The 112110-nt window shown below is 71.1% G+C and carries 105 protein-coding genes and 2 pseudogenes (1 of these 107 only partly in view); 59 read left to right on the forward strand and 48 right to left on the reverse strand.

All coding sequences use genetic code 11. From position 1 onward, the window contains the following. From sucB to IE212_RS26580, 5 genes are all read left to right on the forward strand, one after another. Positions 1–1060, forward strand: a 1060-nt coding sequence (sucB, locus tag IE212_RS26560) for a 2-oxoglutarate dehydrogenase, E2 component, dihydrolipoamide succinyltransferase (protein WP_190200489.1), incomplete at its 5' end; no start/stop codon positions are given. Positions 1061–1319: 259 nt separating this feature from the next. Beyond that, a complete protein-coding gene (locus IE212_RS26565; RefSeq protein WP_190200490.1) occupies positions 1320–1943 on the forward strand; it encodes a GntR family transcriptional regulator in 624 nt (207 codons plus the stop codon). A gap of 270 nt (positions 1944–2213) precedes the next feature. Beyond that, positions 2214–4916 (forward strand): pyruvate dehydrogenase (acetyl-transferring), homodimeric type, encoded by a 2703-nt coding sequence (aceE, locus tag IE212_RS26570; protein WP_190200491.1) that lies wholly within the window; start codon positions 2214–2216, stop codon positions 4914–4916. Between the two features lie 203 nt (positions 4917–5119). Next, a complete protein-coding gene (locus tag IE212_RS26575; RefSeq protein WP_190200492.1) occupies positions 5120–6106 on the forward strand; it encodes a helix-turn-helix transcriptional regulator in 987 nt (328 codons plus the stop codon). 56 nt (positions 6107–6162) lie between these two features. Beyond that, on the forward strand, positions 6163–6681 hold the full coding sequence (locus IE212_RS26580; RefSeq protein ID WP_190200595.1) for a DUF4240 domain-containing protein: 519 nt from the start codon (positions 6163–6165) through the stop codon (positions 6679–6681). Here IE212_RS26580 and IE212_RS26585 read toward each other — a convergent pair. After that, positions 6648–6845 carry a hypothetical protein gene (locus tag IE212_RS26585; protein WP_190200493.1) on the reverse strand — a complete coding sequence of 66 codons (198 nt, stop codon included), beginning with the start codon at positions 6843–6845 and terminating at the stop codon, positions 6648–6650. The two genes, IE212_RS26580 and IE212_RS26585, sit on opposite strands and share 34 nt — an antisense overlap. After that, the gene (locus IE212_RS26590) at positions 6842–7762 is read right to left on the reverse strand and encodes a peptidoglycan recognition protein family protein (protein ID WP_229864591.1); all 921 of its coding nucleotides are present in this window, start codon (positions 7760–7762) and stop codon (positions 6842–6844) included. Before IE212_RS26590 ends, IE212_RS26585 begins: the two co-directional genes overlap by 4 nt. A 251-nt stretch (positions 7763–8013) precedes the next feature. Here IE212_RS26590 and IE212_RS26595 point away from each other — a divergent pair, with 251 nt between their 5' ends. Continuing rightward, positions 8014–9198 carry a MarP family serine protease gene (locus IE212_RS26595; protein ID WP_190200494.1) on the forward strand — a complete coding sequence of 395 codons (1185 nt, stop codon included), beginning with the start codon at positions 8014–8016 and terminating at the stop codon, positions 9196–9198. 7 nt (positions 9199–9205) lie between these two features. Here IE212_RS26595 and IE212_RS26600 read toward each other — a convergent pair whose 3' ends face one another. Beyond that, positions 9206–9703, reverse strand: coding sequence for a GNAT family N-acetyltransferase (locus tag IE212_RS26600; RefSeq protein ID WP_190200495.1), 498 nt, complete (start codon positions 9701–9703; stop codon positions 9206–9208). 70 nt (positions 9704–9773) lie between these two features. On the opposite strand from IE212_RS26600, the gene IE212_RS26605 reads away from it, so the two are divergent. Together IE212_RS26605 and IE212_RS26610 are read left to right on the forward strand one after the other, a co-directional pair. Further along, positions 9774–10670: a TIGR01777 family oxidoreductase gene (locus IE212_RS26605; RefSeq protein ID WP_190200496.1), complete on the forward strand. Its 897-nt coding sequence runs from the start codon at positions 9774–9776 to the stop codon at positions 10668–10670. A gap of 258 nt (positions 10671–10928) precedes the next feature. Further along, positions 10929–12335, forward strand: a complete 1407-nt coding sequence (locus IE212_RS26610; RefSeq protein WP_190200497.1) for an NAD(P)/FAD-dependent oxidoreductase — start codon at positions 10929–10931, stop codon at positions 12333–12335. A gap of 93 nt (positions 12336–12428) precedes the next feature. On the opposite strand, the gene IE212_RS26615 is transcribed toward IE212_RS26610, so the two are convergent. After that, entirely contained in the window at positions 12429–13901 is a 1473-nt protein-coding gene (locus tag IE212_RS26615; RefSeq protein ID WP_190200498.1) for an NsdA family TPR-like regulatory protein, read from the reverse strand. A gap of 237 nt (positions 13902–14138) precedes the next feature. On the opposite strand from IE212_RS26615, the gene lipB reads away from it, so the two are divergent. The 4 genes from lipB (at position 14139) to IE212_RS26635 (ending at position 17238) form a co-directional block, all read left to right on the forward strand. Beyond that, positions 14139–14939, forward strand: coding sequence for a lipoyl(octanoyl) transferase LipB (gene lipB, locus IE212_RS26620; protein WP_190200499.1), 801 nt, complete (start codon positions 14139–14141; stop codon positions 14937–14939). A gap of 94 nt (positions 14940–15033) precedes the next feature. Further along, positions 15034–15999 (forward strand): lipoyl synthase, encoded by a 966-nt coding sequence (gene lipA, locus IE212_RS26625; RefSeq protein ID WP_190200500.1) that lies wholly within the window; start codon positions 15034–15036, stop codon positions 15997–15999. A gap of 260 nt (positions 16000–16259) precedes the next feature. Then, positions 16260–16466, forward strand: a complete 207-nt coding sequence (locus tag IE212_RS26630) for an SCO2195 family GlnR-regulated protein (RefSeq protein WP_190200501.1) — start codon at positions 16260–16262, stop codon at positions 16464–16466. 70 nt (positions 16467–16536) lie between these two features. Further along, on the forward strand, positions 16537–17238 hold the full coding sequence (locus tag IE212_RS26635) for a DUF4191 domain-containing protein (RefSeq protein WP_190200502.1): 702 nt from the start codon (positions 16537–16539) through the stop codon (positions 17236–17238). Positions 17239–17318: 80 nt separating this feature from the next. Here the strand turns inward: IE212_RS26635 and IE212_RS26640 are convergent, their stop codons facing one another. Then, positions 17319–17786, reverse strand: coding sequence for an RDD family protein (locus IE212_RS26640; protein WP_190200503.1), 468 nt, complete (start codon positions 17784–17786; stop codon positions 17319–17321). Positions 17787–17996: 210 nt separating this feature from the next. On the opposite strand from IE212_RS26640, the gene glnA reads away from it, so the two are divergent. The 7 genes from glnA to IE212_RS26675 all read left to right on the forward strand — a co-directional run bounded on the left by glnA (position 17997) and on the right by IE212_RS26675 (position 24766). After that, positions 17997–19406 carry a type I glutamate--ammonia ligase gene (gene glnA, locus IE212_RS26645; protein WP_190200504.1) on the forward strand — a complete coding sequence of 470 codons (1410 nt, stop codon included), beginning with the start codon at positions 17997–17999 and terminating at the stop codon, positions 19404–19406. A 109-nt stretch (positions 19407–19515) separates the two neighbouring features. Next, positions 19516–19788, forward strand: a complete 273-nt coding sequence (locus tag IE212_RS26650) for an SCO2583/SCO2584 N-terminal domain-containing protein (protein WP_190200505.1) — start codon at positions 19516–19518, stop codon at positions 19786–19788. Between the two features lie 14 nt (positions 19789–19802). After that, a complete protein-coding gene (locus IE212_RS26655) occupies positions 19803–20195 on the forward strand; it encodes a cupin domain-containing protein (RefSeq protein ID WP_190200597.1) in 393 nt (130 codons plus the stop codon). A gap of 97 nt (positions 20196–20292) precedes the next feature. After that, on the forward strand, positions 20293–21210 hold the full coding sequence (gene htpX / locus IE212_RS26660) for a zinc metalloprotease HtpX (RefSeq protein ID WP_190200506.1): 918 nt from the start codon (positions 20293–20295) through the stop codon (positions 21208–21210). 7 nt (positions 21211–21217) lie between these two features. Next, positions 21218–21802, forward strand: coding sequence for a PspA-associated protein PspAB (pspAB, locus tag IE212_RS26665; protein ID WP_190200507.1), 585 nt, complete (start codon positions 21218–21220; stop codon positions 21800–21802). A gap of 40 nt (positions 21803–21842) precedes the next feature. Beyond that, positions 21843–23495, forward strand: coding sequence for an alpha/beta fold hydrolase (locus IE212_RS26670; RefSeq protein WP_229864593.1), 1653 nt, complete (start codon positions 21843–21845; stop codon positions 23493–23495). Between the two features lie 68 nt (positions 23496–23563). Next, positions 23564–24766: a winged helix DNA-binding domain-containing protein gene (locus tag IE212_RS26675; protein WP_190200509.1), complete on the forward strand. Its 1203-nt coding sequence runs from the start codon at positions 23564–23566 to the stop codon at positions 24764–24766. A 57-nt stretch (positions 24767–24823) separates the two neighbouring features. Here IE212_RS26675 and IE212_RS26680 read toward each other — a convergent pair whose 3' ends face one another. Next, the gene (locus IE212_RS26680; RefSeq protein ID WP_190200510.1) at positions 24824–25138 is read right to left on the reverse strand and encodes a hypothetical protein; all 315 of its coding nucleotides are present in this window, start codon (positions 25136–25138) and stop codon (positions 24824–24826) included. A 229-nt stretch (positions 25139–25367) separates the two neighbouring features. Between IE212_RS26680 and IE212_RS26685 the strand changes: the two genes are divergently transcribed. The 7 genes from IE212_RS26685 to IE212_RS26710 all read left to right on the forward strand — a co-directional run bounded on the left by IE212_RS26685 (position 25368) and on the right by IE212_RS26710 (position 31782). Then, entirely contained in the window at positions 25368–25730 is a 363-nt protein-coding gene (locus IE212_RS26685) for an arsenate reductase family protein (protein WP_190200511.1), read from the forward strand. A 110-nt stretch (positions 25731–25840) separates the two neighbouring features. Continuing rightward, positions 25841–26551 carry an SCO2207 family protein gene (locus IE212_RS26690; RefSeq protein ID WP_190200512.1) on the forward strand — a complete coding sequence of 237 codons (711 nt, stop codon included), beginning with the start codon at positions 25841–25843 and terminating at the stop codon, positions 26549–26551. A 355-nt stretch (positions 26552–26906) separates the two neighbouring features. After that, a complete protein-coding gene (gene glnII, locus IE212_RS26695; protein ID WP_190200513.1) occupies positions 26907–27938 on the forward strand; it encodes a glutamine synthetase in 1032 nt (343 codons plus the stop codon). 126 nt (positions 27939–28064) lie between these two features. Next, complete coding sequence (locus tag IE212_RS35110; RefSeq protein WP_308430247.1) at positions 28065–28187, forward strand: hypothetical protein; 123 nt, start codon at positions 28065–28067, stop codon at positions 28185–28187. Between the two features lie 118 nt (positions 28188–28305). After that, positions 28306–28881 carry a winged helix-turn-helix domain-containing protein gene (locus IE212_RS26700; RefSeq protein WP_190200514.1) on the forward strand — a complete coding sequence of 192 codons (576 nt, stop codon included), beginning with the start codon at positions 28306–28308 and terminating at the stop codon, positions 28879–28881. An 81-nt stretch (positions 28882–28962) separates the two neighbouring features. Next, positions 28963–29967 carry an SDR family oxidoreductase gene (locus tag IE212_RS26705; RefSeq protein ID WP_190200515.1) on the forward strand — a complete coding sequence of 335 codons (1005 nt, stop codon included), beginning with the start codon at positions 28963–28965 and terminating at the stop codon, positions 29965–29967. A gap of 261 nt (positions 29968–30228) precedes the next feature. After that, positions 30229–31782 (forward strand): DUF1996 domain-containing protein, encoded by a 1554-nt coding sequence (locus IE212_RS26710; RefSeq protein WP_190200516.1) that lies wholly within the window; start codon positions 30229–30231, stop codon positions 31780–31782. Positions 31783–31852: 70 nt separating this feature from the next. Here IE212_RS26710 and IE212_RS26715 read toward each other — a convergent pair whose 3' ends face one another. Then, positions 31853–32287, reverse strand: a complete 435-nt coding sequence (locus IE212_RS26715; protein WP_190200517.1) for a hypothetical protein — start codon at positions 32285–32287, stop codon at positions 31853–31855. A 147-nt stretch (positions 32288–32434) separates the two neighbouring features. Here IE212_RS26715 and IE212_RS26720 point away from each other — a divergent pair, with 147 nt between their 5' ends. From IE212_RS26720 to IE212_RS26730, 3 genes are all read left to right on the forward strand, one after another. Further along, complete coding sequence (locus tag IE212_RS26720; RefSeq protein ID WP_190200518.1) at positions 32435–32962, forward strand: tetratricopeptide repeat protein; 528 nt, start codon at positions 32435–32437, stop codon at positions 32960–32962. Positions 32963–33008: 46 nt separating this feature from the next. Continuing rightward, the gene (locus tag IE212_RS26725; protein ID WP_190200519.1) at positions 33009–34973 is read left to right on the forward strand and encodes a hypothetical protein; all 1965 of its coding nucleotides are present in this window, start codon (positions 33009–33011) and stop codon (positions 34971–34973) included. A 94-nt stretch (positions 34974–35067) separates the two neighbouring features. Further along, on the forward strand, positions 35068–35757 hold the full coding sequence (locus tag IE212_RS26730) for a TetR/AcrR family transcriptional regulator (RefSeq protein ID WP_190200520.1): 690 nt from the start codon (positions 35068–35070) through the stop codon (positions 35755–35757). A 35-nt stretch (positions 35758–35792) separates the two neighbouring features. On the opposite strand, the gene IE212_RS26735 is transcribed toward IE212_RS26730, so the two are convergent. The 7 genes from IE212_RS26735 to IE212_RS26765 form a co-directional block, all read right to left on the reverse strand. Further along, positions 35793–36152 (reverse strand): 5-carboxymethyl-2-hydroxymuconate Delta-isomerase, encoded by a 360-nt coding sequence (locus IE212_RS26735; protein WP_190200521.1) that lies wholly within the window; start codon positions 36150–36152, stop codon positions 35793–35795. Positions 36153–36263: 111 nt separating this feature from the next. Then, positions 36264–41663: a pullulanase-type alpha-1,6-glucosidase gene (pulA, locus tag IE212_RS26740; protein ID WP_190200522.1), complete on the reverse strand. Its 5400-nt coding sequence runs from the start codon at positions 41661–41663 to the stop codon at positions 36264–36266. A 135-nt stretch (positions 41664–41798) separates the two neighbouring features. Then, positions 41799–43172 carry an alpha-amylase gene (locus tag IE212_RS26745; RefSeq protein ID WP_190200523.1) on the reverse strand — a complete coding sequence of 458 codons (1374 nt, stop codon included), beginning with the start codon at positions 43170–43172 and terminating at the stop codon, positions 41799–41801. Positions 43173–43290: 118 nt separating this feature from the next. After that, positions 43291–45066 carry a glycoside hydrolase family 13 protein gene (locus tag IE212_RS26750; RefSeq protein WP_373301432.1) on the reverse strand — a complete coding sequence of 592 codons (1776 nt, stop codon included), beginning with the start codon at positions 45064–45066 and terminating at the stop codon, positions 43291–43293. Positions 45067–45205: 139 nt separating this feature from the next. After that, complete coding sequence (locus IE212_RS26755; RefSeq protein ID WP_190200524.1) at positions 45206–46123, reverse strand: sugar ABC transporter permease; 918 nt, start codon at positions 46121–46123, stop codon at positions 45206–45208. Positions 46124–46139: 16 nt separating this feature from the next. Further along, the gene (locus IE212_RS26760; protein ID WP_190200525.1) at positions 46140–47144 is read right to left on the reverse strand and encodes a carbohydrate ABC transporter permease; all 1005 of its coding nucleotides are present in this window, start codon (positions 47142–47144) and stop codon (positions 46140–46142) included. Between the two features lie 116 nt (positions 47145–47260). Beyond that, complete coding sequence (locus IE212_RS26765; protein ID WP_190200526.1) at positions 47261–48529, reverse strand: extracellular solute-binding protein; 1269 nt, start codon at positions 48527–48529, stop codon at positions 47261–47263. A gap of 390 nt (positions 48530–48919) precedes the next feature. On the opposite strand from IE212_RS26765, the gene IE212_RS26770 reads away from it, so the two are divergent. Together IE212_RS26770 and IE212_RS26775 are read left to right on the forward strand one after the other, a co-directional pair. Beyond that, positions 48920–49954: a LacI family DNA-binding transcriptional regulator gene (locus IE212_RS26770; RefSeq protein ID WP_268250800.1), complete on the forward strand. Its 1035-nt coding sequence runs from the start codon at positions 48920–48922 to the stop codon at positions 49952–49954. A gap of 115 nt (positions 49955–50069) precedes the next feature. After that, on the forward strand, positions 50070–50975 hold the full coding sequence (locus IE212_RS26775; protein ID WP_190200528.1) for a phosphatase PAP2 family protein: 906 nt from the start codon (positions 50070–50072) through the stop codon (positions 50973–50975). An 11-nt stretch (positions 50976–50986) separates the two neighbouring features. Here the strand turns inward: IE212_RS26775 and IE212_RS26780 are convergent, their stop codons facing one another. Then, positions 50987–53995: a bifunctional [glutamine synthetase] adenylyltransferase/[glutamine synthetase]-adenylyl-L-tyrosine phosphorylase gene (locus tag IE212_RS26780; RefSeq protein WP_190200529.1), complete on the reverse strand. Its 3009-nt coding sequence runs from the start codon at positions 53993–53995 to the stop codon at positions 50987–50989. A gap of 148 nt (positions 53996–54143) precedes the next feature. Between IE212_RS26780 and IE212_RS26785 the strand changes: the two genes are divergently transcribed. The 3 genes from IE212_RS26785 to IE212_RS26795 all read left to right on the forward strand — a co-directional run bounded on the left by IE212_RS26785 (position 54144) and on the right by IE212_RS26795 (position 55835). Then, the gene (locus tag IE212_RS26785; RefSeq protein WP_190200530.1) at positions 54144–54656 is read left to right on the forward strand and encodes a pyridoxamine 5'-phosphate oxidase family protein; all 513 of its coding nucleotides are present in this window, start codon (positions 54144–54146) and stop codon (positions 54654–54656) included. Between the two features lie 22 nt (positions 54657–54678). Next, entirely contained in the window at positions 54679–55128 is a 450-nt protein-coding gene (locus IE212_RS26790) for a VOC family protein (protein ID WP_190200531.1), read from the forward strand. A gap of 80 nt (positions 55129–55208) precedes the next feature. Beyond that, positions 55209–55835, forward strand: a complete 627-nt coding sequence (locus tag IE212_RS26795) for a VOC family protein (RefSeq protein WP_190200532.1) — start codon at positions 55209–55211, stop codon at positions 55833–55835. A gap of 18 nt (positions 55836–55853) precedes the next feature. On the opposite strand, the gene IE212_RS26800 is transcribed toward IE212_RS26795, so the two are convergent. From IE212_RS26800 to IE212_RS26810, 3 genes are read right to left on the reverse strand one after another with little or no spacing between them, the layout of a single operon-like run. After that, complete coding sequence (locus tag IE212_RS26800) at positions 55854–57608, reverse strand: NAD+ synthase (RefSeq protein WP_190200533.1); 1755 nt, start codon at positions 57606–57608, stop codon at positions 55854–55856. 45 nt (positions 57609–57653) lie between these two features. Next, positions 57654–58289 carry a DUF305 domain-containing protein gene (locus IE212_RS26805; protein WP_190200534.1) on the reverse strand — a complete coding sequence of 212 codons (636 nt, stop codon included), beginning with the start codon at positions 58287–58289 and terminating at the stop codon, positions 57654–57656. Beyond that, positions 58286–58954, reverse strand: coding sequence for a thioredoxin-like domain-containing protein (locus tag IE212_RS26810; RefSeq protein ID WP_190200535.1), 669 nt, complete (start codon positions 58952–58954; stop codon positions 58286–58288). Before IE212_RS26810 ends, IE212_RS26805 begins: the two co-directional genes overlap by 4 nt. Before the next feature lie 216 nt (positions 58955–59170). Here IE212_RS26810 and IE212_RS26815 point away from each other — a divergent pair, with 216 nt between their 5' ends. Further along, entirely contained in the window at positions 59171–59614 is a 444-nt protein-coding gene (locus tag IE212_RS26815) for an RrF2 family transcriptional regulator (protein ID WP_190200536.1), read from the forward strand. Positions 59615–59645: 31 nt separating this feature from the next. Here IE212_RS26815 and IE212_RS26820 read toward each other — a convergent pair whose 3' ends face one another. Further along, positions 59646–60833, reverse strand: a complete 1188-nt coding sequence (locus tag IE212_RS26820) for a globin domain-containing protein (RefSeq protein ID WP_190200537.1) — start codon at positions 60831–60833, stop codon at positions 59646–59648. Between the two features lie 293 nt (positions 60834–61126). Between IE212_RS26820 and glnA2 the strand changes: the two genes are divergently transcribed. Next, a complete protein-coding gene (gene glnA2 / locus IE212_RS26825; RefSeq protein ID WP_190200538.1) occupies positions 61127–62488 on the forward strand; it encodes a gamma-glutamylpolyamine synthetase GlnA2 in 1362 nt (453 codons plus the stop codon). A 119-nt stretch (positions 62489–62607) separates the two neighbouring features. On the opposite strand, the pseudogene IE212_RS35115 reads toward glnA2, so the two are convergent. The 14 genes and pseudogenes from IE212_RS35115 to IE212_RS26890 form a co-directional block, all read right to left on the reverse strand. Continuing rightward, positions 62608–62805 (reverse strand): annotated as a pseudogene (locus IE212_RS35115) (hypothetical protein); the annotation flags it as partial. A gap of 708 nt (positions 62806–63513) precedes the next feature. Further along, a complete protein-coding gene (locus IE212_RS26830) occupies positions 63514–64737 on the reverse strand; it encodes a tyrosine-type recombinase/integrase (RefSeq protein ID WP_190200539.1) in 1224 nt (407 codons plus the stop codon). A 75-nt stretch (positions 64738–64812) separates the two neighbouring features. Next, positions 64813–65052, reverse strand: a complete 240-nt coding sequence (locus IE212_RS26835; RefSeq protein WP_161362637.1) for a helix-turn-helix transcriptional regulator — start codon at positions 65050–65052, stop codon at positions 64813–64815. A gap of 448 nt (positions 65053–65500) precedes the next feature. After that, a complete protein-coding gene (locus IE212_RS26840) occupies positions 65501–66976 on the reverse strand; it encodes an AICE element replication initiation protein (RefSeq protein WP_190200599.1) in 1476 nt (491 codons plus the stop codon). Positions 66977–66978: 2 nt separating this feature from the next. Further along, complete coding sequence (locus IE212_RS26845; RefSeq protein ID WP_229864595.1) at positions 66979–67860, reverse strand: bifunctional DNA primase/polymerase; 882 nt, start codon at positions 67858–67860, stop codon at positions 66979–66981. Positions 67861–67945: 85 nt separating this feature from the next. Continuing rightward, the gene (locus tag IE212_RS26850) at positions 67946–68203 is read right to left on the reverse strand and encodes a hypothetical protein (protein WP_190200540.1); all 258 of its coding nucleotides are present in this window, start codon (positions 68201–68203) and stop codon (positions 67946–67948) included. A gap of 11 nt (positions 68204–68214) precedes the next feature. After that, positions 68215–68664 (reverse strand): hypothetical protein, encoded by a 450-nt coding sequence (locus tag IE212_RS26855; protein WP_190200541.1) that lies wholly within the window; start codon positions 68662–68664, stop codon positions 68215–68217. A gap of 158 nt (positions 68665–68822) precedes the next feature. Beyond that, a complete protein-coding gene (gene traB, locus IE212_RS26860; protein ID WP_190200542.1) occupies positions 68823–70898 on the reverse strand; it encodes a plasmid transfer protein TraB in 2076 nt (691 codons plus the stop codon). Positions 70899–70910: 12 nt separating this feature from the next. Continuing rightward, positions 70911–71459 carry a plasmid transfer protein TraA gene (traA, locus tag IE212_RS26865; protein ID WP_190200543.1) on the reverse strand — a complete coding sequence of 183 codons (549 nt, stop codon included), beginning with the start codon at positions 71457–71459 and terminating at the stop codon, positions 70911–70913. 20 nt (positions 71460–71479) lie between these two features. After that, positions 71480–71977, reverse strand: coding sequence for a hypothetical protein (locus IE212_RS26870; RefSeq protein ID WP_190200544.1), 498 nt, complete (start codon positions 71975–71977; stop codon positions 71480–71482). Positions 71978–72006: 29 nt separating this feature from the next. Further along, the gene (locus IE212_RS26875) at positions 72007–72348 is read right to left on the reverse strand and encodes an RRQRL motif-containing zinc-binding protein (protein ID WP_190200545.1); all 342 of its coding nucleotides are present in this window, start codon (positions 72346–72348) and stop codon (positions 72007–72009) included. Beyond that, positions 72348–73355, reverse strand: coding sequence for a DUF2637 domain-containing protein (locus IE212_RS26880; RefSeq protein WP_190200546.1), 1008 nt, complete (start codon positions 73353–73355; stop codon positions 72348–72350). Before IE212_RS26880 ends, IE212_RS26875 begins: the two co-directional genes overlap by 1 nt. Continuing rightward, positions 73352–73639, reverse strand: a complete 288-nt coding sequence (locus tag IE212_RS26885) for a DUF6303 family protein (protein WP_190200547.1) — start codon at positions 73637–73639, stop codon at positions 73352–73354. Before IE212_RS26885 ends, IE212_RS26880 begins: the two co-directional genes overlap by 4 nt. Continuing rightward, positions 73639–73902: a DUF6284 family protein gene (locus tag IE212_RS26890; protein ID WP_190200548.1), complete on the reverse strand. Its 264-nt coding sequence runs from the start codon at positions 73900–73902 to the stop codon at positions 73639–73641. Before IE212_RS26890 ends, IE212_RS26885 begins: the two co-directional genes overlap by 1 nt. 571 nt (positions 73903–74473) lie before the next feature. On the opposite strand from IE212_RS26890, the gene IE212_RS26895 reads away from it, so the two are divergent. Both IE212_RS26895 and IE212_RS26900 read left to right on the forward strand, forming a co-directional pair. Beyond that, complete coding sequence (locus IE212_RS26895) at positions 74474–75268, forward strand: GntR family transcriptional regulator (RefSeq protein ID WP_190200549.1); 795 nt, start codon at positions 74474–74476, stop codon at positions 75266–75268. Beyond that, on the forward strand, positions 75265–75954 hold the full coding sequence (locus IE212_RS26900; RefSeq protein ID WP_190200550.1) for a YdcF family protein: 690 nt from the start codon (positions 75265–75267) through the stop codon (positions 75952–75954). The genes IE212_RS26895 and IE212_RS26900 overlap by 4 nt, the downstream gene beginning before the upstream one ends. 128 nt (positions 75955–76082) lie before the next feature. On the opposite strand, the gene IE212_RS26905 is transcribed toward IE212_RS26900, so the two are convergent. Then, the gene (locus tag IE212_RS26905) at positions 76083–77453 is read right to left on the reverse strand and encodes a Shedu anti-phage system protein SduA domain-containing protein (protein ID WP_190200551.1); all 1371 of its coding nucleotides are present in this window, start codon (positions 77451–77453) and stop codon (positions 76083–76085) included. A gap of 378 nt (positions 77454–77831) precedes the next feature. Here IE212_RS26905 and IE212_RS35675 point away from each other — a divergent pair. Then, positions 77832–77918, forward strand: a pseudogene (locus tag IE212_RS35675) (glutamine synthetase); the annotation flags it as partial. A 335-nt stretch (positions 77919–78253) separates the two neighbouring features. After that, positions 78254–79069 carry a hypothetical protein gene (locus IE212_RS26915; RefSeq protein ID WP_190200552.1) on the forward strand — a complete coding sequence of 272 codons (816 nt, stop codon included), beginning with the start codon at positions 78254–78256 and terminating at the stop codon, positions 79067–79069. 98 nt (positions 79070–79167) lie between these two features. Here IE212_RS26915 and IE212_RS26920 read toward each other — a convergent pair whose 3' ends face one another. Next, positions 79168–80385: an MFS transporter gene (locus tag IE212_RS26920; protein WP_190200553.1), complete on the reverse strand. Its 1218-nt coding sequence runs from the start codon at positions 80383–80385 to the stop codon at positions 79168–79170. 85 nt (positions 80386–80470) lie between these two features. Further along, positions 80471–81385: an endonuclease/exonuclease/phosphatase family protein gene (locus IE212_RS26925; RefSeq protein WP_373301433.1), complete on the reverse strand. Its 915-nt coding sequence runs from the start codon at positions 81383–81385 to the stop codon at positions 80471–80473. A gap of 513 nt (positions 81386–81898) precedes the next feature. Between IE212_RS26925 and panB the strand changes: the two genes are divergently transcribed. The 3 genes from panB (at position 81899) to IE212_RS26940 (ending at position 84864) form a co-directional block, all read left to right on the forward strand. Next, positions 81899–82774: a 3-methyl-2-oxobutanoate hydroxymethyltransferase gene (panB, locus tag IE212_RS26930; RefSeq protein WP_190200555.1), complete on the forward strand. Its 876-nt coding sequence runs from the start codon at positions 81899–81901 to the stop codon at positions 82772–82774. 201 nt (positions 82775–82975) lie between these two features. Further along, entirely contained in the window at positions 82976–83995 is a 1020-nt protein-coding gene (locus IE212_RS26935) for an ATP-binding cassette domain-containing protein (RefSeq protein ID WP_190200556.1), read from the forward strand. Next, positions 83992–84864: an ABC transporter permease gene (locus IE212_RS26940; RefSeq protein ID WP_229864598.1), complete on the forward strand. Its 873-nt coding sequence runs from the start codon at positions 83992–83994 to the stop codon at positions 84862–84864. The genes IE212_RS26935 and IE212_RS26940 overlap by 4 nt, the downstream gene beginning before the upstream one ends. 20 nt (positions 84865–84884) lie before the next feature. On the opposite strand, the gene IE212_RS26945 is transcribed toward IE212_RS26940, so the two are convergent. Beyond that, the gene (locus tag IE212_RS26945; protein ID WP_190200557.1) at positions 84885–88169 is read right to left on the reverse strand and encodes an AfsR/SARP family transcriptional regulator; all 3285 of its coding nucleotides are present in this window, start codon (positions 88167–88169) and stop codon (positions 84885–84887) included. A 205-nt stretch (positions 88170–88374) separates the two neighbouring features. Further along, positions 88375–88524: a DUF6578 domain-containing protein gene (locus tag IE212_RS26950; protein ID WP_190200608.1), complete on the reverse strand. Its 150-nt coding sequence runs from the start codon at positions 88522–88524 to the stop codon at positions 88375–88377. A gap of 114 nt (positions 88525–88638) precedes the next feature. On the opposite strand from IE212_RS26950, the gene IE212_RS26955 reads away from it, so the two are divergent. Then, positions 88639–89439, forward strand: coding sequence for a site-2 protease family protein (locus IE212_RS26955; protein ID WP_190200558.1), 801 nt, complete (start codon positions 88639–88641; stop codon positions 89437–89439). A gap of 4 nt (positions 89440–89443) precedes the next feature. Here IE212_RS26955 and IE212_RS26960 read toward each other — a convergent pair whose 3' ends face one another. After that, the gene (locus IE212_RS26960; protein WP_190200559.1) at positions 89444–89623 is read right to left on the reverse strand and encodes a hypothetical protein; all 180 of its coding nucleotides are present in this window, start codon (positions 89621–89623) and stop codon (positions 89444–89446) included. Positions 89624–89697: 74 nt separating this feature from the next. Then, the gene (gene npdG, locus IE212_RS26965; protein WP_190200560.1) at positions 89698–90417 is read right to left on the reverse strand and encodes an NADPH-dependent F420 reductase; all 720 of its coding nucleotides are present in this window, start codon (positions 90415–90417) and stop codon (positions 89698–89700) included. Between the two features lie 146 nt (positions 90418–90563). Between npdG and IE212_RS26970 the strand changes: the two genes are divergently transcribed. Beyond that, complete coding sequence (locus IE212_RS26970) at positions 90564–91166, forward strand: hypothetical protein (RefSeq protein ID WP_190200561.1); 603 nt, start codon at positions 90564–90566, stop codon at positions 91164–91166. A 61-nt stretch (positions 91167–91227) separates the two neighbouring features. Here the strand turns inward: IE212_RS26970 and IE212_RS26975 are convergent, their stop codons facing one another. Further along, positions 91228–91458 (reverse strand): hypothetical protein, encoded by a 231-nt coding sequence (locus IE212_RS26975; protein ID WP_190200562.1) that lies wholly within the window; start codon positions 91456–91458, stop codon positions 91228–91230. 58 nt (positions 91459–91516) lie between these two features. Between IE212_RS26975 and map the strand changes: the two genes are divergently transcribed. Beyond that, positions 91517–92374: a type I methionyl aminopeptidase gene (gene map, locus IE212_RS26980; RefSeq protein ID WP_190200563.1), complete on the forward strand. Its 858-nt coding sequence runs from the start codon at positions 91517–91519 to the stop codon at positions 92372–92374. A gap of 125 nt (positions 92375–92499) precedes the next feature. Continuing rightward, positions 92500–93147 (forward strand): biliverdin-producing heme oxygenase, encoded by a 648-nt coding sequence (locus tag IE212_RS26985; protein WP_190200564.1) that lies wholly within the window; start codon positions 92500–92502, stop codon positions 93145–93147. Between the two features lie 22 nt (positions 93148–93169). Here IE212_RS26985 and IE212_RS26990 read toward each other — a convergent pair whose 3' ends face one another. Beyond that, positions 93170–93814 (reverse strand): PhzF family phenazine biosynthesis protein, encoded by a 645-nt coding sequence (locus IE212_RS26990; protein WP_190200565.1) that lies wholly within the window; start codon positions 93812–93814, stop codon positions 93170–93172. A gap of 170 nt (positions 93815–93984) precedes the next feature. On the opposite strand from IE212_RS26990, the gene efeO reads away from it, so the two are divergent. From efeO to IE212_RS27010, 4 genes are all read left to right on the forward strand, one after another. After that, positions 93985–95136: an iron uptake system protein EfeO gene (gene efeO / locus IE212_RS26995; protein WP_190200566.1), complete on the forward strand. Its 1152-nt coding sequence runs from the start codon at positions 93985–93987 to the stop codon at positions 95134–95136. 12 nt (positions 95137–95148) lie between these two features. Beyond that, positions 95149–96390 (forward strand): iron uptake transporter deferrochelatase/peroxidase subunit, encoded by a 1242-nt coding sequence (gene efeB, locus IE212_RS27000; RefSeq protein WP_190200567.1) that lies wholly within the window; start codon positions 95149–95151, stop codon positions 96388–96390. Between the two features lie 4 nt (positions 96391–96394). Next, positions 96395–97237, forward strand: coding sequence for an iron uptake transporter permease EfeU (gene efeU, locus IE212_RS27005; RefSeq protein WP_190200568.1), 843 nt, complete (start codon positions 96395–96397; stop codon positions 97235–97237). A gap of 520 nt (positions 97238–97757) precedes the next feature. After that, a complete protein-coding gene (locus IE212_RS27010) occupies positions 97758–98750 on the forward strand; it encodes an SCO2278 family lipoprotein (protein ID WP_190200569.1) in 993 nt (330 codons plus the stop codon). Positions 98751–98783: 33 nt separating this feature from the next. Here the strand turns inward: IE212_RS27010 and IE212_RS27015 are convergent, their stop codons facing one another. Next, on the reverse strand, positions 98784–99518 hold the full coding sequence (locus IE212_RS27015) for a bifunctional DNA primase/polymerase (protein ID WP_190200570.1): 735 nt from the start codon (positions 99516–99518) through the stop codon (positions 98784–98786). Between the two features lie 191 nt (positions 99519–99709). On the opposite strand from IE212_RS27015, the gene IE212_RS27020 reads away from it, so the two are divergent. Beyond that, the gene (locus IE212_RS27020; RefSeq protein ID WP_229864599.1) at positions 99710–100627 is read left to right on the forward strand and encodes a glycerophosphodiester phosphodiesterase; all 918 of its coding nucleotides are present in this window, start codon (positions 99710–99712) and stop codon (positions 100625–100627) included. On the opposite strand, the gene IE212_RS27025 is transcribed toward IE212_RS27020, so the two are convergent. After that, entirely contained in the window at positions 100606–101241 is a 636-nt protein-coding gene (locus IE212_RS27025) for a TetR/AcrR family transcriptional regulator (protein WP_190200571.1), read from the reverse strand. The two genes, IE212_RS27020 and IE212_RS27025, sit on opposite strands and share 22 nt — an antisense overlap. Positions 101242–101347: 106 nt before the next feature. Here IE212_RS27025 and IE212_RS27030 point away from each other — a divergent pair, with 106 nt between their 5' ends. Together IE212_RS27030 and IE212_RS27035 are read left to right on the forward strand one after the other, a co-directional pair. Beyond that, a complete protein-coding gene (locus IE212_RS27030; RefSeq protein WP_229864600.1) occupies positions 101348–101548 on the forward strand; it encodes a DUF6243 family protein in 201 nt (66 codons plus the stop codon). A 129-nt stretch (positions 101549–101677) separates the two neighbouring features. Beyond that, positions 101678–103027, forward strand: coding sequence for a S28 family serine protease (locus IE212_RS27035; protein WP_190200572.1), 1350 nt, complete (start codon positions 101678–101680; stop codon positions 103025–103027). On the opposite strand, the gene IE212_RS27040 is transcribed toward IE212_RS27035, so the two are convergent. The 3 genes from IE212_RS27040 to IE212_RS27050 are packed head-to-tail and all read right to left on the reverse strand — an operon-like array spanning position 103005 to position 106494. After that, positions 103005–104018: a small ribosomal subunit Rsm22 family protein gene (locus IE212_RS27040; protein ID WP_190200573.1), complete on the reverse strand. Its 1014-nt coding sequence runs from the start codon at positions 104016–104018 to the stop codon at positions 103005–103007. The two genes, IE212_RS27035 and IE212_RS27040, sit on opposite strands and share 23 nt — an antisense overlap. A 41-nt stretch (positions 104019–104059) precedes the next feature. Then, positions 104060–105244: a serine hydrolase domain-containing protein gene (locus IE212_RS27045; RefSeq protein ID WP_190200574.1), complete on the reverse strand. Its 1185-nt coding sequence runs from the start codon at positions 105242–105244 to the stop codon at positions 104060–104062. Then, entirely contained in the window at positions 105187–106494 is a 1308-nt protein-coding gene (locus IE212_RS27050) for a multidrug effflux MFS transporter (protein WP_190200575.1), read from the reverse strand. The genes IE212_RS27045 and IE212_RS27050 overlap by 58 nt, the downstream gene beginning before the upstream one ends. 86 nt (positions 106495–106580) lie before the next feature. On the opposite strand from IE212_RS27050, the gene IE212_RS27055 reads away from it, so the two are divergent. After that, positions 106581–107633: a Gfo/Idh/MocA family protein gene (locus IE212_RS27055; RefSeq protein ID WP_190200576.1), complete on the forward strand. Its 1053-nt coding sequence runs from the start codon at positions 106581–106583 to the stop codon at positions 107631–107633. Positions 107634–107926: 293 nt separating this feature from the next. On the opposite strand, the gene IE212_RS27060 is transcribed toward IE212_RS27055, so the two are convergent. After that, the gene (locus IE212_RS27060) at positions 107927–108253 is read right to left on the reverse strand and encodes a nuclear transport factor 2 family protein (protein WP_190200577.1); all 327 of its coding nucleotides are present in this window, start codon (positions 108251–108253) and stop codon (positions 107927–107929) included. Positions 108254–108467: 214 nt separating this feature from the next. On the opposite strand from IE212_RS27060, the gene IE212_RS27065 reads away from it, so the two are divergent. The 4 genes from IE212_RS27065 to IE212_RS27080 form a co-directional block, all read left to right on the forward strand. Next, positions 108468–109025, forward strand: coding sequence for a DoxX family protein (locus IE212_RS27065; protein ID WP_190200578.1), 558 nt, complete (start codon positions 108468–108470; stop codon positions 109023–109025). A 442-nt stretch (positions 109026–109467) separates the two neighbouring features. Beyond that, positions 109468–110640: a nucleotide disphospho-sugar-binding domain-containing protein gene (locus tag IE212_RS27070; RefSeq protein WP_190200579.1), complete on the forward strand. Its 1173-nt coding sequence runs from the start codon at positions 109468–109470 to the stop codon at positions 110638–110640. Further along, the gene (locus IE212_RS27075; protein WP_190200580.1) at positions 110637–111674 is read left to right on the forward strand and encodes an NAD-dependent epimerase/dehydratase family protein; all 1038 of its coding nucleotides are present in this window, start codon (positions 110637–110639) and stop codon (positions 111672–111674) included. Before IE212_RS27070 ends, IE212_RS27075 begins: the two co-directional genes overlap by 4 nt. Further along, positions 111671–112110 carry the beginning of an aldo/keto reductase gene (locus tag IE212_RS27080; protein WP_229864601.1) on the forward strand. Its footprint extends 568 nt past the window's final position, so the window shows 440 of its 1008 coding nt (coding positions 1–440); it begins with the start codon at positions 111671–111673; the stop codon falls past the right edge of the window. The genes IE212_RS27075 and IE212_RS27080 overlap by 4 nt, the downstream gene beginning before the upstream one ends.

The following is a 112110-nucleotide window of genomic DNA, read 5'->3' on the forward strand; positions in this document are numbered from 1 at the left end:
GGCGCCGCAGGCTCCGTCGGCCCCGGCCCCGCAGCAGCAGGTCACCCCCGCTCCCGAGCCGGCCCCGGCCGCTCCGGTGCCCGCCCCGGCCCCTGCTCCGGCTCCGGCCGCCGCCCAGCCGGCCGACGACGGCGCCTACGTCACCCCGCTGGTGCGCAAGCTCGCCGCCGAGAACGGCGTCGACCTGTCCACCGTCAAGGGCACCGGCGTCGGCGGCCGGATCCGCAAGCAGGACGTCGTCGCCGCCGCCGAGGCCGCGAAGGCCGCCGCCGCTGCCCCGGCTCCGGCCGCCGCCGCTCCGGCTGCCGCCAAGAAGGCCCCGGCGCTGGAGGTCTCCCCGCTGCGCGGCCAGACCATCAAGATGCCGCGGATCCGCAAGGTCATCGGCGACAACATGGTCAAGGCCCTGCACGAGCAGGCCCAGCTGTCCTCGGTCGTCGAGGTCGACGTCACCCGCCTGATGAAGCTGCGCGGCCGGGCCAAGGACGCGTTCGCGGCCCGTGAGGGCGTCAAGCTCTCGCCGATGCCGTTCTTCGTCAAGGCCGCGGCCCAGGCGCTGAAGGCCCACCCGGCCATCAACGCCAAGATCAACGAGGCCGAGGGGACCATCACCTACTTCGACACCGAGAACGTCGGTATCGCGGTGGACTCCGAGAAGGGCCTGATGACCCCGGTCATCAAGAACGCCGGTGACCTCAACCTGGCTGGCATCGCCAAGGCCACGGCGGAGCTCGCGGGCAAGGTCCGCGCCAACAAGATCACCCCGGACGAGCTGTCCGGCGCGACCTTCACCATCTCCAACACCGGTTCGCGTGGCGCGCTCTTCGACACGATCATCGTGCCGCCGGGCCAGGTCGCGATCCTCGGCATCGGTGCCACGGTCAAGCGCCCCGCCGTCATCGAGACGGAGGAGGGCACGGTCATCGGCGTCCGCGACATGACGTACCTGACCCTGTCCTACGACCACCGCCTGGTGGACGGCGCCGACGCCGCCCGCTACCTGACGGCGGTCAAGGCCATCCTGGAGGCCGGTGAGTTCGAGGTCGAGCTCGGCCTCTGACCTCCATCGCCGGTACGGCTTCACGGTGCCCCCGCTCGGATCATCTCCGAGCGGGGGCACTGTGCTTGGGGCGCGGGGCTGTATCGATGTGCGGCTCCGCCGCGTGAGCGCGAACAACCACAGACGACCGTCGGTCGAACGACCGGCCCACGTCCCCGTGTAAGCCTCGTCTCACCTGCGCCAAAGCGCCCCCAGCCGCCCCACCCGCGGAGCGAACCGGCCTTATTGTCTAAACGTCGAACCCCTGTAAGGAGCTCACATGACCGCGCCCGTCATCCACTCGCTCCGCGAGCAGATCCGCGAGCACATCCTGGAGGGGATCATCAGCGGACGCTGGCAGCCGGGCGAGCGGATCGTCGAGCGCCGGATCGCCACCGAGCTGGAGGTCAGCCAGACCCCGGTCCGCGAGGCCCTGCGCGAGCTGGAGTCCCTGCGCCTGATCGAGTCCGCTCCGAACAAGGGCGTCCGGGTACGCAACCTCACCGCCGCCGACCTGGAGGAGAGCTACCCGGTCCGGGCCGGTCTGGAGGCCATCGCGGCGGAGCTGGCCGCGCAGAGCCTGGCCGCGGACTGCTCCGCCCTGGAGCCCCACGTCACCGCCCTGTACGAGGCCGACCGGGTGAGCGACGGCACCGGCCAGGTCCGCCACACCGTCGCCTTCCACCGGGAACTGGTCCGCGCCGCCGGCAACTCCGTACTGCTGCACACCTGGGAGGGCCTCGGCATCGAGGTGTTCACGGCCCTGTCGATCCGCTGGCTGGGCACCCGGCAGCAGTCGTACGCGGAGGAGCACGAGGAGCTCGTCGCCGCCTTCAAGCGTCAGGACCCGAGGATCGCCGAGCTGGTGAAGGCCCATGTGCTGGGCTGCGCACCCCGGGCGTGACACCCGAGCGCGCCCTCGCTCAAAAGCCTCCGACCTGCGAAAACCGTACGGAAACGCGTCACCGCGTGCCACCGCCGAAGGCACCCCGTGCCTACTTTCTCGTGATCAAGAGGTTTTGCCCCTCAACCCTTTGATCGATCATCGATCAGGGAGTTACAGTCGCCGACGGGCTTGCCACCCAAGCTCTCCGCCCTGTCCTGCCAAAGACCAAGGGCACCCCCGATCCCCCCTTACGTGAGGGAACCCCCTTCGACTGAGGAAGGCGGCGACATGACCGACCCCAACGCCATCCAGCCGAGCGAGCTCGACCAGCTCCCCGACCGGGACCCGGAGGAGACCGCCGAATGGCAGGCCTCCCTGGACGCGGTCACCAAGGCTGCCGGGCCGCACCGTGCCGCGTACCTGATGCGCCGCACGCTGGAGCGCGCCGAGGGCGCCGGCATCGCGCTGCCGAAGCTCCTCGAGACCGACTACGTCAACTCCATCCCCACCGCCGCCGAGCCGGACGTCCCCGGTGACGCGGCGCTGGAGCAGCGGATCACCGCGTGGAACCGCTGGAACGCGGCCGCGATGGTGACCCGGGGCAGCAAGTACGGCGTCGGCGGCCACATCGCCACCTTCGCCTCCGCCGCCTGGCTCTACGAGACCGGCTTCAACCACTTCTTCAGGGGCAAAGAGGCCGACGGTTCCGGCGACCAGCTCTACATCCAGGGCCACGCCTCCCCCGGCATCTACGCCCGCGCGTTCCTCGACGGCCGGCTGAACGAGGAGCAGCTCGACAACTTCCGCCGCGAGGCGGGCGGCAACGGCCTGCCCTCCTACCCGCACCCGCGCCGGCTGCCCTGGCTGTGGGAGTTCCCGACGGTCTCCATGGGTCTCGGCCCCCTGTCGGCCATCTACCAGGCCCGCTTCAACCGCTACCTCACCAACCGCGGCATCAAGGACACCTCCGCCTCGCACGTGTGGGCGTTCCTCGGCGACGGCGAGATGGACGAGCCCGAGTCGACGGCGGCCCTCGCGCTGGCGGCCCGTGAGGAGCTGGACAACCTCACGTTCGTCATCAACTGCAACCTGCAGCGCCTGGACGGCCCGGTCCGCGCCAACTTCAAGATCGTGCAGGAGCTGGAGGCCCAGTTCCGCGGCGCCGGCTGGAACGTCGTCAAGACGCTGTGGGGCACGGCCTGGGACGAGCTGTTCCAGCTCGACACCACCGGCGCGCTGGTACGCCGCCTGCGCCAGGTGCCGGACGCGCAGATCCAGACCTACCAGACGCGCGACGCGGCCTACATCCGCCAGGACTTCTTCGGCGCCGACCCGGCGCTGGTGGAGATGGCGAAGCTGCTGAGCGACGACAAGATCCTCGAGTGCTTCCACCTCTCGCGCGGTGGTCACGAGTCCCGCAAGGTGTTCGCCGCGTACAAGGCGGCCGTCGAGCACAAGGGCGCGCCGACCGTGATCCTGGCCCAGACGGTCAAGGGCCACACCCTGGGCGAGGGCTTCGCGTCGAAGAACGCCAACCACCAGATGAAGAAGCTGACGGTGGACGAGTTCAAGAACATGCGCGACCTGCTGGAGCTGCCGATCTCCGACAGCCAGTTCGTCGACGGCGTGGTCCCCTACGGCCACCCCGGCGCCGACTCCCCCGAGGTCCGCTACCTCCAGGAGCGGCGTGCCGCCCTCGGCGGTCCGGCCCCGGCCCGCCGCGTGCACCCGGTCGCGCCGCTGCCCGCCCCGGCCGAGAAGGCGTTCGCCTCCTTCGACAAGGGCTCCGGCTCGCAGAACGTGGCGACGACGATGGCGTTCGTCCGTCTGGTCAAGGACCTGGTCCGTGACAAGGAGACCGGCAGGCGCTGGGTGCCGATCGTCCCGGACGAGGCGCGCACCTTCGGCATGGAGTCGCTGTTCCCGTCGCTCGGCATCTACTCGCCGAAGGGCCAGACCTACGAGCCGGTCGACCGCGACCAGCTGATGTACTACAAGGAGGCCCAGAACGGCCAGATCCTCAACGAGGGGATCACCGAGGCCGGTTCGATGGCCGACTTCATCGCCGCTTCGACGTCGTACGCGACGCACGGCGAGGCGATGATCCCGTTCTACATCTTCTACTCGATGTTCGGCTGGCAGCGCACGGCCGACCAGATGTGGCAGCTCGGCGACCAGCTCGGCCGCGGCTTCCTCGTCGGCGCCACGGCCGGCCGCACCACGCTGACGGGCGAGGGCCTGCAGCACGCCGACGGCCACTCCCCCGTGATCGCGGCCACCAACCCGGCGGCGCTGACGTACGACCCGGCGTTCGCCTACGAGGTCGCGGCCATCGTCAAGGAGGGTCTGCGCCGGATGTACGGCGAGGCGGCCCCGGGCGAGGACCAGAACGTCTTCTACTACCTGACCGTCTACAACGAGCCGCTGCCGCAGCCCGCGAAGCCGTCCGCCGACGGCATCGACGAGGGCATCGTCAAGGGCCTGTACCGCTTCAACACTGCGGAGTCGGCGGGCATCACGCCCCCGGCCGACGCCCCGCGGATCCAGCTGCTCGGCTCCGGTACGGCGATCCACTGGGCGCTCAAGGCGCAAGCGCTGCTCGCCGAGGAGTGGGGCGTGGCGGCCGACGTGTGGTCGGCGACGTCCTGGAGCGAGCTGCGCCGGGACGCCCTGGAGGCGGACGAGGCGCTGCTGCGCGGCGAGGAGCGGGTGCCGTTCGTGCGGCAGGCGCTGCAGGGTGCCGAGGGCCCGGTGCTTGCGGTCTCCGACTACATGCGCCAGGTCCCGGACCAGATCGCGCAGTGGGTCGAGCAGGACTGGTCCTCGCTGGGCGCCGACGGCTTCGGCCTGTCGGACACCCGTGAGGCGGCCCGCCGCCACTTCGGTGTCGACGCCGAGTCGATCGTCGTCGCGGCCCTGGCCCAGCTCGCCAAGCGCGGCGAGGTCAAGGCGACGGCGGTGAAGGAAGCGCGCGAGAAGTACGGTCTGTAAGGTCTGCGGCCCTCATCGGTCCCGGTCGTTCATCGACTGCGGGCCGGTGGGGGCTTGGCGCGCGGTTCCCCGCGCCCCCAAGAATGGACGTGCCCGAGCAGGCCTGTTTCAGGGGCGCGGGGCTGTATCCGATATGCGGCTCCGCCGCGTGGGCGCGACGAGCCCCCCACACACCCGCACCGAACACGCACCATGATGGCCCCATGCGTGCTGCCCGGCTCATCAAGATGGTGCTGCTGCTCCAGTCCCGGCCCTCCATGACGGCCGCCCAACTCGCCCGTGAGCTGGAGGTGTCGGAGCGGACGGTCACGCGGGACGCGCAGGCGCTCATCGAGGCGGGCGTGCCGGTGTACGCGGACCGGGGCCGGGCCGGCGGGTACCGGCTGGTCGGCGGGTACCGGACGCGGCTGACCGGGCTGCACCGCGGCGAGGCGGAGGCGCTGTTCCTGTCCGGGGTGCCCAGGGCGCTGCGCGAGATGGGCCTGGAGGACGCGGCCTCGGCCGCTCGGCTGAAGGTGTCGGCGGCGCTGCTGCCCTCCCTGCGGGACGCGTCGAGGACGGCGGCGCAGCGGTTCCATCTGGACGCGCCGAACTGGTTCCGGGAGCCGCGGACGCCCGAGCTGCTGCCGGCCGTCGCCGACGCGGTGTGGGACGACCGGCGGATCACCGCCCGCTACCGGCGTGGCGAGGACGAGGTCGTCCGGGAGCTGGAGCCGTACGGGCTCGTGCTGAAGGCGGGTGTCTGGTACCTGTGCGCACGGGTGACGGGCGCGGCGTCCTTCCGGGTGTACCGGATCGACCGGTTCACGGCGGTGGAGGCGGGGGCGGAGCGCTTCGAGCGGGAGCCGGACTTCGACCTGCCCGCCTTCTGGGAGGAGCGGGCGGAGCAGTTCGCGCGGTCGATCCTGCGGGCGCGGGTCGTGGTGCGGCTGTCCCCGGACGGTGTGCGCCGGCTGCCGTACGTCCTCGATTCGCTGTCCGCCCGGGAGGCCCTGGCTCAGGCCGGGGCCCCGGACGGCGACGGATGGGTGACGGTGGAGCTCGCGGTGGAGTCCGAGGAGGTCGCGCACACGCAGCTGACGGGACTTGGCCCGGAGGTGGAGGTGCTGGCGCCGCGGAGCCTGCGCGAGCGGTTCGCCGGGGACGCTCTGCGGCTGGCCGGGCTGTACCGGCCCGATGACCCCGCATAACGATCACGCGCACTCCGGGTGCGCCCCCGTGCGGCAGGGCCGATGCTTGACCCGTGATGGACGAGACGGAGTTCTGGGAGCTGGTGGACGACGCCCGGGAGGCCGCCGAGGGCGACCCGGAGGAGCAGGCCGACCTGCTCGTGGAGCGGCTCGCCCAGCTGGACCCGGACTCGGTCCTGGACTTCGCCCGGCACTTCGAGTCCCGCTACAACCGGGCGTACCGCTGGGACCTGTGGGGCGCCGCGTGGGTGCTGCTCGACGGGGCGAGCGACGACGCCTTCGACTTCTTCCGGTGCTGGCTGATCGGCCAGGGCCGCGAGGTCTTCGAGGGCGCCCTGCACGACCCGGACTCGCTCGCCGAGCTGCTGGACGACTTCGACGAGGAGATCGACGGCGACGGTGAGGAACTCGGCTACGCGGCGGACGAGGCCTACGAGCAGCTCACCGGCGTGGTCGCCCCCGACCTGGAGATCCCGCCGGCGCCCGCGGAACCGGAGGGCACGCCGCTCGACTTCGAGAACGAGCGGCGGCTCGCCGAGCGCTATCCCCGGCTGTGGGAGCGCTTCAGGGGTTGATCAGCGCGGTGCGGCGGGGCCGCGTTGGCCTGGTCCAGGGCGGACGCGGTGGCCGCCGCCGGGCCCAGGACGACGGTCAGGGCTGCGCGGAGCACCGCCCAGGGGCCCCTGGCCGCGTCGTGCCGGGTGCGCGCCGTCGTGTGCTTCGTGCCGTCGTTGTTCATGGTCCCCGCTCCCGGTCGGCCGGCTGTGGGGACGACCGTAGGGGGCCCGGATCTGAGGAGACCGGGCGTCGGCTGTGGCCTTCGTGTGCACCGGGCGGCCGGCCCTGCAGGCGGGCCGCGAGCCGCCTGATCTCCGGCAGGCGGGAGTGCAGGGCGGCGCCCGGGCAGCTGGTCATGTAGCCGTCGTTGTGGCCCGCGAGGGCGGGCAGCTCGGCGGTGGTGCCGGCCGCGTACCGGCTGAGGCCGTTGCTGGAGACCAGGCGGACGCTCGCCCGCGGGTCGGTGCCGGTCAGGCCCAGCTTCCAGGCGGACAGCGCGGCGATCGCGTGGATCATCGGCCGCGGTACGGGCATGCCGGCGGTGAAGGTGCCGAGGGCGGCGATGCCTGTCGTGCGGTGGTTGAAGCCCTGGGTGTGGGCGCCGGTGACGGCCCGCTCGATGCCGCCGGCGCGGCCCTCGTAGACGGTGCCGCAGCGGTCGACGACGAAGTTGTAGCCGATGTCGTCCCAGTCGCGGATGCCGGTCTGGCCGGTGTACAGGTCGCGGATGATGCGGGGCGCGTCGGCGCAGTCGTAGCCGTTGGGCGAGTCGGTGTGGTGGACGAAGACGGCGGCGACGCGGTCGTCGTAGTGCGGGCGGGGCTGCCGGCGGGCGGCGTCGCCCAGCCACTGCGACCGGGGCACGATGGGCGGGCGCGGGGCGGTGAAGGGCGTGGCGGTGGGACGGGCCGTGGCCGGGCGGGCGCCGGTCTCGGCGGCGTCCTCGACGCCGTAGGCGCACAGCACCAGCGCGGCGACGGCCGCCAGGCCCGGCAGGCAGCCGAGCAGCACCCGGGCGGCGCGCGGCAGTCCGGCTGTGCCGGGTGTCCGGGCGTCGCGGTGCCCGCGCGCACCCCGCCGTCCACCGAAGACACGCATGGTCCCACTGTCGGCCCGGTCCGGTCCGTCCGCGATGTGTGATGTGCCACCCGGTGGAACCATCGTCACGGTCCGCGACGTTTTGGAAATGCACGGGTCGTGGCCGATTCCGATCACCCACGTGCGTGTGACTGATCACCGGGCTCTCCCCCCGCGTACTAGGGGGCGTCCGCGAAGTCGCGTCGTCCGCCCGCGGGGCAGGCGGGACTTCGTGGACACCCCTAGGGGGGTCCGACAGAAAGAAGGCGTGCGTGGACCTGCTCGACATCCTGCTGCTGCTGGTCGTCCTGGCCTACGCGGCCTCCGGCTACCGGCGCGGGCTGGTGGCCGGCTGTGTGTCGCTGGCGGGCTTCGTCGGCGGTGCGGTCGTCGGCGTGTGGGTTCTGCCGTGGGTGATGGGGCTGGTACAGCCGGGGACGACGCGGGCCACGGTGGCGGCGGTGTTCACCGTGCTGCTCCCGGCGGTGGTGGGGCACGAGCTGGCGGGCCGTCTGGCGCTGCGGCTGCGGCGGGAGCTGGCCGGGGGCCCGCTCAGGGTGGCGGACGGGATCGGTGGGGCCGTGGCCAACGCGGTCGCCGTGCTGATCGTGGCGTGGGTGGCCGCGAGCGTGCTGGGCGCCTCCTCGTCGCCGCTGGTCACGTCGGCGATCCGGGACTCGCGGCTGCTGGGCGCGGTGCAGCGGACCATGCCGGACACCACTCCGGCCTGGTTCTCGGAGGCCACGTCCGCGCTGACCGAGGCGGGCTTCCCGCAGGTCTTCAACCCGTTCGAGAACGAGTCGGTGGCCGAGGTCGCCGAGCCCTCCGGCGACAGCGTGACGGCGGCCGCCACCAGCGCCGCCAAGCTGAGCACCGTGAAGGTCGAGGGCGTGGCGGGCACCCAGGGCCGCGAGGGCAGCGGTTTCGTGTACGCGCGCGAGCACGTGATGACCAACGCGCACGTGGTGGCCGGCATCGACGAGCCGACCGTGCAGATCGGCGGGGTGGGGCGGACGTACGAGGCCCGGGTGGTGCTCTTCGACCCGCGGAAGGACGTGGCCGTGCTGTACGTGCCGGGCCTCAGGGCGCCCGTGCTGCGGTTCGACGACGACGCCGAGCGCGGCGACTCGGCGGTCGTCGCGGGCTATCCGCAGGACGGCGACCTGAACCTCCAGGCGGCGACGGTGGCGAACCGGGTCCGTGCGACGGGCCAGGACATCTACAACGACGGCATCGTCACCCGGGAGATCTACTCGATCCGCTCCACGGTCCGCCCCGGCAACTCCGGCGGCCCGCTGCTGACGACGGACGGCCGCGTGTTCGGCATGGTCTTCGCCCGCTCCACCTCGGACGCCGAGACCGGCTACGTCCTGACGGTCGCCGAGGTCGGCGCCGACGCCAGGCGCGCGGCGGGCGCGACGGCACCGGTGGACACCGGGACCCTCGCCCCGTCGTGACGTCCGGTCAGGCGGCCGTCAGGGAGCACCCCATGAACACGTCGTCGACGTACGCGCCGTCGAGGAGGAACTCCTGCGGCAGTACCCCCTCCACCACGAACCCCTCGGACGCGTAGAGGCGCCGGGCGGGCGTGTTGTGGGCGAGCACGCGCAGGGTGACGCGCCGCGCCCCCAGGCGCCGCGCCTCCTCCCGCGCCGCCCGCAGCAGGGCCCGCCCCACTCCGAGGCGGCGTGCTTCCTCGGCCACCGCCAGTCCCCGGATCATCCGGACGTGGGCATTGCAGGCGAGCGGCGTCGCGGTTCCGAGACGGACGTAGCCGCGGACGACTCCGTCGAGTTCGGCGACGAGGCACTCCCGCGCCGGGTCCCGCTCGGTGAAGAACGGACCGTACGGCGGCTCGGGGCGGGGCTGCACGGCGTGCAGCGGCGACCAGGTGGCGCGGTCGAGGCGTCCCAGGGGTTCCTCGTCGTCGGGCCGTGCGTGTCGTATGTGCGGAGGCGGCATGGCGGTCAATGTATGGCGCGGTGGCGTCTCCCGACGGGGCTTTTACCCCGCCGACCGGCAAGATTGAGTCATGCGACGCATCGCGGTGACCGGCGCCTCCGGTCTCATCGGCAGCGCCCTGGTGCGGTCCCTGACCGCGGACGGGCACCAGGTGGTGCGCCTCGTGCGCCATGTGCCCAGGGCGGCGGACGAGGTCCGGTGGGACCCCGAGGGCGGACGTGTGGACGCGGCCGGGCTCGCCGGGTGCCACGCGGTGGTCAACCTGGCGGGCGCCGGTGTCGGCAGCCGCCGCTGGACCGAGGCCTACAAGCGGCGGCTCCGCGACAGCAGGGTGAACGGCACGGCGGCGCTCGCCCGTGCGGTCGCCTCGCTGGACGAGGGGGACCGGCCGGGGGTCTTCGTGAACGGCAGCGCCATCGGCTACTACGGCGAGACCGGGGACCGTGTCGTCGACGAGAGCGCACCGGCGGGCGAGGGCTTCCTGCCTTCTCTGTGCGTCGAGTGGGAGCGCGCCACGGCTCCGGCCCGCAAGGCCGGTGTCCGCACGGTGTTCACCCGCACCGGGCTGGTCGTGTCCCGCGAGGGCGGGGCGTGGGGGCGGCTGTTCCCGCTGTTCCAGGCGGGGCTCGGAGGACGGATGGGCGACGGGCGGCAGTACTGGTCGTTCGTCGCGCTGCACGACGAGGTCGCCGCGATCCGGCACCTCATCGACACCGACGGCCTGTCCGGGCCGTTCAACGTCACCGCGCCGAACCCCGTGCCGAACCGTGAGATCACGGCGGCCATGGGGCGTGTGCTGCACCGCCCGACGCCGTTCGCCGTGCCGGCGCCCGTGCTGCGGACCGTGCTCGGCGAGATGTCCGGGGATGTGCTCGGCAGCGCCCGGGTGGTGCCGACGCGGCTGCTGGAGTCGGGATTCCGGTTCGCCTTCCCGGAGATCGAAGGGGCGATCCGGGCGGCGCTGTGAGGGCTCGCCGCTGACCAGCGGCGGTCCCGCACACCACGACCGGCGGTTCTGAGACAGCCCTCCGAACCGCCCAACAGCCCCCTGCGACCACTTCATGCCCACAAGACGTTCTCATGCGACCGCTGTGCGACCGTGCCCTGTCCATGCGCGACTCCCCCTGACCGATCACGGCCCTACCCTCGACCAGAACTCGCGTATCCCCGCGGCCTGTTGAGGGCATGACGTCTCCAGCGCCCGCGCAACCTCGAGGAGGGGCACGTGCTTGAGCCCACGTACCAGGCGGACGTGGTCGTCGTGGGGGCCGGGGTCGCCGGACTCTCGGCCGCGCACCGGCTGACCGGCGCAGGAGTGACGACCATGGTCCTGGAGGCCGCCCACGGCGTCGGCGGCCGCATGGCGACGGAGAAGGTCGACGGCTTCCGGCTCGACAGGGTCGGCCAGTTGCTGTCCACGGCGTACCCCGAACTACGGCTGACACCCGGCCTGGGCGGGCTGGTACTGCGCCCCTTCGCTCCCGGTGTCCTGCTGCACGGCGACGGACGCCACCATCGCGCGGGCGTCCAGACCGGCGCAGGGGGCGCACGGGGTGCTCTGCACGCGGTGCGAGCCCTGGCGAGCGCCCCGCGACCGCCGTCGGCGTCCCGCCCGCCCAGGAGGCCGGTGGCCGTGCCCGGCCGGCAGGTCTCGGCGCCCCGGAGCCGGCCCGGAGCGCCGCTGGGCACGGCCGTCGATCAGGCCCGGCTGGGGGCCGCGCTGTCCCGCCTGGCCGGCACTCCGGCCGAACGGCTGCTGGCCCGGCCGGAGTTGCCCGCGGGCGAGGCCCTCGCGGCCCGCGGGCTGCCCTCCCGGACCATCGACGGCTTCCTGCGCCCGCTGCTGGCGGCCCTGCTGTGCGACCCGGGCCTGACGACGTCGAGCCGGTGCGCCGACCTCGCGCTGCGCGCCTTCGCGAGCGGCCGGCTGTGCGTGCCGGAGGGCGGGGCCAAGGCCCTGCCGGAACTGCTGGCGAGCACGTTGCCGGAGGGCACGGTGCGCACCGGGGTGCGCGTGACGTCCGTGTCGACCACCTCGGTGACCACGGCCGAGCACGGTGAGATCCGCTGCCGGGCGGTGCTGGTGGCCACGGACGCGCGGGCCGCGGCCGAGTTGCTGCCCGGGTTGCGGGTGCCGGAGTTCCACCCCGTGACGGTGCTGCATCACACGGCGGACGAGCCTCCGGGGACGGGAGCGTCCCTGTTGCTCGACGCGGACCTGGGCGGGCCGGTCGCCCATACGGCGGTGGTCAGCCGTGTCGATCCGACTCGTGCCCCGGCGGGGCGGGTGCTGGTGTCGTCGACGGTTCTGGGGCGGCCGCCGGGCGATGTGGACACGGCGGTGCGGATGCACCTGGCGCGGCTGTACGGGGTGTCGACGGCCCGGTGGGAGACGTTGGCCGTGTACCGGACGCGGGAGGCCGTGCCGGTGATGCGGCCGCCGCATGATCTGCGGCGGCCGGTGCGGTTGCTCGCGGGGCTGTACGTGTGTGGGGATCACCGGGACACCAGCACTGTCCAGGGTGCGCTGCATTCTGGACACCGGGCGTCCGCGGCGATACTGGCGGACTTGGGGGCGGGGCGGTCGATGCATGCCGCGGACCCTGTGCCGAGTGCTCAGCGGGCTGCATAGGCGGTTTGCCGGGTGCGGGCGGGTGGGGGTTGATCGCGCCCCGCGGCGAAGCCGCACATCGGCACAGCCCCGCGCCCCTTACAAGAAGGCCCCTTACCCCAGGGCCGACACCTTGTCGCGGTAAGTCCGCACCGGGGCCGCGTCCTTGTACGGCTCCAGGCGGCGTTCGAAGTCCCTGACGTACTCCACCGCCCGCACCGAACGCATCTCCGCTGCCTGGCCCGCCGCCTCCGCGGCCAGCTGGCAGGCCTGGTCGAGTTCGCCGAGACCGAGGCGGGCCGTGGCGAGGACCACGCGGCAGAAGAGGCGGCTGCGGGCGTAGGACGGGGCGCGGAGCTGGAGTGAGCGCTCCGCGTGCTGGGCGGCGGCGCGGAACTGCTGCAGGTCGCGGTGGCAGTGGCCGAACTCGTCGGCGAGCTGCGCCTCGTCGAAGGACCTGGCCCAGTACGGGACCTCGTCCCCGGGCCGGGCCGTCTCCAGGGCGCGCTCGGCGCGGACCAGGGCCGCCGTGCAGGCCCGGACCTCGCCGAGCACGCCGTGGCCGCGTGCCTCGGAGGCGTGCAGCAGCGCCTGGACGACGGGCGGGCCGGAGGTACCGGCGCCCTGCTGCGCCACGCGGGCGAGCTGGACGGCCTCCCGCCCGTGCCCGAGGTAGACGGCCTGCCGGCTCATGGTGACCAGCACGTACGCCCCGTACGCCCGGTCACCGGCCGCCTGGGCGAGGCGGAGCGCCTGCACGAAGTAGCGCTGGGCGAGTCCGTGCGCGGCGATGTCGTACGACGTCCAGCCCGCGAGCCGGGTGAGGTCGGCGGCGGCGGCGAAGAGGCGGCGGCCGGTCTGCTCGCCGTAGGTGCCGCGCAGCATCGGCTCGCACTCGTGCTCCAGGTAACGCACCAGGGCCTGGCGGGCGTGGCCGCCGCCGTAGGCGTCGTCGAGGGTGCGGAACAGCTCGCCGACCGAGCGCAGGGCGGCGATGTCCCCGGCGGTGACCTTCTGGCCGGGTCCGCGTTCGGCCTGGCCGCGCCGACGCGCCAGGGACGGCAGGCCCTGCCCGTCCGGGGGGCGGAGGGCGGAGCGGCCCTGCGCCGGGATCCGGGTGGCGGGCGGCTCGCCCCGGGCGACCTTCTCGTCGGCGCGGCCGATCAGCCAGTCCCGGCTGGGCACGACGAGCCCGGCCGGGGTGAAGGCGATCTTGCGCAGCTCGGCGTGGCTGCCGGAGTCCTTGCGCCACAGGCCGCTGACGATGTCGACGGCCTCCTCGGGAGTGGCGGCGAACTCCAGCCCCGCGTAGACGGGGGCGCAGGCGTCCAGGCCGAGGTCCTGGGCGGTGAGGCGGCGGCCCAGGCGCCGGGTGAAGACCTCGGCGATGAGGGCGGGTGTGGTACCCCGGGGCTGCTGGCCCCGCAGCCACCGGGTGACCGATGTCTTGTCGTATCTGAGGTCGAGCCCGTGTTCGAGACCGAGCTGGTCCACGCGACGGGCGAGTCCCGCGTTGGAGAACCCCGCTTCTGCGATGAGCGCGGCGAGCTGTCGGTTGGGGGTGCGCTGCGCGGGTCGTTCCGTCATCTGCGGTGCGGTCTCCTGCCTTCCGGCCTTGGGGGTGTGCGCGGATTGCCTGTGAGCAGGCCTTATGCCTTGCCGAACGGCGCGAATGTAGCGGAGAGTAAGCACCCCATCACACATTTTCCCGGACATTCATCCGATCGTGTGAGGATTGACCCCGGGACTGACGCGTCCGGGCCGGACGTACAGTGACTTGGGCGCGTTACGTGCCTTACAACCCGTTCGAGGGAGGCGCTTGCCGTGAGTGAGTTGCGGTTCGTCCGCATGGGGTTCGGTGACGAGGCCGTCGAGTACCAGGAGGCGTGGGACGAGCAGCGCCGGGTGCACGCGGCGCGCTTCGCGGACGAGGTCCCCGACACCGTGCTGCTCCTGGAGCACCCGCCGGTCTACACGGCGGGACGGCGCACCGCCGACAACGAGCGGCCCCTCGACGGCACGCCCGTCATCGACGTGGACCGCGGCGGAAAGATCACCTGGCACGGCCCCGGCCAGCTGGTGGGCTACCCGATCCAGAAGCTTCCCCGCCCGGTGGACGTGGTGGCCCACGTACGCCGCCTCGAAGAGGCCCTCATCCGCACCTGCGCGGAGTTCGGCCTGGAGACCACCCGCGTCGAGGGACGCAGCGGTGTCTGGGTCCTGGGCGACCCGGTCGAGCGGCGCCCCGCCCTCGGCGGCCTGGCCCTGGACTTCGACCCCCGGCTGCACGACGAGGAGTTCGACCCGCGCATGAACGGCCCGGAGTACGCGCCCTCGAACGCGGGCCAGCGCCGGGAGGACCGCAAGATCGCCGCGATCGGCATCCGCGTGGCCAAGGGCGTCACCATGCACGGCTTCGCGCTCAACGTGAACCCCGACAACAAGTGGTTCGACCGGATCATCCCCTGCGGGATCCGCGACGCGGGTGTCGCCTCCCTCGCCGGCGAGCTCGGCCGGGACGTGACGATCGAAGAGGTCCTTCCGGTGGTGGAGCGCCATCTGCGGGAGGTCCTGGAGAACGCCGAGCCGAAGCCCAGGGAGATCGAGAAGACGTCCGCGGCATAGGTGTGCGGGTGGAGGCGCCGGCACCCACGCAGGCATTCAAATCAACGGGCGTACCCTTGAGGGCGCCGAAGAATCAAACGCTAGGGAGCCGGTCGTGTCCGCAGTCGCACCCGACGGACGCAAGATGCTGCGCCTGGAGGTCCGCAACAGCCAGACCCCCATCGAGCGCAAGCCCGAGTGGATCAAGACCCGGGCGAAAATGGGTCCCGAGTACACGAAGATGCAGAACCTCGTGAAGAGCGAGGGCCTGCACACGGTCTGCCAGGAAGCCGGCTGCCCGAACATCTACGAGTGCTGGGAGGACCGCGAGGCGACCTTCCTCATCGGTGGCGACCAGTGCACCCGGCGCTGCGACTTCTGCCAGATCGACACCGGCAAGCCCGAGGCGCTCGACCGTGACGAGCCCCGCCGCGTGGGCGAGTCCGTGGTCACGATGGACCTGAACTACGCCACGATCACCGGCGTCGCCCGTGACGACCTGGAGGACGGCGGCGCCTGGCTGTACGCCGAGACCGTGCGCCAGATCCACCAGCAGACCGCCGGGCGCGAGGACGGCCGGACCAAGGTCGAGCTGCTGGCCCCCGACTTCAACGCCGTTCCCGAGCAGCTGGCGGAGGTCTTCTCCTCCCGCCCCGAGGTCTTCGCGCACAACGTCGAGACGGTCCCCCGGATCTTCAAGCGGATCCGCCCCGGCTTCCGCTACGAGCGTTCCCTGAAGGTGATCACCGAGGCGCGTGACTACGGCCTGGTCACCAAGTCGAACCTGATTCTCGGCATGGGTGAGACCCGTGAGGAGGTCAGCGAGGCGCTCAAGCAGCTGCACGACGCCGGCTGCGAGCTCGTGACCATCACGCAGTACCTGCGCCCGAGCGTCCGCCACCACCCCGTGGAGCGCTGGGTCAAGCCGCAGGAGTTCGTGGAGTTGCAGGAGGAGGCCGAGCAGATCGGTTTCTCCGGCGTGATGTCCGGCCCGCTGGTGCGCTCCTCGTACCGCGCCGGGCGGCTGTACCGGATGGCCATGGAGAAGCGGGACGCGCGCACCGCTACCCGGGCCGTCTGACGAAACGTCACCACCCCTTCTCACCCGGGGCGAGACAAGCGTGTGAATTCGCGCACAAGGCACTACTGGCCGGTAGCGGCCGATATGACGCGGTCCTGACCGTCCTCGCAGATGAGGGCGTGTGTCAGGGCCGCGTCCGCGTTCCTCCGCTCCCCGCCGGGGCTTCATGGACGTTTGACCGGTCGGACACGCCCTGGTAACACCAAACAGTGACGCTGGACTCACAGCACGTACACCCGCACCGAGGGGGGACCTCACTCATGCAGGCCGCGCCCGTTCGCGCCACCGCGATTCCGTCCTTCACGACCGCTCTGCGTGCCGTCGAGTCGCTGCTGATGAGCAGCGGTCAGCGCACCGCCCGCCGCAACGCCTGGACCTCCGTGCTCGAGGACCGCCGTCGCGCCAAGGACCGGGTCGAGGCGCAGCGCGTCCTCGATCAGTCCGTCTCCCTTTCCGCCCGCTCCTGAGCCCGGGCCCTGCGGGGCGCTGCGGACACTGCCGTCGTCGGCGCTTGTGGGGCCACGTAGACTTCGTGGCATGGCGAGGAAGGAACCTGCAGCGGACGCTGCGAACCCCGGGCGACTGAAGCAGATCGCCCTGACCTACAAGATGACCCGCAGGGCCGACAAGAAGATCGGTCTTGTACTCGCGGCAGTCGGAATCGTCACCTTCGGTGTCTTCCTCGCGATCGGCTTCTTGATCGGTCACCCCATCTATCTCGGCATCCTGGGCCTCCTGCTCGCCTTCCTCGCGACGGCGATCGTGTTCGGGCGCCGGGCCGAGCGGGCCGCCTTCGGGCAGATGGAGGGCCAGCCCGGTGCCGCGGCGGCGGTACTCGACAACATCGGCCGGGGGTGGACGACGACCCCCGCGGTGGCGATGAACCGCAACCAGGACGTGGTGCACCGCGCCGTCGGCAAGGCCGGCATCGTGCTGGTCGCCGAGGGCAACCCGAACCGGGTGAAGTCCCTGGTCGCCGCCGAGAAGCGGAAGATGAACCGCATCGTCGCGGACGTCCCGGTGCACGACCTGATCGTGGGCACGGGCGAGGGCCAGGTCGAGCTGAAGAAGCTGCGGACGACCATGCTGAAGCTCCCGCGCGTACTGACCGGCCCGCAGGTCACGGCCACCAACGACCGGCTGCGCGCCCTCGGCGACCTGATGAGCAACATGCCGCTGCCGAAGGGCCCGATGCCGAAGGGCATGCGGCTGCCGAAGGGCGGGCCGAACGGTCGCTGACCGCCCGCACACGACGTGAACGAGACGAGGGGCGCCCGGAGTGAACCGGGCGCCCCTCGTCTCGTTCGAGTCCGTTCGGGTCAGATGCGGACCTCGACCGTGCCGGCCAGCCGGTCGTGCAGCCCGCGGCCGTCGCGGTCCCAGATCAGGGCGGGGATCGCGAGGAAGAGCAGAACCGTACGCAGCGCCGCGCGCCACGGGCTGACCCGCCCCGTGGCCAGGGCGGCCACGCGCAGGCCGCAAAGCCGCTTGCCCGGCGTGAAGCCGACCGTACCGACCGTGAGCACCATCAGCGCGAACATGATGAGCGGCGCCCAGATCTGGGCCGCCTCGTTGTAGCTCCGGGTGATGAGGCCGTATGCGATCAGCAGGCTCAGCCCCCAGTCCACGGCGAGTGCCGCGAACCGCCGGCCCGGCCGGGCGATTGAGCCGGGGCCCTCCTCGGGCAGACCGAGCTGTTCGCCCCGGTAACCGAAGTCGACGCCGGCCTCTTCAGCGGCCGCGCGGGGCCCGGAGAGCCACGATCCGAGTGCTTGCCTGTTGTCCACCCGTCCACGGTACTGCGCCCGGAAATGACCAGGGCACGGCGGGGTGCGTCGGGGCTACGGTGGAACCTGAGCCGGTTAACTTGTGCGAAACAAACGAGTCACGCCAGAGAAACCACCCGTCCCTAGGGTCGAGGTCAGCGTGTGCCACCCGCACTGGCCGCACGAACGAACTACCACCCCGGCGGGACGGTCGGGAGTAGGAGGAGCTGGATGTTCCAGAACGCCGACGAGGCCAAGAAGTTCATCGCGGACGAGGACGTCAAGTTCATCGACGTCCGTTTCTGCGACCTCCCGGGCGTGATGCAGCACTTCACCGTGCCTGCGGAGGCGTTCGACGCTGACGAGGAGCTCGCCTTCGACGGCTCCTCGATCCGAGGTTTCCAGGCCATTCACGAGTCCGACATGGCGCTGCGCGCGGACCTCTCGACCGCCCGGGTCGACCCGTTCCGCCGCGACAAGACGCTGAACATCAACTTCTTCATCCACGACCCGATCACGGGCGAGCAGTACTCCCGTGACCCGCGGAACGTGGCGAAGAAGGCCGAGGCCTACCTCGCGTCGACCGGTATCGCGGACACCGCGTACTTCGGCCCCGAGGCCGAGTTCTACGTCTTCGACTCCGTCCGCTTCGCGACCACCGCGAACGAGTCCTTCTACCACATCGACTCCGAGGCCGGCGCCTGGAACACCGGCGCCCTCGAGGACAACCGTGGTTACAAGGTCCGCTACAAGGGCGGCTACTTCCCGGTCCCGCCGGTCGACCACTTCGCCGACCTGCGCGCCCAGATCTCCCTGGAGCTGGACCGGGCCGGCCTGAAGGTCGAGCGCCAGCACCACGAGGTGGGCACCGCCGGCCAGGCCGAGATCAACTACAAGTTCAACACGCTGCTCGCCGCCGCCGACGACCTCCAGCTCTTCAAGTACATCGTGAAGAACGTGGCGTGGCAGAACGGCAAGACCGCGACCTTCATGCCGAAGCCGATCTTCGGCGACAACGGCTCGGGCATGCACGTCCACCAGTCGCTGTGGCAGGGCGGCTCGCCGCTCTTCTACGACGAGGCCGGTTACGCGGGCCTGTCGGACACCGCCCGCTACTACATCGGCGGCATCCTCAAGCACGCCCCGTCGCTGCTGGCCTTCACCAACCCGACGGTGAACTCCTACCACCGCCTGGTCCCCGGCTTCGAGGCCCCGGTCAACCTGGTCTACTCGCAGCGCAACCGCTCCGCGGCCATGCGTATCCCGATCACGGGCTCGAACCCGAAGGCCAAGCGCGTCGAGTTCCGCGCGCCCGACTCCTCCGGCAACCCGTACCTGGCCTTCTCGGCGCTGCTGCTCGCCGGCCTGGACGGCATCAAGAACAAGATCGAGCCGGCCGAGCCGATCGACAAGGACCTGTACGAGCTCGCCCCCGAGGAGCACGCGGGCGTCCCGCAGGTCCCGACCTCGCTCCCGGCCGTCCTCGACTCCCTCGAGGCCGACCACGAGTTCCTCCTCCAGGGCGACGTGTTCACGCCGGACCTGATCGAGACGTGGATCGACTACAAGCGCACGAACGAGATCGCGCCGCTGCAGCTGCGTCCGCACCCGCACGAGTTCGAGCTGTACTTCGACGTGTGATCGACGCCTGATCCAGGCAGACCGCCCGCGCCCCCGCTGTGCCGCACACAGCGGGGGCGCGGGCGTATGTTCTATTCTGCTGACAGGTTCACACGGGGGTGGTGCGGCGATGCCCGAGCACGAACAGGACGACCAGGAGCGCGAGTTCGACCTCACATGGGCGGACAGCGCCGAGCACAAGGAACCCTCGGCACGGGCCCGGATGCTCGCCGCCCGTTGGAAGCACAACCCCCCCGGGCCCGTCCCCTTCCGCCCCGACCCCGACCACCGGTCCTCCGGCCGCCGCTCCCGGTCGTCCTGGATCTCCACGGCCGTCGTCCTCGGCAGCGTCGCGGCAGTGATCCTGCTGCTCGGCTACATCAACTTCCGGGCGCCGTACTAGGGGGTGTCAGCGGGCTGCTAGCGTCCCGCCCCGTGAGCGACGACGGCGTGTACGTGGGCAACGCGGGCAAGGACGCCGCGCTGGACCGCGGGTGGCTTCTCGGGCACTTCAAGGATCTCGGTGATCCCCGGCACAGCGAGGCCGTCGAGGTCAAGTGGGGTGTCCACCCCCGGGGTGACGAGCGGGCACGGTGGGTGCGGGGTGAGGAGCGCACGGCGCTGCTGGTGCTGATCAGTGGGCGGTTCCGGGTGGCGTTGCCAGGGCGCAGCGTGCTGCTGGAGCGGCAGGGGGACTACGTGGTGTGGGGGCGGGGCGTCGATCACTCGTGGCGGGCGGAGGAGGAGTCGGTCGTGCTCACCGTCCGGTGGCCGTCCGTGCCGGGCTACGCGGTGCCCGGCGAGGGCTGACGTCTTTGCCGGTCCTGGGGACGATCACGACCCGTTCATGGGCGGCCCCGGGTGCACACTGGCTGTGGGGCGAGTGCGTGACTGCGGGGTGATGCGGATGCACAGCCGTTTCCGGACCGACCGGCGGTTGACCACCCGGATGGGGATCACGCTGTTCCTGCTCGGGTTGCTGTACGTGGGGTTCGTCGCCGCGCTGATCGTGCTGCTGAAGTCGTGGGTGCTGGTCGTCGTGGTCGCGGCGGGGCTGCTGGGGGCCCAGTACTGGTTCTCGGACCGGGTCGCGCTGTTCGCGATGCGCGGCCGGGTCGTGGAGCGGGAGGAGTATCCCGAGCTGCACGGGGTGGTGGACCGGCTGTGCGCGATCGCTGACATGCCGGGGCCGGTGGTCGCCGTGTCCGAGATGGACATGCCGAACGCGTTCGCGACCGGGCGGAACGCCGACCACGCCGTGGTCTGTGTGACGACCGGGCTGCTCAGGCGGCTGGAGCCGGCCGAACTGGAAGGCGTACTGGCGCACGAGTTGTCGCACGTGGCGCACAAGGACGTCGCCGTGATCACCGTCGCCTCGTTCCTCGGCGTGCTGGCGGGACTGATCGTGCGGTTCGCCTTCTACTCGCAGGTGTTCGGCGGGGCCCGCAGAGACCAGAACACGGCGGCGATCTTCGCGGCGGTGATGGGCGTCTCGGCGGCCGTGTACGCGATCAGCTTCCTGCTGATCCGGGCCCTGTCCCGGTACCGGGAGCTGGCCGCGGACCGGGCGGCGGCCCTGCTCACCGGCCGGCCCTCGGCCCTGGCCTCCGCGCTCACCAAGGTCTCCGGCGACATCGCGCGCATCCCGACCAGGGACCTGCGCACCGCCCAGGCGTTCAACGCCTTCTACTTCACACCGGCGCTCGGCCGCGAGCCCGGTGTCGCACGGCTCTTCTCGACCCACCCGAGCCTGGAGCAGCGGCTCGACCAGCTGGGCCGGATCTCCGCCGAGCTGGGCGAGACGGCTGCACCCGGAGGGGTGTGAACGGCGCATGGGGCTGCTGGACATCCTGCTGGGCCGGACCAAGCCGGTCGTCGCGGATCTCGACCGGCTCTTCGCGCTGCCGTCGGCGGCCGTCACCCTGGAGGCCGCGGCCGGTTTCACACCGACCGGGCAGGGCGCGGTGTGCTTCGCCACGGTCGAGGGCGCGGCCTTCGAGCAGAGCCACCGCGAGGTGCAGGCTCTGCTCGACGCGGACACCGACCGCGACGGCCCGCCGGTGGAGCTCCGGCAGGACGGCTACGGCTACTCCTGGCTGGTCTCGCACCGCGCCCCCGACCAGCTTCCCGAGCTCGTGAACGACCTGCACGCCGTCAACAGCCAGATGGAGGTCAACGGCTTCGGGCCCCAACTGCTGTGCTCCCTGGCCGGGTTCCGGGACCGGTCCGGGCGGCGGCTCGCTCTGGTCTACCTCTACAAACGCGGCACCTTCTACCCGTTCGCGCCCCTGCCGGGCGGGATGGAACGGCGTGACAACGCACTGGAACTCCAGGTGCGGGCCGCGCTCGCCGACGACCTGCGCATCGAGCAGGACCTGAGCCGCTGGTTCCCGCTCTGGGGAGCCCCCGGCCTGTGATCACCCCTCATGAGGCCGTGCCGCGTGAATGAATGGCCGCATGAGCGAGTTGATCCCCTTCACCCACAGCGCCGACGGTGAACGACTCAGCGGGCTGCACTGCGGTGCCGGACCCGGTGATCCGGCCAGGGCGACCGCCGTCCTGCTGCACGGCGCGGGAAACGGCGGCAAGGAGCGGCTGGTGCCGTTGCTGTCCGCGTTCGCCGCCCACGGCTGCCGGGCCCTCGCCTTCGACTTCTCGGGACACGGGGAGAGCACCGGCGTGCTGCGCGAGCTGAGCCTGCGCCGCCGCTTCGACCAGGCCGTCTCCGTCATCGACGCGTACACGCCCGTGGACGAGCCGTTGATCCTGGTCGGGTTCAGCATGAGCGGCCAGACGGTGGCCGACCTGGTGCGGCACTACGGGGACGACCGGGTGGCGGCCCTGTGTCTGTGCGCGCCCGCGGTGTACACGGCCGAGGCGTGGGACGTGCCGTTCGGCGAGGGCGACGGCCCGTTCAGCGAGCTCATCCGCCGGCCCGGGAGCTGGCGCGACTCACCCGCGCTCGACGTGCTGGCGGCGTACGAGGGACGGGCGGTGCTCGCGGTGCCGGGCACGGACGACGTCATCCCGCCCGCCGTGACGCAGGCCGTCTCGGAGGCGCTGGCCCGGCGCGCGCAGTTCACCCACTGGGAACTTCCCGAGGCGGAGCACCGGTTGGGCCTGTGGTTCCGCGACCACCCGGACGACCGGCGGGAGTTCGTCACCGCCTTGCTGACCGGGCTCGGCGAGAGCGGCTGGACGGCGACCCGCGCGTGGGTGGCCAAGCAGCTCCCGGAGGAGCGCTCAGTCGCCAAGTCGACGTTCCTGAAAGGCGGCTGGAGCGCCCAGATGCGACGGCTCACCCTCGACGACGGCACCGCGCTCGCCCTGCGGACCTTCGTGAAGCCCTTCTTCCGGCGGCACGCGCCCGGGCTGCTGGCCCGAGAGGCGGAGATCCTCACACTCCTGGCGGACCTGGAGGGCGTTCCGGCCCCCGAACTGATCGGCGTCGACGCGACCGCCGAGCACTGTGACCACCCCTCCCTGCTGATGTCCGTGCTGCCGGGTCGGGTCCGGGTGGACGAGGAGGACCTCGACCTGCGGGTGGACCTACTGGCGGCTCAGCTCGCCAGGATCCACCGGGTCGTCCCCTCGGAACGCCCCCGGGTGTACCAGGCATGGACGTCCCCGGAGCGGGTGAGCCACCCGGGCGGTGAGATGTGGCGGCGGGCGGTGGACATGATCCGCCGGGACCCGCCGCCGTACGAGGGCTGCTTCCTGCACCGGGACTTCCACTCCGGGAACGTCCTGTTCACGGGGTCGGGGGCCGGTCTGCGGATCAGCGGGGTCGTCGACTGGGTGGAGACTTCCTGGGGACCGGCCGATCTGGACGTCGCCCACTGCTCGACGGCACTCGCGCTGCTGCACGGTCCCGAGTACGGCCTCGGTTTCCGGGAGCGCTACGAGGCACAGGGCGGGCGGCTCCTGGCCGACGGTCCGGACCATCTGTACTGGCGGCTGCTCGACGCGCTGGCCTACGTCCCCGACGCTGCGAAGCTGGCGGGGCCGTGGCGGGAGCTGGGGCGGACCGACCTGACGCCGGAGGTGCTGGGCGGGAGGCTGGAGGCGTATGTGGCGGGGCTGCTGGAGCGGTACGCCGAGGATTGGTGACGGTCGATTGTCAGTGGCGTCCGCGATGATGCACTCCTATCCGGAAGGCGACGACGAGTGGAGGGGTCATGGGTTCGCGGCGGTACATCGGCGTGGCTGAGCGGCGGGCCCGGCTCGGGCTGCGCCAGCGGCTGGCCGGGCAGGCACGGGCGGATACACCCGAGCAGGTCGCCGAGTCGCTGGTGGCGCTGCACGGCACGGACCCGGCGGCGGTCTACCTGGCCGTGGGCGCCCGGCTCGTGAACCCCGCGACGACGGTGGACGACACCGGGCGCGCCCTCTACGGGGACCGTTCCCTGGTGCGGATGCACGGCATGCGGCACACGGTGTTCGTCTTCCCCACGGCCCTGACCGCGGTCGTGCACGCCTCGACGGGACGGACTGTCGCCGCCCGGGAGAGGGCCGCGCTGCTCAGGGACATGGCGACGGCCGGGGCGCCGGGCGCGGCCTGGCTGAAAGAAGTCGAGGAGTCGACGCTGGCGGCACTCGCCCGGCGCGGAGAGGCGACGGCCGCCGAACTCGCCGAGGACGAGCCGCGCCTGCGGGAACAGTTCGTGTACGCGGCGGGCAAGAGCTACGAGGGGGTGCACACGGTCTCGACCCGCCTGCTGAAGGTGCTGGGCGTCGAGGGAAAGGTCGTGCGCGGCCGGCCGCTCGGCTCCTGGACATCCGGCCAGTTCCGCTGGGCCGTCGCCCCCGGGCATGCCGAGCTGGACGCGGCCGAGGCGCAGGCGGAGCTGCTGAGACGGTGGCTCGCGGCGTGCGGTCCGGCGACCGAGGCCGACCTGAAGTGGTGGACGGGGTGGCGGGTGACGGACGTCCGCCGGGCGCTGACCGCGATCGGGGCGGAGTCGGTGGAGCTGGACGAGGGGGTGGGCCATGTGACCGAGGGCGACTCCGACCCGGCACCCGAGCCGGACGAGCCCTGGGCCGCGCTCCTGCCCGGCCTCGACCCCACGGCGATGGGCTGGCAGCAGCGCGACTGGTATCTCGCACCGGAGCTGCGCCCCGCGCTGTTCGACCGCAGTGGCAACGTCGGGCCGACGGTGTGGTGGAACGGGCGGGTGGTCGGCGGCTGGGCACAGCGTTCCGACGGGGAGATCGTCTGGCGGATCCTCGATGAGGAGGGTGTCGGCCGGGAGGCCCGCGCGGCGATCGAGAGCGAGGTGGAACGGCTGACCGGCTGGGTGGGCACGACCCGCGTCACGCCCCGCTTCCGCACGCCGCTGGAGAAGGAACTGACGGCAAATCAGGGTCCCGGGGCGGCATGACCGAGCGCCGGGCACCCTGGAAGAACAGGGCACCCGGCGCTTCGGACAGGGCTCGGGTCAGCGCGCGTACCGCATGAGCGCCCGCACCATGTGGCACGTCGTGTCCGACGGCGGGTGGACGCCGATCAGTTCCGCCGTGTCACGGATGGTCTCGTCGCGGGCCTGGTTCGGCATGTGGACGCCGGAGTCGAGCAGGGCTATGGCGAGTCGCATCGCCTTGAGGCGGCGGTTGTGCGTGACGTACCACTCGCGTGGCCGGCCCGGCGGCAGCGGCCGCTTCTCCACGGGCGCGTACGGCGAGTCGAACAGGACGGGGCGCTTCGCGGTGGACTGGGTGGGCAGCGGCTTCGGCTTCAGAGCGGCAGCGGGCACAGGCATCCTCCTGTCGCGGTCGGGCGGTTCACGAAGGACGTCGGCGTCCCCGGCACCACCCTCGAACACTGCTTACAGTTTACCGCCGGGCACTGACATCGGGGAGTCCGCAGGGTCCGGCAAACGCCCAGGTGGAGAGGGAAATTGGCGCTGCGTCACGGCAGCTCCGGGAGGGGCTGGTGAGTCGCCGGAAAATCGAACAGAGCCGAGTGCGCGTAATGTGAGATCCATGGAGATCTGGATCAACCCGGCCTGTTCCAAGTGCCGCAGTGCCGTGCAGCTGCTCGACGCCGAGGGCGCCGACTACACCGTCCGCCGTTACCTGGAGGACGTGCCGAGCGAGGACGAGATCAGGCAGGTGCTGGACCGGCTCGGCCTGGAGCCCTGGGACATCACCCGCACCCAGGAGGCCGCCGCCAAGGAGCTCGGCGTCAAGGAGTGGGCCAGGGTCGCGAGTGCGCGGGACCGGTGGATCAAGGCCCTGGCCGAGCACCCCAAGCTGATCCAGCGGCCGATCATCACCGCGGACGACGGTACGGCCCTGGTGGCACGCACCGAGGAGGCCGTACAGGACGCCATGTCCCGCAAGTGAACCGGCACGGTGACGCAGGTCACGCAAATGACCCCGGTAACCGCTGAGTAACCTCGTTCGGTATCTCGTACATAGCGGCGTACGCTCCCCTACCTCTTCAGGAGGCGCGCATGTCGCGTAGGAGAACACTCGGCCCGAAGAAGAAGATCGCGCTGCTGGTGAGCGCGATGACCGTGGCGGGCGGCGGGGCCTTCGTCATGGCGAGCACGTCGAACGCCACGCCACCGGCCACCAAGTCGGCCGCGGAGTCGACGGCTTGTCTGGGACTCGCCACCGCTCTCGGCAACAACGAGAAGTTCATCGCCGACCAGCAGGCGAATCCCGACGCCCAGTCGGAAGCCCGGATCGCCAACCGCCAGGCGGTCATCGAGGAGATCAAGCGGAAGCAGGAGGCGTCGGGGTGCGCGGTTGGGGAGTCGGCTCAGGACTCCCAGACCGCGCAGCCGTCGCAGCCCGCGCAGGGCGGTGAGCAGGCCGGCGGCGAGCAGGCCGGCGGCGAGGCAGCCGGGGACGCCCCGGCCTCGCAGCCCGCGGAGTCCGCTCCGGCGGACGGCGCCGGCGCCGCGGCCTCCGGGCAGCAGGTGTGCAACGGCTCCACCGTCACGCTCTCCGGTGAGGGCGGTGCGCCTGCCGCGTCCAGCAACCAGTTCCCGGCCGGCACGAAGCTGAAGGTCACCAACCTGGACAACAACAAGTCCACGACGGTGGAGGTCACCTCGGTCTCCGGCAGTTGCGTGCTCCTCAACAACGCGGCCTTCGAACAGGTCCGTGAGCCCGGCAAGTTCCTGATCCGCCGGGCCGTGATCGAGAAGGTGGGGTGAGGCGTCACGGACGAGTGAGTCACTGAGGCGGCGGCCACCCCTCGGCCGCCCCTCGTACGTGTCACCGGTCCTGCTGCTCCCGGCCAGGGGCAGCAGGACCGGCGCGCCGTCCGGGACGACCCGGAGCCGGTCACCGGCCTGACGGAGGGAGGACGGTGACCGGCGCCCGGGGCTGCCGGACGCCCTCACGGCGTGAGGTGCCGCACGGCATCACCAGGTAACACGGGGTTCACATTGGAGCAATGGCCGGGAAATCGCCTGTTGTCAGGCTGCCGGGCAGCAGACGCGGCGCACCGGTGCCGCAGCGCCGCAAGCACCCGCGATACGCGCCCAGACACACCCGAGGATGTGGCCCGTGACCTTCAAGGCTGAGTACATCTGGATCGACGGCACCGAGCCGACGGCCAAACTGCGTTCCAAGACCAAGATCATCGGGGGTTCCCCCGCCGGTCTGGACGCGCTGCCGATCTGGGGCTTCGACGGGTCGTCCACCAACCAGGCCGAGGGGCACGCCTCGGACTGCGTCCTCAAGCCGGTCTTCACCTGCCCGGACCCGATCCGCGGCGGCGACGACATCCTGGTGCTGTGCGAGGTCCTCAACATCGACCTCACGCCGCACGCCAGCAACACCCGTGCCGCGCTGACCGAGGTCGCGGAGAAGTTCGCCGCCCAGGAGCCGATCTTCGGCATCGAGCAGGAGTACACCTTCTTCAAGGACGGCTACCCGCTCGGCTTCCCCAAGGGCGGCTTCCCGGCCCCGCAGGGCGGCTACTACTGCGGTGTCGGCGCCGACGAGATCTTCGGCCGTGACGTCGTCGAGGCGCACCTCGACAACTGCCTGAAGGCCGGTCTGGGCATCTCCGGCATCAACGCCGAGGTCATGCCCGGCCAGTGGGAGTTCCAGGTCGGCCCACTGTCCCCGCTGGAGGTCTCGGACCAGCTGTGGGTGGCCCGCTGGCTGCTCTACCGCACCGCCGAGGACTTCGACGTGGCCGCCACCCTGGACCCGAAGCCGGTCAAGGGCGACTGGAACGGCGCCGGCGCGCACACCAACTTCTCCACCAAGGCGATGCGCGAGAACTACGACGCGATCATCACCGCCTGCGAGTCGCTCGGTGAGGGCTCCAAGCCGCTCGACCACGTCAAGAACTACGGCGCCGGCATCGACGACCGCCTGACCGGTCTGCACGAGACCGCCCCGTGGAACGAGTACTCCTACGGCGTCTCCAACCGCGGCGCCTCGGTCCGTATCCCGTGGCAGGTCGAGAAGGACGGCAAGGGCTACATCGAGGACCGCCGCCCGAACGCCAACGTCGACCCGTACGTGGTGACCCGCCTGCTCGTCGACACCTGCTGCTCGGCGCTGGAGAAGGCCGGCCAGGTCTGATCCTCCCGCAGAGGTCCGCAGGGGCGCCCACCGTTCACGGTGGGCGCCCCCTGCGCGTTGCAGGTGAGGCGTCCAAGCTGTGAGAGGAGGGTCCCGGTCCCCGCCCGGCTCTGCTTCAATAGGCCCATGGCCCGCTACCAGAAGCACACCGCGACAGGTCGCCATGACCTCGAGCCCTTCTGGCCGTCCCGCCAGGACCACGACTTCGACCGGGTGTGTTGCCGCGCGACGAACGCGCCGGCCCTCTAAAGCCGTACACCCCGGCCTTCGGCCAGCGCGAACCGCGTACGTCCCTCGGCGAGCCCGACCACGAATCGCGGCCGTCGACCTCCCCGACGAACTCCTCGCGCGAAAGAGCTGACCTCTCATGGCGACCACTCGTTCCCTGCCCACCGCCACGCTCAACGCCCCCTCGGCACACGGTCCCCGGCTGCGTGCCGTCGACCGGGACGAGGTGGTGACCGTCGCGGACCTGCTGCCGCCGGGTGCCACCTGGCTGCCGGCGCCGCAGCACACCCTGCCCGCGCTGCCCGGGCAGCCGCCGATGATCGGCTACCTGGTGCTCGTCCCGGCCGACCAGCAGCCGCCGTTCCCCGTGGCGGTGCCCGACCGGCCGGAGGACATCGGCGCCGGCCCCGGGCCGGAGGCCGACCCGCTGATCCGCGTGAACACGGTCCAGCGCACCGCCCAGGTGGCAGGGCGTCCGCTGGACCTCACGTACCTGGAGTTCGAGCTGCTGGCCCACCTGGTGGCGCACCCGAACCGGGTGCACACCCGTGACCAGCTCGTCGGCACGGTGTGGGGCTACGGACACGTGGGCGACGGCCGCACGGTCGACGTCCACGTCGCCCGGCTGCGCCGCAAGCTGGGCGCCGAACACCGCGACACCATCCGGACCGTGCGGCGCGTCGGCTACAAGTACGTACCACCGCAGGGGTCCTGACCCCTCGGACGGCCAGGGCACTTCGTCTGCTGACGGCAGATTCCGTCCCGTCCGACCGCTCCGGCGGGCAGAGTCACCGGCATGAGACTTCTGATGCTCGGTGGTACGGAGTTCGCGGGCCGGGCCGTGGTGGAGGCGGCCCTGGGGCGGGGCTGGGACGTGACCGCTTTCCACCGGGGGCGGCGCGAGGCGCCGCCGGGCGCGCGGTCGCTGCTCGGTGACCGCACCGCGCCCGGCGGGCTCGCCGCTCTGGCCGAGGGCGAGTGGGACGTCGTGGTCGACACCTGGTCGGCGGCGCCGACCGCGGTGCGGGACACGGCGCGGCTGCTGCGGGGCCGCGCCGGCCGCTACGTGTACGTGTCCAGCTGCTCGGTGTACGCGTGGTCGCCGCCCGCCGGCTACGGCGAGGACGCGCCCCTGGTGGAGGGGGCCTCGGCCGAGGCCGGCCAGACCGACTACACGCGGGACAAGCGGGGCGGTGAGCTGGCCGCCGTGGAGGTGTTCGGCGCGGACCGCTCGGTGCTCGTCCGGGCCGGGCTGATCCTCGGTCCGCACGAGAACGTCGGCCGCCTGCCGTGGTGGCTGACCCGGATGGCCCGCGGTGGCCCCGTCCTGGCGCCGGGGCCGAGGGACCTCCCTCTGCAGTACGTCGACGTCCGGGACCTGGCCGAGTGGATCCTCGGCGCGGCGGAACAGGGGCTGAGCGGGCCCTACAACCTGATGAGCCCGTCGGGGCACGCCACGATGGAGACGCTCCTCGACGCGTGCGCGCGGGTCACGGGAGGTGCGGCCGAGCTGCGCTGGACCGAGCCCGAGGTGATCCTCGCCGCGGGCATCGAACCCTGGATCCAGCTGCCGGTGTGGGTGCCTCCGGACAGCGACATGCACGACGCCCTGCACAGCGCCGACGTCTCCCGCGCGCTCGCCACCGGCCTGCGCTGCCGGCCCGTCGAGGAGACCGTGGCCGGCACCTGGAGCTGGCTGCGCGGCATCGGCGGTGTCGCGCCCCAGAGGTCGGACCGGACGCGGAAGGGACTCGATCCGGAGGTGGAGGCGAAGGTACTGGCGGCGGGCACCGGCGCGTGAACCACCGCATGCCGCCCCCGGATGCGGTACGCCCGTGAGCTGCTCTCAGGGACGGTGAGACCGGGCCGGCGCGTGCCCCCACCGTGGGTGATCGGCAACTCCTGCTTCCAAAGCGGCTGTTGAGGGCACGCGGTTCTCACGAATCTCGCATCAATTTCCGGGACATCTGAACACCCCTGGGACGGCCTCCGTATGGGAAGGAGCCGCTTCACTCCTGTCGGGCGCCTCGAAGCCCCCGGAAAAGGAAGTCAGAGGAGTTCCATGGGACGCAACACAAGAAAACGCCGGACGCCGATGGCCACCAAGGCCATAGCCGCATCGGCGGCCCTAGCGCTCGGTGGGGGCGGGCTGATCTGGGCGAACTTCTATGCCTCGGCGCATGAGGAGAACTCGGCGAACCAGACGAAGGCCGCGGGTGCGCAGATCGCCACGATCCAGTGCCCGGACGTGGGCCAGCAGCTCACCGATGTGCCGGACGGCGCGCGGCAGGGTGTCGACAAGGAGCTGGCGAATCTCGACAAGCAGATCAGCGAGGCCTACACCCGGCTCGCCTCCACGCGCCAGGCCCAGGCCGGCGACTCCGGCTTCGTCGACAACGCCATCCTCGGCCCGCTGAAGTCGAAGCGGGTCGCGGTCATCGACCGGATCGGCATCAACATCAAGCGGGTGGGCGGTCAGGCTCCGGCCAACCTCGCCGAGATGGCCGAGTGCAAGGGCATGGCCGCCGAGGCCGACACCACCGACGGCCAGGCCGGGGGCGATCAGAACCAGGACGGCCAGAACCAGGACGGCCAGGCCGGGGGCGATCAGAACCAGGACGGCCAGAACCAGGACGGCCAGGACCAGGGCGGTCAGGACCAGAACCAGGGCGGCAACGGCGGGCAGGCCAACAACGGCCCCACGGCGAACGACTTCATCAACATCGAGGACGTCCAGCCCAACTCCCGCAACCTGCCGAACGGTCTCGCCGCGAACGGCGACGGTGGTTCCACGGGCACGTTCACCACGAACTGCGGCACCAACGAGAACGAGAACCGCAACTCGGACAACGTGATCGTGGCGCCCGGCGTGTCCAACGGCGCCCAGCACCAGCACGACTACGTCGGCAACCAGAGCAACAACGCCTTCGCGAGCGACGAGGACCTGGCGAACGCCCAGACCACCTGCCAGAACCAGGGCGACAAGTCCTCGTACTTCTGGCCGGTCCTGCGCATCCAGGACGGTTCGGACGACATCGACGCGGGTCAGCCCGGTGGTGGCCAGGACGGCAACGTCGGCAAGATCGTCGAGCCGGCCGAGGCCCAGCTCAAGTTCGTCGGCAACCGCACCAGCGACGTCGTCGCCATGCCGAAGGCCCTGCGGATCATCACCGGTGACGCCAAGTCCTTCACCAACGGCCTGAACAACGCCAACACCTCCTGGACCTGCACGGGCTTCGAGGACCGTCAGGTGACGGACAAGTACCCGCTGTGCCCCGAGGGCAGCAGCGTGGTCCGGCTGTCCAACTTCCAGAGCTGCTGGGACGGCCAGAACATCGACAGCGCCAACCACCGCACCCACGTGGACTTCGTGGAGGCGGACGGCAGCTGCTCGAACGGCTTCAAGGCCATCCCCCAGCTCCAGGTCCGCCTGGTCTACGACGTACAGGCGCCGCAGATCAACAACGGGCAGGTGCAGAACGCCTTCGCGGTGGACTCCTTCCCGGAGCAGCTGCACAAGGCGATCACCGACCACAACGACTTCATCAACTTCTTCGACGAGAACGTGATGAACGAGATGGTCCAGTGCATCAACAGCGGCCAGGACTGCCAGTAGCCCTAGGCCAGGAATAAGCCGGCGGTGGGATTCCCACCGCCGGCTTCTTGGTGCTTCCGGACCCGTGCGGTCAGCCGTGGTGGCTTCCGCTCTTGTTGTGGCTGCCACCGGGGTTCATGTGCTCGGACCCCTCCTCCATGGTCCCGCCGAGCGTGCTCTGGAGCGCCGTGACCGTCTTCTCCTCGCCCACGGCGACCCACTTGCGGCCGACGAGGTAGTAGCCGCCGTAGTCCTTGGCGCTGTTCAGCCACTCACGCTGGCCGCGGTCGGTGGCGAAGGTCGCGAGAACGTACTTCTCCTTGCCCTTCTTGCAGATGGCCTGGCGGATGGTGTCGGCGTCGGTCTGCATGTTCGGCTTGCACTTCGCCTCGGCGGCGATGTGCTCCAGGCTGCCGGTCACCTCCTTGGGGACGGCCGCCTCGTCCTTGCCGCCGGATCCGCAGCCGGCCAGCGCCAGTATCGCCACCGCGCCGCTCAGCGCGAGCATCGGTCGGGTCACCCTCATCTGTTCCTCCGGTCCTCGTCACGGCACGGTCCGGACGCATGCCGCACGGAGCCCCGGCGCGAGGCTCCTCGTCTTCGATACGGCTGCGGGGCGCGCGGTGCTCAAAATCCCGTGTCCCGGTGGGCACGTCCGTGCGAGGGTGGCCCGGTGAACCAGGACTGGGAAGAGCGAGTGGCCGCCCTGTGGGCCCGCTTCGACGACTACGCCGAGGAAGAGGAGGGCGAGGCCCGCTTCCGCGCCGAGGTCGACGCCCTCGTGGCCGAACTGCCGGAGGGCAGCCCGCTCGGCGTGTTCGAGCAGGCCTGCGCCTGGGACTCGACGGGGCGCTCGGACAACGCGGTCCCGCTGTACCAGGAGGCGCTGAAGCGCGGACTCGCCGACGTGAGCGCCTACAAGACCCGGCGGACGAAGATCCAGCTGGCCAGCTCCCTGCGGAACATCGGCCGGGCGGAGGAGGGCATCGCGCTGCTGACGCCCGAGCTGGACGCCCCTTCCGACGAGCTGGACGACCCCGTACGCGCGACGCTCGCGCTGTGCCTGTCCAGCGCCGGCCGCGACCGGGAGGCACTGTCGCTTGCCCTGGGTGCCCTGGCCCCGCACCTGCCGCGCTACCAGCGGTCGATGGCGAACTACGCCCGGCTGCTGGTGGAGCCCGAGGAGCCACCGGAGGGCTGACGTCCGTGGTCAGTGACCATCCCTGGATTCGCTCGTTCTGCTGAACGTGCAGTCACAGGATGTCGCCCAGCGCCCCGCGCCCCCCTCCCCCGCCGCCCAGGTCGTCGACGTCGAGCAGGCCGAGGCCGCGCTCGTCGAGCACTATCCGCGGCTCGTGCGGCTCGCCTACCTGGTGCTGGCGCCGGGCATGGGCCGCAGCAGGCGCGTCCTGACCGCACACGCCCTCACTCAGCGGGCCCTGCCCCGCGGCAGCCGCAGCCCCGCCCCGGTGATCCCCGCTCAGAATGGGGGTGCCCCCTGCTCGAGCGGAGTCGAGAGCTTGGGGGAGGGACGTGACGGCGATCCCGGGTACGCCCTGGTCCGTCTCGAGGTGCTGCGTAGGGCGCTGGAGGCGGGGCTGCCGCTGAAGCTCAAGCCGTGGCCCAAGAGGTCCCAGTTGCCGCCGCTGCTGCCGCAGGTGTGGGGACTGAAGCTGTTCCCGAGATCCGGCGGCGCCGACGAACTCGCCCTGGACCAGCGGCTGTCCACCTTGTCCGGCCCCGCCCGGGCCGCTTACGCGCTGCGCGGTCTGGAGCGGCTGGAGGACGACGCAGTCAGGGAGGTTCTCACGGCCGCGGGCGTCGCCGACGCGGACGGCGCGCTGCTCGAGGCCGGTGGGATCCCCGACCAGTTCGGGCTGCTGGACTCCCCCGAGTTCGACCCCTGCTCGCTCCAGGCCCGCCCCACCGACCTGATGCGGCGCCGCCGTCATCTGAAGGCGGCGCTGGCCGCCGGCGTGGCCCTGCTGGTGTCCGGGGCGCTGTTCGGTCTGCCCGGCGGGGGCTGGGAGCCCGACGACGCCGTGGCTCCCCCTTACGCGCGGAACCCGGCCGCCCAGGCCGCCCTGGACCCGGCGAAGCTGACCAGGGTCTCCCCCGCCGGGTGGCGGAACTCGGCACGCACCGACTTCTCCGTGTGGCCGGCCCGCGGCGGCCTCACCGGCGACATGGCGCTGCTGCGCCGCGCCCTGGCCGTCTGGGCCCGCCCGGGCGGGACGGTGAGGGTGTCGGCGACGCCCGGTACGCCGACCGGCGGCCCGGCCGGGCCGCCCCAGCTGCTGTTCGCGGGGAGGGTCGACGCGGCCCGGGTGGTGATCCTCTACGACGGCCTGCGCATCGCCCGGTACGCCGAACCGACGGACGGCACGGAGGGGGCCGCGCTCGACTTCGCCCGGGTCGACGGCGCCGACCGGGCCGGGGCGAGCGCGGTGGTCCTCGGCCGGACCGACGGCAACGTCCGTTACCTGACCGCCCCCTGGGTGAAGAAGGCGGGCGAGCGGGACCTGATGAAGCCGGGCTCCGGCGCGATGGATCTCGCCCTCGCCGAGGGTGTCACGGCGCCGCTGGCCGGCCCGGACCTGCGGCCCGGTGCGTGCACCTCGTGGAACGTGCTGCAGCTGACCGACGGTACGGGCAAGCGGCTGCTGACCGACCTCGGCGAACTGGTGCCGGCCCGGCTCACCACGGGGCGGCCCGGTTCCCCCCGCGAGGCGTCCGGCGCCGAGGCGCTGCGCACCTGGCAGCCGTTCGCCTGCTCGCTGGCCACTTTGCGCTCCGCGGGCGTGCGCAGCGTCAACGCCTGGACGTTCAACGAACAGCCGCTGCCGGACGCGAGCGGTTCGGCGGCGTGGGTGTGCACCCGGGCCGAGACCTGGCGGGGTGGTGGGGCGCGGGTGCTGGCGCAGTTCCACACGCCGGGCGGGAGGTACGGGGCGGTGGCGGCGAAGGCGGAGAACGTGCCGGCGTGCTCAGCGCGCGACCCGCAGGTGCTGGCGGGTGTGTGGTGGAAGTCGGAGGCGGGCGACTGGTATCTGCTGGCCGCCGGCAGCCGCCGGACGGCGTCGGTCCGGGCGTCGGGCGGGGTCAGCGGGTCGGCGCGCGGCAGCCTGCTGACCGTGCCGGCCGAGCGAGGGGTCCGGGCCGAGCTGAAGGGCACGCTGAAGAACGGGCGTTCGGTCGGCGGACTGCACTGACGGTCGGTTCGTACGCCCGCCCGGTGGACGCGGGTGAACGTCCATGACCGATCCGGGCCCGTTCGCGGCTGGAATCGATCGGTAAGGTGTTCGCATGACTACCGGGGTTCGCCGCAGATTGGGAGTCGAGGAGCGTCGGCAGCAGTTGATCGGCGTCGCCCTCGAACTGTTCAGCCGCCGCTCGCCCGACGAGGTCTCGATCGACGAGATAGCGTCGGCCGCGGGCATCTCACGCCCGCTGGTCTACCACTACTTTCCCGGCAAACTCAGCCTGTACGAGGCCGCGTTGCAGCGGGCCTCGGACGATCTCGCGGCCCGTTTCGTGGAGCCCCATGAGGGCCCCCTGGGTGCGCGGCTGCTGCGCGTGATGCACCGCTTCTTCGACTTCGTGGACGAGCACGGGCCCGGTTTCTCCGCCCTGATGCGCGGTGGGCCCGCGGTTGGCTCGTCTGCGACCAACGCGCTCATCGACTCCGTGCGGCAGGCCGCGTATGTCCAGATCCTTTCGCACCTGGGCGTGACCGATCCGTCCGCGCGTCTGGAACTGGTCGTCCGTTCCTGGATCTCGCTCGCCGAGTCGACGGCGCTGATCTGGCTGGACGGCCGGCGCATCCCGCGTGAGGAGCTGGAGCCCCAGCTCGTCAACGACTTCGCCGCGCTCGCCGCGGTCAGCGCCACCTACGACGAGGAGATCGCCGCGCTGCTGCGCCGCATCGTCGAGGCGGAGCCGGCCGACGGCCCGTTCGCCCACTTGGCCGGCCGGCTGACCGCACTGGCGGCCTGAGCCGGCACCGCGTCCAGTGCCGGGGCAGGCAACGCTCACCAGCTTTCGAACTTGCGGTAGGACGCGTCCAGGTCGCGCACTTCGGCGGAGGCGTGCAGCACCAGCCCCTCGGCGACCTCGAGGTGGGCCCGCAGCAGCTCGAGCGCTGCCTCGGTGAGCCGGGCCTTCGTCTCGTCGGTGCGGCCGGGAAGCAGGGCGATGTGGACGTGCACATGGGCGTGTCCGTCGGTCTCCGGGCCGACCACGATGTCCTCGGTCCGGCGGAACCGCGTCTTGCAGGCCGGTGGCTTGGCGGCAGCGATGCCGACCGTCGCCTCGTGCAGCGCCTTGGCGAATCCGGGCCGGTCGAAACCGTCACCGAGACCGGCGGAGTAGTCGACGGTGATCTGCGGCATCAGTGCTCCTGTTCCGGGCGGCCAACGGGCTCACCCTAGCCGCAGCGCCGAGGGCGGGGAGATGCGGTCCGTGGACGGTCCGCTTCTCCCCGCCCGGCGGGGCTGGTACGGCTAACGGGCGGTGAAGACCGCCACCGTGCGCCCCGGGACGGCGAACGTGCCGGATTCCGCCGCGTAGGAGGACGAGCGGACGGTGGGGTCCGCCCCCGCCGTCTGCACCGGGTGCAGGCGGTAGCCGGTGCCGGCGAGCGCGGGGACGCGCTGTTCCCGCCGGTCGGGCGTGGCGTTGAAGACGACGACGAGGTCACCGAGCCGCATGGTGATCACGCCGGGTGTCTCGTTCTCGCCGGACAGCGGGAAGGAGAGCCTGGACTGCACCTGCCCGGCCGTGGAGAGCGAGAAGTCCTTCTCGGTCGTACGGATCCGCAGCAGGTCGCGGTAGGCGGCGGAGGCTTGCTCGATCTGCTCGCAGCCCACCCTGACCTTGCTCAGCAGGGGTCTGGCGTACGGCCACTTGCCGGCGTTGTCGGCGGCCATGGGCAGTCCGCGGCCGAAGCCGTTGCCGTCCGCGCAGTTCCAGTGGACGGCGTTGAACCAGTCGCCGCTGTCGTAGGAGTTGCGGTCGAGGGACTTGGAGCGCAGCAGGTCGCTGCCCGCCTGGGAGAGCGCCGGGCCCTGGGAGAGCGTGGCGGTCGCCATGGCGAGGACCTGCATCCGGGCCCGGTCGGCCGCGCTCGTCGTCGCGGGCAGTTTGAAGGCGAGGGCGTCGAAGAGGGACTCGTTGTCGTGCGCGTCGGCGTAGGCGAGGGCGTCGCCGGGGGCGGCGGCGTAACCGGCGGGTGCGCCGTTGTAGTCGACCTCGGAGCCCTTGACCTCCTTGCCGCCGGTGCCGGTGAACCGGTAGTCGGCGAGGTTGCCCGAGAGGCCGACCTTGATGAGGTCCTGGTAGTGCAGCAGGCGGGCCTTCTGTTCGGCCGGAGTGCCGTTGTGCTCGGAGGAGTTGGGTTCGGTGTACAGGCCGGAGGCGAAGCCCTGGACGCCGGGGTCCTCGTCGAAGGGGCCGCCGCCGCGCACGGCGTCGCGGGCCCGGTCGGAGAAGGTGGCGATGCCGGTGCCGGCCATGTTCTTCTGCGTGGCCTGGACGAACCGGGCGTCGTCGGCGACCTCGCCGAAGTTCCAGCCCTCGCCGTACAGGATGATCTTCTTGCCGTCGACGCCGTCCTTCTCCGGTGTGAGCGCGTCGAGGGCCTCGCGGACCGCGAGGATGTTGGCCTTCGGGTGGTGGCCCATGAGGTCGAAGCGGAAGCCGTCGACCTTGTACTCCCGGGCCCAGGTGACGATCGAGTCGACGACCAGCTTGCCCATCATGGCGTTCTCGGTGGCGGTGCCCGCACAGCAGGTGCTGTTCGCGACCGAGCCGTCGGCGAGGAGTCGCTGGTAGTAGCCGGGCACGATCCGGTCGAGGACGCTGGTGCGCTCCTGGCCGCTCGCCGCGGTGTGGTTGTAGACGACGTCCATCACGACCCGCAGGCCGTCCTCGTTGAGTGCCTTGACCATCTCGCGGAACTCGACGGTACGGGCGGTGCCGTCCGGGTCGGTGGCGTAGGAGCCTTCGGGGACCGTGTAGTGGTACGGGTCGTAGCCCCAGTTGTAGGCGTCCTTCGCGGCGATCTTCCCGACGCACTCCTGCTGCTTGTCGGAGTCGGCCGGGTAGGCGGCGAGGTCGCAGTCGACCTTCGCCTGGTCGGCCTTGCGTTCCGGGATGGTGGCGATGTCGAAGGCGGGCAGGAGGTGGACGTACGAGGTGCCGGCCTTCGCCAGCTCGCGCAGGTGCCGGGAGCCGTCGCTGTCCTTGTCGGCGAAGGCGAGGTAGGTGCCGGGGTGCTTCGCCGTGCGGTCCTCGACGGAGAAGTCCCGGATGTGCAGCTCCTGGATCTGGGCGTCCCGGAGGGGCACGGCCTTCGGCTTCGCCAGGGCGGCCCAGCCGCGGGGCTTCAGGGCCTTGTCGCGCAGGTCGACGACGAGGCCGCGCTCGGAGTCGGCGGTGAGGGCGAGGGCGTAGGGGTCGGTGACCTTGTTGGTGACGACCTCGCCGGCGCTGGGCGCCCAGACCTTGACGACGTACCGGTAGGGCTTGCCCTTCCAGGACTTCGGGCCGGTGACGGACCAGACGCCGGTGGTGTCGTCGCGCCGCATCGGCACGGTGGTGTCACCGATCTCCAGTGAGACGTGCCGCGCGGTCGGCGCCCACACGGACAGGGTGGGGCGGCCGTGGGAGAACACCGGCCCCAGAGCGGTCCTGGTGGCGCCGGAGTACAGGTCGTCGAGGACACCGGCGATCTGGACGCCGGTCGCCGCGAGCACGGCCCCGCCGGCGGCGCGCTGCGTGGCGACGACCTGGCCGCGCAGGGCCTGGCGGACCCGGTCGCGGTCGCGTGGGTCGACGGTCCAGGCGTCGTACTCCTTCAGGTGCGGGAACCTGGCCTGCTGGGCGTCGCTGAGTTCGGTCCTCGACAGCCGCAGCCACCTGGCGGCACCGGTGAGGACGCCGTCCTTCACCGCGATCGAGCCGTCGCGGGCGTAGAGCAGCTGGGTGGAGGCGGCGGCGTCGGAGCCGTTCCAGGCGAGCGTGTTCCGGTCGATCCAGACCGCCTTGGAGGTGGTCGGGTCGAGCGCGCCCGAGGCGCCCGCGGGCTGCGGGAGCAGGTACTTCTCCTGCCCGCTCAACAGCCACACCTCGTGGCCGTGCGCGCGGAGGTCGAGCGACTGGTCGGCGGGCAGGTCCTTCGCGTCGCCCTTGTGGAGGATGTAGCTGAGGCTGGTGGCACCGTCGGTGAGCGGTACCTCGAAGACCGCACCATAGGTATCAGTCTTGACCGGCTTCAGGGGGTTCGACCACTCGGTGGGGTTCGCGGCGCCCGTCCAGACGTGCAGGCCCCAGCCGTCGTATTCGCCGTCGGCCCGGTGGTAGTGCAGGACGGCCTTGGTCTTGTCGGGCGCCGGGGAGTCGGGGCGCTCGGTGGTGACGGTCTCCTTGCCCTGCTCGATCCAGATCTCGCCGGTCCTGGTGACGTCGATGGTGCGGTCCGCGGCGACGTCCTTGGTGCCGTCCTTGTCGACGACGAGGAAGCCGACGGTCGAGGCGCCGGGCTTCAGCTTGACGTAGGCGAAGGCGCCGTAGGCGTCACGGCCGGTGAAGGGGTGGCCGGCGGGCCATGGGGTGGCCTCGCCGTCGGCCAGGTCGCCCCAGGCGTACAGGCCCCAGTCGGCGTAGTCGCCGTCGGTGCGCTTGTAGTGGACGATCGCGTAGTCGCGGGAGGAGGCGGAGGGCGGCTCCTCGGTGGGCGGGGTGCCGGTGGTGGAGGCGGCCAGGGCGCTCGCGGTGCGGCCCGCCGAGTCGATCACGACCGCCTTGTAACGCAGGGCGGTGCCGGGCGGTACGTCGGTGCCGATGGTCTGGGTGACCTTGTAGGGGGCGTGGTCGGCGGAGCCGAGGGTCCGCCACTTTCCGCCTCCGACCTGGGCGGCGAAGACGACCCGGTTGAGCTGCCCGCCCCTCACGTCGGCGGTGAGCTCGACGGTGCCGGTCGCGCCGCTCGCCGGGGCCTTCAGGGTGATGACCGGCATCATGACGGGGACGGCGGGCCTGCCGGTCGCCTTGAGCACGATCGCCGAGCCGGCCGGGACGGTGACGGTGAGCTTCCTGTCCCGGTCGCTCTTCACGGAGGCGCCGGTGCCGTAGAGGCCCTTGAAGGTCATGCCCGCCGAGCCGGTCGGGAACGTCGCCGTCTTCTTCTGCGCCGCGTTGTTGAAGGCGACGACGTACTCGGTGCCGGTGTGCGCGTCGGTGCGGGAGAAGGCGTACACGCCCGGGCCGTCGGCCGCGTACCGCTGCTGCTGGACGCCGTCGGTGAGGGCCGGGTTCGCCTTGCGGAGCTCGGCGAGAGCACTGATCCGGCGGTAGAGCGGCGCTCTGGTGTCGTAGGCGTCCTCGGCGTGGGTGTCATCGGTGCCGATCCGGTCGTCGTCGAGGTAGTCGGGGGTGCGCGAGGCGAACATGGTCTGGCGGGCGTCCTTGTCGCCGCCCGCCCCGGCGAAGCCCTGTTCGTCGCCGTAGTAGACGACGGGGTTGCCGCGGCTGAGGAACATCAGCTCGTTGGCGAGCCTGTCCTTGGCGAGGAGCTGGGCGTCGGTGGCCTTGGGGTTGTCCTGCTCGATGAAGTGGCCGATGCGGCCCATGTCGTGGTTGCCGAGGAAGGTGACCTGCTCGTAGGCGTTGGCCTTGCCGGTCGTGTACTTGTAGTCGTCGCCGAAGACACCCGCGAGCTTCTGCGCGCTGCCGCCCTGCGAGGCGTACTGGCGGGCCGCCTCCTGGAACGGGAAGTCGAGCGTGGCGTCGAGGCGGCCCCGGGTGACGTACGGGGAGGTGACGTTCGTGTCGGCCGAGTACACCTCGCCGAACATGAAGAAGTCGTCGCGCCCCTGCCGGGCGGCGTAGGCGTCGAGGGCGGTGGCCCACTGCGTCCAGAACTCCATGTTGACGTGCTTCACGGTGTCGATCCGGAAGCCGTCGACGTCGAAGTCCCGCACCCAGCGCTGGTAGATCCTCTCCATGCCCCGTACGACCTCGGGCCGCTCGGTCCACAGGTCGTCGAGCCCGGAGAAGTCGCCGTGGGTGGAACTCTCACCGGCGAAGGTGGAGTCGCCGCGGTTGTGGTACATCGTCGGGTCGTTGAGCCACGACGGGACCTTGAGGTTCTTCTTCGCGGCGGGAACGGCCGGTGTGCGCGGGAAGGAGTCGCGGTCGACCTCGGGGAAGTCCCGCCGCCCGTCGGCGTAGTCGGCGTCGTCGAACGGCACGCCGTCCTTCGTCAGGTAGGGGAACGCCCCCTTGGAGAGGTAGTCGTACGACTTCTCCTCATAGTCGACGACGTCCGCCGTGTGGTTGGTGATGACGTCGAAGAACACCTTCATGCCCTTGGCGTGGGCCTTGTCGATGAGGGTCTCGAGGTCCTTGTTGGTGCCGAAGTGCGGGTCGACGTGGGTGAAGTCGGTGATCCAGTACCCGTGGTAGCCGGCGGAGGCGTTCGCCCCGGTCCCCTGCACGGGCTGGTTCCTGAAGATCGGGGCCATCCAGAGGGCGGTGGTGCCCAGGCCCTTGATGTAGTCGAGTTTCCTGGTCAGGCCCTTGAGGTCGCCGCCCTGGTAGAAGCCCTTGTCGGTGGGGTCGTAGCCGGTGGCGAGGCGGGATCCGGTCAGGCCGCCCTTGTCGTTGCGGCGGTCGCCGTTGGCGAAACGATCCGGCAGGACGAAGTAGAACTGCTCTCGGGTGGCGTCGTGGCGGGCGGGCTCGGCGGCGAGCTTCGCGTCGGACGGAGGCGCCGGCGGGGTGGCGGCCCCCGCGGCGAGCGGCTGGACGAGCGCTGCGGCCAGTGCGGTCGCGGTGACCGCAGCGACCCGTCCGGCATGGGCGGTTGGGCGCCTTGCGGGCGCACGCCATCTCGGTATCACTGACGTGGACTCCTTGCGATTGCGGCTCTCGGGTCCGACCCCGCGCGACCGTATCGCTGCCGAAACGCTTGCAGCAAGAGTCCTGAAACAGTTGGAAAGAACTTTCAACGAACCGAGTTGGCCCGCCTCACACCTCTAGCAACCGGACTTGCCCGCCTGGATCGCCAGGGCCGTGTTCGAGCCCAGGGTGGCCGTGAGCCGCCCGCCGGAGTCCACCGTCACCGTCCTGTTGCTCTGCACGTCGCAGTACGTCCCCGCCGCGAGCGACGTCTGGTAGGTCCGGGTCAGGGAGCCGGACTCGTGGTTGATGGCCACGAAGCCCTTGCCGCCCCGGCCGAAGGCGATGGCGTCGCCGCCGTTGTCCCACCAGTCGGTGACGGCCTGGCCGCGCGTGGCGTTGCGGAAGGCGACCATGGACTTGATCTCCGGCCAGTTGTGCTGGCACTTCCAGCCGTCCCGCCAGCAGGCGTCGACCTGGCCCCCGCCCGGCGGGCCGGCGTCGGGGTCGGTGAACTCGTAGCCGGAGTTGATGTCCGGGGCGCCGTAGGGCCAGGCCAGCATGAAGACGTTGGCCAGGGTGTAGGTGGCGTTGTCCTTGTAGCTCAGCGTGGAGCCGTTGCGCTCGGTGTCGTGGTTGTCGACGAAGACGCCCGCGACGCCGCTGTTCAGGTAGCCCCAGCCCTCGCCGTAGTTCCTCAGGTAGGCGAGGTTCTCGCTGTTGAAGACCCGCTTGAGGTCGTAGGCGTAGCGGAACTCCTGGACGTCGCCGTTGCCCGTGTACTCGGTGGGCTGGACGGCTTCTCCGCTGCCCTGGATGACCTCCTGCTTCCAGTACGCCGACGGATCGCTCAGCCGGGACTTGATGCCGGCGAGGTCGGCGGCGTCCATGTGCTTGGCCGCGTCGATGCGGAAGCCGTCGACGCCGAGGGAGAGCAGGTCGTTCATGTACCCGGCGATCGCGCCGCGGACGTAGTTCTCGCCGGTGTCGAGGTCGGCGAGCCCGACCAGTTCGCAGTGCTGGACGTTCCACCGGTCCCGGTAGTCGCCGATCCGGCCGGTGCAGTCGTCGAAGTCGTACGGGGAGTACAGGCCCGGGTAGGTGTACTTGCTGTAGGACGAGCCCCCGGTGCCGGTGCCGCTGCCCGCCGACATGTGGTTGACGACGGTGTCGACGACGACCTTCACACCGGCCGCGTGGCAGGTGTCCACCATGTTCCGGAAGGCCGCGCGGTCGCCGAGCCGGCCGGCGATCTTGTAGCTGACGGGCTGGTACGAGGTCCACCACTGCGGGCCCGGTATGTGCTCGGCGGGCGGTGAGACCTGGACGAAGCCGTATCCGGCGGGCCCGAGGGTGTTCGCGCACTCGCGGGCGACGGAGGCGTACTTCCACTCGAAGAGGACGGCGGTGACGTCCTTGGTGCCAGGTGGGGAGGCCTGGGCGTTAGTCGGGTTCATGACAATCACAGCCGCGGCGAGCGCCACGGCGGCGGAGAGATGTCTGCGTGCCATGTGGGGCTTCCTTCGTCGTTGAAGGTTCTTGCTGCAAGGTTCAGCAACCTTGCGGTCACGCAGATGGTAGAGGCCCGCCACCCGAAAGGGCAGCGGGCCGTACGAGATTCAAAGGAAATCAGGCGGTGACCACGGTGGTCCACCACACCGTGGTGTCGGCGGGCACCTTCGCCTCGTCGTCCACGTGGACGATCTCCCCGCTCGCGACCAGCAGCCGGCCGTACGCCGGCATCGCCACCGACTCGCCGGTGGTGTTCGCCACGCACACGAACTCCCCGCGCCGGAAGGCCAGCACTCCCTCCGGCGCCCGCAGCCACTCCACGGACGAACCGGCGCCGAGGTCGCGCTGCTCACGGCGCACCGCGAGCGCGGCCCGGTACAGCTCCAGCGTCGAGCCCGGCACGCCGGTCTGCGCCTCGACGCTCAGCTCGCCCCATCCCTCCGGCTGCGGAAGCCAGCTGCCGCCCTCTCCGAAGCCGTACGACGATCCGGTCCGGGTCCATGGGATCGGCACCCGGCACCCGTCACGGAAGCCGTCCTGGCCCGCACCCCGGAAGTACGCCGGGTCCTGACGCACCTCGTCGGGCAGGTCGACGACGTCGGGCAGGCCGAGCTCCTCGCCCTGGTAGATGTACGCCGACCCGGGCAGGGCCAGCATCAGCAAGGTCGCGGCCCGGGCCCGGCGCAGCCCCAGTTCCCGGTCGCCGGCCAGGCGGATCTGGGTACCGAGGCCGGGCGGGTTGGCGAAGCGGGTGGCGTGCCGGGTCACGTCGTGGTTGGACAGCACCCAGGTGGCGGGAGCGCCGACGGGGCGCATGGCCTCCAGGGTGCGGTCGATGACCTCGCGCATCTCCTCGGCGTCCCAGTGGGTGCTCAGGTACTGGAAGTTGAAGGCCTGGTGCAGCTCGTCCGGGCGGACGTAGTGGGCGGTGCGCTCGATGGTCGGCGTCCACGCCTCGGCCACGAAGATCCGCCCTCCCGTCTCCCACCACCGCCCTTCTGACGAAGGCCCTTCGGGCCCCTTCCTTTCGGCGTACTCGTCGAGGATGAGCCGCCACTGCCGGTAGATCTCGTGCACGCCCTCCTGGTCGAAGAACGGCATGACATCGTTGCCCAGCAGCTTCACCTGGTCGTGGGATCCAAGGTCGGGCAGCCCCTCCGCCTTCACCAGACCGTGGGCGACGTCGATGCGGAAGCCGTCGACGCCCATGTCCAGCCAGAAGCGCAGGATGGAGCGGAACTCGTCGCCGACCGCTGGGTGCTCCCAGTTGAAGTCGGGCTGCTCCGGGGCGAAGAGGTGCAGGTACCACTCACCGGGTGTGCCGTCGGGTTCGGTGACCCGGGTCCAGGCCGGACCGCCGAAGATCGACTCCCAGTCGTTGGGCGGCAGCTCGCCGTTCGCGCCCTTGCCGGGCCGGAAGTGGTAGCGCTCCCGGAGCGGAGACCCGGGGCCCTCGGCTACGGCCCTCCTGAACCACTCGTGCTGGTCGGAGGAGTGGTTGGGCACGAGGTCGACGATGATGCGCAGACCGAGCCGGTGGGCGTCGCGGATCAGCGCGTCGGCGTCCAGGAGGTTGCCGAACATGGGGTCGACGGCCCGGTAGTCGGCCACGTCATAACCCGCGTCGGCCTGCGGCGAGGCGTAGAAGGGGCTGAGCCACACGGCGTCCACGCCGAGGTCGCGCAGGTACGGCAGGCGGGTGCGGACACCCTCCAGGTCGCCCATGCCGTCGCCGTTGCTGTCGGCGAAGCTGCGCGGGTACACCTGGTAGATCACCGCGTCCCGCCACCAGTCGCCACGCTTGGCGACGGCCACTGCGGACGCGGGGGTGGGGACAGGTGCGGCTGAGTGCTGGCTCATGTCGTCCTTGATGCGTAACAGGATGTCGGTCATGGGAAGCGTGGGTGGGCCCGGGCGGCCGCGGCACAGCGGGGTCGGATGGGCACCACGGCCGCCCTACCGCGCCCCCACAGGGGCGCGGGGAACTGCGCGACCGGCCACGACGGCGCCGCGGCCGGCCCACGAGCAAACGTCACCCCTTGGTACCGCCCGCGGTGAGCCCGGTCACCAGGTTCTTCTGCACGAGGTAGAAGAACAGGGCGGCCGGTATCGCGATCAGCACAGCCGTCGCGGCCATCAGGTTGCGCTGCGCGTCGTGCTCGCTCACGAAGGTCTGCAGACCGACGGCGAAGGTGTACTTGTCGTCGCTCAGCATGAAGGTCGAGGCGAACGCGACCTCACCGAAGGCCGTGAGGAAGCTGTAGAACGCCGCGACCGCGAGGCCCGGCTTGGCCAGCGGCAGGATCAGCCGCGCGAACGTGCCGAACGGGGTCAGTCCGTCGACGCGCCCGGCCTCGTCGATCTCGAACGGGATGGTGTCGAAATAGCCCTTCATCAGCCAGGCACAGTACGGCACGATCGTGGTGCAGTTGACAAGGATGAGACCAAGGTAGCTGTCGATGAGCTGCAGATCCGAGAGAATCTGGTACATCGGCACGATCAGTACTGCAATCGGGAACATCTGGGTGACCAGCAGGACCCACATCAGCTTCCGGTAGCCGGGGAACCGCATGCGGGAGACGGCGTAACCGGTGGACGCGGCGACGACGACACCGATGAGCGTGGTGCCCAGCACCACCACCAGCGTGCTCGTCAGCCAGTCGAAGAAGCCGGTGTCCTGCAGAACGAACGCGTAGTTGTCGAGCGTCATCCTGCCCCAGATGCGCCCGGGGTGGAGGTAGTCGTCCTTGTCCGGGCCGAGGGACAGGAACACCAGCCAGGCGACCGGGAAGAGCGCGATCAGGCTCGCGCCGATCAGCACGGCGTGCGAGGCGAGGGAGGCGGCACGGCTGCGCTCGCCGCGGCCTCGGACCTTGCGCGGGCGATCGGCGGGGCGCCGCCGGGTGACCTCGGCGGAGGTCTCGACTGCGGTCGTACTCGTCGTACTCATTTTCGAAACTCCTGCCTCAGATCGCGAGCTGCTGCTCGTTGCGGTTCAGCCAGCGGCGGTAGAAGGAGGTGAAGACGATCAGGATGGACAGGAGCAGGATCCCGTAGGCCGCGGACTGGGCGTAGTCGCGCGGCTGCTGCCCGAAGCCCAGCTGGTAGGCCCAGGTCACGAGGATCTGCGCGTCGGGGGCGGTGTTGCCGAACAGCAGGAAGACGATGGGGAACTGGTTGAACGTCCAGATGACGCCGAGCAGCACGACGGTGGTGCTGACGGACCTGAGGCCGGGCAGGGTGACGTACCGGAAGCGCTGCCAGGCATTGGCGCCGTCCATCTCGGAGGCCTCGTACAGGCTCGCGTCGATCGACTGCAGTCCGCCGAGCAGCGAGACCATCATGAACGGCACACCGCACCAGGTGTTGACCATGATCGCGGAGAACCGCTGCCAGAAGGTGTCCTCCAGCCACAGCGGCGTCGGCAGCCCCAGCAGGTCGAGGCCGCCGTTGATGACGCCGCCGTCGGCGAGCATGAACCGCCAGCCGAAGACGGTGACGAAGGTGGGCACCGCCCAGGGCAGCACCAGGATCATCCGGTAGAGGGTGCGGCCGCGCAGCTTCTGGTCGAGGAGCAGGGCGAGACCGAGGCCGATGCCGTAGTGCAGGGCGACGCAGGCCGCCGTCCAGAAGATCGTCCAGAGGAAGTGCGACCAGAAGCGGTCGTACGCCGTGGGGCCCCACAGGATGTCGGCGTAGTTGTCCAGGCCGATGAACCTGTAGGTGGCGTCGATGTGGTTGACGCCGATGGTGCGGGCGCTGTTGAGGCTGTTGGCGTCGGTGAGGGTGAGGTACAGGCCGTACGCCAGCGGGTACAGCACGAGGACCCCGAGGACGATCGCCACCGGGGCGATCATCGCGTAGGCGTACCAGTGCTTGCGGAAGCCGTTCTTCAGCCGCTGGGCCGGCCCGGGCCGTGGTGCCCGCTCACCGCGCCGCTTGCCGGTCGCTCGGTCGATGGCGACTGTCATGGTTCGACACCTTCTGGAAGTTCAAGGAGTTCAGGAGGGCTGCCCGGGCAAGGGCGCAGGCCGGTGGCCGCCGGGTCCCCTCCCCCATGACCGGGGACCCGGCGGCCACACGGTGGTCACTTGCTGTAGTCCGGCACCAGCTTGGCGATGGCGGTCTCGGCGTTGCCGAGGCCCTTGTCCAGGGACTCCTTGCCGCCCGCGATCTTGATCAGCTCGTCGTCCAGCGGGGTCCACAGGGAGCTGTACTCGGGCAGCGCCGGGCGCGGCCGGGCGGCGGACAGCACGCCCTGGTAGCCGGCGATGCCCGGGTCGGCCTTGACCTCCGCCGTGTAGGCGTCCTCGCGGGTGGGGAGCGTGGAGTTCTTCAGCGCGATGGTCTCCTGCGCCTTCGCCGAGGTCATGAAGTTGACGAACTTCAGCGCGGCCTTCTGGTGGGCGGAGTCGGAGCCGGCGTAGACGGAGAGGTTGTGGCCGCCGGTCGGGGCGCCCGCCTTGCCGGTGGAGCCGGCCGGGACGGTGGCGATGCCGAGGTTGCCCTTGTCCTTGAAGGCGGAGCCCTTGTAGAAGTTGGTGATCTCCCACGGGCCCTGGATGATCGAGGCGACCTTGCCGCTGACGAACGCCTCCTGGATGTGGGCGTAGGCGTCGGCGGTGGTGTCGGCCTTGTGCAGGCCCTTGCCCTTGAAGAGGCTCTGCCAGGTGCCGTAGGCCTTCTTGGCCTCCGGCGAGGTGACGGTGATCTTCTTGGCGTCGACGTCGACGGTGTCGGCGCCCTCGCCGTAGAGGAAGGACTGGGCGTAGTAGGCCTGGGTGGAGCCCCAGTAGCCGTCGACGCCGGTCTTGTCCTTGATGGTGGCGGCGGCCTTCTTCAGGTCGTCCCAGGTCTTGGGTGCCTCGACGCCGGCCTTCTTGAACAGTTCCTTGTTGTAGACGAGGGCGAGGGTGTCCGTGGTGAAGGGGACGCCGTAGGTCTTGCCCTCGTACTTGGCCTGCTCGATCAGGCTGGGCTGGAACCTGTCCTGCTCGGCGAGGGCCTCGGTGTCGTCCAGCGGCAGGAAGAAGCCCTTCTTGGCGAAGGCCGGGGTCCAGCCGACCTCGGAGCGCAGCACGTCGGGAGCGCCCTTGGAGCCGGCGGCGGTGTCGAACTTGTTCTGCGCCTGGTCGAAGGGGACGTTGACGTAGTTGACCTTGACGTCCTTGTTGGCGGCCTCGAACTCCTTGACGAGGGCCTGGTAGGTCGGCGCCTCGTTGGTGGCGTTGGAGGTGTCCCACCAGGTGATGGTGACCGGACCGTCGGCCTTGTCGCCGCTGTCGCTTCCGCCGCACGCCGTCGCCGCCAGGGCGAGGGACGCCACCAGCGCGGTGGCCGCTATGCCACGCCGCATGAGTTCTCCTTGAGGGTGAAGCCCGTTTCGTGCTGCCGACTGCGCCGTTGGCCGCCGGGCGTCGGTGAGATTAGCCGCGCTTGAAGGAGTTGCGAAAGACCTTGCAGCAAAAAGTTGCAAGAGGTGCGGATGGTTATCCCGCCGTGACCTCCCGCTGGGCCGCTGTGACCCCGGATTTCAGGCGTTCAGCGGGGAGTGGGGCACCTGTGCAAGACTCTGCAAGCACTTGCTATCCGTTTCCGCCGGGGGAATCATCCGTTGCGGACCGGACGCCGACACGAACTTCGAGGGACCGCGATGACCAAGCAACCCGCAGCGGGCCGTGCCACGGCGCGCGCCAGGCGTCCCGTCGGTACGCAAGCGGAACCCCGGCCGCTACAGTCCAGTGCTGTGACCACACGGCTTGCCGACATCGCCGCGCAGGCGGGGGTGAGCGAAGCGACCGTCAGCCGCGTCCTCAACGGGAAGCCCGGCGTCGCCGCCACCACCCGCGAGTCCGTGCTGGCCGCGCTCGACGTGCTGGGCTACGAGCGCCCGGTGCGGCTGCGGCAGCGCAGCGAGGGCCTGGTGGGCCTGATCACCCCGGAGCTTGAGAACCCGATCTTCCCGGCTCTGGCGCAGGTCATCGGCCAGGCGCTGACCCGGCAGGGCTACACGCCGGTGCTGGCCACTCAGACCCCGGGCGGCTCGACCGAGGACGAGCTGACCGAGATGCTCGTCGACCGCGGGGTCGCCGGCATCATCTACGTCTCCGGACTGCACGCGGACACCACCGCCGACATGCAGCGCTACGACCGGCTGCGCGCGCAGGGCGTGCCGTACGTGCTGGTCGACGGCTTCTCTCCGAAGGTGCAGGCGCCGTTCATCTCGCCCGACGACCGTGCCGCGATGAGTCTCGCGGTCACACACCTGGTGTCCCTGGGGCACACACGGATCGGTCTGGCCCTGGGGCCCAAGCGGTTCGTGCCGGTGCAGCGCAAGATCGAGGGGTTCGTGCGCGCCATGCAGGACCAGCTGGGTCTGGGCGCCGGGACCGTGGAGTCGGAGCTGGTCCAGCACTCCCTCTACACCCTGGAGGGCGGTCAGGCCGCGGCCGCGGCGCTGATCGAGAGGAACTGCACGGCCGTGGTGTGCGCCAGCGACATGATGGCGCTGGGCGCGATCCGGGCGGCCCGGCAGCACGGCCTGGACGTGCCGAAGGACATCTCCGTGGTCGGCTTCGACGACTCGCCGCTGATCGCCTTCACGGACCCGCCGCTGACGACGATCCGCAAGCCGGTCCCGGCGATGGGCCAGGCGGCCGTGCGCACACTGCTGGAGGAGATCGGCGGGACGCCCGCGCCCCACAGCGAGTTCGTGTTCATGCCGGAACTGGTGGTGCGCGGTTCGACCGCGTCGGCTCCCGGGGACCGCGTTCGCTCCTGAGGTCCGTCGCAGGTCCGTGGCCGGTCCGTGGCCTGATCCCGCCGCAGAACATGCGGCCCGCACCGGGCCGCGGGATGATCGGTGGGGAAGTCCTTTTCTGGCAGACTTTGCGCCTATGGGTAACTCGACCGTGACGACGCCGGAAGGCCGGGAATCGGCCCTTCCACAGCCGGTCGCGGCCGGGAACGGGCCGGGTCCGCTGCACCGGCTGCGCACCCCCCGCCGTCCCCGGTTCTGGTTCGAGATCCTGCTGATCGCGGTCAGTTACTGGACGTACTCGCTCGTGCGGAACGCCGTGCCCGAACAGAGGGCCGAGGCGCTGAGCAACGCCGACTGGATCTGGAAGGCCGAGCACTTCCTGGGCATCGCCGTCGAGGAGTCCGTCAACCAGGCCGTGAACTCGGTGACTTGGCTGATCATCGGCATGAACTACTACTACGCGACGCTCCACTTCGTGGTGACGCTGGGTGTCCTGGTGTGGCTGTACCGTCGCCATCCCGGCCGCTACGCGGCGACCCGCCTGGTGCTGTTCGCGACGACCGCCGTAGCCCTGGCCGGTTACTACCTGTATCCACTGGCGCCCCCGCGGCTGATGCACGGCGGCGACTTCATCGACACGGTCATGGTCCACCAGACCTGGGGCTCGATGGCGTCCGGCGACCTGAAGAACATGTCCAACCAGTACGCCGCGATGCCCTCGATGCACATCGGCTGGTCGGTCTGGTGCGGCCTGACGATCTTCGCCCTGTCGACGGTCCCCTGGGCGCGGGTGCTGGGCGTGCTGTACCCGGCGCTGACACTGGTGGTGATCGTCGCCACGGCCAACCACTTCTGGCTGGATGCCGTCGGTGGCATCCTGTGCCTGGCGTTCGGCTTCGCGGTGGCGAGGCTCTGGTACGGGAGGCAGCCGTACACCCTGCCGAAGGTGGTGCCTGCCCAGCGGCCGGGCCCGCCCGGGGCCGAGGACGAGCCGGGCGCCGGGGCCCGGGCAGAGGACGGGCAGCCGGCGGCGAGGGTCTGATCCCTCGCCTCCTACCGCTCGGTGATCCCGTAGAACAGCTCCTCCACGACGCCCCGCGCCCTGCGCGCCGTCCGCCGGTACGCGTCGAGCATGTCCCCGGCGTGGCCGGGGCCGTAGCCCAGGTACCGGCCCACGGCGGCCAGTTCGCGGGCCTCCGCCGGGAACGTGTCGGCGGCCCGGCCGCGCACCAGCATCACCGCGTTGCGGACGCGGGTCGCGAGGACCCAGGCCTCGTCCAGGGTGGCCGCGTCCTCGTCCGTGATGAGCCCGGCCGCCCGGGCGGCGGCCAGGGCCTGACGGGTCCGCGTGGTCCGCAGGCCCGGCTCGGCCGCGCCGTGCCGTAGTTGCAGCAGCTGCACGGTCCACTCCACGTCGGACAGACCGCCCGGCCCGAGCTTGGCGTGCAGCTTCGGGTCCGCGCCGCGCGGGAGCCGTTCGGACTCCATCCGGGCCTTCAGCCGCCGGATCTCGCGGACGGCCTCGTCGGCGAGCCCGTCCGCCGGGTAGCGCAGCGGGTCGACCAGCTCGATGAACCGGCGGCCGAGGTCCTCGTCCCCGGCGACCGGTTCCGCCCGCAGCAGCGCGTGCGACTCCCAGGTCATGGACCAGCGGCGGTAGTACGCCGCGTACGAGGTGAGGGTGCGCACGAGCGGCCCGGACTTGCCCTCGGGGCGCAGGTCGGCGTCGATGAGCAGGGGCGGGTCGGCACTGGGGAGCTGCAGCAGGCGGCGCATCTCGGAGACGACCTTGTTGGCCGCCTGGGAGGCCTCGCGCTCGTCGACGCCGTCGCGCGGCTCGTGCACGAACAGCACGTCCGCGTCGGAGCCGTAGCCCAGCTCGTGGCCGCCGAACCGGCCCATGCCGATGATCGCGAACCGGGTGGGCAGGCTGTCGCCCCAGCCGTCGCGCACGACCGCGCGGAGCGTGCCGGCGAGGGTCGCGGCCGTCAGGTCGGACACCGCGCCGCCGACCCGGTCGACCAGGGCGCCCTGGTCCGCCTCGGCGGGCTGCTCCTCGGTGCCGTAGGAGCCGACGATGTCGGCGGCGGCCGTACGGAACAGCTCGCGGCGACGCACCCCGCGGGCGGCGGTGACCGCCTGGGCGGCCCCGTCGGCCCGGCGGACCGCCGCGAGGATCTCCTGCTCCAGGTGGGCGCGGGACCGCGGTTCGAGACCACCGCCGTCCCCGTCGCCGAGCAGCGCCACCGCCTCCGGTGCGCGCAGCAGCAGGTCGGGGGCGAGCCGGCCGGCGGACAGGACCCGGGCGAGGTTCTCCGCGGCGGCGCCCTCGTCCCTCAGCAACCGCAGATACCAGGGCGTCTTGCCGAGGGCGTCCGAGACCTTGCGGAAGTTCAGCAGACCGGCGTCCGGGTCGGCCGAGTCGGCGAACCAGCCCAGCAGGACGGGGAGCAGGGTGCGCTGGATAGCGGCCTTGCGGGTGACGCCGGAGGCCAGTGCCTCCAGGTGGCGCAGGGCGGAGGCGGGGTCGGCGTAGCCGAGGGCGACCATCCGCTCCCGGGCCGCCTCGGCGCTGAGGCGGGCCTCGCCGGTGGCGAGCTGGGCGACCGCGTCGAGCAGCGGCCGGTAGAACAGCTTCTCGTGCAGCCGGCGCACCACGGTGGCGTGCCGCTTCCACTCGCGCAGCAGCTCGGCGACCGGGTCGGTGCGCAGCCCGAGGGAGCGGCCGATGCGGCGCAGCTCGGCCTCCTCCTCGGGCACGAGGTGGGTGCGGCGCAGCCGGAACAGCTGGATCCGGTGCTCCATGGAGCGCAGGAAGCGGTACGCCTCGTCGAGCTGCGCGGCGTCGGCCCGGCCCACGTAACCGCCGGCTGCCAGGGCCCCCAGCGCGTCCAGAGTCGTGCCGCTGCGCAGGGAGGTGTCGGTCCGGCCGTGCACCAGCTGGAGCAGCTGCACGGCGAACTCCACGTCCCTGAGGCCGCCCGGCCCCAGTTTCAGCTGGCGGTCGACCTCGGCGGCGGGGATGTTCTCCACGACCCGGCGGCGCATCTTCTGCACGTCGGGGACGAAGTTCTCGCGCTCGGCGGCCTTCCACACCAGGGGCTGGACCGCGGCCACGTACTCCTCGCCGAGCTCCAGGTCGCCGGCGACCGGACGGGCCTTGAGCAGGGCCTGGAACTCCCAGGTCTTGGCCCAGCGCTGGTAGTAGGCGAGGTGGCTGGAGAGGGTCCGCACCAGCGGGCCGTTCCTGCCCTCGGGCCGGAGGTTGGCGTCCACGGGCCAGATGGACCCCTCGACCGTCGTCTCCGAGCAGATCCGCATCAGGTGCGAGGCCAGCCGGGTCGCGGCGCGCAGGGCCTTGGTCTCGTCGGCCTCCTCGGCGGGCTCCGCCACGAAGATGACGTCCACGTCGGAGACGTAGTTGAGTTCGTGGCCGCCGCACTTGCCCATCGCGATGACCGCGAGCCGGCACAGGGCGTCGTCCTCGGGCGCGGCGGCCCGCGCGAGGCGGAGGGCGGCGCGCAGGGTGGCGGTGGCGAGGTCGGCGAGTTCGGCGGCGGACTCGGCGACGCCGGTGGTGCCGCACACGTCCCGGGCGGCGATGGACAGCAGGCAGCGCCGGTAGGCGACGCGCAGCGAGACGGGGTCGTCCGCCTCCGCGAGGCCGGCCTCGAACTCCTCCACGCCGGGGTGCAGGTCGTACGCCTCGTACATGACGAGCGCCTGCCAGTCCTCCGGGTGCCGGGTGAGGTGGTCGGCGAGGGCCGTGGAGGCGCCGAGCACACCGAGCAGCCGGTCGCGCAGCGGCTTGGACGAGATCAGCGTGTCGAGCAGTTCCCGGCGGGCGCCGGGGCCCGGCTGGGCCTCCAGCAGCCGGACGAGCCCGAGGAGCGCCAGATCCGGGTCGGCCGTCGCGCCCAGGGCGTCCAGCAGCACCGGGTCGTCGCGCAGCGGCACCAGCTCGGGACTGTCCAGGAGCCGCTCGGCGGCGGAGGCGTCGGTGAAGCCGTGCCGCAGCAGCCGTGTGAAGGTACTGCTCCTGCGCCCCGGCGCCGCCGTCATCCCGGGCCTCCCTCGGTCTCGCCTCGTGCTTTTCCCCGGATCAAGGTCTTTCGGCTTTGAGCCTAACCGCAGACCCGGGGCCGGGCTCCGATGAGTTCGGGGGACGGACGGGGTCTGCCCTGTGAAGCGAGAGGCCGGGAGGACACTCATGACCACCACGCACCCCGAGACCAGGCTCGACCGGCGGTACAGCGACGAGACAGCCACCGCGACCGACTGGGAGGACGCCGAGGCGCGGCTGAGGGCGGCGGAGCTGTTCTGGATCACGACGGTACGGCCGGACGGACGACCCCACGTCACCCCGCTTCCGGCGGTCTGGTCGCACGGCGCCCTGCACTTCTGCACGGGCCCGGAGGAACGCAAGGCGAGGAACCTCGCGGAGAACCCGCACGTCGTGCTGACCACCGGCACGAACACCTGGAACGCGGGCTACGACCTGGTGGTGGAGGGCCAGGCGGCCCGCGTGACCGACGAGGCCCGGCTACGGGAACTGGCCGCCGGGTGGGAGGCGAAGTACGGCGGCTTCTGGCACTTCGAGGTGCGGGACGGGTATTTCCACCACGGCGCGGGCCACGCGGTCGTCTACTCGGTGGCGCCACGCACCGTTTTCGGCTTCGGTAAGGGAGAGCCGTTCAGCCAGACGAGGTGGCGGTTCGCCTGACGCCGGACGAAGGAGTCTCGCCGTGGACATCACCCTGGAAGTCATCCCGCTGCCCGTGAGCGACATCGACCGGGCCCGGGACTTCTACCGGGACAAGGTCGGCTTCCACGTGGACATCGACCAGGAGGTGATACCCGGGATGCGGATCGTCCAGCTGACGCCGCCCGGCTCCGGCTGCTCGATCGCCCTCGGCCACTCGATCTGGGAGATGACCCCCGGACCCACCCCGGCCCCCGGCTCCTACCAGGGCCTGCAACTGTGCGTGTCCGACATCGAGGCGGCCCGCACGGAGTTCGTCGCGCGCGGGCTCGACGTCTCGGAGCCGGTCCAGTACGCCCCCAGCGACGGCGCCACCTTCATGCACTTCCAGGATCCGGACGGCAACGGCTGGGCGGTCCAGGAGTACCGGCGGCGGGCGAAGGAGCCGCTGCACGAGTTGCTGGCCGGTCTGAAGCGACAGCAGGAGGGCTGACCGCACCCGGCCGCGCCGTACCGGTCTACCGGTCAGGAATCGAGAAGCGGGGTCCCGGCGCCGCGATTAGCGTCGTTTCCATGACGTCCATCGCATGCGTCACCCTCGGGGTGACCGATCTCGCCGCCGCCGAACGCTTCTACACCACCGCCTTCGGCCTGGGCGGGCAGGTGCGCCTGCGGGCCTCGGAGGCACCGAGCACCGGGTTCCGCGGGTTCACCCTGTCCCTCGTGGTCTCCCAGCCCGCCGACGTCGACGCCCTCGTCGACGCGGCCGTGGCGGCCGGTGCCACGACCCTGAAGCCCGCCGCCAGGTCGCTGTGGGGCTACGGGGGCGTCGTACAGGCCCCGGACGGAACGATCTGGCAGATCGCGACGTCGTCGAAGAAGAACACCGGCCCCGCGTCGAAGCGTTTCGACGAGCTCGTCCTGCTGCTCGGCGTCAAGGACGTGAAGGCCGCCAAGCAGTTCTACGTCGAGCGCGGCCTCACCGTGGGCAAGAGCTTCGGCGGCAAGTACGTCGAGTTCGACTCCGGGTCGGCTCCCGTCAAACTGGCGCTGTACAAGCGCCGGGGCCTGGCCAAGGTCGCCGGCGTCTCCCCCGACGGCACCGGCTCCCACCGGCTCACGATCGGCGGCGACGCCGGGGCGTTCACGGACCCGGACGGGTTCGCCTGGGCACCGGCGTCGCAGACGGCGGACTTGTGAGATCCCGGGCGGGGTTCGTCAGAGCGACTCCCGCCAGCCGTTGGTGATCGGCAGCCGCCGGTCCTTGCCGAAGCCCTTCGCCGAGATCTTCGTGCCCGGCGGGTACTGCCGCCGCTTGTACTCCGCCGTGTCGACCATGCGCAGGGTCTTCGCGACCAGGGCGGGGTCGAAGCCGGCCGCGACGATCTCGTCGGCGCCCCGGTCCCGGTCGACGTACAGCTCCAGGATCGCGTCCAGCACCGGGTAGTCGGGGAGCGAGTCCGTGTCGACCTGGCCGGGGCGGAGTTCCGCGCTCGGGGGCTTGGTGATGGAGCTCTCCGGGATGGGCGGGGTCTGGCCGCGCTCCCGGGCGGCCCGGTTGCGCCACTCGGAGAGGCGGAAGACCGACGTCTTGTAGACGTCCTTGATGGGGCCGTACGCGCCGACCGAGTCGCCGTAGAGGGTCGAGTAGCCGACCGCCAGCTCCGACTTGTTGCCGGGCGCCAGCACGATGTGGCCCTCCTGGTTGGAGATGGCCATGAGCAGCGTGCCGCGCAGCCGGGACTGGAGGTTCTCCTCGGCGAGGCCGGACAGGCCCAGGGAGCCCATGTAGGCGTCGAACATCGGCTCGATCGGAACCGTGCGGTAGTTCAGGCCGGTGCGCCGGGCAAGTTCCGCCGCGTCGTCCTTCGAGTGGTCCGAGGAGTACTTCGACGGCATCGAGACGCCGTATACGTTCTGCGCGCCCACCGCGTCACAGGCGATCGCCGCGACCAGCGACGAGTCGATACCGCCCGACAGGCCGATCAGCACCGACTTGAAGCCGTTCTTCGCCACGTACGCCCTCAGGCCCACCACCAGCGCCGAGTAGACCTCCTCGTCGTCGTCCAGGCGGTCCGCGTAGCTGCCCGTGAACTCGGGCTCGTACGGCGCCAGGGGGTCCTCCGAGAGGATCACCCGGTCGATGCGCAGGCCGTCGTCCACCACGCCGGCCGGGGCGTCCGCCGAAGCCGCCGGCAGGTCCAGGTCCAGGACCACACTGCCCTCGGCGAACTGCGGCGCCCGCGCCACCACCTCGCCGTTGCTGTCGACCACGATCGAGTCGCCGTCGAAGACCAGTTCGTCCTGGCCGCCGATCATGGCCAGGTAGGCCGTCGTGCAGCCGGCCTCCTGGGCCCGCTTGCGGACCAGCTCCAGGCGCGTGTCGTCCTTGTCGCGCTCGTAGGGGGACGCGTTGATCGAGACCAGCAGGCCCGCCTGCGCCGAGCGGGCCGCCGGGACACGGCCACCGTCCTGCCAGAGGTCCTCGCAGATGGCCAGGGCGACATCCACGCCGTGGACCCGCAGCACCGGCATGCTGTCGCCGGGCACGAAGTAGCGGAACTCGTCGAAGACTCCGTAGTTCGGCAGGTGGTGCTTGGCGAAGCTCAGAACCACCTCGCCGCCGTACAGCACCGCCCCGGCGTTCTGCGGCGCGCCGGCCGGCTGACCGTACTTCGGCTGGGCGGTCGCCGAGCGGTCGAGATAGCCGACGATCACCGGCAGCTCGCCGAAGCCCTCCTCGGCCAGTCGGGCGGCCAGGCTCCGCAGCGCCACCCGGGAGGCCTCCACGAAGGACGACCTGAGGGCCAGGTCCTCGACGGGGTACCCGGTCAGCACCATCTCCGGGAACGCCACGAGGTGCGCTCCCTGCTCGGCGGAGTGCCGGGTCCAGCGGACGATCGACTCGGCGTTCCGGGCGAGGTCGCCGACGCTCGAGTCGATCTGGTTCAGGGCGAGACGAAGTTGAGGCACGCCGCCCAGTGTAATCGTCAGAGCGACGCAATGGGGTGGCCTGGGTCACTCCCCGGTGCGGTGTGCCCGCGGCTCGGCGCCCCGCGCCTTCAGCATGTCCGCCATCAGGTCGATCTCCGACTGCTGCGCCTCGACCATGCCTTGCGCGAGCCGCTTCTCGACGCCGACCGCGCACTTCTCCACACAGCCCTCGGCCATGTGGACACCGCCCTTGTGATGGTCCGTCATCAGCTGCAGGTAGAAGACCTCGGCCTGCTTCCCGCTGAGCTCGCCGAGCTTCTTCATTTCCGTGTTGGTCGCCATGCCCGGCATCAGCGCGCCGTCCTTGCCGGAGGCCATGCCGCCCATGCCCATCCAGGCCATCGGGGGCTCGGAGGACACCTTGGGCAGCGCCCAGAGGTCGAGCCAGCCGAGCATCATGCCGCGCTGGTTGGCCTGCGTCTGCGCGATGTCGTACGCGAGGCGCCGCACCTCCTCGTCCTCGGTGCGGTCGCGCACGATGTACGACATCTCCACGGCCTGCTGGTGGTGCACCGCCATGTCCCGCGCGAACCCGGCGTCCGCGGACTCGGCCGAGGGCGTCCTGCCGCCGCCGTCGTCCCCGGCGACGGCGTAGGTGATCGCGCCGGCCGCGACGAGCACCGTCGCCGCCGCCCCCGCGATCAGACCGGCATGCCTCACTGCGCCAGCCCGTTCGTGCAGGCCGCACCAGGCTCGGGGGTCTGCTTGCCCTGGACGAACTTCTCGAGGAACTTGTCCACGTTCGGGTCGTCGGCGCCGGTCACCGTGCGCTGGCGGCCCCACGCCGAGAGCATGATCGGGTCCTTCTGGTCGTCCATCGGGCTCATCAGCGTGTACGGCGTCTTCTTCACCTTCGCCGCCAGCGCGTCCACGTCCGCCTTCTTCGCGTCGGCGTTGTACGTCACCCACACCGCCCCGTGCTCCAGCGAGTGCACGGCGTTGGTGTTGTTGATCTCCTTGGTGTACACGTCGCCGTTGCAGTTCATCCATACCGGGTTGTGGTCGCCGCCGACCGGGGGCTCGGAGGCGTACTTCACTGCCTTGGTGACGTGGTTGCGGGCGAGCTTCCCCTGCCAGGTCTTCACGCCGTCCTCGCCGGTGACGAACTTCCCCCCGGCCGAGGAGTCCTTCGCCGCGGCAACGCTGCCACCGTCGTCGGACTGGGACCGCACGAGCACCACACCGCCCGCGACGAGGCCGCCGACGACCACGACGCTGGCCGCGACGACGAGGATCCGGTTACGGCGCTCACGGGCCTGCTCGGCACGCCGCATCTCCTCTATTCGCGCCTTGCGTCCGGTGCTGCTCTGGTTGGCGGAGCCCATGAGGTGTCCTTCGTGAAAGAAGTGGGACGGTCGGGTGCGCTGATCGTAGTGGGGAAGACAGGGCCCCTCGTAGGGCGGCTGGGGGAATGGGCCGAATCGATACGGCACCGGCAGGGGCCCGACAGCTTCGGGCGCGGTCGCGGACACCCCCTGGTCTGCCGCTGACCTTCCGCCGGATTATTTGAACCGCGGATTCCTATTACCTACGCTGCGGGCATGCGGCTGCTGCGCTCCACCGACCTCGCCCTGCGGGTCCTCATGCGGCTCGCCGTCGCGGGCGAGTCGAGTCCGACGACGCGGGACGTCGCGGACGGCATGAGCGTGCCGTACACGCATCTGGCGAAGGTGGTCGCCGAGCTCCAGCACATGGGCCTGCTGGCGGCGCGCCGCGGCCGGGGCGGCGGGCTCACCCTCACCGAGCAGGGCCGTACGGCGTCGGTGGGCGCCGTGGTGCGGGCCTTCGAGGGCGACGGCGACGTCGTCGACTGCGAGGGCACCACCCCCTGCCCCCTGAACTCCGCCTGCCGCCTGCGGGTCGCCCTGCGCCGGGCCCAGGAGGCGTTCTTCGCCTCGCTGGACCCGGTCACCGTGACGGACATCGTGGCGGAGCCGACCGGGGCGCTGCTGCTGGGGATCTCGCGGGGGCCCCGGACGTGTTGACCGGACGGGCCGTCGGACAGGCCTCGGGGACCTACGACTGCCCTGCCAGCCACAGGTCCGGCCCGAACACCTCGTAGTGGATGTCGGCCGGCGCCACGCCCTTGCCGATCAGCTGGGCCCGTACCGCCCGCATGAACGGCAGCGGGCCGCACAGGTAGGCGCGCGTACCCGGCGCGACGGGGAGGTCGGTCAGGTCGACCAGGCCGGAGCGGGTGCCCGCCGGGGCGTCCTGCTCGTACCAGAAGTGGACGTCGGCCCCGGGCAGCTTCGCCGCGTAGGCCTCGTGGTCGGCGCGCAGGGCGTGGGTGGCGGGTGAGCGGTCGCCGTGGACGACGGTGACCGGGGCGCGGTGCCCCGAGCCGGCGAGGTGCGCCAGCATCGCGGTCATCGGGGTGACGCCGATGCCCGCCGAGGCGAGCAGCAGGGGTGTGTCGGGGCCGGCGTCCAGGACCAGGTCGCCGTACGGCTCGGACAGCTCCAGGACGTCACCGGCCGCCACGTGCGCGTGGAGGTGGCTGGACACCTCGCCGTCGGGGGCGTCGTCGCCGTGCACGCGCTTCACGCTGATCTGCCGCAGCGCCGGGTCGGGCGCTCCGGAGAGGCTGTACTGCCGTATCTGCCGGGCGCCGTCCGGGAGGGTGACGCGGACGGAGACGTACTGGCCGGCGAGGAAGTCCCGCACCGGGCCGCCGTCGGTGGGCCACATCCGGAACGTGGTGACGTCGGCGGTCTCGGTGACACGCTCGACGACCTCCCACCGCCGCCAGACGTGCCCGCCGCGCTCCTCCCGCAGCCGCTTCTCCACGGCGATGAGGGCGTTCGCCATCAGCCAGTAGACCTCGTCCCAGGCGGCGGCGACCTCGGGTGTCACGGCGTCGCCGAGCACGTCGGCGATGGCGGCGAACAGGTGCTCGTGGACGATCGGGTACTGCTCGGGCGTGACGCCGAGCGAGGCGTGCTTGTGGGCGATGCGGTGCAGCATCGCGTCCGGCCGCCGGTCGGGGTGGTCCAGCAGGTGCGTGGCGAAGGCGGCCACCGAACCGGCGAGCGCCTGCCGCTGGGTGCCGGCGGCCTGGTTGCCCCGGTTGAACAGGTCGGTCAGCAGCTCGGGGTGGGCCGCGAACAGCCGGGCGTAGAAGCGCTCGGTGATCGTGCCGAGGGCCGCGCCGACGGCGGGAAGGGTGGCGCGGACGGTGGCGGCGGACTGCTCGGACAGCATCGGGGCTCCTCTGTGCTCGACTGGAGGCACGGTATTTAAAGTTGCATATGAGATGCAAATTAAGTGGTGGGGCGGCGAACCGGACCGGCCATTACGGATGCGGGTGCGAGCAGGCACTATGGGCGGAAGAGCGGTTCACCCGCCGCACGCGAGGCGGTCGGCCCCGGCCGGCCGGGCGATCATGGTGCGCAACGCGTACGAAATGGTGGTGTGGTGGGATGCTCAGGTGCCCGACCGCCTCCCGTGGTACGGAATGACAGGCGGCCTGACCAGCAAGGATGGGGAAGCGGAAGATGGACAAGCAGCAGGAGTTCGTGCTCCGGACGTTGGAGGAGCGCGACATCCGGTTCGTACGCCTGTGGTTCACGGACGTGCTGGGCTTCCTCAAGTCCGTCGCCGTGGCCCCGGCCGAGCTGGAACAGGCCTTCGACGAGGGCATCGGCTTCGACGGCTCCGCGATCGAGGGCTTCGCCCGGGTCTACGAGTCCGACATGATCGCCAAGCCGGACCCGTCGACCTTCCAGATCCTGCCCTGGCGCGCCGAGGCCCCGGGCACGGCCCGGATGTTCTGCGACATCCTCATGCCGGACGGCTCCCCCTCCTTCGCCGACCCGCGCTACGTGCTCAAGCGCTCCCTGGCCCGCGCCTCCGACCTGGGCTTCACGTTCTACACGCACCCGGAGATCGAGTTCTTCCTGCTGAAGGACCGGCCGCTGGACGGCAGCCGCCCGACGCCCGCCGACAACTCCGGCTACTTCGACCACACCCCGACCAACGTCGGCATGGACTTCCGCCGCCAGGCGATCACCATGCTGGAGTCGATGGGCATCTCGGTCGAGTTCTCCCACCACGAGGGCGCGCCCGGCCAGCAGGAGATCGACCTGCGCTACGCCGACGCGCTCTCCACGGCCGACAACGTCATGACGTTCCGCCTGGTCATGAAGCAGGTGGCGCTCGAGCAGGGTGTCCAGGCGACGTTCATGCCGAAGCCGTTCTCCGAGCACCCGGGCTCCGGCATGCACACCCACCTCTCCCTCTTCGAGGGCGACCGCAACGCGTTCTACGAGTCGGGCTCCGAGTACCAGCTGTCGAAGGTGGGCCGCTCCTTCATCGCGGGTCTGCTGCGGCACGCGGCGGAGATCTCCGCCGTCACCAACCAGTGGGTCAACTCCTACAAGCGCATCTGGGGCGGCGCGGAGCGCACGGCGGGCGCGGGCGGCGAGGCGCCGTCGTACATCTGCTGGGGCCACAACAACCGCTCGGCGCTGGTCCGCGTCCCGATGTACAAGCCCGGCAAGACGGGCTCGGCCCGGGTCGAGGTCCGCTCCCTCGACTCCGGCGCGAACCCGTACCTGGCCTACGCCGTCCTGCTCGCCGCCGGCCTGAAGGGCATCGAGGAGAGCTACGAGCTCCCGCCGGGCGCCGAGGACGACGTCTGGGCCCTCTCCGACGCGGAGCGCCGCGCGATGGGCATCGAGCCGCTCCCCCAGAACCTCGGCGAGGCCCTGACCCTGATGGAACGCAGCGACCTCGTCGCCGAGACGCTCGGCGAGCACGTCTTCGACTTCTTCCTCCGCAACAAGCGGCAGGAGTGGGAGGAGTACCGGTCCGAGGTCACGGCGTTCGAGCTGCGGAAGAACCTGCCGGCGCTGTAGGCGCAGGTCAGAGTGGGTTTCCCGCTGATTCGACCGATGGGGCCGACGGTTGCGAACCGTCGGCCCCATAGTGTGTCACCGGCTTGGGGCCGTCTCTGGGCCGTCGAGCGCTGAAGATGTCACGCCCCTTTCTGGACACCGCTAACGTCCGTGAGCACTCCCCTACGACCGTCTGCGGTCTGCGTGACCAAGTTCGGGCCACGTTGCTCGAGAGCTAGGTACCAGGTGCCTGGTACCAGCTCACAGACCAGCGCGGGTGATCCATCCTCCGCGAACAGTGGACGGGGCACTGGCACAGCGAACCAATACGGCTGAAACGGCGGGACCACGGAGCCCACGATCATCTGATTGAGTTGACCAGCATGGTTACGCCGGCAGCTAATTTGATCGGCTCGCCACTGGTCCTCGGCTTCCCGGTGCACCCTGATCAGATGCCAGCGTGGCGGCGTTACACCTGTGACCCGCCTGAACGCCTCTAATAGTTCCTCCTCACTCACCGTGCCCTCTCTGTAAACGAGCGCTTTGGCCATCACATACACTTCGCGGCTGCTCCTGACATAGAGAAGGTTGAGAGCCCTAAGCAAATCTGACCATTCTGCTGCGCTTGTCTCTCGAAAGATCTGCGAGACGCAGTGCGATGACCAAGCCTGGATGAACAAATCGTGCGCCTCAGCGCGCCATTCGGCACTTCGGACCCGATGGTCACCGCAGCAACCTTTGCGTCCGAACCGATCCAGCACGAATCGACCAACCGCAAACGCTGGGGGTATAAGTGATGGCTCTGGCATGGATCTAAGTGAACAACGATCCACCTTGCTGCTTGCCTGACGCACGCCGGAAGGCTCAGCAACGGTTGCGTCTGCCCATAGAGTCGAAGCCACTAGGGCGTAGAAGTGCGGCCCCGTAAACCCCAGCTAGAACGACGCTGGGCGTAGCCGCCGAAGTACAGCTGTAACTTGTTTGATTAACCTTAGTCGCCTAAACGCGGAGTGCCCCGTCTAGGTCACTACTCGCATAAGACCAGATCATTCATACATGCTGTCCACAGCCTTCCGGGCCCGCGCGTCGCTACTTGGCATGAGATGCGTGTAGACGCGGAGCGTGAAGCCAGGGTCGTTGTGACCGAGGTAGTGACTCAGTGCTTTGACGTTCTCCCCGGCGTCCAGGAGAACCGAGGCGTAGAAGTGCCTGAGGGCGTGCATGCCGTGTTCGCGGGCAGCCTGGTACCGCTGGCCTGGCTTCGGCTGAGGAATCACGTCGGCGGCCACGAGGGCGGGTTTCCACGCGCGGTCATTGAAGTCGGTCCGTCGGACCGCGCCTGCTCCATCGAGACGGGTGAACAGCAGCCGCTTCGTGACGAGCGGACCATCCGGCCGGAGCCACGGCAAGGTGATCTCTACTGGGGGGAACGACTCCATGTGGGTCTTGAGGATGTGCGCCACACGATCCGGCAAGGGGACATTACGGACCTTGTTCCGCTTCGGCGGGGAGAATACGAGACCCTGCTTCGTCACCTTGACCTGGTTCGCGATGTGCAGCCATCCGGAGTCGAAGCCGATTGCATCGACGGGCAGCCCGAAGATTTCCCCTTGCCTGAGCCCGCACCCGCCTCCGAGGTCGACCGTCGCGCGGTATCGCTCCGGCAGCGCCGCTCGTACGGCGAAGACGCGCTGTGCGCTCCACGGCACAACACGGCCACTTCCCGCGGCCGGCGGACGAACCGATTGCGCGTGACACGGGTTCTTCGACAGGTGGCCGTCGTCCACGGCCGCGTTGAGGACCGTCGATACGTTGTTGTAGATCACGCGCCGGTATGACGACGCGGGGACAGCCCGTTCCAGTTCGCTGAGCCAATTCCGGATGTGTTCCGGTTTGAACGAGCCGAGAGGCCGCGGCCCCAGGTAGGGGATGGCGTGGCCGCGAATCGCTGACTCCACCGACTCTCGCGTGGTCATGTCGGTGGTCTGCGTGCTCAGCCACTTCTCGGCGTACTGCCGGAACGTCACGCGGCTCGCGGCCGGGTCCACGTACTGCCCCCGGGACATGTCCGCCTCGATGTGGGCGAGCCACTGATCGGCCAGTCGCTTCTGCCCGTCCGGGAACGACTTGCTCTTCTCGGTGCCGTCCGGGCCGATGTAGCGGGCGCGGTAGCGCATCCCGGTGCCGTAGCGGGACGTGCGTACGCGGCGGGGCTTGCCGGCGGCGTCGGGTTCGGTCTTGTACCACCGGTCTTGGATATGGCCTGCCATCAGGCAGTGGTCCTCTCGACATGCGGCAGGGAGAGCCGCACGGGCGGCCCTCCCTGCTGTGTGGTGGGTGTTCGGTTAGGCGGCGGTGGCGTCGGCGTGCTTGCGCTGATCGACGTAGGCCCGTACGTCGGCGGGGTCGTAGCGGAGGTGTTTGCCGATACGGAAGCCCGGCGGGCCGGTGCGCTTCTTGCGCCACTGGTAGACGGTCTCCAGGGGCACCTCGAACATCTCGGCGATGTCGTCGGGGGTGAGGTACCGGTCAGGGAGGCCACCGCGGAGAGTGGCGCGGGGGTCGAGGTCTCTCGGCTTTGCCATAGGAGCTCCAGGGCGGGGGCGTGGCCGTGTCTGTCCGAAGTGCGGATTTCTGCGTCATTGCGTCATCAGCGTCATCCAGGCTGCTGACCTGCGGCTTTGTGTGACGCAGTGAAGTGGGGGTGCGTCATCGGGGCGTCATGGGCTGCGTCATCGGGTGACGCAGATGACGCAGGCTGACGCAGACATGGCCGTCTGCGTCATGCCTCTAGCCGCAGGTCAGGGGCCGTTTCTCGGTTTGCGTGACGCAGATGACGCAGGGTTCCTCCCCTTGGGACAAGGGAGAGGGGTGGCGTCTGTTGTGGTGCGGTGCCGCTTCAAGCGTGAAGAGCGAGCCGCTGCGCGGCGCGTCCCTCGCAGGGCGGCTCTCGCCGCCGAACAGCAAGAAGAGCACGCACGGCGATGGCCTGTGGTGCTCTTCTTGCTTGTCGGGCGACCGCGGGGGCGCGGGTCAGAACATCCGCTTCTCCTCGTGGGGCGGCGGTGTCTGCAGGTGGGTCATTTCGAGGTAGCGGCCCTCGCTGGTGCGGCCCGATTCGATCAGGACTCCGCGGGCGGCGAGCGTGGGCTGGAGGCGCTTGAGCCGGTCGGAGAGGACCTTGCCCGTGGTCGGCCAGCCCTTGGGCAGGGGCCGCATGTCGTCGCCGCAGTAGAGGCGGCTGAGGCAGTGCAGCCACTCTGTGGAGGTCATCCGCTGCTCGCCTCCCGGCTCGATGGTCTCGGCGTGCTTGAGGACGGTCTGCGCGAGCAGGTCGCCCTCAATGACGTCGTCGTTGAGGTCGTCGAGGCTGCGCCGGTAGGCGGCGAGGGCTCCCAGGCCGGTCGCGGCGTCGAGCTGCGCGCACAGGTGCGCGAAGTCCGCCATCCGCAGATCGGTCGGGGTCTCCGCCTCAGCCGCGCGGACCTTGACCGTGAGGTCGAGCAGAGAGCCGAGGATGACCGGCAGGGCTTCGGCGTATTCGGCCCACAGCTCCGCCTCTGTGCGCCGAACGCGGGGGCGTTCCAGGCGCAGGGGCAGGAGGCGTTCGGCGAGGTCGGGGCGGATGACGCCGACGTCGATGCCGGTCAGGAGCATGGGGCGGCGGTAGCGGGCGCGGACCACGTCCCCGTCGGTGTAGAGGGCGCGCTTGACGTTCTCGGCGCCGGTGACGATGCAGCACATCGCGTCCGACAGGTCCGGGGTCATATGGGAGAGGTTGTCCAGGGCGGTGACCCATCCGGCGGCCACGGCCGCGATCAGGTTCTCCTCGTCCTTCGGGGCCCGGCGCAGGTCGCCGCCCATGCCCTCGATGATCCGCACGAGCATCCGCCCGCCCGTGGACTTGCCCGCGCCCTGCGGACCGGTCAGGAACGGTGCGGGGACGGGCACGGACGGCCCGAGACAGCCGATCAGCCAGGCGATGGCCAGGCACTCGGTCTCGGCGCCGGCGAAGTTGCACAGCCGGAGCAGGGCGTCGATGCCTTTGCCGTCGGTGGCCTTGACCGGTAGGGGCAGTTCGCCCGTGAGTTGGGTGCGGCGCCAGCACACTTCGCGCGGGTCGGGGATGGCGATGTCCCACCCGGTGGGGTGGATACGGACCGACTGGCCGTCGGTGCGGCCCAGGTCCAGCCACGTCGCCCCGTCGAACCCGGGGGCCACGCGGATGTGGACGGGCTGCACGTCCTCGGTCAGCGCGAGGGCCTCGATCAAGTCCAACGCCTCCTTGAGCGCGGTGCCGTTGAACACGCCCAGTCCGTCGCGGTAGAGACCGACCATGAGTTCCTGGCGGTGGCTGCCCGTCGTGCCCTGGGAGCGGATCGGGCGGGCCACGGGGTGGCCGTTGCGCTGCGCGTACACGGTCCCGTCTGCGGTGCGGAAGTACCGGAAGTGGGCCTGTGCGTAGTCGGTGATGACCTCACGGGCCGGGGTCTTGTCGTCGTCGGACATGCTCACAGCCCCAACCTGGTGCGGGCGTTGGACCACGCGTCCGTGCAGTGCCGCAGCGTCTCGCCTTTGCCCTGCGCGGCGGCGAACAGCCGTGCCACGTGCGCGTCGGCAAGGCAGCCGCACCGGCCATGCGTCGAGAGCACGGCAAGGAAGGTGCGGTACACGGTGGCGTGGACGGCGCTGCGAGCCTCGGTGATGCGCTGCTCCGCCATGGCGATGCCGCGCTCGATGTAGGCGGGCGTGCGGTGAGGGCACTCCGCCCTCCCGGTTGGTGCTGGGACGGTGAGGCCCCGCGGCGCAGGCCGGGCCGGGGAGGGCTTCTTCACGGCCAGCGCGCAGACGGTGTCCGGCAGGGCGGTCACGGTGCCGGTGCCGGGGCCGAGGTAGCGGGCGTAGGACATGGTCGACTTGATGTCGACACCGGGACGGACCGCGTTGTGCGACGACATCGCGCCCCGGTAGATCCAGTGCTCACCGCGGGTCGTTTCCACGGTTTGGGTGGGAGGCAGGGCGGTGCGGGCCCATGCGACGGCCGCCGCGTCGTCGAGGTCGACCACGGTCAGCCCTGCGGCGCCGGGGTGGTAGGCGACGCAGACGGCCCGCCGCCACGCAGTCATCCAGGCCGGGGAGGTGATCACGTCCGGATCGGTGGTGGCGGCGGCCCAAGCGTGACAAGGCGCCGGGCAGGTGCAGGCGCCCGCGCTCTTCATGTTCGGCCGGCCGCCGCACGCATTGCACTGCTGGCAGTTGCCGAAGGGGGCCTTCCCCGCGCGCAGGGGCAGCACCGGCACACCGGTAGCGGCCAGCCTCAGCGCGGTCCGCAGAGGTTCGGGCAGCGCGCTCATGCCGCCGTGCCCTCGCCGGATCAGGGTCGGTTGCGTCATGCTGGATGACCTCCACAGGTCTGTTGCTGGCAGGTGGGCAAGGGCGGCCCCGGTCTTTGGTGAGAGGGGGCCGCCTTTGGCGCATCTAGAAGGGCGGTTCGTCGCTGTAATGGGTCGAGGTGCGGCGGAACCAGCGGGGCAGGGGCAGCAGGACCCAACGGCGGGTGCCGTTCCAGCAGGTGCAGGGCTCCCAGTCGGTGCCCGCGTACTCGCCGGTCTCGGGGTCGCCGTAGTTCCGGCTGATCCCGCCGTCGCCGTCGCACAGGGGACACTTCGGGTCGGGAGTGTCGGTGAGGACGACAGTCCGGCGGGGCCAGCGGATGAGCTGGACACGCAGTCGCATCGCAGTTCCCCTCAGCCGTGGAAGTGGTTGCGCTTGAAGACGGCTTTGCGGATGCTGACCGAGGTTCCGCCGCCCTGGTGGCTGCTCCCGCCGAACACCTGCAGAGCGATCCAGCCGCCGAAGATGACGGCGGCGAGGGTGATGAGCTGGGTGATGAGTGCGGTCAGAGCGGTGATGAATGTGGTGAGCAGCAGCAAGCCGCCGCACACCGCAAGGAACCCGACACCCCCGAGGGCGACGTTCACCGCCGTTCGGGAGACAACCGGTTTGGCAATGACTGGTTCGGGCTTGGTGGGTTCGATGGCGTAGCCGGTGACTACCCGCCCGTCCGGGAGAATGACGCTCGCGACGGCCGGAACGGCGTGCGGCTGGACGGGGAGGAACGACGCGGCCGGCGGCTGCACGGTGATGGGATGCGGTTGGTGGACTTCGACGGCCGTGGGCGGTTCGGGGTGAGCCACGGGGGATCCCTCCGGAATGGCGGCGGGCCCGCGCCAGGGTGGCGGCGCGGGCCCGTGCGGGTGAGTGTCAGGGGGATGTCAGACGACGGTGTCAGGAGTGCGTGACACCGCGTCTGCCTAGGGGTTTGGGTGTCAGGCGGCCGTGACGCTGTCAGGCGTCACGCGGCCGTCAGGGCGGGGACTATGCGCCACCGGCCGGTGGTCTTCGTCGGCTCCAGGCGGCCCTCCAGGGCGGCCTCCTTGAGCCGTGCGGAGACCCACGGGCGGGAGAGGTTGTTCCGGTCGCACCAGTCCATGAAGTCCTTGGGACCGACGACCATGTGCCCGGCCCGCTCGAACTCCTCCAGCGCCTGAGCGAACAGGCGCCGGGCCTCCTCCGGCGACGGTTTGCGGCCGGTCTCCTGCCCGAAGATCGGGGCGTCGTCGCCCGGTTCGTCGTCGGGGAGTTCGGCTTCGGGGTCGATGTCGGCATCCTCGGGGTCGACCAGCGGCCCGTAGCCGGTGTCGTCCATGTCGTCCTCGTCGGTGGCGGTGTGCCCGGCGGGGTTGCCGCCGGGAGTGGGGCGGCCGGTGTAGGCGTTTCCGGCGACGCTGGAGGCGGCGCCGGCGGTGATGGGGTCGGCGGTGGCGCCGTTGCGCTGGGCCCAGTCGGCGAGGACTTCCATGAGGGAGACCGCGTTGGGACCGAAGCCCCAGGTGCGGCCGGGGGAGGCGTAGCGGGTCTCGTCGATGCCGGGGGTGACGAGGTAGCAGTAGCCGGGGCGGCGGTTGCCCCAGGCGCCGGGGTGTGCGCCTGCGTCCAGCACCGTGTCCGGCAGGGAGAACGACTCGTCGCGCGGGTCACAGCCGAGCGCGATCACGGACGGCAGCGAGGCGCGGGTGCTGGTGGACATCTGGTCGTAGGACGGCCGCTGCAGGGACACGATCAGCGAGACGCCGGCGGACCGGGCTTCCTGGGCGATGCCGGTGAAGGCGTCGTCCCCGAGGTTGCGCAGGGTGCTGGCGGCCTCTTCCATCCAGGCCACCAGGTACGGCATCCCCGGGCAGCCGCAGGCCCGGCCGTCCGTGCGGCAGGAGTGCTCGGGGTCGCTCTGCACCTGGGCAGCCGCGGGGACCCACTGACGGTAGTTGTGCTGGCCGAGCCAGCGGGTGCGGGCGGGGATGACGGCCTGGATCGCCTCCACCATGACCTCGGTGGCGGTTCCGCCCTCGGCGGCCCAGTCGATGCCGGGCAGCAGCGGACGGAAGTCCTGGAACATCTTCGGATCCGACAGCCACAGCAGCACATCCCGCCGGGACAGGATCTCCGTCTGCAGGTTCAGGGCGGTCTCACCCTTGCCCGACCCGGTTCCGCCCGCGATCAGCACGTGGGTGCCGTTGCGGCCGGCGTCGGGGTCGCCGGGCAGCCACAGGAACATCGGTGAGCCGTCGTCGTAGCGGCCGATCACCAGCGGATCGGCGATCGAGCCGCCCAGGTTCGACGGCCCCTCCCAGTACGCGGCCTCAGCGAGCATGTCCTCAGGCACGATGACCAGCTCGCCGCGCCGGGAGGAGCCGGGGTCGGGCTGGTAACGCACGGCCGAGGTGGGCAGGTCCAGCGCGGAGGCGATCCGGCCCAGGGCCTTGGACACGTCGTCGTTGGTCTGCTCACCGGCCTCCACCGCCAGCGGGGCGGTGACCCGGTTCGGCTCCACCTTGGCGTTGCCGATCTGCGCCCGCGCCAGGCCGACCTTCTCCAGCAGCCCCTTGTCCCCGCCCTCGGCGGTGGGGGCGTCGTTGCGGCGCAGGATCATGCGGATGTTCCACGACAGCGCCACCGCCGGGGCGCCCATCAGGTACAGGTCGGGCAGCGGGCCCGCGGTAGGCCCGGCCAGGCACGCGGCCGTGGTCCATGCGGACGCCGCGGCCACGGTGATGGCGGAGTGCAGGCGCCGCTGGGGAGTGGTGGCCTTTCCCATCCACCAGGTGGCGCCGGTGAGCCCGACGGAGGCAAGGGTCAGGCCGACCCCGGCCGCCGCGCTCTCGGCCCACTGGAGGCTACCCAACCCGCCGGCGATCCCGATACCGGCGGCGGCCACCCACGGCGGCAGGTGCGGCATCGCGCGCTGCAGCAGGTAGCCGCCCACCCCGCCAGTGGCCTGGCCGGTAAAGAGACCGGGGCCGGTGTAGTCGGTGGTCCGGCCGTTGTCGAGGAAGTCCGTGTGCTGCACGCGGCTGTTGCTGTTCCTTGCCATGGGTTGACCTCCTTACTGCTGGGCCCAGTTCATGACGGGCTGTTGCGGCTTGCGGGCGCGGTGGCGCACGCGGTTGATCTCTTCCTCGAACTCCTGCTGGAACGTGGCGTAGCAGGCGGCGGCGTTCTTCGCGGCGCTGCGCAGGTCCTCGGCGGCGCGGTTCATCTTCCGGGCGACCTTCGCCGCGCGAATCCGGGAGCCGAACGCCCGGCCCTCGGGGTCCGGCACGGCCGCGAGCACACCCTTGAGGATCTCGGTTCCCATGGCGACCTCGATGGACAGGGTGACGGCCGCCGCTCGCAAGGTGTTGCAGTAGTTGCGCACCTGAGCCGGTGAGGTGAAGTCCGGGGCGGGGAGCAGGGCTTCGGCGTGCGGGCGGCGCCCGCTGGAGCCGCCCGTCTGCTTGGTCTTGTTCACGGTGACGTTGATCGGCGGGACGATCGAGCCGCCCAGGGCTCCGACGAACCCGCCGGCGGCGGCGCCGGCGTTGGCGAACTTGCCGGTCTTGGGGTCGCTCACAGGCCCGCGCGCACGACGCTGGCCGTTGGTGTTCTGCGCCATCAGACGATCTCTCCCTCAGGTCAGCGGGACGGGCGGATGATGAGCCACGCGGTCTGCCCGGTGATCCAGATGAGCAGCCACAGCAGCGCGAGCGGCCCGGCGAGCGGGCCGAACCCGGCGGCCAGTGCCAGCCACACCGCGGCGAGCGTGGCGAGGGCGGCCAGGCCGATGCGCCAGGCGAGCGCGGTGCTGCGGGCCGGGCGGCGGCGCTGCATGACCAGCAGCCATCCCAGCGGCACCGCCGCTACGGGGGCGATGACGAGGGAGGACCACCAGGCGATCACGTGCAGCAGCCCGGCCACCAGGAACGCGAGCACCGACAGGCCGGTGGGGGCGAGGGCCCTGCGGAACGCCCACAGGCCGCGGCCCACGAAGCCGAGGGCTTCACGGGTCAGGGAGGGGCGTTCCGGAACGACGATCACGAACGGTTCGGAGCGGCGCCCGCGCTGGCGGGGGATGCGGACGGTGTGGATGCCCGCGGCCGTCTTCACGGTGCGGGTACGGGTACGGCTGGACACAGCGAAACTCCCAGGGCAGTCGGAGGGATTCAGGCGGCGCGCTCTTCGTCGTCCGGGTAGGCGCAGGGCACGCACATCCCGAGTGCGGCGGGGATGACGTATCCGGCGTCGTTGTGGCACTGCGGGCAGGTACGGCGGGCGGCGTTGGCTTTGGCCAGGGCCGCCCAGCGTGCCGGGGTCATGGGCCGCACGGGTTGGGCCTGCTCGATGCGGTAGAGGTAGGCGACCAGCGGCCCCCGCCGGCGGCGGGGGCGTTCGAGCTGGGCGGCCACGTCCTGACCACCGGGCCGAAGCCCGCAGGCGCGCAGCTGCCGGCGGGTGGCCAACCCGTCTGGCGCCAGGCGCCAGGGGTAGACCGGGACGGCGGCCATCAGCGGCTCGCGATGGCCAGCTCAGCCCCGCCGTTGCCAGGGTCGCGGTGCTCGGCGTAGCGGGCGGAGACCCACCCCACCGACCAGCCGCACAGCTCGGCGGCGGCCCGCACCGGCAACCCGGCCTCGAACGCGGCCCGCACCATCTGGCGGGCGCGATCCTCGGGGAGCTTGTCCGCGGCCGGTCCGGCGGCCAGCAGCGCGGCGCGTTCACGCTCGGCTCGCTCCTCGCGCTCGGCCCGTTCACGGCGCTCACGCTCGGCCCGCTCTTGCCGCTCCTGCTCGCGGCGCTCGGCCTCAGCGCGCTCACGGCGTTCACGCTCCAGCCGGAGCCGTTCACGCTCGCGTTCAGCGCGTTCACGCTCCTCGCGCTCGGCACGCTCACGAGCCTGCGCCCGCTCCCGTTCCTCGCGCCGGGCCCGCTCTTCCCGCTGGGCCTGCTCGCGGGCCAACCGGGCCTCGTGTTCACGCTGTTCACGCGCCAGCATCGCGGCGTGCTCGCGCTCCTCACGGGCCCGCTGCGCGGCAGCCTCACGCCGCTCTGCAGCGGCCCTCTCGCGCGCCTCACGCTCGGCTCGCTGCTTGTCCTCCAATGCGCTGACGGCGACGGCGATCGCGCGCCGGTAGGCAAGCCCGGTCTCGGCGGTGACGATCAGCAGCAGCGGCGCGACCGCGTGCACAGCCACGCCCACCAGGTCTTTGGCCAGGGCGGACTCTGCGACGTTCAGGGCCAGGGTCATGCAGCCGGTCATCCAGCGCAGCGCCACCGGCCACCACCCGCCATGCCCGCCGAGACGGGCCAGCGCCGCGTCCAGGCGGACCACGATGACCACGGCCGCATCGACCACGAGCGGCAGGATCGGCGCCGTCCAGTCCCACTCATCCGGCGTGTGTTCCGCCGCGAGCGGGGTGACGGTGAGGATCGAGTACAGCATCGCGCCCGCGACGATCAGCCATGTACCGGCCGACAGCGCGCGCTCGGCTGAACGGATCTGAACGCCGTTCACGCGCCCACCCCCGCTCGTGAACGCACCCGGATCGCTGCGATCAGCAGCACTGGCGAGGACGGGTCGAAGGGGGTTTCGCTGTCCTCGGTCCACTGCCACTCAGCGTCCGGCACCGGCTCGAAGCCGAGCACGCTGAGCGCGTTCACGCGGTCCGTGAGCGTCGGCACCGGCCCGCCACGGTCGAAGGTGTGCTCCGGCCACCGCGCGGTGGTGTTCATCAGCACCACGTACAGGTGCCACCGGCCCCGACGCGTCGACATCTGCGCCGTGAACTCGCCGGCCATCACGCCACCACCCCGGGCACCGTGGTGCCGCGGTTGGTCAGCTCACGCCGCGCGGTCAGCACCTTGCGGCGGGCCCGCCGCAGTCGGCGCGTGTCCCACTCCGTCGCGGGCCGGTCCAGCAGGCTGATCTGTACGTCCAGCAACTCGACCTCCGCCACGATCAGCGGCGTCTCGCTGGCGATGGCGTCCAGCTCGGCAGCGGTCGGCTCGCGGTCGAACTCGTCGGCGGTAACAACCGCCTGAACAGCACCGATGTGCTTCATGGGTCGTGGTTCCTCTCAGGGTGATACGGCCCAGACAGCGGCCCCGGTGTTCCAGCACCGGGGCCGCGCGCCGTTGAAGTCGGACGTTCCGGCTCCCCGCACCCCCGTCCGTCGACCAGCCGCGATGAGGGCGGTCGACGGGCGGGAGAGGCAGCCGGCCGCAGCACTAGGCGCTGCGATGCCAGGAAGAGAGCGGACCGGGAATGTCGTACGGACGCCGCCGGCCGGTCCAGCACGGCGGCGCCCCACAGATGTCTTCGGTACACCGGGGTTCCTCTCAGTCGAGATCACTAGAGGTGAAGCACTGCAAGGGGGATCGCGTCCCCACTCTCCGGCCGTTGCTCGCGGTCACCGGGCCACCTCGCCAGTACGGGCCGAAGCCCTGTTCCACCTGGCCTTTAGCGGGATTGCAGCGTCCCCGCCCCGTGCATGTGCGCAGCCCAAAGAAGGCCCCGCAGAGCGCTGCAGTCCTGGGACTGCGAGGCGCTTGAGAAGACCATGGCTCACAGTCCCAGGACTGTCAACAGTCCTGGGACTGTGTTTCACTGGTCGAAGTCGACGGGAGGTTCTGATGGCACCGAAGTGGCGGGAGCTCGCGGACCGGATTGCAGAGAAGATCCGGTCCGGCGAATACGCCCCTGGTGAGCAGTTGCCGCAGATCAGGGACTTGGTGGAGGCCGGTGAAGGCTCCAAGTCCACTGTTCACGCGGCCTACAAGGCACTGGAAGCCGAGGGGTTGGTGACGTCTTCCCGCGGCCACGGCACTGTCGTACGTGACCGGCCGCCGCTCAAGCGGCTCGGAATCGAGCGGTACGACAAGGCCAAGTGGAGGGACGGCGACGAAGTCGCCTTCATCGCTGACCGGCTGGCGTCCGGCCGGGCCTACCGGCGCAACGAACAGACTCAGACGGTCAGCAAGGTCCCTGCGCCACCTGTAGTCGCGGCAGCGCACGGCTTGCCCGAGGGAGCCGACGTCTACGCTCGCGCGCGACTGGTCAAGGAAGGAACGCAGCCCACGCACACTCTGACCAGCTACTACCGCCCGGAACACGTCGAGGGCACGCGCATCGTCGACCCGACTCCGGGCCCGGCCGGCAGGGGCGGCGGGTTCCGCGTGCTGTACGACGCGGGGTACGAGATCGACCACATGCGAGAGACGCTGTTCGCTCGAGTCCCCACCACTGACGAAGTCCAGCTCCTGCAGCTCTCCCCCGGTGAGTGGGTCGTAGAGCTGCACCGAACGACGTTCACGGCCGACGGCACGGTGGTCGAATTCGCGCTGGGCGTGCACGCGGCCACACGCTTCTCATGGACGTACGACTTCAAGGTGCCCGACTCGGCAGCGGAAGACGGAGACAAGAAGTGATCTCGCAGCAGTCATGGGCGGATGCGCGACGACTCTGGGACTTCCAGCAGATGGGCCACGAGGTGCGCCCGTGTTCGGTCGCCATCGGCTTGGGGAGCCATGACCTCGGGGTGGCCGACACCACGGCGGCCCTGTACCGGGACGGCATGGCTCCCCTGATCGTCTTCACGGGAGCGACCAGCCGAACCACCCGTGACCGGATGCCGCGCGGCGAAGCAGAGCACTACCGGGAGCGGGCCCTGGAACTCGGGGTGCCGGCGGACGCCATCCTTGTCGAACCGAACGCCCGGAACACCGGAGAGAACATCACGTTTTCGCGTGCGCTGCTTGCCGATCAGGGAGTTGTGGTGTCGTCTGTCCTGCTCGTCTGCAAGCCGTACGAGGAGCGGCGAGCGTACGCAACAGCGCGGAAGCTGTGGCCCGATGTGGAGTGGGTCTGCGCTTCCGCACCGATGAGCTTTGCGGAGTACATCGCCTCAATCGGCGATGAACGGCTGGTCGTTGACATGTTGGTCGGAGCACAGCAGCGACTCATGATCTACCCAGATGAAGGGTTCATGATCCGTCAGGAGATTCCGGCGGACGTTGAGACGGCGTATCGCCATCTCGTTGCTGGCGGTTTCACGAGCCGCCTCGTCCCGACGGTCGCAGCAAGCGACTGGAAGACGGAGACTTGGCACTCCTAGGGCGGCCGTCCATCCGGCGACTCTTTCCACTCATCGCGCGGCCCGGCCCTCGGCCAGGCCTGCGCTCCTGCCTTGGTCTCGCGCTGGCCCGGCCGGGAGGAAGCCGCAATCACCCACTTCTCCGGACCTCAGCCGCTGCCTACATGGATCGAGTCAGAGAGGCTTGTGAGTTGACGCACCATCGTTTTCGCGCGCTCAAGTAGGTCATCCCAAGTGAGAATCTCATCTACGCCAAGTTGCTGTCGAGCGACCGAGATATACCGATTTGCTCCAGTCGTGCCAAACTGTTTCTGCTGAGAACGGCTAATGACGATAGCCGTGGAAATATTGCCAGCGATGTTCGGGTAGGTTTTCTTGAGCTTGTCGTAGTGATGATTTATATAGTCTTTCCACTCTCCAATCTGGAATGCAGCGTGCGTTACGGCTGCAGTGGGATGGCCCGGGCCTCGGGTCGCGAATTGATGGTCGGGCCGCTCGATCTCTACGAGTCGGTACGTTTGATTCTGGCGCGCAATCACAAAGTCCGGCTCCACGTACGATTTCCCTGTGGGGCTTTCCCCTGGAGGGTAGCGCCAGCGCGGCTTTGACTCGACATCGCCATACGCGTCCAGAAGCACCGGACTGCGAACCAGTAGTTCATGGAATACACTCTCTGGAGCATCAGGCAAACGGAGAAGCTTCTCCAATTCTGATGTGGCCAGTTCTAGCGCAGTAAGTCGGTCCGCGAAACGCCCAATTGGTACCTGCTCGTGCGGAATCTCTATGGCGCCTAGTCCGTTTCCTGCATCTGCAACGGCGTGCGTGAAGTGCATCCTTAGGTCCACGTGAGCGCGCGCCCAGGCTGACCGCGGCTCCCAGGCCGCCTGGTCAACGTGGCGAAGCAGCTCGCCGTATCGGACGAACCTGCGATTGTTTCTGTCTGCCGTCAGGAAACCAAGGTTATGGATTCTCCTGGTTCTCCAATAGTCTGCCACCTTAGCGGGGAGGTGTAGATCGAGGGCAAGCTCGAACGCGCCAAATGTAAGCCTTCGAATCAGCTCTTGCCAATCGTGGCGATACTTGTAAACGGTGATTCGGTTGGCGTTGACAACTCTGGAGACGGTCTTCTCGGGTGAACCCAGTTGGCCACTCCACACTTGCTCTGGAACGCGAGGGAGGGCGAGTCGGTATAAGCCTTTCGGGGTACTAGCTTCCAATCCTAGGGCTTTTTGTCTTACCAGTACCCAAGGCGGGGTTTGGGTGCGCTCTGTGTCGACCACGAATGCCGGTCCTCCGGCAATGTACCACTCGTGAGGCGGGTCGACCTCGCTTAGAATGACGGCACCGTCTCGCGCCAAATAGCAATCCAGGTCACCCCCATCGATATAGGGGGATGAAAGAATGCGGGGATACCCGCCACCCTTAGGGGGCGGCGCAGTGAAACGAGCGTATTCTTTTTGGTAGTAGTCAATGTAGCGTTCCAGGTATTCGATTACCTGAGATGGGCTGACCATTGCCATTCATGCCTCCAAGATGGCTAAGTAAAGACAAACTCCTCTTGGGTTCAGTCAGATTGCAACGGCAAGGTTATGAAGTCGCGCAACAGGCTGAACTCCTTGACCTCGACCGCGCGTAGGAGCCTAGTGGCGACCACTGACATCTCGCCGCCGCAGCATGGAATCTGTCAGCCGTGCGCTGACGCTGCTTCGCCTCGGGTGTCCCCCGACAGCAGGCGCTCCTGGGCTTGTTGTGAGACGGCCGTGCTCCAGAGCTCGGGCCGTCTGTGGGCCGTCGAAGGGCGGCCCAGGGCGACCAACGACGACCACCAATGGCCCCTCGACAGAGAGCCAGCGCTGCAGCAACGTGGCTCACCTGAGGTCACCTCCGCGCTTCACCACTTCCTCCGCAACAAGCGGCAGGAGTGGGAGGAGTACCGCTCGGAGGTCACGGCGTTCGAGCTGCGGAAGAACCTGCCGGCGTTGTAGGGCAGGTCAGAGTGGGTTTCTCGTAGCAATACGCACGGGGGCCGGCGGTCATGGACCGTCGGCCCCTTCACTTTCGGACGCCCCCTTGTCAGACAACGGCAGCGCACTGTACCGCCCTTCGTTCCTGAACGATCAAGATGTGCCGACATCCGCTCGGTATCCATCAAGGCGCAGATCTTCACCGCAGCCTGCCTAGGCTTGCCAGGGGCAAGTCGTTCGGGGGCGAGATCATGACCGGCACGGGGAACACTGACACGGGGAACACTGACACAGGAAATACACCCCTCTGGCGTCAACCGGCGTTTTATTGGCCCGCGATATTTGCTCCCATTGCCGTGAGCATCATCGCAGCTGTGATCACGGGCGGATTCTCTTCTCTGCTCGATGCGCTGTTCGGCGATCAGCCTGATGTCGTTGTCTCCACAGACAGGGACAAGCCACATGTGGACCCGAGCAGTAGTCGCACCGGCCATGACGGAAATCCTGAAGGCCACAGAAGTAAGGTGAATCAACAGACCATAAATGGCGAACTAGGCACAGCCGGGGTGAGTTTCGGGAGCGACGGAGACCTCTGCTCATCCGATGCTTGGGTCTATTTCAAGCCCCCAGAGCACTTCCGAAGGAATCGGAAACTTCCGTACCCGGACTACACGACTGCGGCAGACGCCGACAGCACTGTGGCCCGACTGACGATCGAATCGAAGGGCGACAACGCAATTCAGATCTCGGAGATCAAATTGAAGATCGTCGACCGAGACAAGAATGTGTCCCCGAAGACGTCAACCCATCTCGAGTTCTCTCCTTACATGAACTGTGCAGCCTCCGAAACACCTCGTGCCGACTTGACGGCCACTGCCACTCTTGACGGCCCCGGGAACCTGAGAAACACCTATCCGACAGCCGGTGAAAACAAGGGACTTCCTACCGTTCTCCACCAAGGGGACTTCTTCGAGATTCTGCTCACGGTTTCCACCACACATTGCGCATGCACCTGGATTCCGGTCATCCATTGGACCGCAGATGGAGAACGTCACACTACGGAACTGGAGGGAACTGGTACGACTTTCAGGACGGCTCCGACGAAAGGCCTGAAGACCGTGGTTTTTGAGCCGTTCTCTGAGGGTGACAGCTGGGTCCTTCCCGTGAACTGAATGGTCGCGGTCCGCCGGGGCTGACCGGACGCACAGGAGCGGCGGACCGCGGGGCTCACCCGCGAACCGCCGCTCCTCTCAGTGGGCCGGTGACGGCGTCAGTGGCGCACCGTCTCGGCCTCCTGCGGGACATGGCTCGCCACGATCCGCTCATGCCCGCCGGCCGGCAGCGCGCGCCGGTCGACCGCGTGGGCCAGCGACGCCACGCCCAGGCCGAGGACGGCCAGGGCCGCGCCGGCCAGGGCCGGGGAGGTGACCGAGAAGCCCGCGGCCAGGGCGAGGCCGCCGATCCAGGCGCCGCCGGCGTTGGCCAGGTTGAAGGCGGCCTGGTTGGCGGAGGAGGCCAGGGACGGGGCCGAGGAGGCCTTGTCCATGACCATCAGCTGGAGCGGGGAGCCGGTGGCGAAGGCCGCCATGCCGAGCAGGACGACGGCGACGGCGGCGGTGAACTCGGTGCGCATCAGCAGCGGGAACACCGCAAGGACCGCCACGAGCGAGGTCAGGCCGCCGAACAGCGTGCCGCGCAGGGAGTGGTCGGCCAGGCGGCCGCCCAGCAGGTTGCCGGCGGTCGCGCCGACACCGAACAGGGCGAGCAGCAGGGTCACGCTGGCGTCGGCGTAGCCGGCGGCGTCCGTGAGCATCGGTGTGATGTAGCTGTACGCGGCGAAGAGGGCGCCGAAGCCCGCGACGGTCGTGCCGAGCGACAGCCAGACCGGGACGGAGCGCAGGGCGGCGAGTTCGCCGCGCAGGCCCCGCGCGGTGGCGTGCTCGTGGTCGTGCGGGATGAGGGACGCGAGCGCGGCGATCGCCGCCAGGCCGATGGCGCTGACGCCGAGGAAGGTCGCCCTCCAGCCGAGGTGCTGACCCATGAGGGTCGCGACCGGCACGCCCGCGACGTTCGCGACCGTCAGGCCGAGGAACATCAGCGAGACCGAGCGCGCCTTGCGCTCGGGGGCGACCATGTTCGTGGCGACCACGGCGCCGACGCCGAAGAAGGCGCCGTGCGGCAGACCGCTCAGGAAGCGGGCCGCCAGCAGCCAGCCGTTGTCGGGCGCGAGGGCCGACAGCGCGTTGCCCGCGACGAACAGCCCCATCAGCCCCATCAGGACCGTGCGGCGGGACATCCTGGCGGTGACCGCGGCCAGCAGCGGGGCGCCGATGACGACGCCCAGCGCGTAGGCCGAGACCAGGTGGCCGGCGCTGGGTATCGAGATGTGCAGGTCGTCCGCGACATCGGGCAGCAGCCCCATCATCACGAACTCGGTGGTGCCGATGCCGAAGGCGCCCACGGCGAGGGCGAGCAGGGCCAGGGGCATGAAGAACCTCTCGAGACTTGCTTGGGGATTCGTACTTCGTATGTTCAAGTACGGAACAAAGTCTCGCGGCCCGACTATTTCCCGCTCAGCCGCCTGTGGTGACCCTCACACGTGCCGCTATGGGCAGATGGTCGCTGCCGGTCCTCGGAAGGGTCCAGGAGCTCTCCGGCTTCAGCCCCTTGACCATGATCTGGTCGATGCGGGCCATCGGGAACGACGCGGGCCAGCTGAACCCGAAGCCGCTGCCGGCCGCGCCCTGTGTGGAGCGCATCTGAGCGGTGACGGCGTTGAGCGCGCGGTCGTTCATCGTGCCGTTCAGGTCGCCGAGCAGGACGACGTTCCTCAGCGGTTCGCGGGCGATGGCCTCGCCCAGGAAGTCGGCGCTGCGGTCGCGCTGCCGGGCCGTGAACCCGGCCTCCATCTTCACGCGCACCGACGGCAGGTGGGCGACGTAGACCGCGACCTGCCCGGCCGGGGCGGTCACGGTGGCCCGCATCGCCCGCGTCCACCCCATGTCCAGGTCGACGCCGCGTACGCCGCTCAGCGGGTGCTTGCTCCACACGCCGACCGTGCCCTGCACCGAGTGGTACGGGTACGTCGACGCCAGCGCCTTCTCGTACGTGGGGACCGCTTCCTCCGTCAGCTCCTCCAGGGCCAGCACGTCCGCGCCCGAGGCGGCCACGTCGCGGGCGGTGCCCGCCGGGTCCTGATTCTCGGCGTTGACGTTGTGGGTGGCCACCGTGAGGTCGCCGCCGCCGGCGGTCTTGTCGGTGAGCTGGCCGCCGAAGAGGTTCAGCCAGACCACCGACGGCGCCAGCACGGCGATCAGCGCGGTCGCCGACCTGCGGACCAGGGCGAGCACGAGGAGCACCGGGACCAGCAGACCCAGCCAGGGCAGAAACGTCTCGGTGAGGCTGCCCAGGTTGCCGATCGCGTTGGGGATGTGCGAGTGCAGCACCATGATCACGGCCAGCAGCACCGCGCACGCGGCCACGAACATCCCGCGCCGCCAGATCCGCGGGTCGCCCCGCCGGCCGCCGAGCAGCCGGTCGAACAGGCGCCGAAGCCGGTCTCCCCGTGGCTCGGGTCCCGAGCCGCCGTTGTCCGTCTCCGTCATGTACGCCTGCTGCGCCATACCGTCGCCTCACTGCCTGCCGTGCACACCATCGCCCCCCGTGTCCTACGACCCTAGGGGATGATCCGTTCCGTTACGCCGCCCCTCGACGGCCGTACGGGGGCGAGGACGATCGAGCCCGCGCGGCGAGTTCCGGCTGCGCCGGGGGTAAGCGCCCTCTGTGACAGAACGCGCACACTCACCCGGGCCGTGGGCCCGGAACTGACGGGGCGTAGGCCTCAGGGGAGGGTGCCGGCGATCGCGCACAGCGCGCGCCCGGACCGGCCCGGACAGAACTCACACGGGCTCCCCTGGCCCTGGATGGCACGAGGTGCCACCATGGACGTGGTCCGGGGACGCCGTCAGGGCGCCTCGAGATGACGTGTAAGGAGCCGTGCAATGACGCAGCTTCCGGCTGCCCAGACCGCTCAGAAGAAGCCCTCCGACGGCGGCAGGGCCCTGTACGGCGGCAAGGGCACCCGCCGTATCACCGTGCGTGACATCGCCGCCGCCAAGGAGCGGGGCGAGAAGTGGCCCATGCTCACCGCGTACGACGCCATGACCGCGTCCGTCTTCGACGAGGCCGGGATCCCGGTCATGCTGGTCGGCGACTCGGCGGGCAACTGCCACCTCGGGTACGAGACGACCGTGCCCGTGACCCTCGACGAGATGACCATGCTGTCGGCGGCGGTCGTACGGGGCACCTCGCGCGCCCTGATCGTCGGCGACCTGCCCTTCGGCTCCTACCAGGAGGGTCCGGTGCAGGCGCTGCGCTCGGCGACCCGGCTGGTGAAGGAGGCGGGCGTGCAGGCCGTGAAGCTGGAGGGGGGCGAGCGGTCGCACGACCAGATCCGGCTGCTCGTCGAGTCCGGCATCCCGGTCATGGCGCACATCGGGCTGACCCCGCAGTCCGTCAACGCGATGGGCTACCGGGTGCAGGGGCGGGGCGAGGAGGCGGCCCAGCAGCTGCTGCGCGACGCGAAGGCCGTGCAGGACGCGGGTGCGTTCGCCGTGGTGCTGGAGCTGGTTCCGGCGGAGCTGGCGGCCGAGGTGACGCGGGTGCTGCACATTCCGACGGTGGGCATCGGGGCCGGCCCCGAGACGGACGCCCAGGTGCTGGTGTGGACCGACATGCTCGGTCTGACCGGCGGGCGGGTGCCGAAGTTCGTGAAGCAGTACGCGAATCTGCGTGAGGTCATGGGGGACGCGGTGAAGGCGTTCGCCAACGAGGTCGTCGGCGGTGCGTTCCCGCAGGAGGAGAACTCCGTGCACTAGGCCATTTCCCGCACCACACGGACGGCCCGCCGATCTTCCCCCAGTCGGCGGGCCGTCCCCTTTTCGCGCCTGAGCCGGCGCCGCTCTCGCGGACGTGGTTCCTCGCCGTCGTGGTTCCTCAACTGAGGGTTGCGGTGCTCGTCGGCGGGTTGTCGGTGGCTTGTCGGTGATTTGTCGGTGAGGGCTGCGACCGTCTGTCTCATGACGCGAATCGACACACAAGCCGGCGGCGCCGCTGTCACCGTGCGGGGGCTGGTGAAGCACTACGGGGAGACCAAGGCACTGGACGGGGTCGACCTGGACGTGCGGGAGGGCACCGTGATGGGGGTGCTCGGGCCGAACGGGGCCGGGAAGACCACCCTGGTGCGGATCCTGTCCACGCTGCTGCAGGCCGACGCGGGACAGGCGGCCGTCGCCGGGTACGACGTCGCACGGCAGCCGAGGCAGCTGCGGCGGGTGATAGGGCTCACCGGGCAGTACGCGTCCGTGGACGAGAAGCTGCCCGGCTGGGAGAACCTCTACATGATCGGGCGGCTGCTCGACCTGCCCCGCAAGGAGGCCCGTGCGCGTGCGGACGAGCTGCTGGAGCGGTTCTCGCTGACGGAGGCCGCGAAGCGGCCGGCCGCCACCTACTCCGGCGGTATGCGGCGGCGGCTCGACCTGGCCGCCTCGATGATCGGCCGGCCGGCCGTCCTCTTCCTCGACGAGCCGACCACCGGGCTCGACCCCCGTACCCGCAACGAGGTGTGGGACGAGGTCAAGGCCATGGTCGGGGACGGCGTGACCGTGCTGCTGACCACGCAGTACATGGAGGAGGCCGAGCAGCTCGCCTCCGAGCTGACCGTCGTGGACCGGGGCAAGGTCGTCGCTGACGGGAGGATCGACGAACTCAAGGCCAAGGTCGGCGGACGGACCCTGCGGATCCGGCCGGCCGAGGGCACGCACCTGCGGCCGCTCGCCGGGCACCTCGACGATCTCGGCATCACCGGGCTCGCGTCCACCACCGTGGACACCGGCACCGGCACCCTCCTGGTACCGATCCTCAGCGACGAGCAACTGACCGCCGTCGTGGGCGCTGTCACCGCCCGCGGCATCACGCTCGCCTCCATCACCACCGAACTGCCCAGCCTGGACGAGGTGTTCCTGTCGCTGACCGGTCACCGGGCCAGTGCCCCGCAGGACACCGTGCCCGCCGAGGACCGCGAGGAGGTCGCCGTATGAGCTCCCACCCGTCGCCCACCACCACCCCGAACGAGGCGCTTCGCGCCGCCCCTGGAACCACCCTTTCCACCCCCGCCGCCACCGACGACGCCCGCATCACGCTGCGCGGGCACCTGCGGCACACCGGCGCGCTCGTCCGCCGCAACCTGCTGTGGATCCGCCAGGACCCGGAGTCGATGGCCGACGCGCTGCTGATGCCGGTCATCTTCACCCTGCTGTTCGTGTTCGTGTTCGGCGGCTCCATCGGACAGGCACTGGGCGGCGGCCAGGACCAGTACGTGCAGTACGTGATCCCCGGCATGATCGCGATGATGAGCATGACGCTGTCCCAGGGCGTCGGCACCGGCTTCAGCCAGGACTTCAACTCCGGTGTCATGGACCGCTTCCGGTCCCTGCCCATCGGGCGCGGTTCGGTGCTGTTCGCGAAGATCTCGGTGGAACTGCTGCGGATGCTGTTCGCGACCGCCGTGCTGATGGTCGTGGCCGTCGCGGTCGGGTTCGAGATCACGAACTGGCCCGGGCTGTTCGCGACCGTGGCGCTGTCCACGGCGTTCGCCTCGTCGATCATGTGGGTGTTCCTCACCCTGGGCGTGATCATGAAGAGCGCGCAGTCCGTGCAGGCGATGGGCTTCCTGGTGCTGTTCCCGCTCCAGTTCGGCTCGTCGATCTTCGCGCCGACGACGTCGATGCCGGGCTGGCTGCAGGCGTTCACCGACTACAACCCGCTGTCGACGCTGGCGGACGCGGCGCGCGGTCTGATGGTGGGCGGGCCGGTCGCGCACGACCTGTGGGTGACGCTCGGCTGGTCGGTGGCGATCACGGCGGTGATGGCGCCCGTCGCCATCCACAAGTTCCGGACCAAGAACTGACGAAGCGGGACCGGTCCGCGTCACAGCAGGGCGGTGGCCTCCTCGAGGGAGAGGCCGCCGCCTTCCGCGTACGCGGCCTCGTAGGCCTGGTCGCCGAGCTGCGCCCGGGCCCGCCGCTCCGTCTGCTCGCGGGTCTCGCGCTCCTGCCGCCGGGCGACATGGCCGGGCGGCAGCAGGGCGTCGGCGGCGCCGAGGCAGCGGGCCGCGTCCGCGGCACGGCGCCCGCCGTCGAGGGCGGTCAGGGCCCCTGCCCCGGTGGTGAGGTACGCGGCGGGCATCGTGGGTGCGACAGCCGCCGACACCGGGTCGACGGCTTGCTCCAGTGCCTTGCGGATCCGGTCCAGGCACTCCTCGTACCGTCCCTCCGCGGCGTCCAGCCAGGCCTCGGCGCCGAGAATGTACGCGTCGAAGACGATGAAGTGGGCGATACGGAAGTCCTGGCGCAGCCGCCGCAGTTGCTCGCGCGCCTCGGCGAGGCGGCCGGTCATGCCGAGCCGGCCGGCCAGGAAGAGGCGGGCGGCGGGCATGGCCGCGCTGTGCGCGTCCTCGTGCTGGGCGATCACCTCGCGCAGCAGCCGCTCACCGTGCTCGCCGTCGCCGGCCTCCAGCAGCGCGATGCCCAGCCGGGCGGTGAGGACGGCCGCCTGGGCTCGGGCGCCGAGGCGTTCGGCGTGCCAGACGGCCGCCTCGTAGTCGGCGGCGGCCGGTTCGTGGTCGCCCTTGCGTTCGTGGGCCTCGGCGCGTGCGGAGAGGGCCTCGGCGATGCCCCAGTCGTCGCCGAGGCGCCGGTGGATCTCCAGCGCCTCGTCGGCGTCGCGGGCCGCGTCGCCCGCCCAGTCGGTGCGGTTGGCGAGGAAGTTGGCCCGCATCTGGAGGTTGGAGGCCAGCTCCCAGTCGAAGCCGGGAGTCCGCCGGCAGGTGCGGATGGAGGCGTCGAGGATGACGCGCAGCCGGTCCGTGTCACCGGTCAGCATCACGGCGAAGAACCAGAACAGGCCGGGGAGCCGGCAGTTCTGCGGCAGGCCGGGTTCGTAGGTCCGCGCGATGGTCCGCAGCTTCCGCTGGGAGCGGGGGTTCTGCCAGGCGTCCAGTTCGGTGTCCATGCAGGCGAGATGGGTCAGGTGGACCCCGCGCCGGGCCTCCCACAGGACCTCGCCCGTCATCGGGGGCGGCGCGTCGGTGCAGCGCTGCCACACGGGGGCGGCGGGACGGACGTGCTCGGCGAAGGGGTCGGGGCCGAGCGCCATGACCTCGCGGCACCAGTTTCGGGCCTCGATGCGCAGGTCGCGCATCTGCCAGTACCAGCCGAGGGACAGCACCATGCAGAGCGCCTCCTGCTCGTCGCGCAGGGCGACGGCGTGGCGCAGCGCGGTACGCAGGTTCTCGTGCTCGCGCTCCAGCCGGCGGATGGCGGCGAGCTGGCCGGGGCCGCGCAGCAACGGCTCGGTGGTGCGGGCGAGTTCGCGGTAGTACGTCAGATGGGCCCGCTCGGCCGAGCCGCGCTGCCCGGCCTCGTCCAGCCGTTCGGCGGCGTACTCGGCGACGGTCTCGAGCAGCCGGTAGCGCATCCCTTCGTCGCCCGGTTCGCCGGTCGGGGCGGCCACGACCAGGGAGCGGTCGACGAGCGACCCGAGCACCTCCATGGCGACCGGCCCGCACACGGCCTCGGCGGCGGGCAGGTCGCAGCCGCCCGCGAACACCGACAGCCGCCGCAGCACGTCCCGCTCGTCCTCGTCGAGCAGGTCCCAGGACCAGTCGACGACGGCTCTGAGGGTCTGCTGGCGGGGCAGGACGGTACGGCTGCCGGAGGTGAGCAGCCGGAAGCGGTCGTCGAGCCGGCCGGCGATCTGGCGGGGCGTGAGCATCCGCAGCCGGGCGGCGGCGAGTTCGATGGCCAGGGGCAGGCCGTCGAGGCGCCGGCAGATCTCGGCGCACGCCTCGGGGTCGTCCTCGATCCGGAAGCCGGGCCGGGCCGCCGCGCCCCGGTCGGCGAGCAGCCGCAGCGCGACCAGTTCGGGCAGCGGTTCCACGGGCCGCAGCAACTCCCCCGGCACGCCCAGGGGTTCCCGGCTGGTGGCGAGGACGGTCAGGCCTGGGCACCGCTCCAGCAGTTCCTCGGTGAGCCGGGCTGCGGCGTCGGCGACGTGCTCGCAGTTGTCCAGGATCAGCAGCATACGGGGCCGGGAGCAGTGCTCGGCGAGCCGCTCGACGGGGTCGTCGAGCCGGTCGGCGACGGCGGCCCGGATGCCCTCGGCGCCGGCGCCGTACAGCACGGTCTCGCGGGCACCGACGGCGGTCAGCACGGCCTCCGGTACGGCGGCGGGGTCGTCCACCGGGGCGAGTTCGGCGAGCCAGACACCGCCCGGCATGGAGGGCCGCACGGCCTCGGCGGCCTCCTGCGACAGCCGTGTCTTGCCGGCCCCGCCGGGCCCGAGCAGCGTCACGAGCCGGGCGGTGGCGAGATCGCCCCGGATGGTCTCGATGTCGCTCTCGCGGCCGACGAAGGACGTGAGCCGCGCGCGGAGATTGCCGGCGGGCGGCGGTGCCCCGCTGCCGCGGGCGGGCGCCGGGCCGTCGCCCGGTCTCAGCAACTCGGCGTGCACGGAACGCAGTTGCGGACCGGGGTCGGTGCCGAGCCGGTCGGCGAGCAGCCGCCGGACGTCCTCGTACGCGTCCAGCGCCTGCGCCGTGCGTCCGGCGTCGCGCAGGGCACGCAGGCGGAGGACCTGGAGGGGTTCGTCCAGGGGGTGGCTGTCGCACAGGGCGGTCAGCTCCGGCAGGGACTGCTCGGCCTGACCCAGGGCGAGGGCGGCGCCGTGACGGGCGCGCAGCACGTCGAGACGGCGGGCGTCCAGGCGGGCCGCCTCGGCGGTGCGGTCGGGGAGGTCGGCGAGGGCCGGTCCCCGCCACAGCGCGAGGGCCTCGTCGAGCACCGCGGCGGCCTTGGCGGGGTCGCCGTCGGCCAGGGCGCGCACCCCTTCACCGGCGAGCCGCTCGAACCGGTGCAGGTCGATGTCGTCGGCCCCGGACGTGAGCCGGTATCCGCCCGCCACGGAGGTCACGGCGTCCGCCCCGAGCGCCCGCCGTAACCGTCCGACGAGCGCCTGCAGCGCGCCGGGCGCGTCGGCGGGCGGCTCCCCTCCCCACACCTCGTCGACCAGCGTCCCCGCGGGCACGGTACGGCCGGCCCGCAGGGCCAGCACGGTCAGCAGCGCACGCAACCGCGCCCCGCCCACCGGAACGGCCGTGCCGTCGGTGCGGAGTGCCTGTGTGGTGCCGAGGATGCGGTAGCGCACGGGGTTCATTGTCTCCGGTGGTACGAGCCGGCTCACGGCGGTGGGCGGCGCGGCGGGGTTCACGGGGTGGCCGGCTTCCCGGCCGGCGCGGTGGCTGCGGCCGGACCGGCTGCGTGACGGCGTTGTCGAGGGAGGTGGGCCGGTGGGGCCGGGTGCGGGTTCGGGTCAGCGGTGACGCCGGACGCGGCCGGACCGGCCCCGCGACGGCGCTCACTCAGGTCGGCCGCCCCGCCGGTACGGCAGCCGTGCTCAGGCTCTCCGGCAGCGCCGTCAGCGGCGGCCAGCTCACCTCGTCCCCCACCCCGAACGGTGTGCCGCAGCACTCCATCCGCCAGTCCTCGTAGATCACGTACCGGAGCCCCATGTCCCCACCCTCCCCGGAACCGGCCGCCCCGCGCGAGACGTTTTTCCCCTGTGCCCGGTACCGTCGGGCCGTCCCCTTCCGTCCCGTCGCGTCTCCGAGAGTGCAGGGAGTTCCATGACCACCGCCACCAGCCGCCACAGCGAGCGGCGGATCAGTCCCGTGTTCATCGGGATCCTCGCCGTGACGGCGGTCACCGGGTGGGCGACCTGGACCGGGTTCGCGGAGCAGCCCGGGGTCGCCGTGTTCCTCTTCGTGACGGCGGCCTGGATCGTCTCGCTCTGCCTGCACGAGTACGCGCACGCGCGCACCGCCCTGCACAGCGGGGACATCTCGGTGGGGGCGAAGGGCTATCTGACCCTCAACCCGCTGAAGTACACGCACGCGCTGCTCAGCATCGTGCTGCCGGTGCTCTTCGTGATCATGGGCGGGATCGGGCTGCCGGGCGGCGCCGTGTTCATCGAGCAGGGGCGGGTCCGGGGGCGCTGGAAGCACAGCCTGATCTCGGCCGCGGGTCCGCTGACGAACGTGCTGTTCGCGGTGGTGTGCACGGCGCCGTTCTGGCTGGGCGCCCTGGACGGTGTGCCGACCGACTTCCGCTTCGCCCTGGCGTTCCTCGCCCTGCTCCAGGTGTCGGCCGCGCTGCTGAACTTCCTGCCGGTGCCGGGCCTGGACGGCTACGGCGTGATCGAACCCTGGCTGTCGTACGGCATCAGGCGGCAGGTGGAGCCGTTCGCGCCGTTCGGCCTGCTGTTCGTGTTCGCGCTGCTGTGGCTGCCGGCGGTGAACGGCGTGTTCTTCGACGTGATCGACGCGATCCTGAAGTCGCTCGGGATCAGCGACTTCGAGACCTACTGCGGTCAGGAGCTGTACCGCTTCTGGCAGGGTTCGAACGAGTTCTGCTCGGCACCGGCCTGACGGGTCAGCCGGTGACCGACTTCCGCGCCCGGCCGCGCTTCACGTAGTACCAGGCCATGTTCGACGACAGTCCGGCGAGCAGCACCCAGACGATCCCCAGCCAGCTGCCCTCCACGAAGGAGACCACGGCCGCGGCCACGGACAGGACGCAGACGATCAAGGCGTAAACGGCGAGGCGGGGCATTTCGGTCGACTCCTGTCGGGGGACACTGCTGGCACTGCTTGTGCCGTCCAGTGTCCCCCATGCGCCTCAGCCGCTCACACGTCGGTCACACGCAGCCCCGCGTGTGCCTTGTACCGGCGGTTCACGGAGATCAGGTTCGCCACCAGCGACTCCACCTGGTGGGCGTTGCGCAGCCGTCCGGCGAAGATGCCGCGCATGCCGGGGATGCGCCCGGCGAGGGCCTGGACGATCTCGACGTCGGCGCGGACCTCGCCGAGCACCATCACGTCCGTGTCGATCTCGTCGATCCCCGGATCCTGGAGCAGGACCGCCGACAGGTGGTGGAAGGCGGCCGTGACCCGGGAGTCCGGCAGCAGGGCGGCGGCCTGCTCGGCGGCGCTGCCCTCCTCCGGCTTCAGCGCGTAGGCGCCCTTCTTGTCGAAGCCGAGCGGGTTGACGCAGTCGACGACGAGCTTGCCGGCCAGTTCCTCGCGCAGGGACTCCAGGGTCTTGCCGTGGCCGTCCCACGGCACGGCGACGATCACGATGTCGCTGCGGCGCGCGGTCTCGGCGTTGTCGGCGCCCTCGACGCCGTGTCCGAGCTCGTCCGCGGCGGCCCGCGCACGCTCGGCCGCCCGCGAGCCGATGATCACCTTCTGGCCGGCCCTGGCGAGCCGGTAGGCGAGGCCCTTGCCCTGCGGCCCGGTCCCGCCGAGCACCCCGACCACGAGTCCGGAGACGTCGGGCAGGTCCCAGGGGTCCTTGGCCGGGGCCTTCTGGGCGTTGTCGGTGGCAGCACTGTCGGTAGAGGTCATGGCCCCGACTCTACGGCCGCCGGGGCCCCCTCGGATTCCACCTGCCGTTCGAGATCGGCACGCATGACCGGCCCCCTTGCCCGAGCCGGGCTAATGCGTGGTGAACCCAGCCTTAAGGGTGACCCGGCCGGGGCAGGATGCGGCCCATGGACGCGGTACGGGTGGCGCTGCTCCGGGAGGTGCTCGCCGGGACGGAGTGGCTCGGGGCCACGCGGCGGTTCGCCGGCGCGCTGCGCGGGTCGGTGGTGTCGCACGGGGGCGGCCTGCTGCTCGTCGGTACGCCGGAGTTCGAGCCGTGGCACCTGGCGGCGCACCTGGTGGACGAGGCCGCGTGGTCGGGCACGCCGGAACTGGCCCCCACGCTGGTGCGGCATGACGCGCGCCCCTCGGATCCGGCGCACCTGGCGGTCGGTCTCGGCCGGCTGGAGGCGGCGCGGCGGGGTGAGACGCTGCTGGTGGTGTCCCCGGAGGGGCCTGCCGCCCCCCTCCTGGAACGGGTGTCCGGCGCTCGGCGTGCCGGTGCGACGGTGCTGTCCCTCGGCCCCGGGGAGGGCGAGCTGCCCGGGATGGCTCACGAGTGCCTGGCCGTCCCCGACGGCTCGGAGCTGGACCTGGACACGGTGCAGCACCTGGTCAGCGCGGCGGCCGGGGAGAACTCCCTGCCGACGCCGCGCGGCCGGCGGCGTTTCCGGGACAGGGTGTGGAGGCTGGCGGAACACCTGACGGCCCCACCGCCCGCGCGCTGGTAGGGCCGCCGGTCCCGCCGGTGGTGCGGCCGCGGATGCCACAGCCGTACGAGGGGCTACCGGGCTACTCCTCTTTACGGCCGCCCGCAGGACTGTCGTGCCACTTGGGGTCGTTCTCCCACTGGAGGTTGCGTTCGCGGGCGGTCTCCATCGCGTGTTCGGCCTCGGTGCGGCTCGCGTACGGGCCGAAACGGTCCTTGCCCGGGCATTCCGGCCCCTCCTCGACCTTCTTGTGTTCCAGGCAGTAGTACCACTCGCCCGGCTTGCCGACCGTCCGCTTCTTGAACAGGGCCATGACCAGCTCCTCTCGCCAACGACATGTTCCCCCGTGGCCGCTGGTTAGACTCGCTGGCATGTCTGGCCAGTCGCTGCTCGTCCCGGGGGAGCTGTCCCCCACCCGTTCCGTGCCCGGAAACATCCGTCGCCCCGAGTACGTCGGCAAGCCCGCGCCGACGCCCTACACCGGACCGGAGGTGCAGACGCCCGAGACGATCGAGGCGATGCGGGTCGCCGGCCGGATCGCCGCCCGGGCGATGGCGGAGGCCGCGAAGCTGATCGCTCCGGGCGTGACCACGGACGAGCTGGACAAGGTGGCGCACGAGTACATGTGCGACCACGGCGCCTACCCCTCGACGCTCGGCTACCGGGGCTTCCCGAAGTCGCTGTGCACGTCGGTCAACGAGGTCATCTGCCACGGCATCCCGGACTCGACGGTCCTGCGCGACGGCGACATCGTCAACCTCGACGTGACGGCGTACATCGGCGGTGTGCACGGCGACAACAACGCCACCTATCTGGTCGGCGACGTGGACGAGGAGTCGCGGCTGCTGGTGGAGCGGACCCGGGAGTCCCTCGAGCGTGCGATCAAGGCGGTCAAGCCGGGCCGGCAGATCAACGTCATCGGCCGGGTCATCGAGTCGTACGCCAAGCGCTTCGGCTACGGCGTGGTGCGGGACTTCACGGGCCACGGCATCAACTCGTCGTTCCACTCGGGCCTGATCATCCCGCACTACGACAGCCCGCACGCCACGACGGTCATCCAGCCCGGGATGACGTTCACGATCGAGCCGATGCTGACGCTGGGCACACACGAGTACGACATGTGGGACGACGGCTGGACGGTCGTGACGAAGGACCGCAAGCGGACGGCCCAGTTCGAGCACACGCTGGTGGTGACGGACTCGGGGGCCGAGATCCTCACGCTGCCGTAGCATCCCGGCCCAGCCGCCGCCCGTGGCCCGCTCTCCTCGGAGGGCGGGCCTTCCCCATGGCGTCCGGCCCCGCACCGGAGTAGCGTTTTTACCGACACGACGTCGGCAAGCAGGGAAGCGGGCCCATGGAATCCTTCTCGACCCTCCTTCGGGCCGCTTCCCGTGAGCAGCACCAGCAGGTCAGGGGCTCGGCGTTCCTGAGCGACCTGCTGGGGAGCAGACTGGGGGTCGACGCGTTCGCGCGCTACACGGAACAGCTGTGGTTCGTGTACGGGGCGCTGGAGTCGGGCGCGGAGCGCCTGGCCGGGGACCCGGTGGCCGGCCCCTTCGTACGCCCGGAGCTGTTCCGCACGGCTGCGCTGGAGCGGGACCTGGAGCACCTGCGCGGGCCGGACTGGCGGTCGGGCATCAGCGCGCTGCCCGCCACGCGGGAGTACGCGCGCCGGATCACCGAGTGCGCCCGCGCCTGGCCGGCCGGCTACGTCGCCCACCACTACACCCGCTACCTCGGCGACCTCTCCGGTGGGCAGATCATCCGCGACGCCGCCGAGAAGGCGTGGGGTCTGCCGAGGAAGGGCGACGGGGTCCGCTTCTACGTCTTCGAGCGAATCCCCAACCCGGCCGCCTACAAGCGCGGTTACCACGAACTGCTGGACTCGGTGCCCGGCGACGAGCTGGAGCGGCAGCGGGCGGTGGCCGAGTGCGAGCGGGCGTACGCGCTGAACAACGCGGTGTTCCGGGCGCTGGGCGAGGAGTTCCCGCTGTCGGCGTGAGCCGCGCCGCCGGACGCCCTGGTCAGCGTTCGAGGTGCACCCGGCCGCCGACCTCGGTCCATCCGCCCGGCTGCGGCGCGGTCAGAATCTGGGAGCCCGCCCCCTGGGTGATGTTGAGGGCGCGTCCCAGCCGGTCGGTGAGCAGCAGGGCCGCCGCCCCGGTCGCCTCGTCCTCGTCGATCCCGTCACCGCGCCCGGGGAAGGCCCGGGCCCGCACCCGCCCGGCGGGTTCGTCCTCCCACGCCCAGGCGTACACCCACTCCCCCGGCGGCGGCACGGCCAGGGCGTCGACCTCGGCGGCGCTGCCGTACTGCCGCAGGGTCCGCGGCGGCACCCACTCCGCCCGCGCCTCGATCCAGCAGAACTCCCCGTCCTGCCGGGCCCCGACCTCGCCGGCGGGGGTGATCAGCTCGGGCACGTCGAGCAGCCACGCCGTCCCGACACAGGGGTGCCCGGCGAAGGGCAGCCGCAGGGCCGGCGTATAGATGTCGATCACGCCACGCTCGGGATCGTCGACGAACACGGTCTCGCTGAACCCGAGCTTCGCGGCGAGCGCCTGCCGCTCGCTCCGCTCGGGCAGCGCCGAACCGTCACGAACGACCCCGAGCTCGTTGCCGTATCCGCCGTTGGGCCCGCAGAAGACGCGCAGCACGTCGTAGTCCGTCACTGGGGCATTCAAGCACCGCCAGGGCGGCCGGGGCGTCACCGGCCGGGCGGGGGCGGGCGGCCCGAACCTCTTGACCCTCCCTTGACTCGTTCATGAGGTCGTTTTTTGGCCACTTAGGCAATCCTTATGTAGCTTAGGTGAGCCTCACCTTTCCGTCTTCTGGAGCCCGCATGCGACCCGCCAGCCCCGTTTCCGTCGTCATCGCCGCCGCGGCGGCTCTGGCCGCCGTCACCGGCTGCACCGAGAAGAGTGACGCCAAGGACGGCGGCAACGTCGTCAAAGTGACGGCGACGGACGACAAGTGCGAGGTCTCGACGAAGGAGTTCCCGGCCGGACACGTCGAACTGGCCGTCGAGAACAAGGGGTCCAAGGTCACCGAGGTCTACGTCCTCTTCCCCGACGACCGCGTGGTCACCGAGCGGGAGAACATAGGCCCCGGCACGCGGCAGCGCGTCACCGCCGAGGTGAAGGCCGGCGACTACCAGATCGCCTGCAAGCCCGGCATGAAGGGCGCCGGCATCCGCCAGGCCGTCAAGGCCACCGGCGGCAAGGCGGTGAAGCGCGACCCGCGCCTGGACAAGGCCGTCGCCGACTACCGCGCCTATGTACAGCAGCAGGCCGACGAGACGCTGCCGCTCGCCGAGACCTTCGCCAAGGCGGTCAAGGACGGCGACATCGAGGCCGCGAAGAAGGCCTACGCCCCCTCCCGCATCGGCTGGGAGCGCACCGAGCCGGTCGCCGAGTCCTTCGGCGACATCGACCCGAAGGTCGACGTACGGGAGGACGGCCTCGAGGACGGCCAGGACCCCGCCACCGACTGGACCGGCTGGCACCGCCTGGAGAAGTCCCTCTGGCAGGACAAGAAGACCGGCGACCGCGAGAAGGAACTCGCCGACAGGTTGATCACCGACCTCACCGACTGGCGCGAGCGCGTCGGCAAGGCCGACATCACCCCCACCTCCATGGCCAACGGCGCCAAGGAACTCCTCGACGAGGTCGCCACCGGCAAGGTCACCGGCGAGGAGGAGCGCTACTCGCACACCGACCTGGTCGACTTCAAGGCCAACGTCGAGGGCGCGCAGAAGTCGTACGAACTGCTGAAGCCGGTCGCGCAGGAGAACGACAAGGCCCTCACCACCGAACTGGACAAGCAGTTCGCCGCCTTGAACACTCTGCTCGACAAGTACCGCCCGAGCACGACGTCGTACGAGTTCACCTCGTACGACAAGGTCGGCAAGGCCGACCGCAAGGAGCTCTCAGACGCGGTCAACGCGCTGGCGGAGCCCCTGTCGAAGCTCGCCGCCGCCGTCGTCGTGAAGTAGGGAACCCCACCCATGACGGACAAGGACACCCCCTCCTCCCCCTCCCGGCGCTCCCTGCTCGGCTGGGGCGGCGCGGGCCTGGCCCTGGGCGCCGCCGCGGCGGGCGGAGCGGTGGCGATGGCCCGCACCGACGACGCGCCCCCACCGGACGCCGGATCCGCCATCCCCTTCCACGGCCCGCACCAGGCCGGCATCGCCACCCCGGTCCAGGACCGTCTGCACTTCGCGGCCTTCGACGTGCAGACGAGCGACCGGGCGGAGTTCGTCCAGATGCTGAAGGACTGGACGCAGGCCGCCCGCCGGATGACCGCCGGACACCCGGTCGGGGAGGGCGGCTACGGCGGCCTGCCCGAGGCGCCCCCCGACGACACCGGCGAGGCCCTGGGCCTCAAGCCCTCCCGCCTGACCCTCACCATCGGCTTCGGCCCGAGCCTGTTCGACAAGTTCGGCCTGGCCGGGCACCGCCCCGAGGCCCTGGTCGACTTGCCGAAGTTCGCGGGCGACAACCTGGACAGGAACCGCAGCGGCGGCGACCTGTGCGTCCAGGCCTGCGCGGACGACCCGCAGGTCGCCGTGCACGCCATCCGCAACCTGGCCCGCATCGGGATGGGCAAGGTCGTCATCCGCTGGTCGCAGCTGGGCTTCGGCAAGACGTCGTCGACGACACCCGAGGCGCAGACACCCCGCAACCTGATGGGCTTCAAGGACGGCACCCGCAACATCGCCGGCACCGAAACGGACCGGCTCCGCAAGTTCGTGTGGGTGCCCGAAGCGGACGGCCCGCAGTGGATGACGGGCGGCTCGTACCTCGTCGCCCGCCGCATCCGCATGCACATCGAGACGTGGGACCGCACCTCGCTCCAGGAGCAGGAGGACATCTTCGGCCGCGACAAGGGCGAGGGCGCGCCGGTCGGCAAGGCCAAGGAACGCGACGAGCCGTTCCTGAAGGCGATGAAGCCCGACGCGCACGTCCGGCTCGCCCACCCCGACGCCAACCACGGCGCGACGATCCTGCGCCGCGGCTACTCCTTCACCGACGGCACCGACGGACTGGGCCGCCTGGACGCGGGCCTGTTCTTCCTGGCCTACCAGCGCGACGTCCGCGAGGGCTTCATCCCGATCCAGCGCAACCTCGCCACCGACGCGCTCAACGAGTACATCCAGCATGTGGGTTCGGCGCTCTTCGCGATCCCGCCGGGCGTTCGCGACAAGGACGACTGGTGGGGCCGGACGCTGTTCTCCGAGGAGGCCTGAACCCGTGTTCTCGAACTACCTGATCGGTCTGCGCGAGGGCCTGGAGGCGAGCCTCGTCGTCTGCATCCTCATCGCGTACCTGGTGAAGACGGACCGCAGGGACGCGCTGAAGCCGATCTGGACCGGCATCGGCGTCGCGGTGGCCCTCGCCCTGGGCTTCGGCTGCGCACTCGAGTTCGGCTCCCAGGAGCTGACGTTCCAGGCCCAGGAGGCGCTCGGCGGATCGTTGTCGATCCTCGCGGTCGCCCTGGTGACCTGGATGGTGTTCTGGATGCGCCGCACGGCCCGGCACCTCAAGTCGGAACTGCACGGCAGGCTGGACGCGGCGCTGGCGATGGGCACGGGGGCGCTGGTCGCGACGGCGTTCCTGGCCGTGGGCCGGGAGGGCCTGGAAACGGCCCTGTTCGTCTGGGCGTCGGTCCACGCGGCGAGCGACGGCACGCCGCGGCCGCTGCTGGGCGTCGCCCTCGGCCTGCTGACCGCGGTCCTCCTGGGCTGGCTGTTCTACCGGGGTGCGCTGCGGATCGACCTCGCCCGGTTCTTCACCTGGACCGGCGGCATGCTGGTCGTCGTCGCGGCGGGCGTACTGGCCTACGGCTTCCACGACCTCCAGGAGGCCGACTTCCTGCCCGGCCTCGGCGACAAGGCCTTCGACATCTCCAGCGCGATTCCGCCGGACAGCTGGTACGGGACGCTGCTCAAGGGCGTGTTCAACTTCCAGCCGGATCCGACGGTGCTCCAAGTCGTGGTGTGGCTGCTGTACTTGGTTCCGACGCTGGCTCTGTTCCTGATGCCGGCGGGCCTCGGACAGCGCCGGACGACGACAACTCCCGCCCGGGACAGCTGAGGAGGGGCGGGCCCGCGGCCCGGCGTTTGCGAGGTGCTCGGCGGATGCCGGGCCGGGGGCTGCGCATCCCGGCGTTGCGGGTTGCTGGGCGTTGACGCTGGGACCCGGGCGTGCACAGCTCGGCGTTGCGAGGCCCTCGGCGTGGGTGCGGGGGCGGGGGCGTTGCGCAGCCCGGCGTTGCGGGGTGCCGCTGCGCCCACCCGTGCCGCCCCAGCGGCACGACTGCCCGCAGCTGGGGCGGCCACGACTGCCCGCAGCGGCGGGGCGGCTGCCCGCAGCTAGGACGGCCCGCAGCCGCGCACGCACGGAAGGGGACGTGTCGGGGGGTGTCCGCCCGCAGCGGTTGGCGCGTCAACGGGGAGTCACTCGGTATCCGACTCCGTCGCGCCGTTCCGAGGACGGACACCCCCCGGCACGTCCCCGACCCCCCACGAAGCCGAGCGCGCAACGGCCCGAGCCCCCAACCACCGAAGGCACCCGGTAGGGTTCGCCTCCGGAAAGGGGAAGGTGAAGGAAGCCGATGAGCTGGGATCGCGACCCTCGAACGCTCCGCAGGCCCGCCCGGAGTGCACTCATAGCCGCCTCGATGACCGCTATGTCATTGACGGCCAGTGGCTGCGTCGTCGTGCACGGCGAACGGGAGGTCCTCCCGTCCACCACCCGCGCCGAAGCCGCCAAGGCCCTCCAGGAGTTCACGGCCGCGTACAACGAGGCCGACCAGGCCTACGACGCCTCGCTGGACGCCGGACACACCACCGGCGCCCTCGCCGCCATCGACTCGGCCCGTCTGAAGGCCGGGAAGGCCAACAACCCGGACGGCAACCCGAATCACACGCCCCTGAGGCTGACGGACGCGAAGTTCACGATCCCGAAGAAGGCCGGCTGGCCCCGCTGGTTCCTCGTCGACGCGGCCGGCAACAAGGGCGGCACCGCCCGCTGGCTGCTCGTGTTCACCCGCAGCAGCCTCGACGACCCTTTCCAGGTCGCCTACCTGACCCTCGTCGCGCCCGGCAAGGTCCCGGAGTTCAAGAAGGACGCGGACGGCTGGGCGGAGTCGGTCCCCGCCAACGAGACCGGTCTCACCGCCGGCCCCGGGAAGCTGAGCCGGGACTACACGACGTACCTGAAGAACGGCGGGGACGGCTTCACGGACGGCCTCCACACCAGTCAGTGGCGTGCCCTGCGCAAGAAGAACTCCGAGAGGCCGGGCATGGTCACCCAGTACATCGACGAGCCGCTGGACAGCGGCGACTACGCGCCGCTGGCCCTGCGTACGGCGGACGGCGGGGCACTCGTGTTCTTCACCACGCGGCACTACGAGAAGCAGACCGCCCACGCGGGCACCTCGGTCCCCGCCCCCGACAAGGACGTCCTCGCCCTGACGACCGGCGAGATCAAGCAGTCCCTCACCCTGGAGTTCGTCTCCAACGAGGTGGCCGTCGACCCACCGGGGACCGGCAAGGTGACGATCCTGGGCCGGATCCAGGGCATGACGGCCGCGGAAGGCTCGTAACGCCGCTCCGGGGGAAGGAGAACCCGGCCCGGTTCAGTGCCGCAGGGGCCAGCCCGCACCCGAGTGGTCCGGCTCCTCACCGGCGTACCGGGCACACGCCTCGGTCAGAGCCTCCAGCAGGCTCAACGGGTCCGGCAGCGGATGCTCCGGCCCCCGCACCCAGTGCACCGTCTGGTCCTCGCCGGGCAGCCGCGCCGGCGGTACCAGGACGTAGGAACCGCGGCAGTGCCACCGCAGGCCGGGGTGCTCGTCCATCGTCTCGGGGTGGCAGTCCAGTTCGCACGGCCACCACTCGTCCTCGTCCTCGGGCGTACCGCGGGTGAGGGTGAAGAAGAGCATGCGGCCGTCGTCGCTCTCGGCGACCGGCCCGACCTCGACGCCCGCGCCGAGCAGCCGCTCCAACGCGACGCGACCGGCGTCCAGGGGCACGTCGAGGACGTCGTGCACCATGCCGGTCGCGGTGATGAAGTTGGCCTGCGGCTGATGGCGGGCCCAGCGCTCGATCTGGGCGCGGTCGGTGGTCGACTGGGTCTGCCAGGCGAAGGACACCGGGTGCCGGGCTGGGGTGGGGCAGCCGACCCGGTCGCAGGAGCAGCGGTAGCCGGACGGGTGCGCTGCGGGCGCGAGGGGCAGTCCCGCGTCGGCGGCGGCGAGCAGCAGGGCCTCACGGCCGCCGTCACCGGCGGTCTCCTTGGGCCGGCGCCCGGCGCGCAGCCACTGGGTGAGTTTGCCCTGCAGGCCGTTCCGGCCGCCGAACTCCGCGCTCATCTATCCCCTCGCCTCGCCGTCGTGCGGAACAGCATGCCCTATGGTCCCATCTTCCCGCGCAGCGGGGGGCCAGTGCCCACATCCGGGGGCAGGAGGGGCGAGGCATATGCCACCGGGGCGAGGCGCACTCCACACCAGCATCTGGTGTCATTGCCCGCTTTGCCATGACATATCGTCCTACCGTGGTCGCCATGGTCACATGGATCGCGCTGACGGGCCTGGCCTCCGCGGCTTCCCTGGTCTCGCTGACCCTCACGGGACCGGCCGCCGCCACCCCGGCCCCGCTGGAGTGGGGCGAGGGCCCGCTGACGGTGGCGGCACTCCCCCGGATCACGTACGTCGCCCACCGCGGCGGCGCTCGCGAGGTCCCGGAGAACAGCATGTCGGGGCTGATGGCCGCCTACGAGCGCGGCACGGCACAGGTGCTGGACTTCGACACCCGGCTGCTGCGGGACGGCACGCCCGTGGTGTTCCACGACGAGACCCTGAACCGCACCACCTACCTCGGCGGCGAGGTGCGCGGCCTGGACGCCCGGGAGTGGCAGGGCGTACGGCTGCGCCCGAAGGACGCGCTGCCGGGCAGCTGGCGGTCGGAACGGCCGCCGACGGTCGCCGAGGTGCTGGATCGTTTCGGCGGGCGGATCGTGCTGATGCTGGAGGCGAAGGACCCACCGAGCCTGGACCGGCTGGCCGGGCTGATCCGGGCCCGCGGTCTGACCCGCTCGGTCTTCGTGAACTCCAACGACCCGGAGGTGGCCCGGCGCGCCCATCGCCTGGGCCTGCTGTCGCAGTTGTGGCGCTCGGCACGGCAGCTGCGCACGGACCGGCCGGAGCGCTGGCGGTCGTACGTGGATCTGCTGGACGTGGACCACCGGGCGAGGGACGCCGATCTGACGCGGGCGGTGCGGTCCGGGATCCGGCGGGTGTGGGCGCACACCGTGGTGACGGACGCACAGCGGGACCGCGTACTGGCGCTCGGCTGCGACGGGGTGATCACGGACACCCCGGGGCGTCTGGCGCGAGCCGACCGGAGGGAAGCCGAGCGGGACGCCCGGCGCGAGGCCCGGCGTGCGGCTGCGCGGGAGGGTCAGCGGGGCGCGAGACCCTGAAGGGCGTAGTCGACGAGGGTGTCGGTGTACTCGTAGGAGATCGGACCCGTGTGCTGGAGCCAGCGCTGGGCGAGCGGGGAGACGAAGAACTCCAGGGCGATGCGCGGGTCGACATCGGGCCGCACCTGGCCGGCCTCCTGAGCGGCGCGCAGCCGGCCTATGTAGAGGTCGAGCGACGGCTGCATCAGCTTGGCCACGAGCTCACGCCCGAGCTGCTCGTTGACGACCCCCTCGGCGGCCAGCGCGCGCGACGGCGCCTCGAACCTCGGGTCGCGCAGCTGGTCGACGGTGGCCCGCAGCACGTCCTTGACGTCGGCGGCGACGTCGCCGGTGTCCGGGAAGGCGTACGGCTCCGGCTTCACCTCCCCCAGGGGCCGCTCGCCCAGGTCGAGGAACGCCTCCATCAGGACGTCCGCCTTGGAGGACCACCACCGGTAGATCGTCTGCTTCCCGACACCGGCGCGGGCGGCGATGCCCTCGATGGTGGTCTTCGGGTAGCCGACCTCCACGACGAGCGCGAGGGCGGCGTCGTAGATGGCCCGGCGGGACTTCTCACTGCGCCGGGTCGAGTCGGGAACGGACTTGGCGGGCTGAGCGGACTTCTGGACGGCCATGTACCGAATTTAGCAGGTTGACAAGACGTCGCGTCTCGTTGAGAGTAGAGGGTACGGTCGAGACGAACCGTCTCGTGCCGCACTCGGATCATGGAGGGAGCCCGAGATGGCCCGAAGCGGAGGAAACATGCTGGGCGTCGGCGGATCGCGCAAGAACCTCGGCCGCAAGGCGCTGCGCGGCGGCGGTCAGGGCGGCCGGATCGGCGGCGGACTCGATCCGCAGGCCCAGAAGCGTGAGCTGCTGCGCAAGCTCCAGGAGAAACGACAGCAACAGCAGGAGGGCGGCACGACCGACACGTCGTCGTGAACCTCCCCCGCCCGGGGGAGACGGTCCCCTCGCGCGCGGGATCCTCCCGGGACGTCCGGCGGATGTACTGAAGCGGTCGCGACCCCGCGGCCACTGCCAGACACCCCACGGACACCCGGGAGGAACACGATGCGCGTGTGGACGAGACGACGGCTGCTCACCTCCGCAGCCTCGGCGGCGGGCCTCGCCGCCCTGACCGCCGCACCCGCGAGGGCCGCGCGCCTCGCCCACGACGACATCGCGGACGCCCTGCGGGCACTGCCCGGACTGCGGCTGATCGAGGAGCGGCAGGACGCCGAACCGGGCTACCGGCACTTCGTCCTCGGCCTGCGCCAGCCGGTCGACCACACGAACCCCGCGGCCGGCACCTTCGAGCAGCGCCTCACCCTCCTCCACACCGCCGCCGACCGGCCCACCGTGCTCACCACCACGGGCTACCACGCACTCCTCACACCCCGGCTCAGCGAACCGGCGGTCCTGCTGGGCGCCAACCAACTCCAGGTGGAACACCGCTACTTCGGCGAGTCACGTCCGGCGGAGCCCGGTTACACCCACCTCACCATCCGCCAGGCCGCCGACGACCACCACCGCGTCGTCCGGCTGTTCCGCCGGCTCTGTCCCGGCGCGTGGATCTCCACCGGCAGCAGCAAGGGCGGCATGGCGAGCGTCTACCACCGCCGCTTCCACCCGCACGACGTGGACGGCACGGTGGTCTACTCGGCCCCGAACAACATCGACGACCGCGACGACTCCGCCTACCTGCGTTTCCTGGAGACGGTCGGCACCCCCGCCGGCCGCGAGGCCGTCAAGTCCGCCCAGCGACGGCTCCTGCTGGACCGGGCCGAGATGGTGGCCCGTTACGAGGCCTGGGCGGCGGCCGGCAGCGACACGTTCCGCATCATCGGCGGCGCGGACAAGGCGTTCGAGATCGCCGTCCTGCGTGTGCTGTCCATGTTCTGGCAGCGCGCGACTCCGGCCGACGTCGCCGCGATCCCCGGCCCGGACGCGACGGCCGACGAGCTGTACAGGTGGCTGGACGACTGGGCGGGGCTGTCCCTGTACGCCGACACGGCGGCGCGGCGGTACGTCCCCTACTGGTACCAGATCGGCACGCAGCTGGGGTACGGCGACGTCCCCACCGCGCACCTCGCGGACCTGCTGCGCCACCCCGACGGCATCGCGGCGCGCAACTTCGTCCCCCGCGACATCCCCATGGTCTTCGACCCGGCCGCCATGCCGGACATCGACCGCTGGGTCCGCCGCAGCGGGAGCCGGCTGCTGTTCGTGTACGGCACCCAGGACCCGTCGGTCGCCGAGTACTTCCGCCCCGGTGGTGCCGACTCACGGGCCCTGTGGGTGCCCGGCGGCAATCACAGCGTCGACATCGCCGACCTGCCCCCGGCCGACCGGGCGTCGGCACAGGACGCGCTGGCCCGCTGGGCGGGCCGGGGGCACCTCACGGGGACGCCGGGGACGTAGGGCCGGGGCCGGAGGGCGGCCAGGCGTCCCCCCAGTCCGTGTCCCGGGCCGCCTTGTACAGGTCGCCGTGGCGTTTGGTGACGGTCGTACGGCGCAGGGACGGTTCCGTCTCGCACAGGTCGAGCAGGACCTGTCCCTTGCGGATCTGGGGGCGCCGGACGACCCGGGAGGGCACAGGGGCCACGGGGAACCGGGTGGCGGCGACGTAGCTGAACTTCTCGTCCTCGTAGGCGAGCGAGCCGCCCTTGACCTGCCGGTGCAGGGAGGATCGGCTGACCCGGGCGGAGAAGTGGCACCAGTCGGTGCCGGGGGCGATGGGACAGGCGGCGCTGTGCGGGCAGGGGGCGGCGACACGGAAGCCGGCGGTGATCAGCCGGTCGCGGGCCTCGATGACACGGGCGTAGCCGTCGGGGGTGCCGGGTTCGACGATCACGACGGCTCGGGCGGCGGCCGCCGCGGCGTCCACGAGGGCGGTGCGGTCGGGCGCGGTCAGCTCGTTGAGGACGTAGGAGACGGTGACGAGATCAGTGCTCTCGAGAGTGAGCGCCGCTCCGATCCGGGAGCGCTGCCACCGTACGTCCCGCAGCGCCGGGTTGGCCGCGGCGATCTCCCGCCCGAGGTCGAGCGCGGGCTCGGCCCAGTCGAGGACGGTGACGGGCCGCGGCCCGTCCCAGGTGGCACTCACGGCCCAGGCCGCTGCGCCGGTACCGCCGCCGATGTCCACATGGTCTCCCGGCACCCACTCGGGCGCGGCGTCCGCGAACGCCTCGAGGGCGGACCGTACGGCCTCGAAGGTCGCCGGCATCCGGTAGGCGGCATAGGCCGCGACATCGGCGCGGTCCCGCAGGATCGGCGCGTCGGTCGGGGTGGCGCCGCGGTAGTTGGCGATGAGCCGGTCGACCGCCTGGGAGGCCTGCCGGGGCGGGAGTCCGTCGAGCAGGCCGGCGAGGGCGGCACGGAGGGTCTCGTCGGGGCGTACGGGGGCGTTCACCCGGTGATTCTCTCAGGTCCGCCGGCTGAGGGGTCCTTTCACTATGCTCCCCGGACCGCCCGGGCCACCCGCGTTCCCGCCGCCGCCCTCGGCGCGCTGTCCGGGCGGCGGCGGCGCGGATGGACCGCGTTCGTCAGGAGGATCAGGAACGTGTCCGTCGCCCGGTCCAGCACCAGGGACGTCCCCGTGAAGCCCGTGTGGCCCGCCGCGCCCCGGCCCGCGAGGTCACCCATGAACCAGGGCTGGTCGAGGGAGAAGCCTAGGCCCGGTGGGGTGAACAGGAGCTCGACGAAGTCGGGGCCGAGGATGCGGGCGGGGCCGTAGGAGCCGCCGGCGAGGAGGGTGCGGCAGAACACCGCGAGGTCCCGGCCCGTCGAGAACAGGCCCGCGTGCCCGGCCACGCCGCCCAGCGCCCACGCGTTCTCGTCGTGGACCTCCCCCCGCAGCATCCCCCGGTCGGCCTTGGCCCACGGCCGCCGCTGGTCCTCCGTCGCCGCCGCCCCGGGGCACGGACCGAACCCGGTCGCCGTCATACCGAGCGGCCGGGTGATGCCGTCACGCACGAGGACGTCGAGCGTGCGGCCGGTGGCGCGTTCCAGGAGGTGCTGGAGGAGCAGCATGTTCAGGTCGGAGTAGCGGTACGTGCCCGCTCCGCCGGCCGGGGGCTCCGAGCGGAGCGCGGCCAGGCGCCGCGCGTGGTCGGGGTAGTCGTACAGCGGGAGTTCGGGCGGCAGCCCGGACGTGTGGGTGAGGAGCTGCCGTACGGTGATGCCGTGCCGGGCGGCCGCCGTGAAGTCGGGCAGGTACGCGCCCACCCGCGCGTCGATGCCCAGCGTCCCGCGCTCGATCTGCTGCACGGCGGCCACCGACGTGAACAGTTTCGTGAGGGACGCCAGGTCGAAGGGCGTGCCGACGGTCATCGGGACCCGCTCCTCGGGGGGCAGTTCCACACCGGCGTCGGCGTCCTCGTCGTAGGCCGCGTACCGCACGGCCCAGCCCGCCGCCTCCTCGACGGCGATCACCGGTCCGCGCCCCACGACCAGGACCGCTCCCGGTGCCCAGGGGCGCGTGCCGGTGGTGAGGACGTGGACCTCCCGGACGAGGTGACGCAGCTCCGCGGGATCGAGGCCGGCCCGTTCCGGGGTGCCGTCGCGCAGTCTCGGTGCGCTCAGCTCTCCGCTCCCTCCGCGTTCGCGCGCGTGCTCTCCGCCTTCCAGGGTCGGCACATTCCCACGAAACAGACCAGTGCCACCAGTGCGGCGGCCAGTTGGACGACGGCCATCGGAACGGCGGTGTCCTCCCCGGCCACGCCGACGAGCGGGGAGGCGATCGCGCCGATGAGGAAGGACGACGTGCCGAGCAGGGCGGACGCGGAGCCGGCGGCGTGCTTGGTGCGCATCAGGGCGAGGGCCTGGGTGTTGGGCAGGGTGATGCCCATCGCGGACATCAGGACGAACAGCGCGACGGCGACGGGCGCCAGGCCCACCTCGCCGAAGACGCCCGTGGACATCAGCAGCAGCGCGGTCGCGGCGGTGATGACGACGGTCAGGCCGATGCCCAGCACCCGGTCCAGGCTGACCCGGCCGACCAGGATCTTGCCGTTGATCTGGCCGACGAGGACCAGCCCGACCGAGTTGACGCCGAAGAGCAGGCTGAACGTCTGCGGGGAGGCGCCGTAGATCTCCTGGATGACGAACGGGGACGCCGAGATGTAGGCGAACAGCGCGGCGAAGGCGAAGCCGCCGGTGAGCATGTAGCCGGCGAAGCATCGGTCGGCGAGCAGACCGCGCATCGCGCGGAGGGCCTCGCCGACTCCGCCGCTGTGGCGTTCGGCGGGCTCCAGGGTCTCGGGCAGCCTCGCCCAGACCAGCGTTCCGATCAGCACGCCGATGGCGGTGAGGACGACGAACACGCCCCGCCAGTCCGTCACACGCAGGACCTGCCCGCCGATGAGCGGCGCCACGATCGGGGCGACGCCGGAGATCAGCATCAGGTTGGAGAAGAAGCGGGCCATGGCCATGCCGTCGTACAGGTCGCGCACGACGGCGCGGGCGATGACGATCGCGGCGGCGCCCGCGAGGCCCTGCGCCAGGCGGAAGGCGATGAGGAGTCCGACCGTGGGGGCGAGCGCGCACAGGACGGTCGCGACGACGAAGACCGCGAGGCCGGTCAGCAGCGGGCGGCGGCGTCCCCAGCGGTCGCTCATCGGCCCGACGACGAGCTGGCCGAGCGCCATGCCGGCCAGGCAGGCGGTGAGGGTGAGCTGGACGGTCGCGGCGGGGGCGTGCAGGGAGCGGGTGACCTCCGGCAGCGACGGGAGGTACATGTCCATCGCCAGCGGCGGTACGGCGGTCAGGCTGCCGAGGAGGAAGGTGACCAGGAGCCCGGTGCGGCGGTGCGAGGTCCGGTCGGGCCGCTCCGTCCCGGCTGCGGCCCCTCGCGCGGTGTTCGATATGGACGCCCCACCCTCGGGCATGAGTCCCTCCCTGTTCGAGTCGATCGCCACCTATGCTCTCAGCTCGTACGAATGCTCGGGGTCACGAGGCTGAAGGCGGGGCGACGATGACGGCGACGGCGGACACGGTGCGGTGGGGGGTTCTGGCGACCGGAGGGATAGCGGCCGCGTTCACCGCGGACCTGATCGACCTGCCGGACGCGGAGGTCGTGGCGGTGGCGTCCCGGTCCCAGGAGTCGGCGCGGGCGTTCGCCGAGCGGTTCGGTGTCCCCCGGGCGTACGGCGACTGGAGCGCGCTCGCACAGGACCAGGACATCGATGTCGTCTACGTCGCCACGCCGCACACGGCGCACCGGACCGCCGCCGGTCTGTGCCTGGCGGCCGGGCGGAACGTGCTGTGCGAGAAGCCGTTCACGCTGAATCTGCGCGAGGCGGAGGAACTCGTCGCGCTGGCGCGGGAGCACGGGCGCTTCCTGATGGAGGCGATGTGGATGTACTGCAATCCGCTGGTGCGGCGGCTGAAGACGCTGGTCGACGACGGGGCGATCGGTGAAGTGCGCAGCGTGCAGGCGGACTTCGGACTGGCCGGGCCGTTCCCGCCCTCGCACCGGCTGCGCGACCCTCAGCTGGGCGGGGGCGCGCTGCTCGATCTGGGCGTGTATCCGGTGTCGTTCGCGCAGCTGCTGCTCGGGGAGCCGTCGGACGTGACGGCGCGGGCGGTCCTCTCGGACGAGGGCGTCGATCTGCAGACGGCAGCGGTGCTCTCCTGGGAGAGCGGCGCTCTCGGTTCGCTGCACTGCTCCATCGTGGGCGGTACGGCGACCTCCGCCTCGGTCACCGGCTCGAAGGGCCGTGTCGACATCCCGCACGGCTTCTTCTTCCCGGACCGCTTCGTCCTGCACCGGGACGGCCGCGACCCCGAGGAGTTCACCGCCGACCCGGCCGACGGGCCCCGCAACAGCCTCCGTCACGAAGCGGCCGAGGTGATGCGTGCCGTGCGCGCCGGCGAGACCGAGTCCCCGCTGGTCCCGCTCGACGGCACGCTCGCCGTGATGCGGACGCTCGACGCGATCCGGAACCATGTCGGCGTCCGCTACCCGGGCGAGACCCCGGACGACACCCCGGACGAGGACCTCACGGCGGAGCTCTCGCCGGCTTGAGCCGCCACCCGGACCGGCATGACGCGCCAGCGCACCGACTCGCCAACTCCTCAACTCGTCAACCTGCACAACCGGAATATAAGCGTCCGGGGTATTGCGGCCGTTCGGGGCCTTATGCTCAACTCTCCTACACCAAAGCTTCACACTTGGAGCAAGAGGCTTCCACAAGCCACATCCAGGGGGGAGGCGGCAGTCGTTCCACGGCACCGGGTGGGGGTGGACCCGGCGTGGGACCGCGGGGTGCGCACCGGTGCGCGTGGAACGACTGCCGCACAGCCCGGTGATGCGGGGCGTCAGGCCTGACCGGTCTCGAAGCGGGAGATCCTTCCGTCGTCGTCCACGGTGAAGCTCCACCGGGTCCGCATCTCGCCCCAGGTGTCGTTGCTGTAGCGGGCGATGAGGGACCGGCCTCCGTCGGACTCGTTGTCGACCTCCATGTGGCCGTGGGTGGAGAAGATCTCCCGGTCGACCCAGTCGGCGAGGTCGCGGTCGGAGCCGTCGTCCGCCATCGTCGCGCCCGGAGCGAGAAGCTCCATGAAGCCCTCCCGGTCGTGGTGGTTCACGGCGGTCACGAAGGCGCGGACGGCCGGATCACTGAGGCGCGTGGTCTGAATCGTCATGCGAGCCAGCCTCGTACCGGCCCTCGCACCCCGCCACCCGTGCCACCCGAACGGCGTCCCGGACGGGTCCGCCGGATGTCGCGGGGCGCCAGCGGTGCGACGGTGGAGACGCGAAGGGGAGCGTTCTGCCGCTTCAGCTGTCTGCTGTCCGCTGTCCGCTGTCTGCTGTCTGCTGTCCGCTGTCTGGTGTCTGCTGTCTGCTCCGGGAGACGACGTGAGGCGTTACGACCGACGTGATCTGGGCCTGCTGCTGCTTCGGGCGGGGACCGGCGGTGTGCTGGCGGCGCACGGCGCGCAGAAGCTGTTCGGCTGGTTCGGCGGACACGGCATCGAGGGCACCGGCCAGTTCATGGAGTCCGTCGGGTACGCCCCCGGCAAGGCCAGCGCGACGGCGGCCGGCCTCGCCGAGGCCGGCGGCGGCACGCTGCTGGCCCTGGGCCTCGCCACACCGGCCGCGGGTGCGGCCGCCGCCGGCGCGATGGCCGGCGCGGCAGCGGTGCACACCCCGAACGGCTTCTTCAACCAGGGCGGCGGCTACGAATACGCGGCGACACTCGGCCTCACGGCGGCGGGCCTCGCCATCACCGGCCCGGGCCGGCTCTCCCTCGACCACGCCCTCGGCCACGCCGTGAACCGGAGCTGGATGATCCCGGCGGCATTCGCCGCGGCAGCGGCCGGGACGGCGGTGATCGTCGGGGCGCGGGCGAGGCGGCTGCGCCAGGCGAAGGAGGGCGAGCAGGACCCGCTGTTCGACGAGGACTACATGGAGTAAGGCATCGGCCCAGGGCGGTGTCAGACCCTCAGTCCGGGGTGCGCCCGACCGCCCGGGCCGGTCGTCCCCCGCAGCGAACCGGCGGGACACCGCTGCGGCCCTGCGCTTCCCGCGCGGGCCGCGGGGGAAGACCCCCGCGCTGAACGCCTTCACCATCAGCTCCCACGGCCGCGGGTCGGCGGCGGCCCCTCAGTGACCTCGGCCGCCCTGGTCGCGCCGTTCGTTCGGCCCGGTGGCCACGCCTTCGGTGCGCCGTTGCCGTACGGAAGCGCGAGCGCGGCTCCCCGCGGGGGGCGGTCACCCGGCGGCGAAGGCGGCCGCTGATACGTCAGGTTGCGCCTGCGCCGGACCGCCCCGCCCTGGCACACTCCGCCCGTGGCCCACCCCGTCACCGACAGCACGCGTTCCCGCACCGTTCACTGACGCCAGACTGGAGACGCACATGCGGGTCCTCTTCACCACCGCGCCCCTGGCCGGTCATCTGCTTCCCCTCGTCCCTGTGGCCTGGGCCCTGCGAGCGGCGGGCCACGACGTACTGCTGACGACCCGCCAGAATGCCGTTCCCATGGCCCTGCGGTCGGGACTGCCCGCCGTCTCGTGCGGTCCGGCCGCCGAGTTCACGGACCTGGTCGACGGTGAGCCGCCGCCGGATGGTGCGACCCCGCCGGACACCGTGGGCATGCCGCACGACAGGGGCGGACAGCGCTACGCGCACGGCCGCGTACTGGCGCGCATGGCGGGCGGAAGCCTGGCCGGGATCGGGAGACTCGCCCGGGCGTGGCGCCCCGATCTGATCGTCAGTGAACGCGCCGAGTCCGCCGGTCCGCTGACCGCGGCCGCCCTCGGCATCCCCTGGGTGCGGTACCACTGGTCGGTCTCCGAGCTGCGCGAGTACCGTGACGCCGCCGACGTCGAACTCGCCCCGGAACTGGACCGGCTCGGCATCCCCGGACCACCGGAGCCGGCCCTCGTCCTCGACCCGTGGCCGGCAGGTCTGCGCGCCGCCCACGCCGTCGGCCACCACGGTGTCCGGCATGTCGCGGCCAACGGTGACGCGCCCCTGCCGGACTGGCTCTTCGAACCGCGCGACAGGCCCCGGATCTGCGTGACGCTCGGCACCCTCCTGCCCCGCTACGGGGCGACCGGAGCACCCGGCCGCATAACCGCCCTGATCGATGAACTGACCCTGCTGGACGCCGATTTGGTGGTGGCGGTGGACGACGACGTCGTCGTCGGCTGGCCGTCGCTGCCCTCCTCCGTCCGCCATGCCGGGCGGCTGCCGCTGGCCGATGTGCTGCCGGCCTGCGACGCGGTGGTGACGCACGGCGGGCAGGGAACGGCGCTGACCGCGGTCGCCGCATGCCTGCCACAGGTGGTCGTGCCGCACCTGGACGACCAGTTCGACAACGCCGAGGCCCTGTCCGCGGCGGGCGCCGCGGTGCTCATCCCGCCGTCGGACGCCACACCCGCGGCCGTCTCGGCGGGCTGCGCCGAACTGCTCGGAAACCCCGCGTACGCGAAGGCAACGGACCGGCTCGCCGACGACATGGCGCTGATGCCGGCGCCCGCGGACGCCGTCGCCCTGCTGGAACGCCTCGGAGGAGGTACGCGGTGAGGACCGACCTCGAACCGCTCAACCGCTCGAACGACCCCCGCGGGCCGCTCATCACCGTGCTCGGGGCTTCCGGCTACATCGGGTCCGCTGTGGTCGGCGAACTCGCCCGTCTCCCGGTACGGGTGCGGGTGGTGACGCGCGGCACCGAGCCGGTCCCGGCGGACGTGGCAGCCGGTGCCGCCGACCTCACGGTGTGCCGAGTGGACCTGACCCGGCCGGGTGCGGCCGGTGACGCCGTGGACGGCGCGGACGCGGTGATCCACCTCGCCGCCGAGATCGGCGGGGCGCGGTCGTGGAGATCGGCCGCGGAGGGGTCGCAGGACGTGGCCGCCGCCCTCATGCGGGACGTCGTCGGGGCACTGGGCGGCGGCGCGGGAACACCGCCGGCGCTGGTCTTCGCCAGCACCGTGCAGGCCGCGGCCGCGGGCGGTACCGGGCCGGGGCCGTATGCGCGCCAGAAGATCGCCGCCGAACGGGTGCTGGCGCGGGCGACGTCCGAGGGGATGGTCCGCGGTGCGGTGCTGCGGCTCACCACCGTCTTCGGCCGGAGCACACCGGCGGGTTCCGTCGGGCGGGGTGTGCTCACCGCGATGACCCGGCGGGCGATCGGCGGCGAGCCCCTGACCATGTGGCACGACGGCTCGGTCAGGCGTGACTTCCTCCATGTGCAGGACGCGGCCCGGGCGTTCGTCGCCGCGCTGCCGCGGGTGGACGCGGTGCGCGGCGGCGTGCCGTGGGACGTCGGTACCGGCACCACGGCGCGGCTCGGCGAGGTCTTCTCCGACGTCGCCGCGCTCGTCGCCGAGCACACCGGACGGGCGCCGGTCCCGGTCGTCTCCGTGGCACCCCCGGAGTACGCCGACACGGGCGACTTCGACAGCCCGCGCTGCGACCCTTCCGTCTTCCGCGCGGTGACGGGCTGGCGCCCCCGGGTGCCGCTGCGAGAGGGGCTGGACGATCTGGTGACGGCCATGACGGCCACGACTGCTACCACGGCCACGACGACAGGGCGATCGAAGGGCGGAATCCGGTGAGCGAGAAACGCGGACAGGGACGGTACACCCGGCTGGGGCGCAGCGCGACGCTGGTGAGCCGGCTGTGGCTGGGCACGGTGAACTTCAGCGGGCGGGTCCCGGACTCCGCGGCCATCCGCCTCATGGACGAGGCCCTCGACCGGGGCATCAACTGCGTGGACACCGCCGACATCTACGGCTGGCGCGTCCACAAGGGGCACACCGAGGAACTGCTGGGGCGGTGGCTGGCCCGCAGCGGCGTACCGCGCGAGGACATCGTGATCGCCACGAAGGTGGGCGAGGAGATGAGCGGGCGGGTCAACGACGGCGGCCTGTCGGCCCGGCACATCATCTCGTCCTGCGAGCAGTCGCTGCGGCGCATGAAGCTGGACCACATCGACCTGTACCAGATGCACCGGGTGGACCACTCCGCGCCGTGGGACGAGATCTGGCAGGC

Source organism: Streptomyces djakartensis (genome assembly GCF_014651075.1).
GTDB lineage: Bacteria > Actinomycetota > Actinomycetes > Streptomycetales > Streptomycetaceae > Streptomyces > Streptomyces djakartensis.

What these genes read in the sequence shown, in the direction of transcription:
- IE212_RS26565 (WP_190200490.1), top strand. Translation starts at nt 1,320, where the DNA reads ATGACCGCGCCCGTCATCCACTCGCTCCGCGAGCAGATCCGCGAGCAC.
- aceE (WP_190200491.1), top strand. Translation starts at nt 2,214, where the DNA reads ATGACCGACCCCAACGCCATCCAGCCGAGCGAGCTCGACCAGCTCCCC.
- IE212_RS26575 (WP_190200492.1), top strand. Translation starts at nt 5,120, where the DNA reads ATGCGTGCTGCCCGGCTCATCAAGATGGTGCTGCTGCTCCAGTCCCGG.
- IE212_RS26580 (WP_190200595.1), top strand. Translation starts at nt 6,163, where the DNA reads ATGGACGAGACGGAGTTCTGGGAGCTGGTGGACGACGCCCGGGAGGCC.
- IE212_RS26585 (WP_190200493.1), bottom strand. Translation starts at nt 6,845, where the DNA reads ATGAACAACGACGGCACGAAGCACACGACGGCGCGCACCCGGCACGAC.
- IE212_RS26590 (WP_229864591.1), bottom strand. Translation starts at nt 7,762, where the DNA reads ATGCGTGTCTTCGGTGGACGGCGGGGTGCGCGCGGGCACCGCGACGCC.
- IE212_RS26600 (WP_190200495.1), bottom strand. Translation starts at nt 9,703, where the DNA reads ATGCCGCCTCCGCACATACGACACGCACGGCCCGACGACGAGGAACCC.
- IE212_RS26605 (WP_190200496.1), top strand. Translation starts at nt 9,774, where the DNA reads ATGCGACGCATCGCGGTGACCGGCGCCTCCGGTCTCATCGGCAGCGCC.
- IE212_RS26615 (WP_190200498.1), bottom strand. Translation starts at nt 13,901, where the DNA reads ATGACGGAACGACCCGCGCAGCGCACCCCCAACCGACAGCTCGCCGCG.
- IE212_RS26630 (WP_190200501.1), top strand. Translation starts at nt 16,260, where the DNA reads ATGCAGGCCGCGCCCGTTCGCGCCACCGCGATTCCGTCCTTCACGACC.
- IE212_RS26635 (WP_190200502.1), top strand. Translation starts at nt 16,537, where the DNA reads ATGGCGAGGAAGGAACCTGCAGCGGACGCTGCGAACCCCGGGCGACTG.
- glnA (WP_190200504.1), top strand. Translation starts at nt 17,997, where the DNA reads ATGTTCCAGAACGCCGACGAGGCCAAGAAGTTCATCGCGGACGAGGAC.
- IE212_RS26650 (WP_190200505.1), top strand. Translation starts at nt 19,516, where the DNA reads ATGCCCGAGCACGAACAGGACGACCAGGAGCGCGAGTTCGACCTCACA.
- htpX (WP_190200506.1), top strand. Translation starts at nt 20,293, where the DNA reads ATGCACAGCCGTTTCCGGACCGACCGGCGGTTGACCACCCGGATGGGG.
- pspAB (WP_190200507.1), top strand. Translation starts at nt 21,218, where the DNA reads ATGGGGCTGCTGGACATCCTGCTGGGCCGGACCAAGCCGGTCGTCGCG.
- IE212_RS26670 (WP_229864593.1), top strand. Translation starts at nt 21,843, where the DNA reads ATGAGCGAGTTGATCCCCTTCACCCACAGCGCCGACGGTGAACGACTC.
- IE212_RS26675 (WP_190200509.1), top strand. Translation starts at nt 23,564, where the DNA reads ATGGGTTCGCGGCGGTACATCGGCGTGGCTGAGCGGCGGGCCCGGCTC.
- IE212_RS26685 (WP_190200511.1), top strand. Translation starts at nt 25,368, where the DNA reads ATGGAGATCTGGATCAACCCGGCCTGTTCCAAGTGCCGCAGTGCCGTG.
- IE212_RS26690 (WP_190200512.1), top strand. Translation starts at nt 25,841, where the DNA reads ATGTCGCGTAGGAGAACACTCGGCCCGAAGAAGAAGATCGCGCTGCTG.
- IE212_RS35110 (WP_308430247.1), top strand. Translation starts at nt 28,065, where the DNA reads ATGGCCCGCTACCAGAAGCACACCGCGACAGGTCGCCATGACCTCGAG.
- IE212_RS26700 (WP_190200514.1), top strand. Translation starts at nt 28,306, where the DNA reads ATGGCGACCACTCGTTCCCTGCCCACCGCCACGCTCAACGCCCCCTCG.
- IE212_RS26705 (WP_190200515.1), top strand. Translation starts at nt 28,963, where the DNA reads ATGAGACTTCTGATGCTCGGTGGTACGGAGTTCGCGGGCCGGGCCGTG.
- IE212_RS26710 (WP_190200516.1), top strand. Translation starts at nt 30,229, where the DNA reads ATGGGACGCAACACAAGAAAACGCCGGACGCCGATGGCCACCAAGGCC.
- IE212_RS26715 (WP_190200517.1), bottom strand. Translation starts at nt 32,287, where the DNA reads ATGAGGGTGACCCGACCGATGCTCGCGCTGAGCGGCGCGGTGGCGATA.
- IE212_RS26730 (WP_190200520.1), top strand. Translation starts at nt 35,068, where the DNA reads ATGACTACCGGGGTTCGCCGCAGATTGGGAGTCGAGGAGCGTCGGCAG.
- IE212_RS26735 (WP_190200521.1), bottom strand. Translation starts at nt 36,152, where the DNA reads ATGCCGCAGATCACCGTCGACTACTCCGCCGGTCTCGGTGACGGTTTC.
- IE212_RS26745 (WP_190200523.1), bottom strand. Translation starts at nt 43,172, where the DNA reads ATGGCACGCAGACATCTCTCCGCCGCCGTGGCGCTCGCCGCGGCTGTG.
- IE212_RS26750 (WP_373301432.1), bottom strand. Translation starts at nt 45,066, where the DNA reads ATGACCGACATCCTGTTACGCATCAAGGACGACATGAGCCAGCACTCA.
- IE212_RS26755 (WP_190200524.1), bottom strand. Translation starts at nt 46,123, where the DNA reads ATGAGTACGACGAGTACGACCGCAGTCGAGACCTCCGCCGAGGTCACC.
- IE212_RS26760 (WP_190200525.1), bottom strand. Translation starts at nt 47,144, where the DNA reads ATGACAGTCGCCATCGACCGAGCGACCGGCAAGCGGCGCGGTGAGCGG.
- IE212_RS26765 (WP_190200526.1), bottom strand. Translation starts at nt 48,529, where the DNA reads ATGCGGCGTGGCATAGCGGCCACCGCGCTGGTGGCGTCCCTCGCCCTG.
- IE212_RS26775 (WP_190200528.1), top strand. Translation starts at nt 50,070, where the DNA reads ATGGGTAACTCGACCGTGACGACGCCGGAAGGCCGGGAATCGGCCCTT.
- IE212_RS26780 (WP_190200529.1), bottom strand. Translation starts at nt 53,995, where the DNA reads ATGACGGCGGCGCCGGGGCGCAGGAGCAGTACCTTCACACGGCTGCTG.
- IE212_RS26785 (WP_190200530.1), top strand. Translation starts at nt 54,144, where the DNA reads ATGACCACCACGCACCCCGAGACCAGGCTCGACCGGCGGTACAGCGAC.
- IE212_RS26795 (WP_190200532.1), top strand. Translation starts at nt 55,209, where the DNA reads ATGACGTCCATCGCATGCGTCACCCTCGGGGTGACCGATCTCGCCGCC.
- IE212_RS26810 (WP_190200535.1), bottom strand. Translation starts at nt 58,954, where the DNA reads ATGGGCTCCGCCAACCAGAGCAGCACCGGACGCAAGGCGCGAATAGAG.
- IE212_RS26815 (WP_190200536.1), top strand. Translation starts at nt 59,171, where the DNA reads ATGCGGCTGCTGCGCTCCACCGACCTCGCCCTGCGGGTCCTCATGCGG.
- IE212_RS26820 (WP_190200537.1), bottom strand. Translation starts at nt 60,833, where the DNA reads ATGCTGTCCGAGCAGTCCGCCGCCACCGTCCGCGCCACCCTTCCCGCC.
- glnA2 (WP_190200538.1), top strand. Translation starts at nt 61,127, where the DNA reads ATGGACAAGCAGCAGGAGTTCGTGCTCCGGACGTTGGAGGAGCGCGAC.
- IE212_RS26830 (WP_190200539.1), bottom strand. Translation starts at nt 64,737, where the DNA reads ATGGCAGGCCATATCCAAGACCGGTGGTACAAGACCGAACCCGACGCC.
- IE212_RS26835 (WP_161362637.1), bottom strand. Translation starts at nt 65,052, where the DNA reads ATGGCAAAGCCGAGAGACCTCGACCCCCGCGCCACTCTCCGCGGTGGC.
- IE212_RS26840 (WP_190200599.1), bottom strand. Translation starts at nt 66,976, where the DNA reads ATGTCCGACGACGACAAGACCCCGGCCCGTGAGGTCATCACCGACTAC.
- IE212_RS26845 (WP_229864595.1), bottom strand. Translation starts at nt 67,860, where the DNA reads ATGACGCAACCGACCCTGATCCGGCGAGGGCACGGCGGCATGAGCGCG.
- IE212_RS26850 (WP_190200540.1), bottom strand. Translation starts at nt 68,203, where the DNA reads ATGCGACTGCGTGTCCAGCTCATCCGCTGGCCCCGCCGGACTGTCGTC.
- traB (WP_190200542.1), bottom strand. Translation starts at nt 70,898, where the DNA reads ATGGCAAGGAACAGCAACAGCCGCGTGCAGCACACGGACTTCCTCGAC.
- traA (WP_190200543.1), bottom strand. Translation starts at nt 71,459, where the DNA reads ATGGCGCAGAACACCAACGGCCAGCGTCGTGCGCGCGGGCCTGTGAGC.
- IE212_RS26875 (WP_190200545.1), bottom strand. Translation starts at nt 72,348, where the DNA reads ATGGCCGCCGTCCCGGTCTACCCCTGGCGCCTGGCGCCAGACGGGTTG.
- IE212_RS26885 (WP_190200547.1), bottom strand. Translation starts at nt 73,639, where the DNA reads ATGGCCGGCGAGTTCACGGCGCAGATGTCGACGCGTCGGGGCCGGTGG.
- IE212_RS26890 (WP_190200548.1), bottom strand. Translation starts at nt 73,902, where the DNA reads ATGAAGCACATCGGTGCTGTTCAGGCGGTTGTTACCGCCGACGAGTTC.
- IE212_RS26895 (WP_190200549.1), top strand. Translation starts at nt 74,474, where the DNA reads ATGGCACCGAAGTGGCGGGAGCTCGCGGACCGGATTGCAGAGAAGATC.
- IE212_RS26905 (WP_190200551.1), bottom strand. Translation starts at nt 77,453, where the DNA reads ATGGCAATGGTCAGCCCATCTCAGGTAATCGAATACCTGGAACGCTAC.
- IE212_RS26920 (WP_190200553.1), bottom strand. Translation starts at nt 80,385, where the DNA reads ATGCCCCTGGCCCTGCTCGCCCTCGCCGTGGGCGCCTTCGGCATCGGC.
- IE212_RS26925 (WP_373301433.1), bottom strand. Translation starts at nt 81,385, where the DNA reads ATGTTCGTGGCCGCGTGCGCGGTGCTGCTGGCCGTGATCATGGTGCTG.
- panB (WP_190200555.1), top strand. Translation starts at nt 81,899, where the DNA reads ATGACGCAGCTTCCGGCTGCCCAGACCGCTCAGAAGAAGCCCTCCGAC.
- IE212_RS26935 (WP_190200556.1), top strand. Translation starts at nt 82,976, where the DNA reads ATGACGCGAATCGACACACAAGCCGGCGGCGCCGCTGTCACCGTGCGG.
- IE212_RS26940 (WP_229864598.1), top strand. Translation starts at nt 83,992, where the DNA reads ATGAGCTCCCACCCGTCGCCCACCACCACCCCGAACGAGGCGCTTCGC.
- IE212_RS26945 (WP_190200557.1), bottom strand. Translation starts at nt 88,169, where the DNA reads ATGAACCCCGTGCGCTACCGCATCCTCGGCACCACACAGGCACTCCGC.
- IE212_RS26950 (WP_190200608.1), bottom strand. Translation starts at nt 88,524, where the DNA reads ATGGGGCTCCGGTACGTGATCTACGAGGACTGGCGGATGGAGTGCTGC.
- IE212_RS26955 (WP_190200558.1), top strand. Translation starts at nt 88,639, where the DNA reads ATGACCACCGCCACCAGCCGCCACAGCGAGCGGCGGATCAGTCCCGTG.
- IE212_RS26960 (WP_190200559.1), bottom strand. Translation starts at nt 89,623, where the DNA reads ATGCCCCGCCTCGCCGTTTACGCCTTGATCGTCTGCGTCCTGTCCGTG.
- npdG (WP_190200560.1), bottom strand. Translation starts at nt 90,417, where the DNA reads ATGACCTCTACCGACAGTGCTGCCACCGACAACGCCCAGAAGGCCCCG.
- IE212_RS26970 (WP_190200561.1), top strand. Translation starts at nt 90,564, where the DNA reads ATGGACGCGGTACGGGTGGCGCTGCTCCGGGAGGTGCTCGCCGGGACG.
- IE212_RS26975 (WP_190200562.1), bottom strand. Translation starts at nt 91,458, where the DNA reads ATGGCCCTGTTCAAGAAGCGGACGGTCGGCAAGCCGGGCGAGTGGTAC.
- map (WP_190200563.1), top strand. Translation starts at nt 91,517, where the DNA reads ATGTCTGGCCAGTCGCTGCTCGTCCCGGGGGAGCTGTCCCCCACCCGT.
- IE212_RS26985 (WP_190200564.1), top strand. Translation starts at nt 92,500, where the DNA reads ATGGAATCCTTCTCGACCCTCCTTCGGGCCGCTTCCCGTGAGCAGCAC.
- efeO (WP_190200566.1), top strand. Translation starts at nt 93,985, where the DNA reads ATGCGACCCGCCAGCCCCGTTTCCGTCGTCATCGCCGCCGCGGCGGCT.
- efeB (WP_190200567.1), top strand. Translation starts at nt 95,149, where the DNA reads ATGACGGACAAGGACACCCCCTCCTCCCCCTCCCGGCGCTCCCTGCTC.
- IE212_RS27010 (WP_190200569.1), top strand. Translation starts at nt 97,758, where the DNA reads ATGAGCTGGGATCGCGACCCTCGAACGCTCCGCAGGCCCGCCCGGAGT.
- IE212_RS27015 (WP_190200570.1), bottom strand. Translation starts at nt 99,518, where the DNA reads ATGAGCGCGGAGTTCGGCGGCCGGAACGGCCTGCAGGGCAAACTCACC.
- IE212_RS27020 (WP_229864599.1), top strand. Translation starts at nt 99,710, where the DNA reads ATGGTCACATGGATCGCGCTGACGGGCCTGGCCTCCGCGGCTTCCCTG.
- IE212_RS27025 (WP_190200571.1), bottom strand. Translation starts at nt 101,241, where the DNA reads ATGGCCGTCCAGAAGTCCGCTCAGCCCGCCAAGTCCGTTCCCGACTCG.
- IE212_RS27030 (WP_229864600.1), top strand. Translation starts at nt 101,348, where the DNA reads ATGGCCCGAAGCGGAGGAAACATGCTGGGCGTCGGCGGATCGCGCAAG.
- IE212_RS27035 (WP_190200572.1), top strand. Translation starts at nt 101,678, where the DNA reads ATGCGCGTGTGGACGAGACGACGGCTGCTCACCTCCGCAGCCTCGGCG.
- IE212_RS27050 (WP_190200575.1), bottom strand. Translation starts at nt 106,494, where the DNA reads ATGCCCGAGGGTGGGGCGTCCATATCGAACACCGCGCGAGGGGCCGCA.
- IE212_RS27055 (WP_190200576.1), top strand. Translation starts at nt 106,581, where the DNA reads ATGACGGCGACGGCGGACACGGTGCGGTGGGGGGTTCTGGCGACCGGA.
- IE212_RS27060 (WP_190200577.1), bottom strand. Translation starts at nt 108,253, where the DNA reads ATGACGATTCAGACCACGCGCCTCAGTGATCCGGCCGTCCGCGCCTTC.
- IE212_RS27070 (WP_190200579.1), top strand. Translation starts at nt 109,468, where the DNA reads ATGCGGGTCCTCTTCACCACCGCGCCCCTGGCCGGTCATCTGCTTCCC.